Origin of the sequence: Leptospira kobayashii (genome assembly GCF_003114835.2) — a bacterium.
Lineage (GTDB): Bacteria > Spirochaetota > Leptospiria > Leptospirales > Leptospiraceae > Leptospira_A > Leptospira_A kobayashii.
Genome location: NZ_AP025028.1, coordinates 3521516 through 3634497, shown reverse-complemented (window position 1 = coordinate 3634497; position 112982 = coordinate 3521516). Strand labels below are relative to the sequence as shown.

The window sequence follows — 112982 nt, the reverse complement described above, 5'->3', positions numbered from 1 at the left end:
TTTAAAGTTAGGTTATCTCTACGAAAAATGGTCTTTTGTTTCCAAACTCGGGGGCATTCAACCTTTGACCCGCCCGCAACCGAATAATCTTCAGGACAATGACGGGATTCCCTATTGGTTGCGACTTCCTTCTGCAACCCCACCAACACCGGAATACGAATTCAAAAAAACTGCGATTCTCTCTGCTTATGTTACTTATTATTTGATGCAGGAGATTTCCCTATTCACAGGGATTTTATACCGTAATCCTTATAACGGAGTGGATTTCTCAGCTAGCAAGGATAAGCTGAACCCTCAGTACTTTACGGAAGGTTCCGTCGGGTTCTCTTGGAATTTTTCCGAAAAATACAATTTGAATCTTGCCTATCGGTATCCGTTCCAGAGGGACCGGGACTACAGACTCTATCATTCCGCCTGGACATTTGCCTTTTCCATGGAGTGGGGAAGCGATTGACAGTAGGAGACGGATTTCTACTCTGCAAGGAAATCGCTTAAAATAGAGAAATCAATAAAAAGGTAATCACATGAGTAACGTTGAAATCGTACCAGTTGGAGAACTTCCACCAGTCGGAGTTGTCCCGAAAAAAATGCACGCACAGGTCATTCGTCCGGAGCGTTACGGGGAACCAACCAAATCCTTTCAATCAGAAGTAATCGATGTCCCTGAAATTGCACCTAACGAAGTGCTAGTTGCTGTTATGGCGGCAGGTGTAAATTATAATAACGTATGGGCGGCACTCGGTTATCCGGTGGATGTTATCGCTGCCAGAAACAAAAAAGGTGAACCGGAAAAGTTTCACATCGGCGGATCGGATGCATCCGGTATCGTTTATAAAGTCGGATCGGAAGTCAAAAACGTGAAAGTCGGTGACGAAGTTGTAGTTCATTGCGCGATGTGGGATCCGAAAGACCCTTGGGTGGTTGCCGGAAAAGATCCTATGTTTGCTCCGAGCCAGATCATTTGGGGATATGAATCCAATTGGGGTTCTTTCGCACAATTTTGCAAAGTACAAGACCACCAATGTCTTCCTCGTCCTCAACATCTGACTTGGGAAGCTTCCGCAGCATATATGTTAGTTGCTGCTACCGCTTATCGTATGTTACATCATTGGAAGCCGAATGATGTACAACCGGGTGACGTAGTTTTAATCTGGGGTGGTGCCGGCGGACTCGGTGCTATGGCGATCCAAATCGTGAAAGCTGCGGGTGGAATTCCTATCGCAGTAGTATCTTCCGATGACAAAATCGATTTCTGTAAAAACCTCGGTGCGGCTGGCGTGATCAATCGTAACAAGTTCAAACATTGGGGTGCTATCACATCCGAGATCAACAAACCGGAAGTATTCGGTCAATGGACCAAAGATGCGCGTGAATTCGGTAAAGCGATCTGGGACATCGCAGGCAAAGGTAAAAATCCTCAGATCGTTTTCGAACATCCGGGAGAAAGCACTCTTCCTACTTCCACATTTGTTTGTGAAACCGGCGGTATGGTTGTAATCTGCGCCGGAACTTCCGGCTTCAATGCAACGTCTGACCTTCGTTATCTGTGGATGAGACAAAAACGTCTGCAAGGTTCACATTTCGCGAACGACGAAAATTGCCGCGACCTGAACAATCTTGTGATCCAAAAGAAAGTCGATCCTGTTCTTGCTAAAACTTATGAGTTCAACGAAACGGGAGAATGCCATCAGTTGATGCGTGAAAACAAACATCCTGCTGGAAACATGTCGATTTTGGTAGGCGCGAAAACTACAGGCTTAGGCGCAAAATAAGCGTTCGATGCTTCTAGCTCGTTTTCTCGGGACTTCGTGTCCCGAAGAAAACGCTCCGGCATCCGTGCCTTCGCCACCGCCGGAAGCATCTCACTTGCGTTAAAATTTTAATACAAATAAGCCATTGCCAGTTTGTTGGGGCGCCTCGGATCTGTTAGACGATTGGAATCCATCTAAGTCCCCGACCGGGCTCTTCCGCGACTCCGCGTCCGCTTCGGTCCTCCGGACGGTGACCTGTCGGTCCCCTCGCTCCGATCCCTGGCGCTTTGAAATCATACAAGACTGTGGGATAGGTAGAGATAGGAATTTTTTAGAATACTATCCCCGCCCTATCGACATTGGGAGGGGTTAACCACCCGCCACCCAATGTGCTCCGTTTATCATGAATGGGTTTCGATGGCAAGAATCTCCCTTTTTTCACGGAATTTTTTGCAAATAAGTTCGCCTTTTTGCATCTTTGGCTTTACCCTTTTGCGTTTTTCCACATATTCTCTTTGGGTATGAAGCAAAAATTGAACCTGATCACCTTGGGAGTATCCGACTTACAAAAGTCGCTTGAGTTTTATGAAAAAGGGCTTGGATGGAAAAAATCCAGCGCCAGTCAGGAATCAGTCGCCTTTTTTCAGTTAAATGGCCTTGTGTTGTCTTTGTTTTCAAGAGATTCACTTGCCGAAGATGCTCATGTTAATTCCGAGGGAAAAGGGTTTTCCGGAATCACTATAGCTTACAATGCTGCTAGCGAAAAAGAAGTGGACGAAGTGATTGAGAAGGTTCGTTCTCTTGGAGCAAAGATTCTAAAAACTCCACAGAAAGTTTTCTGGGGTGGATACAGTTCCTACTTTGCCGATCCGGACGGACATATTTTTGAAGTGGCGCATAATCCTTTTTTTCCTTTGAATGAAAAGGGAGAAGTCGTACTACCGGATTGATTCGTCAAACGCTTATTAGCGGATATGCGCAAGAGGAAAAATATGATTAAAAAAATAACATTGATTCTTTTAATGGTGATTGCTTATCCAATAACTTCGCAGGAATCTAAGTTTGAACTTGACTGTGTAAATACGAGCCGACCTGAATTTCGACTTAATTACTCAATAATGAGACACATGAATCCGACAATATCTACCGGAGATTCAGTTGAAATTGGTAAAGCTGCAGGCACTTCTACAGCATATCCTGAAACTATTTCAAAATTATTTGAAATTCCTTATCGAAAAGCTGAGGCATTCTATGCTGAAAGAAAATTTAACGAAGCTGTTACAATTTTAGAACCAGCAATAAAAACTGAAAAAAATAATCCATTTCTTTTGAATTTTTATGCTAAATCATTATATGCAGCAAATAAAAGAAAAGAAAGCTTTAAAGCATATCTGAACCTAATTTCCTTAATTGACGCTGAAGAAACACTAAACAGCGATGGTTCGCATAATCTCGTAATCATCGACACCTGGTTTTTAGAGGCTTATTGGAAAATTAGCACTTTATACCTTGAAGCTCAAGATTATGAAAAATCTATATATTATAATAGGAAGATGCTCGATGTCATAACGCTCGGAAATACATATTATAATCCAAATATGATTACTTATAATATTTCAGCCTTGAGTTATCTAGCAGAAGCTTACTATTTCTTAAAAAATAAAGAAGCGAATCATTTTTATGTTTGTGAAACTTTGAAACTTGATAAAAACAATAAAGATGTTTTGCAGTTTCTTATGCTTTAGTCTTTTTCTTCTGAGTATAACTATATCTTACCGTTACGCTTTGGGAATTAACCCTCGCTCGGTCTCCGACACATTGTCATGAGTCACGCTCCTTGTATAGCTAGGAAGCTCACTTACTCATCCTCCATGTAAGGCTTCGCCACGGGCAAAGTCGGCAAGGCTAATTCGATCTTCGAGTTAACTCGCCCCCGAATCTCATTGACAAAGAAAATCAAAAATTTTTATTTTAGTTACCGAACTTTTCTATGAAACAAATTCAACTTTCTTCTTTCGGAATTGAAAATCTCAAATTGGTAAATGCGCCTGATCCCGGCAAACCGAACAAAGGAGAGGTGCTAGTCAGAATGCGCGCCGCTTCTTTGAACTTTCGTGACAATCTGGTCATTGCAGGCAAATACAATCCCAAATTTCCCACACCTATGGTTCCTTGCAGTGACGGAGCAGGAGAGGTGATTGAAGTTGGAGATGGGGTAAGTGAATTTCAGGTGGGGGATCGGGTATTGGCTACATTTGCCCCTCATTGGATCGCCGATAAGGCAACTCATCAGGAGATGAGATATACGTTAGGTGGTCCTCTGGACGGAACTCTAAGGGAATACATTCTGTTTTCCGAAACGGGACTTGTTAAAATGCCTAAACACTTAAGTTTTGAAGAAGGTGCCACATTACCTTGCGCGGCTCTTACCGCTTGGTCCGCTTTCCATATTTACAGTCGTTTGGTGGCAGGAGAAATCGTCGTGATCCAGGGAACGGGAGGAGTCTCTCTATTCGGATTACAATTTGCCAAACTTTCCGGTGCAAAGGTAATTCTGACTTCGTCCAGTAATGAAAAAATAGAGAAGGCAAAATCTTTGGGAGCTGATTTTTGCATAAATTACAAAGAGACACCCGATTGGGGAAAGGAAGTCCGCAGTCTTACGGAAAAGACAGGCGCCGATCATATCGTAGAGGTAGGAGGGGCGGGAACTTTGGAACAGTCCATCGCCGCCTGTCGACCGTTTGGTGTGATTCATTTGATCGGTATTCTTGCCGGGCGTTCCGGTGAATTGAATTTACTCCCGGCAGTAATGAATAATATCAAAATCCAGGGAATTGTAGTAGGTGGACGTAAAGCGTTCCAGGAAATGAACCGAGCTATCGAATCAGGCGGATTGAAGCCGATTGTTGATAAAATTTTTCCTATGGAAGAGACACGGGAAGCATTGGATTATTTAAAATCAGGTTCTCATTTTGGAAAGATCGTGATTTCCATTTGAACTCTATCATCAACTTGAACCGACTTGAAATTTTAACATCCGGATCTGCGGATCCGAAAAAACTATTATTGATCTGGCCGTCTACCGGCGGAAACGCACGTTCCTTTCGTTTGAAAGAATCCGAGCTTGCTTCGAAAGACTATGCCATTATCCGATATAACCCTGCCTCTCACGGGAATTCCGACGGAACTTATGATCCACAAACAGCAGTTAAAGATATTATTCAATTTTTGAAATCAAAAGATTGGATGCACCTTCCTACGGTCGGGATCGGGCATAGCGGAGGAGGGGCAGCGCTTCTCATGATGGAGGATTTTGTAAATTTTAGCAGTCGTTATCTTTTGTCTCCCATTCTGGATAGTCGGTTGAGTCTTTTCTATTTATATGAAAAGGGAAATATCAAACAGTTTTTGGATCTGCTTATGACTGATGAAAAGTCGAGTGAGTTGAAAAAGGAAACGATTTTGATGCAAAATGAACAAACACTTCGGACACTCGGCAATTCCGATTGGTTGGCATCGGGAGATGTTGATATTTTGGATTTTCCGGTTCTCAATTCTAAGATTCGTTTTTCGAGTTTGAGTCTATTTCTTCGGAATTTGTTTTTACCCGGCTTTGCCGTGAACGATTCTTTAGGGAAGGTCACAAAACCGGTTAAGATTTTTCTTCCTACTTCGGACGATTGGTTTCCTATTTTCAGAACTGAGGAGGCCGCAAAACTTGCAAGCGTCAGCACGGAAACCATTCCTTCCGCAAAAGATCATTTTTTCACCGGCTCTTGGATTTCGGTTTGGACTCGGATCAAATCCGAAATTTTATAAATCAATTCCATTTATCATTGAAGACGAATGGATTCATCCGAGAGGATATAAATTCTTCTTTTCATCTTTTGGGAATCCATTATACTTTGGCTCGATTTCAAACATCACATCCGATACTCTTTTTGAAATTAAAGACTCATCGGGTGTATGAATTTAAAAGGAATCAAGTAAACAACCTATGAATCTAGAGATTATCTCCCTTCTTCTTTTTGTTATCTGGACAATCGGACTCGGCTTAAGTTTGGTCGGTTATCGAACCGTTCAGGTATTACTCGGAAAAAAACAATCCAATGAATTCCCTGCAGGCATCCAACACGGATCGGAACGTTATTGGAGACTCAACAGAGCACATGCCAACTGTCTGGAAAACCTACCTATCTTTGCAACCATTGTAATCGTTGCGACTTTGACAGGAAGTACGGACGATGTGTTCGCAAATACTACCTTGGTTGTGGTTGGGGCAAGAGTTTTCCAATCCGTTACACATATCATTTCCGGTTCCGCTAGGGCAGTCGATATTCGTTTTACTGCTTATGTTACCCAAATAGTCTGTTTTGCGTTTTTGATTTGGAAGATTTTCGCTTAATTTTCGAATTTGAAAATCAAAAGAATGCAAATATGTGTTATTTGATTTTCGAAGTTATTTAGTAAATTGGTAACCCGCGTATCCTACTAAAATGCAAACGGATACACTGGTTACGGTATAAAGTGCTAGGATCGAAAATGAATTGGATTCGATCAGCTTTACATTTTCAAAAGCGAATGCGGAGAAAGTAGTGAATCCTCCGCAAAAACCCGAAGTTAATAATATTCTGGTTTGCGGATTCATCCAACTACGACTTTCTCCCCAGCCGTAAAAGACACCGATGAGTAAAGATCCGATCACATTGACTACAAATGTTCCCAGGAAAAAGGATTTCATTTGATGATTGATCATTGTGCTTAAGGCATATCTACCCATTGTTCCGACAAATCCGCCTAGTCCGACGAGCAAAATATCTTTAAACATAAACATCCGAGTTTAAAAAATCCGCTTTTAAACTCCTTCCCGTTTGAGATCCCTTCCCATCAGATCTTTCACCACTTCTTTGGGATCTTTGTCTTCGTATAACATTTTATAAACTTCACCTGTGATCGCCATCTCCACTCCCAGTTTGTCCGCAAGATTTTTTCCGGACTCGGTGGTTTTGACTCCTTCCGCGACTTCATTCATTGATCCTAAAATATCTTTCAGTTTTTCGCCTTTGCCCAAACGAAAACCTACGGTTCTGTTACGCGATGCTTCCCCACAACAAGTGAGAACCAAATCTCCCATTCCTGCCGGTCCGAGAAAAGTCATCGGATCCGCACCCATCTTCAAGCCCAATCTGGTGATCTCGTTTAACCCGCGTGTGATGAGTGCCGCTCTTGTGTTTTGGCCGAAGCCCAATCCGTCGGCGACTCCTGCGGCAATGGCAATCACGTTTTTTAAGGCTCCACCGACTTCCACCCCGACCACATCGGGAGTCCAATAAGTGCGGAAGTATTTGAAACTGAATATTTCTTGAACTCGTTTTGCCGTGGCTTCGTTTTTGGAAGCGATGGAAACAATGGTAGGGACTTTGCGCACCATCTCTTTGGCAAAACTGGGACCGGAAAGATAAGAAAGTTGAGAATGAAAGGAACCGGGCAATTCCGATTCGAAAATTTCAGATACGAGCCTAAGGGTTTCGTTTTCAATACCTTTGGATGCGGAAACAATCGGGATTTTTTTAGGAATATGGTCTTTGATTTCCTTTAAAATCCCGCTCAAAGCATGGGAGGGGGGCGCTGAGACGATCATATCTTTGTCTTTGACAACTTCAATGAGATCCGTGCTCGCTTTGAGCAGGTCCGGTAAAACCAAATCCGGCATATGTTTGTTGTTGATATGATTTTCATTGATGGATCTTGCCTGATCCGGATTGCGAGTCCAAAGAATCACATTATACCCTTTATCCGCAAGGATGCTACCTAGTGCGGTGCCAAAACTTCCCGAGCCAATTACTCCGATCTTCATGAGTTCAGTATCTTAAATCTGCTTTCCAAAAAGGCAATAGAAAATAATTTTAAATTATGCTTTTAACGGATCTCTTCCGTTTCAATCCTTTGAACCTACTCTTGCCACAAAAAGTGGTTCCAAAGAGTAATTATAAAGTCACGCTCTTATTGAAAAACTTAAGAACTGTCATTCGGACTGAAATCATCGACCAAGAACCCGATTTGGAAACCTTGGAAATAACATCTGCTAACGGAGAGATTGTCCTGACGGGAGTTTATCTGATGGGTTGGCTTTGGGTTGCCCGTTTTCTAGGTGTGGAAGCCATCCACTATCGGGTAAGGTTGAAACCTGTACTGGTAAAAGACAATAAGGCTCATTGTAAAATCGTAGGTTATCGGGTTTGGGATACAAAACCGAGACGTTTTGATTTTGTAAGATGGTTTGGAAAGGTGGAACCTTTTCATAAAAAGAAAGTTCTCGATTCCATTTTGAAATCATCTCCCCATCTCTTATCTTTAACAAGCCTTCAATGGGAAATCCGAATCAATTTGAAATACTTTTTGGAACTTGTTCCTTCCATTGCAGGGAATATTGAAATCCAGTATGTAGTAGCAGACAATTCCGAAATTTATTTCTTCGTCCGTTCGGGCACCATCCTGAAACCGCTCGTGGATTTTTTCGGACCTGAGTATGTAAAGATCGATTATATAGAAGAGGACAGGGATGTTCCTCTGCTTCTTTGGGGAAAATCGTAAAATCTTATGAAGATCATCTACTTAACGGATATTCATGATGGTCTTCACGGATTAAAAGCCATCCTGCAAAATACGGAAGCCGATCTTTATTTATTTTCAGGAGATATCATTTACAAAGCCTTCTTTTCCTACGATCGCATCATCGATTTTTGCGGAGTTCAGGAAGAGTTGTATTATCTGTTAAACGAAAAGAAAGACGATATCACTCCTTATGATTTTACTACCAAGGCTATTCGTTTTCCGGAAAAATACGATACGGCCGTTGTTGAGAAATCGCATACTTACCGTCATCTTTATCAAATTGCAGCGAAAACAATGAAGGATAAGTATGAGATCATTGAAAAGCTGATTCGCAAATATGCAAAGTCGCCTGTTTATTGTTTACCGGGAAACTATGATCTGGATCTCCAATATACCGAGCTTTACGAAAGAGACATTCATCGTAAAAATTTCGAATTTAAGGGTTTGAAATTCGCGGGTTACGGTGGAGCTCCTGTTTGGACTTCAGGGATTCCCGAGAAATTAGCGGTTGTTTTTCATGAATACACCAAACATGGCAAAAATTACAGCGAACCGGAAGATTTTTTCCGAGAAGAGGAGCCTGATATTTGTGTGATTCATAATCCTGCTTACGGATTTTTGGACAAGATTCCCGGAGTGGGAAATATAGGAAGCCAAGGGATCCGCAGATATTTGGACGATTATTCCCCGTCTCTCGTGGTTTCAGGTCATGTACATGAAGACCAAGGCGTGGTAAAAAAAAGAGGAACCGTATACTTGAATCCGTCTAACTTCGGTCCGGTGGACTCCGTTCACGGCTTTCAGGAAGGCGGATATTTTGCTGAAATATTCATAGAAGATAAAAAAGTAATTCAAACCAACCTTTGCCAAACAACGGACGAAGGCTGGAATCAGTTGATTGAGGTGGACTGTTCGGAAAAAAATCTCAAATTGATCCGCCAAAACCCGATCTCCAAAGTCAGCTCGGAAGATTTTATACGCGAGAATTGATATGGTAACATTCGTTACTGTTTGCGGAGTATTATTTACGATCGGTTTTTTTCTCTACGCGCTTTCCGCAGTGGATAATCGTTCCCTGGATAAAAAGGAAAAAATAAGAAAAGCAAAAGACGATTTATTCCGCGGAGCAGATCCTAAGAAAGTATATTCGAAAGAATGGAATCCCGATGTTCCCAGACCTCGCCTTTGCCCTGTTTGTGGAACAATGCTTCGCAAAGACGAGTTCTTATACGCTGCCATTTCCAGTAAAATCAATTCGGAAGGCAAAAAACAGGCGCAAATCTACGGATGCAAATACTGTTACTTGCAATTGGAACAGGACTCCGGTTCAATTCACAATAAACCGGAAGAACAGCCGGAGCTCTGATGGGAAAAATCGATTTAGACACAAGTATCACTTCGATCAAAGGGATCGGTCCAAAGAGATTGGAAGTTTTAAAATCTCATGGAATAGAAACTTACGGCGACCTTCTTACTACATATCCTCGTCGTTATTTGGATCGGAATTTTACAAAGGATATCATTCTCAAACAAGGTGATATTGTAACACTTCTCGGATCCATTTCGGATTCTTATCTGGTTCACGGTAGAAAATCCAGACTGATTGTAGGATTTCGTACTCAAAACAATGAACGTGTGAATCTGGTTTTTTTTCGGGGAGTTAATTTTTTTAATAAGCTATTTACCGTTGATCGAAAGTTAGTTGTTTCCGGTAAATTGGAATATTTCAAAGGTTATCAAATTCTACACCCAGAATATGAGTTGCTAACCGACGGACACGAAGATGAAAACGATCTATTGCATGTGGGAAGGATCATTCCTCTTTATCCGTCTACGGAAGCTTTGAAAGAAGAGGGTTTTGATTCGAAAGGATTCAGAAAAGCGATCGATTCGATTTTAAAACAGGGAACCATTCCCGAAAATTTGCCTACTAAGGTCATAAAAAAAAGAAATCTGATGAATCGGGATGAAGCTATCAGGATCATTCATTTTCCGGAAACGATGGAATCCATCCAACCCGCCAGGCAAAGATTCGCCTACGAAGAGTTATACTATTTTCAGCTATTGTTATTATACAAACAAAAGGAAAGGGAAAAAGTCAAACGTGTGCTTTGGCCACTTCCTAAATCCAAAAGCGCCGAGAGCCTTTTGAAAAATCTTCCTTTCTCACTGACGGAGGATCAAAAAAATGCGGTGGATAGTATCTTAAAATCCACTAAAAAAGACGCTCCTTTGGCGGCTCTTCTTCAGGGGGATGTAGGATCGGGCAAAACAATTACGGCACTACTCATTGCGCTTCATTACATAGACAATCGAATTCAGACGGTTTTCCTTGCACCGACCGAGATTTTAGCCAGACAACATTTCGAAACCATTTATAAATTTCTGGGAAATATGCCTTTCCTTGGAATTGAACTTTTGTTAGGTGGTGAAAATAAAAAGACCCGCGCGGAAAAACTGGCAAGAATCAAAAACGGAGAATCTTCCTTGGTTGTGGGCACTCATTCTTTGTTTCAGGATGATGTTCAATTTGCGGATCTCGGCCTGGTGGTGATCGATGAACAACATAAGTTCGGAGTCGATCAACGGGAAACAATCCGTTCCAAAGGAAAAAATCCCGACATACTTGCGATGACTGCGACTCCCATTCCCAGAACCCTCTGTTTGACTTTGTACGGGGATTTGGAATTGGTAAATATCCGTTCCAAACCCGCCGGTCGAAAACCGATTGATACCAGATGGTACAAGGAAGATCGCCGAACAGGTGTTTATAATTCCATTCGAAAGTATGTAAAAGAAGGAAGACAATGTTATATCGTTTATCCTCTGGTGGAGGATTCTGAAAAATTGGATTTGGAATCTTGTACGAAAGCACATGAGGAGCTGAGTAAGGATATTTTTCCCGATTTGAAAGTGGGGCTTTTGCACGGAAAGATGAAGAGCGCTGAAAAAGATACCGTTATGGCCGCCTTCAAACAAAACAAAATCCAGATTCTGGTAACGACGACAGTCGTGGAAGTAGGTGTGGATGTTCCCAACGCAACCATACTTGTAGTGGAACATGCGGATCGATTCGGAATCTCTCAATTGCATCAGTTGCGGGGACGGGTGGGAAGAAGCGATCTGGAAAGCTATTGTATTTTGATGACTGGAAATTATATCAGTGACGATGCTATGGAACGATTGAACGCACTCGTTAATTCTAATGACGGTTATGCGCTTTCCGAAAAAGATTTGGAAATCAGAGGCCCCGGTGAATTATTAGGAGTGAAACAAAGCGGACTTCCCGAATTTAAAATTGCCGATTTGGTGCATGATCGCAATTTACTTGAGGATGCAAAAAAAGATGCGACTGAATTTGCAAACGGAGATGATACGGAAAAATGGGAGATCCAATCTCGTTTTCAAGAAGGCAAATTTTTATTTGCGAATTGACTTCCAAACTGTTTTGAAATATGTTTCGTCTAAGGATTTATATGTATAAAGTTTTTGTTTTCATCGTATTTTTCATTTGTATTTCTTGCGGAGATCCGTCCGTTCAATCCGAGCCGCAACAGATTGAAAACTTATATTTGGGTGTGGAAAAAGAATCTTATCTTACCGGAAAATTCAATTCTCCTAATGTACTTTCCGAGGTTCAACCGGATGATACTTCTAAGGACCATTACCTCAGGCCGGAAGTGAAGAAAGCATTCTTAAAAATGATCACCGCCTTCGAAGAAGGCAAACCTTCCTCTTATAAACAACACATCTTTCTTGTGTCTTCGTTTCGAAACTTTTCCCATCAGAAGGGGATTTGGGAATCAAAATATACCGGCAAAAAAGTTATGCGCGAACCCATCAAAGACAAAACCCCGGAAGAGATTATCTCTCTCATTCTGGAATTTTCGAGCGCACCGGGTACTTCCAGACACCATTGGGGAACCGATTTCGATATTAACGCATTAGAAAATTCTTATTTTGAAAATTCAGGAAAGGGCAAAGTTCTTTACGATTGGATGAAAGAGAATGCTTCCAAATACGGATTTTGTCAACCTTACAATGAATTGGCGAAGCGCGGGGGAAAAGGATACCATGAAGAAAAATGGCACTGGTCTTATGCTCCTATCTCCAACCGATTGCAAAAAGAATGGGTCAAATCTTTTCGGGAGAAAAAGATCAATCTTGCCGGTAGCTTTCTCGGTGCGGATATATTGGGTGATCGGGCCATCGATTATGTTCAGTCCATCAATGCCGATTGTGCGGGCATTTCCCTTCCTTAATATTAGATTTTCTTAAACAATATGCCGGCCGCCTCCCACTTCGTGGGACCCGGCTTTTCGCTCCAACCTCCGCCAAAGGCAGAGGGTTTCCGCTGCAATCCGTGGCGGATAGAAAAGAAATGTGACATAGTTTTACCTAGGAATCGATCGAACCCCCTCCCTTTTTAGGGCGGGGGGTGTGGGTCGTGGGCTGCAACCAACCGCCTAACACAAAATCCATCTTTTGCCCATCCTAATTTGACTTTCTCGAAATTTTTTTCCAAAAAGTTCGTCTTTTTACCGAACCGATCCCCGCGCCAGCGATCGCAGCGGAAATTAGATATAAGGATGAACTCTTAAACAGGGAAAAGATTTCTCGTGGTGTGTCCCGTCTAATTGCAGCGAAGAGCGCGGTCGATTAACAGAAGGTAGTTGAAGATCGGGAAATATTCGAGGCGCCCAAACTAAACATTATTAGTTTTTAAAGATTTCGATACAATTCCCACATGCTGGAAAGAAGGATATCAGCTTCACTGTAGATGGGTTTCCAACTCAAGAGAGATCTTGCTTTTGCAGAAGAGGCGAGTAACTTCGCAGGATCACCTGCACGTCTCCCTACGATTTTGTGCGCAATCGGTTTTCCTACTACCTTTTCGGCAAGGTCAGTCATTTCTTTGACGGAATAACCTGATTCCGAACCGAGATTGACCGTCAAACTTTGATTAGTTTCCATGATCTGTTTCAATGCCAGTACGTGAGCTGTTGCCAGGTCCGATACATGGATATAATCTCTAATGCAAGTTCCATCGGGAGTATCATAATCATCTCCGTAAATTTCGAAACCTTGCCGTAACCCGGAAGCAACTTCCATAATGATCGGCAAAAGATTCGCGGGAGCTTTTTCGATTCCACGAACTCTTCCTTTGGTGTCGTAACCGGCAGCATTGAAATATCGCAAAGAAGCGGACTTTAAACCTTTCAACTGATCAAACCAACGTAAATTTTCCTCGGTGCATAGTTTCGTATAACCGTAGTAATTCTCCGGAGACAGTGGATGTTTTTCGTCCAAGGGAAGATACTGTGGCGTTCCATAAACCGCAGCGGAAGAGGAAAATACTATGTATTTGCAATCATTCTCTAACATAGCGGATATTAGTTGGAATGTTCCGCTTAGATTATTGAGTGTGTATTTTGAAGGGTTGGTCATGGATTCGCCCGCCGCTTTCCATGCTGCGAAATGAAAAACCGCATCTATCGGGCGGGAGAAAACTTCCTTTAGGACATTCGGGTCCTGGATACGACCTCTGATGAATTCGTTTCCGGGAAATAGATTGGCTTCGTTCCCGTTTGCCATATCATCTACGACTAAGATGTTATGACCAAGCTCCATTAATTCTAAAACAACATGGCTACCGATGTAGCCGGCACCACCGGTTACAAGAATCCTCATTCTTCCGAACCACCACCACCTATGGCCCTATGGTCGGTTACACCACGTTTGCCCGATTCAAAAAACTCGATAATGTATTTTACTTCCGGGATAGGGTTAGGATCTTTCTTTAGTTCGGTTAATGCTTGTTTTGTGTTAAGTCCGCTATGGTAGATGATTTTGTATGTTCTTTTGATCGCATTGCGAACATCCGAAGAAAGTCCCGCTCTTTTCAATCCGACCGAGTTGAGCCCGATGACTGTAGCAGGATTTCCGTCAATTGTGCAATAAGGAGGAACATCTTTCACTACTTTGGCAAGACCGGCGATCATGGAATAATCTCCCACTCTCGCAAACTGATGCACTCCAACAAGCCCCGAGATAAAAACCTTGTTTCCGACTACAACATGGCCTGCAAGCATACTGCTTTGTACGATGATGTTGTTGTCTCCTACAATTACATCGTGAGCGATATGGATATTTCCCATTAAAAAGTTATCATTTCCTATTTTGGTTGCTTCGCCTTCTTTGGTCCCTCTGTGGAAGACGCAATTTTCCCGGATGGTATTACGATCGCCTATCTCCAGATAGGTTTTTGTTTCCGGTTTGAATCCTAAATCCTGAGGAATTCCGCCTAGTGCAACACCGGAATAAATTTTGTTGAATTTGCCGATATGTGTTCCCGAATAAATACGGACGTTGGAATCAAGAACTGTTCCCTCTCCGATTTTTACGTCTTTATCAATAACGCAAAACGGACCTACTTCCACGGATTCGTGGAGCTCTGCTTTTGGATCAATGATCGCTGTGGGGTGAATCTTCATGTAAGATCAGAAAAAACTCCTCCGAGACAACTGCAAAGGATTTTTTGAAAAAGTAATTTACAGCTCAGTTCTCGGCAGAATTAAATGGGTAGCAACGGAGTCCCAATTGAACGTTGACTGGTCCAGAATAGAATCCCTCGTTGATATTAATGATCCGGAAGATCAAGCTTGGCTTAAGGATATGATTGTTTCCTTATTGGAAAACATGGCGGTTCGTATGCAAAATCTTACTCAATTGGTTCAATCCAAACAGGCGAAAGAACTTCAGGCGGAACTGCACCAAATCAAAGGTGTCGCTGCCAATTTCGGTCTTGCTGCCATGTCTAAGCTGGTGGTGGATGCGGAAGCTAAAGTCAAAGAAGGTGATATCGAAGGATCCGTTTCCCTTTCCATTCAGGTTCCTCCCGTTTGGGAAGAAACCAAAAAAGAGCTACAGGCGAAGTTTAAGTAGTTCCTCTTTTATTTAAGGAATTTTTCCGCCATCTCGACGGCCACCTTGCTTCCGTTATAGATTCCGTCTTCGGAACTTTTGATCACTCTCTCATTCATTCGCAACAGCGGTTCTTCCGAAGAGGCAAAGATTCCCAACAGATCCGCGGCATGTTCCGGTTCTCTGCATTCCACGGTTCCTTCTCCCAATTCCAAAGAACGGGATACGGAACCCGCTTCGTGATCTCCTACTCTTCTGATAAATAATTTTGGAATCGGATAAAATGCAAGTTCGGAAGGTTTTGTTACCAAAACATCAGCCAATCGAATCAGCTTTTCCGTAGCGGAAAATGCTTCCGTATGATTGGAAAAATTAAATAGAACGACAGAGGGCAATTTATCTTTTTCCTCTTCTTTGAAAGAAGATGTGCTGATGAATTTTTTCAAGTCATCCCAATTTAAAATGGATTCATAAGGTATTTTTTCCGAGTTCAGATAAGATTCCAAACTGTTCAGTACTTTGTTATGATCTCCGGTGTTGATCCAAAAATAACACTTCTTATCCAATAGTTTATTCTTTGTTAAATGGATAAGTTCTTTGATGTATCCTTTTTGCGCTCCTGCTCCACCGATCGGAATCAAAAACCGCCTTTTTCTTTTGTAAGTAATTCTTTTGATACGTGCTTCCGAATCTGCGATCGCATTTTTAGCGATATCTTCGGAAACCCAATGACCTGCAACGGAAAGATTTTCCTTCGGAACTCCCATTTCAAGGAATTTCATATAAGAAGAAGGGCTTTGTACCAAATTAATTGCACCCGGAACTAATAGATAATACTGAGGATGGTTATCACAGATTAGGTGGATGACTTTTTTGAATCCGGCTGCCACAGCGATCTGTCCGTTGAGAGGGTGCGTGGAAATGACCGGACTGTCTTTGGGAAGGGAGGACATTATATTTTTATACGAATCCGCGAGAGAACAGGATAACTCGAGTGAGGTGAGATTTCCTTGTTTTAGAAACTGGCCCCATGCCCATTCTGCGGCACCACCCAGATCGGTGGAAAGCCGGCTCAGATAACTATAAGAACTGTCTATATCGGAAATGGCCTTTGCTTCGTTCGATTCGATGGCAAGTAAGTCATGAAGATACGTGGGAATTTTCTTAGCGAGAGAGTGAGAGTAAACGGACAAAGCCATTCTATGATGTCCGTATCCCATTCGGATAGATCCGACGATCAGACCGGTTTCTACGGAGGATTTTCCATTGGTGCCGATGAGTCCGAGGCCCGGATAAAGGGGGGAATTTTCGGATCTTAAGGGAATCGGTTTGTCCGGAAGGATAGAATATTTTTTTCGAAGAATGGTAGAGACAAGCCCAGTCATCTGTTTGGATAAAAAGCCGGTGCTCAAACCGAAAAGAGGTTCCTCGTTCATGCAGGGAAGGCTAAACGTTAAGTTTGGAGTTTCAAGTGAAATTTGAATTCTTAGCTGACAATACGCTAAATTTCTAAGTTTTTGGTTTCATGGAACAAGTTTGTATTATAAACGGGGCTAGAACCGCATTCGGAAATTTCGGCGGCTCACTCAAAGATTTTAGCGCAGTGGATTTGGGTGTGGAAGTTTCCAAAGCTGCTTTTTCAAGAGCGGGAATCGACCCTGCTTCAGTGGAAGAATCCATTTTCGGAAACGTAATCCCGACGGGAAAAGAAGGAATTTATTTAGCAAGACATATCGGTTTGAAATCAGGGGTTCCTGTTTCCTCACCCGCCCTCACCTTGAATAGGTTATGCGGTTCAGGGATGGAAGCAGTGATCCAAGCGGCAAAAAAAATCCTACTCGGAGAAGCTCATACGGTTCTTGCCGGTGGAGTGGAATCAATGAGTAACGCGCCTTATGTGGTTCGTAATGCCAGATTCGGAGTGCGTTATGGAAATGCAGAATTTGAAGATTCTTTGGCACAAGGTCTCACCGATATTTATGTGGAACTTCCCATGGGAATGACTGCGGAAAATCTATCCGACCAGTACAAAATTTCCCGTGAAGAACAGGATGAATGGGCAGCGATTTCGCAAGAGAGAGCCGAAGCGGCTACTCTGAGCGGCGCATTGAAAGAAGAGATCCTGCCGATCACCCTCGGAGGAAAGACTCCGGTTGTGTTTGATAAAGACGAATTTGTAAGAGGAAAAGCAGGAGCCGCAAAACTTTCCACTTTGAAGCCGGCGTTCAAAAAAGACGGAACCGTGACTGCAGGAAATGCTTCCGGAATCAATGACGGTGCATCCGCAGTAGTTGTAACATCTCTAACCCAAGCAAAAAAACTCGGCAAAGAACCACTAGCAATTGTTAAAGGTTGGGGACTCGCCGGTTGTGATCCTGCCAAGATGGGAATCGGTCCTGCCGTAGCAATTCCCATCGCTTTGCAAAAAGCAGGCCTTGGTTTGAAAGACATCGGACTGGTTGAAGTAAACGAAGCATTTGCAGCGCAATACCTTGCAGTTCAAAAAGAATTGGGATTGGACCCGAAGATCACTAACGTAAACGGTGGTGCGATTGCAATCGGACATCCGCTCGGAGCATCGGGAAACAGAGTGACTCTTACATTAGCGCTTGAAATGCGAAGAAGAGGGGTTAAATACGGAGTAGCATCGCTTTGTATCGGAGGCGGTCAGGGAATCGCAATCGTTCTAGAAAATCCGAAAGCCTGATGTATTTACTGCTTCCTGGAAGACACCACTTACTTACCAGATTTCAACATGAGTATCTTTCCATGTTGGGAAAAGAAGGGCTTTGGGGAGCAGTGGACATATATGGAAAGGATTTGGAAGTCAAAGAAAAGGTAACGGCAGTTATATTTGCTGTTACCTCCGCCAATCATTATTCCACAAGAAGAAACCCTTTGCCTCTCTACCAAAGGGCGATGATGATCCAGGATTTTTCTTCGGATCTGGGATACTCTTCCTACGTGGTTCCTATCGATGATGTAGGTCATTCGGAACATTTCGGGCAATATACGATTAAAAAAATCGAAGCCGAAACGGACGGACTACTTCGGTTGAATTCCGACAATACGATCGTCTTGTGTTCCACACCTGTTGTAAAGTTATATGAGGATTTGGGGTTTCGTATTTTGCCTGTGGAAAAGATTCCGGGCAAAAAAGAAGAATATCTGACTAAACTGCCGTGGCAGATCATAGAAGGGATTGTTTCAGATGATCGTCCTATCGATAAACATTTGGAATACATCAATTACGTTCATCCGGCTAGCAAACGTTTGTGGAAAGAATACGGAGTGGTTGAAAAGGTTCGACTCTTGTTTTCCGATGCGGTTGTGGGAGAAGACGGTGATCTTACGGAAACCAGGAATTACAACTCGTATGTAAGGGAAATGGACGAGATCGCAGAACTTAAGTTTAACGAAACTAGGGATTTTATCCGCCCTGGCAGAATCGGCGACATAGGTTGTGCCGTCGGTTCCTGGATCAAACTGGCTACGGAAGAATCGGGTTTGGCGGAAAGTGATTTTTACGGAGTGGAGATTGCCCGTAAACTTTACGACATTTGTCACCAAAGGAAAGAGAATGGTGACTTTCAAAATACAAATGTATTTTTCCTTAGGAAAAATGCGGTCACAGGTCTTGTTTTTCCGAAAAGCTCCATGAAAACGATTCATACTTCTTCTTTGACTCATGAGATTGAATCTTATACGGGAAGGAAAAACTTACTAAGTTTCATACAAAACCGCTACGAAGAACTGTCCTTAGGTGGTGTTTGGATCAACCGGGACGTTGTAGGACCGGAAGACAAGGAAAAGGAAGTTTATCTTTGGTTGGATGAAAAAGACGGAATTGCCGATACGGATGCAAAATCGTTCTCTTCAAAGGAAGAAAAGAAAAAACATTTGGATTCTTTATCCACTTATGCGCGATTTTTTCATTTTCAAAGGGATTTTAGAAAAGAACAAAACTATCAATTGAAATATACTTTGAAAACCATCGAAGAAAAATCCTTTCTCGTTCTTTCCTTGAAGGATGCTTGCGAGTATCTTTCTAAAAAAGATTATACCGACAATTGGGATAGTGAGATGCACGAATCTTTTTGTTATTGGTCTTTTTCCGAATGGAAAACTTCTCTCGAAGAAGTAGGATTTAAAATTCAAAACTCTTCCCGGGCGTATAGCAATCCTTGGATTATAGAAAATCGATATCAAAATAAATCTGAAATTTGGGAAACTGTTTCCACTTCCGCAAATTCCCTTTCCGATCTTAAACTTGTGTCCTGGCCCGTTACTAATATGCTTTTGATTGCGGTGAAATAGGTGTGAAACCGGAAATTTCCCGTCATGCTGAGAATATAAGACAAGTTTTTAAAAACAATTATTTATTTGCCGAATTACATGAACAAGAGTTAGACGATCTATATCCCGACTTGGAAATCCGTTTTTATAAAACGGGACAAACCATTTTAAAAGCGGGGCAAATGCCTAAATTCGTCCACTTCGTTCTAAACGGACGGATCGGTTCCCGACTTACATCGGAGGAAACGGAAGAAGATAAGTCCGGCCTTTTGGAAAAAGGCGAGTCCTTCGGTGAAAGAATCACTTTAACGGGAATACCCGCAAAACAAGATCACTTTGCAGTGGAACCATTGGTTCTTCTTTTGTTGCCGGTTAAAACATTTTTAGATTTGGTAAAAAAATATCCCGGCATTGCCGAGAAAGCCAGACATAGAGAAGAAGAACAGGAAAAGTTTCATTCTGTTCGCAAACTGAGTTTCTTTTCGGAACTATCTCCCGATGAAGTCCGCTCTTTTCTGAAAACGATTGAAACTGTAAAGATTGATGCGGGAGAGTTTTTATTTCAGGAAGGAGATGAGGGGAATTCCGCTTATATCATCCGATCCGGAAAAATTCATATCCGAACGGAAAATCCTAAGAAACTAATCTCCATCTTAAAAGCGGGCGATATACTGGGAGAGATTGCTATCTTTAGTCATGGGCCGAGGCTTGCGAGTGCGATCAGTGCGGAAGATTCAGTCGTCTATCGGGTGCCAGGTGAATCTCTTCATAAATTATTAGGCGATGAGAAAGGCCATAAATTGGAGGAAGTGGTCCAATCCCGTTTGCTCAGGTACTCTACTTATAAGTCTAAGGAAAAAGAAGAAAATATTCTTCGGCCTTTCGAATCCAAAAGGTATGAATTGGGAAAGGGAATCCGTAAAATCACGATAGACCAAGTAACAACGGATAAACCGACACTTGTGGGACTTGTTTGTTCGGAAATAGCGCTTAGGAATTTCGACAAACCTCTTCCTGCCAATTGGAAAATCAGAATTAAAAACGAGCTTTCCAGAAACCGAATTCCGGGCATTTTCGAACTTGCCATCGAATTGGAAAAGATGGGATTTCTAACCAAAGAGCTTCGCATCAAACCTAGCCAGTTAACTGATGTTAGTTTTCCTGTTTTTGTTACCGATGAGGAAAACCTACCGTGTGCATTGTATGCATGGGACTTAACCGCCAATGCTGCCTTGTTATCCCATCCTTTAAAAGGGATTATCGAAATGGATATGAAATCCTTTTTATCTTCCTGGGACGGAATCATTTTGCAATTTGTGCCTTCTCCTCCCGCTATGACGGCGGATACGGGTTTGTTCAGTTTTGTTCGGGAATTGAGAGCTTTGTTTCGGCCACATCGTTCCGAATTAAATTGGATTCTCGGAACAACTGTTATATCTGCCGTTCTTGCATTGTCTTTTCCTTATTTTTTAAGAGAAGTGATCGATCGGGTTTTGGTTTTTTCCGATCGGAATTTTTTACTGACATTGTTTTTGGGAGTGGGTATTTCCATCGTATTCCAAGGATTGTTTTCCCTTTTCCGGAATTTGCTCATGATCGGAATCATGCAAAGTTTGGAATATACTTTCCTGGTTCGGTTTTTCCAACACATTCTCCGACTTTCTCTTCCCGAGTTCCGCAGATTTGAAGCGAGTGATTATACCCAAAGGCTTAAGGAAAATCAAAGGATATTGGAAATCATCTCCCGTTCTGGAGTTTCGGTTTTACTCGATTTGATCGTTCTTCCCGTATTTTTATTGGTTTTACTTATCAACGAATTCAGCCTTACGATATACGGACTTTCTTTCCTTGTCATTTATGCTTTGTTAGTTGTTCGTGTCTCGGGGCGCATTCGTCAATTGTCGGAACATACGTTCGAATCCAGAAAAAAAACGGTTTCTTTTTTATTATCCGTTATTGGAGGAATCTCGATCATCAAAGTATCTACTCAAGAAACGATGTTCTTACAAAAAGGAATGAACGAAATTTCCAGAACGATACTAACGGAACTGAAAGCAGCCAAAAGAGCCAGCCTACTTAAATTCTCCGGTAAGTTTTTCGAACAAGTGGGAATGCTTGCCGTGATTGCCATTGGAATCAATTCGGTCTTGGAAGATAAGATAACACTTGGTACTTTTCTCGGGTTTCAGGTTCTCTTCGGACTTTTGGTAGAACCGATTTTAAGGATCTGCAGATTGTATGAAGACATGTTGGAACTTCGTTCTTCCAGGAAAAGGGTAATGGATATTTACTCAATGCCAGGAGAATCGGCAAGCCAAAGGCCTTTCGGAGAATTGCCCAGACTTCAAGGTAAAATCCGCCTTGAGAATGTTAGTTTTAAATATTCGAAGGATACTAAAAATATCGTTCAAAATATAAACTTGGAAATTCAGGCGGGGGAAAAAGTCGCTATCGTAGGAAGAAGCGGATGCGGCAAATCCACATTGCTTCGTTTGATGATGGGAACCTTGTCTCCATCGGAAGGAAGAGTGTTCGTGGATTCTTTCGATTTGTCCACACTTGATCCGGAAGAAGTAAGAATTCAATTTGGTGCGGTGGAACAACAGCCCGTTTTATTTTCCGGAACCATCGCGGAAAATTTATGCAAAAAAAATCCGTCCCTTTCCAAAGAAGCTATGTATGCAGGGGCCAAACTTGCCGCGGTGGATAGTTTTGTAGAAAGACTTCCTTTTGGTTATGACACCAAACTGGGAGAAGGTGGGATTGGATTATCCGGAGGACAAAAACAAAGGATTGCCATCGCGCGCGCACTTGTTACCAATCCTAGCATCTTATTTTTGGACGAACCCACATCCGCTCTCGATGCGGAATCGGAAGCCTATGTTCAAAACCAATGGGAAAATATGTTTCGAGATCGAACGGTTGTACAAGTATCGCATAGACTTCATTCTACAGTTGGTGCCGATCGGATTATAGTGATGGATCAGGGAAAAATCGTAGAGATGGGAACTCATTCGGAATTGATTTCTGCAAAAGGTTTTTATTATCACTTATTTCCTTCCAGTGAGGGGTCATACAATGAATTTGAAACGGTTTAAGAACTTAAAAGAAACGGACTCCAACTGGGAACAAGCTCATTCCTCATCTTATTACGATGAATTATTAAAACATCCAGCCCCGGATTGGGACAGAAAAGGCATCTTACTTTTGTTTGGTTTCTTTTTTGTATTTTTGATTTTTCTTTTTGTGGCAAAAGTGGATGTGATCATTCCTTCGCAAGGGATACTAAGGCCTAAGGGAAATTATTTCGTGTCGGAAGCATTGGAAACGGGAACTGTTACGTCGATATATGCGAAGCCGGGAGATTTTTTGAAGAAAGGTGATCCCATTCTGGAATTGGAATTTTCAGAACAACAGATAGAACTTTCCAAGGATTCAAATACGTTAGGTTATGAAGAGAAGCGGTTACAAAAACTGATCCGTAACCGGAAAGAAGCGGAAAAGATTTTAAAAAATCTGGAATTCAATTTGGAATCAAATCCCGGTTCTGAGTTATCCGGTCTGGTTTTGAGTAAATTCGTTTCTCTTAAAAAAGCATATATGGATTTCAAAAACGGAATCGGTGCTAAATTCTTATATGATCAGAGCCTATTGGAGTTCAATGAAGAATTCGGAAACTTAAAAGACGAAATCCAAAAAGAGCAAAATACGATTTCCAGTCTCAGGGGAGACACTCGTCTTAAAAAGGAGAGAGTAGACAATGCCGTACTTAGAATGCCTTTTTCGGGATTTGTAGGCGCTCTCCTGGTCAATAACATCGGACAAAATGTAACAAGAGGTCAAACCATTGCAGAATTGATCGAAGAAGGTCAACCTTTGGAAGCGTTTGTGGAGATCCGAAACAAAGATATCGGTTTGATCCTGGTGGGAATGGACGCCGTGATCAAGATACATGCATTTCATCAGAACGACTTCGGAGTGTTAGGTGGTAAAGTGGAACAAATCGTTCCTAACGTAAAGGAGAAAGATACTTTTTCCGTAGTACTTAGCATCAGTGACCAGGATTTAAAGAAAGACGGTAAAGTTTTTAAATTGTTCCCCGGGCTTAAAGTGGAAGCGGATATCATCACAAGTAGAAAACGGATCTTCCAAGTTCTATTTCGAAAATCAAATCTTCCAAAAGACAAATGAAGTCCAAACAGATTACAAACGACTTGCCTTTTTCTCTTTCCAACGAAGATCCGATTCGATTTTTGTCGGATTCGGAACAAAGGGCGTTTTTTAAGCTTTGGGAAACTACTTCTCTCTCAGAATCGGAATCTCTTAAAGAAGATGAAGAAAACAAAACGAAATTGGTTTATGTAGAGACAGGCAGCCTTCAGGTGCGATTGACAATCGGTGAAAATAATCTATTGGTCAAAACGATCGGCGAAGGGCAGATTTACGGAATCGCAGAACTTGGATTAAATGTATTGAATAAAAATTCCTATTTTGCGGAGGAAAATTCAAAATTACTGATACTATCGCAAAAGACTTTTCTTTATTTTTTCCAATCAAATCCCAAACGAAAGGAAATTTGGAATCGATTCGTTCAGGAAATCCGCCTAAGAGACGAACTTCGCATTCATCCCTATTTTCGTAAGCTTTCCAAACATGAAATCATCGAATTGTCCGGGTTATTGATTAAAAGAGAAATCGGTAAAGGCAAAGTGCTGATCCGCGAGGGAAGTAAATCTTCTTCTCTGTTTTTCATACAATCCGGCAAGTTCCGTATAACAAAATCCAGTTGGAGTGATGATTATTCTTCTTTTGTGGAAGCAGGTTCGGTTCTGGGCGAGATGGGGGTTATCGAGAAAAAAGTAAGAAATGCCACTGTCACGGCGAGTGAGGATAGTATTGTTTACGAATTACTTGCCAAAGACGCGGAAATCTTTTTTAAAAAATCGGAAAGTCTTTACACTACCTTGAGAAGTGTTGTCGCGGAAAGGAAATGGAATCAAGCGAGTTCGGATTCTCAGGAAGGTCCGGAAGAAGATTTGCGGGAAGAAGAGGATTCTATTCCTTTTTTGCCCACGCCTTCCTTTTCTCCCGAACAATCTTGGCTTCGTTCGTTTCCTTTTATTTTGGAAGAATCTTCGGATGAAACTGCAAACGCATGCAGAAAGATGATTTTGTCGTTTTGGGGGTTTCGAAGCGCCCATCATATTTTAGATTCCAATTTCCCCAATTTGGACGGTGAAGTCACAACCGCATCCTGGAAAGAAAGTTTCGAAAGAACGGATGGTTCTTGTTATGTGGTGAATAGAAGAAGATACGAAAGGGATTTAAAAAATCGAGTTTGGATTGTTCGTTGGGAAGGAAATCAGTATGTAGTTGTGATTACTTTTTCTTCTTATGGGGTGAAGATCGCGGATCCTCGTTTTGGAATCAGAGAAGTTTCCAAGACGGAATGGGAAGCGAAAGCGGGAAGGCTTGGAGTCGTTTTTGTTCCAAAAACAAAACCCAAGCGGAATTTTATGGATTCTTTCCCCACCTTCCCGGGATTAGCTGTTTATTTCAGATCTACGTTTTCTTTTTTATTTTCCGGAATAGTTGCCAGTTTTTTAATCAAGTCTCTTGAGATTTGTCTGCCTCTGGTGAATCTCTATCTGATCGATAGTGTTTTATTACAAGAAAGCAGGGAATATTTCATTCCTGTTCTTGTCGCTGTGACTTTACTCAGTCTATCTCAGATCTATTTATCTTATTTAAGAACAAATGTTTTGTTTTATTCCACCAGCAAAGTAAATCAAACTATTGTTATTCGGTTTTTGGAAAAATTATTATCACTTCCTTTGTCTTTTTTTGAAAAACATAAAAAAGGAGAGATCTTGCAGAGATGGGAGGAGATCGAAGGGATCACCAGATACTTTTCCGAACAAAGTTCCATCAAAGTTTTGGACTGGGTGTTCGGAGTATTCGTATTTATGTTGTTTTTCTTTTTGTCGCCGATACTTCTCGGAACCATTCTTTTTTTTCTGATACCGGAGATGATCCTGGTTTATAAATTGCATCCTATTCTAGCCAGGGAAACGAAAAGAGAATCTCTGCGGAGTTCCGAAACTCTCAGCTATTTTATAGAAACTATCAATGGAAACGAAACCGTTAAAAACTTGGGCGCTGTCTCCGTCCAAAGATGGGATTTTGAAAAAAAACTCACCGCACAACTGAACTCCGAAAGCAACAGGATGTTTTATAACAGTATTTTGGAGACCAGTTCCGAATCCTTTCGATTACTAACCAACATCTGCGTATTGTTATTCGGTACTTATCAGATATTTTCCGATCAAATCACTTTGGGAACCTTATTTGCGATCTTGGGCCTTATCTCTTACGTACGTTCCCCCATGATGACTCTGGCAGAAGACGGCTATCGTTACCAAAGAGCGAATCTTTCCTGGCGACGTTTGAAAGAATGGGACGGGATGGAATCTGAGTATTCTCCAGACATGCGGATCAGTAGAATAGAGATTCCCGATATACAAGGGTTAGTTGAATTTAGGAATGTTCATTTTAATTACAGGTCTTCCAAATCGGGATTCGGTTTGAACGGAGCCGATTTCGTCTTGGAAACGGGCGGCAAATACGCGTTTGTCGGCAGAAGCGGGAGTGGTAAATCCACGATTCTTAAATTGCTTTTGGGTTTGTATGAACCTTCGCAAGGAGAAATATTGTTGGATGGTGTTTTACTATCAGAGATCTGGACTCCTTCTTATCGTTCAAAAATGGGAGTCTTGTTTCAGGAAAACCCGGTTCTAACGGGAACCATCCGGGACAATATCAGCTTGGGAAGACCCGAAGCCACTCTTTTCGAAGTAGTGGAAGCTGCGAAACTCGCTCTCATTCACGAGGACATAAGCAAACTTCCTCTAGGATATGATACTGAATTATCCGAGAAAGGGATGATTCTTTCCGGAGGCCAGAAACAGAGATTGGCACTAGCCAGAATCTTTTTACAGAAACCTTCTTTGTTGGTTTTGGACGAACCCACGTCGGCGATGGACAGGGAAACAGAGGAGAAGATTCTAAACAATTTGCACCGGGTGTTCAAAGACAAAACCATCATTGTGGTTGCCCACAGATTGGATACGATCCGCAGTTACGATAAAATTTTCGTAGCGGAAGCCGGCAAAATCGAAGAAAGCGGCACACATACTGACCTGTTGCAAGGGAATGGAATCTATCATTTGCTTCATTCCAGACAGGAGGCTATCCGATAATTTAAATAGTGAGTTATCGGTTAAGACAGATTTTCTACCTTTTGTTTTTTGCTTTGGTTGCGGAAGTAAGGGGAGATGCTATTGATTTTTTCAACTTACCAAAATTAGTCGGTGAAAAGTCTTATGAACTGAAACTGAAAGAGATGGAAATCCAGAGAAAACAGGTTGATATGGATACCAGAAACCTCCGTTATCTTCCCTCTCTGAATTTTGAATACGCTCCCTTTTTTGAAAAACTTCCTTCGGAAGGTTTCGATCGCAAAGGTTGGTCCCGCTCCTTAAATTTGAACTGGAGCTTCCAGGAACAAGGTAATGTCGTTTTAACAAACCTGATCATGGAATTGGAATACGAAAGATTGCTTTTGGAATACAGAGCTCTCTTTCAAAAAGAATTATTCGACCAGGCATTTCAATACGCGGAAACTTTGAAACTACTCGCTTTTTTCGATTATGATTTTTCCAACGAAGAAGATGCCGAGAAACAATACCAAACAATTCAAAAATTATACAAACAAGGCATCGAGTCCTATATGGTGGCTCAAAACTCGAAAGTGGATTTTTTGTTTTATAAGTACAATGCCATTAAGTCAAAGTTAGATCAACAAAAAAGCCAGTCCGTCTTCCGCAGAAAATTTTTATTGAAAAACGTTTCTTTGAGACCGATTCCTGCCAGAGAGTTCAAAGCATTGCCTCTGGAAGAAACTCTTAAGGAATATGAAAAAAATCTAAGCGAAATCAATTTCGATATCGTTCTATCCATCAACCAAGTCAAAATTCTCGAAGTACAAAAACAAGTCCGGTTCAACGAGCTTTGGGTCCCTGATTTTTTCGTAAATTTGTATGAAAACAGCACCAAACAGACAATTTATGGAATTAGCGGAAGTTGGACCCAACCGAATTATGTTTATGATTATTCCAGGGGAGATTATTCGCTTTATGCAAATAACCCCGATCCATTTTCTTCGGCGGGAGCAAATTTCGGAGTAAGAATTCCTTTGTTTAACCGCTTTCTATCGAAAAACGAATTTGATAAATCGAAGATTGAGATCAAACTCGCCAAGTCCCAATCTCAGTTCTTAAGAGAGAACACAGGATTGTATTTATTCGAGTTGATTCAACAACATAATAATTTGGTCGAATTGAATGATATTTCTTTGGAGAGTAAAAGAACCGCGGAAGAGAACTTTCAAATTATGGAAAAATCTTATAAAACCGGCTCAGCGTCCATTGTTGAATTGCAAACGGTAGATAGACGTATTCGTGATGTTATGCGCAACCAAATCCAAAACCATTATGAATTGATTCAGTTGCGCCTTCAAATCGGTCTCCTGCTCGGAGACACCATGAAATTTTTAAGAGAATAAAATCACTCGCATTTTATTCCAATCGGGAAAAACGGTCGGGAGTCATTGTTCCCGTCCAGAAATTCGCCTGAAGTTGGAAATAAACGACATTGTCCCGGATATCTACGGATTCACCGGTGATTGCTGTCTTATGCAACTTATCGTTGAATACCTGATAAAAGATTTGGGCTTTGAATACGTGTTTGTCTCCGAATAGATTCAAGCCCACCCAATAGGAACGAAACGCTTCTCCTGGTTCCAGGTTTTTATTCCAATTGAGATCCGCTTGGAAATAGTCAAAACGGGTGATCGGCATGATGAACTTTCCACCACCTAACGGAATCACATATCCGAATGTGAATTGATAACCTTTTTCATGTTGAGGAGCCGCCGAGCCTGTAAAAACGGAATACGCACCGTTTGTATAAAAACCGTGAGTGGTAAAAGTAAAATCATAAGTATGTGCAACCATACCCAATTTCGGTCTGGAAGGACTGGTTTTATTTAAGGTTTGATCGCCGTATGCTGTTCCAGGATCTCCTCCGTCTCTTGTTGTTTGGTAGGCAAGCAAACTGGGTTGAGCCATTCCTGCAGGGTAATAATCAGGGTTAAACGGGGAAGGTACTTTTACATTTTGCATACTTGCAAATGCAGTTCCTATGGAAAGTTTTGTATCTCTTTGGAAAATTTCTTCTCCTTCAATCCAACCCAAATCCTTTCCGTCTTTTTCCAATCCTCCCAAAGGATTCCATTGCAATCTTCCGTAATAAGCGGGAGAAAGAAGCTTCGGTGCATTCGGTCTTTCGTCTGCCAAGTCCACTCTTCTTCCGTAGCCGTAATCTCCCGGCCCGCCATGGCCGTTTCCCACCATAAAATGTCCTGTCAAAAGACGTTCCCATTTTTCATTGATCGGTTTCAATAGATGCGAAGTCACACTGATTCCCGTATCAAATTGGGGTAAAGCCAAAGTAGACATTGATCGTTCAACATTTGTTAGGTTGGCAGAGGTCATTATGTATTCCCTTTGAAAAGGAACATGTACCGTTCCGAATGTAACACGGGTTTTCATAAAAGGAATGTTCAACCAAATCCCTGCTTCTTGAATGATCCCTCTGGAACTCGCAAGACTTACATCTTTTACATTTCCGCTCGCGGAATCTTTGGTGACTCTAAGGAAGGAATTGCTCATCGCATTTTCCAATCGGAGGTTGGCAAAACCGCCCCACCATTTATTTCCTTCATAGATAAATCCCAAACGAAGTCGTCTGAAGTTCCAATCCACCGCACTGTAGTCATCTCTTCCGTTGGCATAAACGGAACCGGATTGGCCCGTGATTCCCCGGAACTGGACCCGGCCGGAAATTGTTAATTTTTCGTTTACCGGTTCTTCCGGGCGATTGGCAAATCCACTTGTAGGTTCGGGAACTTTTACAGTGTAGTAATCTTGGTTTTCCAAAACAACCTTTCTTCTGTTCGCGCCCGGTGTGGAAAAAAGTTGTCCGGTTGTTTCATCGATATAGAGTTCTTTGATCCTGGCGGGAGGATTTTCGTCTTTGGTTTGTTTGCCGGTTTCTTCCGCAAGTAGGGAATGAATTTGCAAAATTGAAATTACTAATAGTGCAAATGAAGTCTGTTTTGAGATAAAGTTTTTCATTTAGGTTACATTCTTCTGAGTGCCCCATAAAAATTCTCAGGTTTATGGGGATATAGATGAAATGTAGCCTGTTATTGTTACAAAATTATTACATTACTGTTACGTCTTGACAATACGGTTACAAATGAAACCGAAATGGAATATTTCGAATCTGCCGAAAAAAGCCTAAAATACGATCTTTGGAGAAGTATTTTTAGTCCCCTGCGATGAAAACTACCATTGACCATTTGTTGTTCTTCTTCGCAAAAATCGCTCTGTAGTCCACTGGGCTTCGCAAATATTGATCGCACACAAAACCGGTTTCTCCATTCGCCAGACAGACCTTCTGCCAGATGCATTCGTCTTTGGAACCTTCCGCTTCGTTTTCGTTTGAATCTCTGTCTAAAAATACGATTTTATGGCTTAGTTTTGTAACCACTTTCGATTTGATCGAAGCCTCCGCGCGGACATTCACATTCGTTCCACTGATGAGGGAATAACTGAATGCATCGTATTCCTCAGGGAAATGATTGAATAAGTAGGGAGCGGAGAAACCATCCTTGTCTTTGGAAAATCCCAACTTGAATGTGTTTTCCAAACTAGACCAGATGTTTGAATCTTTCGGATTTTTATCCAAATCCCAAGACTCCAAAAATCGTTTTTTACCGGACTCTTCTCCGAAGCTGAATTTGATGTCTTTGTCGGTAATCGATTTTAGAAATTCCGCATCTTTCTTTTGAACTGCTTGTATGAGTTTGGTTTTGAATTCCAGAAATGATTTGTCTTTATCGGATTCATCCTTCGGAGGAAGGGAAAAATCCTTAAACTTATCACAAGGTAGGATAGAGGAGTTAAGAATAAGTAGTAACAAATATAATGAAAACTGAATATAGTTGTTCGATTGAAATTTTTTATGTTTAGGCATTTAGATTTTCCCTCATCCATTTGGCGATTTCGTTTGCATTTTGGTCTTTTTGTTTTTCTAACTCTTGAATGACCAAGTTTTTTCTTTCCAGGCTATGATTTTGACTTAGTTTCGCGGTCGCTTCTATCTTTGTGATCTTGATTTTGATACCGATGATTCCACCTATCAAAGCATTGATGTATTTTTCGTCCATATTCCTGAGAAAGAAGGGACTGTTTTCGCCTTCATATTTCAGGATCAATTCATCCAAAGATTTTCTCAGCTCTTCTTCATTTCGAACAAGGCTGGCCTTACCGTAAACATGGACGCTCAGATAATTCCAAGTAGGAACGGATTTATTCGTTTCATACCAACTGGGAGAAATATAAGCATGCGGGCCTTGGAAAATCGCGAGAATGTCACGGTCATCCAAAACTTCTCCTTGCGGATTTTGGCGTGCAATATGTCCGAATAAAACTTGTTCGGAAGGGTTTAAAAGCAGAGGGATGTGTGTTGCAACAAGCGAACCTTCCGTACCTGAAACCAGTGTGGCGAAACTATTGTCATAAATGATTTGATTGATGATACTTTGGTCGGTGATGGCGAATGGTTTCGGAGTGTACATGTGTAAGTTGGGAAGGATCGTCTCCATACGATCCTAAATAAATTAACATTTCAGTTCAATATTTTTATCAGACCTCATATCCGACTTTTCCCGGTTTTCAGAAATTCAAAAATCATCTCCGATCAATTCTTTGTTGATCATGGCTCCTGATAACGTTCCCGATGCAATGGCAGCGGCTAAACTTCGAAGCATGGTCGTACTGTCCCCCGTGGCATAAACCCCTTTCAAATTTGTTTTATTGAAACCGTCCACTTTGATATAACCCATTTCATCCAACTCAACTCCCAGATCCAAAGGAAGATGGGAATGTTGTACGAAAGGAACGCGGGCCATCAATGCATTCAGGGGTTCTGCTTTTCCGTCTTTCAATAGAATTTCAGTAAGATAACCATTGTTATTTTCTATTGAGGAAATTTCAGTCTCGATGATTTTAATTTCCTTTTCTTTCAATTTCAAGGTTTGTTCTTTGGAAAGAGAAGACGGCCCGTTTGTAAATAAAGTCAGGTTTTTGGACCATTGGCTGATCAGTTTGACCGACTCATAACCTATATCTCCGTTGGCAAAGACTCCTAATTTTTGATCTCTCACTTCGTAGCCATGACAATAAGGGCAATGAAATACTGAAATACCCCAGGATTCTTTAAAGCCGGGAATATTTGGCATAACATCTGTTACGCCTGTTGCAAATATTATTTTTTTTGCAAAATGAATCTCTCCGCTTTCGACTTTGACTTCGAAATGAGGATTCGATTGAGATATTTTGATGGCTTTGGAATCTAAAAATTGAACGGTTGAGTAGTTTGATAATTCCGCCTTTGCAAGTCGTTTGATTTCGAAAGGAGGTTTTCCATCGTGAGTCAAAAGATTATGCGCGTGAGGTGTGTTTGCGTTGCATGGCTTGCTATCGTCAATTACGAGCACATTCCTAATCGCTCTTCCCAGTGCAAGTGCCGCAGCTAATCCGGCGAAACTTCCTCCGACGATGATTACATCCCAGGTTTTTTCTGAATTCTTCATTTGCAACATTGTTGCATTTGCTGGATTCCTGTCAACCAGCTAAAGAGGTCTTATCGTCTATCGTATTCATTCCATCATGTGTTCCAATTCACGGACCAATTTTTCAATCTCTCCGATTGCCGAAGGATCGGACAGATAACCGTTTTCATCGATGGAACTTCGGGAACCTTTCAATAACAATCTGGTTCTATCGTTAATCTTTGCCTGCAATGTATCCATAATCACTGTTAAAGATTCAAAACTTCTTTCTCCAAGACCCGAAGCGATGATAAAAGCTGTGGGTTTGTCCGTAAAAACGGTAGTAGATACCATCCACTCGATTGCATTTTTTAAGGCGGCGGGCAAACTGAAAATATATTCCGGAGTACAGATAATAACTCCATCCGACTCTTGGATGGAGTTTCTGAAATTTCGAATGACTTCGGGAGGATTGTCTTTATCCAAATCCGGATTGAAATGGGGAAGGTCGGTAAGTTGTTTGAAGATGCTCACTTCCAGTCGATCCGAATTCATTTTCGAAATGGTTTTAAGAATGGATTCATTCGAAGATTGGGAACGGGTACTGCCGGAAATTGCGAAAATTTTTTTACGTTTCATTGTTTTAGGTAGGGCCTTGCGAATAAATTTTTCCGATATAATCTTTCTGTTTTCGAATGATAGTAAAATAGACATTAGACGGTCATGTTTTTGCTATTTTTCAATTCATCTACTTTGACATTGAAATCGCCTGATATGTTTCCCATTGTATAGAAAAAAGGACTACATCCTTTATTCCTTATGGTTCTCTTTTCTTTTTTAGTAAAGCAAAACCAACTCTATCGCTAAATTATTTATTGCTTAGTTTCTCTTTCCTTTCGAAAATGAGTCATTATGAAAGAGACCTTTCTGTCCTTCGTTTATTTGTTATTTGGTGATCCCAGACACAACTCCCTGGAACATCGTCTCTTCAATACTGTTTCTTTGGTAAATGCATTTCTAAATATATTCGGGGCATTAGGCTCCTTTTATTTGCCCAATTTCGAAGTTATTTTTATCCTAAATTTAACATCCGGACTTCTGATGTTCGGAATGTACATTCTGGCTCGGGTAAAGAATTTATATTATTCTTTATTTTGGCCTTTTAATATTACGATCCTGACATATCTGTCCGCAATGTGGTTTTATAACGGCGGTTCTCTCGGAGGAAATCATTATTATTTCATACCGGCACTCGTGATCGCGATGATACTGTTGCGGGATCATCGTGTTTGGGTTTTATATTTGGTTTATATAGGTTTTACCGCTTCTCTATACACTGTAGAGTATTACAGAAGAGATCTTGTAACATTTTATCCGAATGATACGGAAAGGTATTTGGATGCGGGTGGAAATTATATATTCGTGCAAATACTAACAGGAATACTTATTTTCATCTTAAGTAGAAACCTGAATATAGAAAGGAAAAAATCGGATTCTCTTTTGCTCAACATACTTCCCGGATCCATTGCGGAGGAATTGAAAAAAAATCAATCGGTTGCCCCGGTGCGTTACGAAAGTATCTCCATTCTTTTTACGGATATGGCAGGATTTACGAAAGTCGCGGAAAAGATGAGTCCTGAAGAATTATTGAGTGAGCTGGATCGTTTCTTCCGAAGTTTCGATTCCATTATTAAAAATCATAATATGGAAAAGATCAAAACCATCGGTGATGCGTATATGGCGGCAGGTGGATTGCCGGTACAGAACAAAACGCACCCCATTGATGCCGTGTTATGTGGTCTTGAATTCCAAAGATACATGAACGATGAAAAAGAAATTAAATTATTGAAAAATCAATCTTTTTGGGAACTGAGACTTGGGATTCATTCCGGTGCTGCCGTTGCCGGGGTGATAGGCACGGAAAAATTCGCTTACGATATTTGGGGTGATAGTGTAAATACCGCAAGCCGTTTAGAAAGTTCGGGGATTGTAGGAGAGGTGAATATTTCTCTTGCGACTTATGAACAAGTTAAAGATTTTTTTGAATGCGAACATAGAGGAAAGGTGACTGCCAAAAACAAAGGAGAGATCGATATGTATTTGGTGAAAGGTTTGAAAGAAGGTCTTGCCGATCCAAGAGATCCATTGAAACCGAATTCAAAATTCAAAGAAATGTATTTGCGGATTCAGAACTCTTAAAAATAGGATTTTGTGTTAGTAACAAGTCTTACAGGAAAAAATAAAAATTTATTTTGGATCTGTATGATTTTTATTTTTTCCGTTTGTTTCAATTGCAGTTCGGATCCCCAAAAGTCTTTATCGAAACTGAAATCGGAGATTCCGGATGTAAAAGAGTTCCATATCACGGCGGAAGATAGAAAGATCTTTCTTGTAACAAGCGGTTGTCTTAAGAATAAAAATAAAATTTTAATTTTTATCCATGGTTCTCCCGGTGGTTGGAGTGATTATATTTTCTATTTGAAAGATAAAGATCTTCGAAATACTTTCTGTATCTTATCTTTGGATCGTCCCGGTTTTGGCCTTTCGGGAATAGAATCTCCTGTTGCCGATTTGCAATTGCAAGCAAGACTCATTCGTATTGCCATTGATCGTTTTTTGAAAGACGAATTCGTTTCCGATCTGCCGAAGCTGATCTTAGTCGGTCATTCTTACGGTGGGCCGATTGCCGCTAAAATCGCTATTGATATTTCTTATAAAAAGGATGCTCTCTTTCTACTATCCGCACCGATGGACTCCCAACTAGAGGAAGTAAGGTGGTATAATCGGTGGGCTACTTATTTTTTCGTTAAAATTTTCCTACCGAAGGAAATAATCAATAGCAATGATGAGATGATACCACTAAAATGGCAACTGACTGATTGGGATGGTATTTGGAAATTTATTGATTTTCCCGTCATTAGCATTCATGGAAAGAACGATTTTCTCGTTCCGTTTGAGAATGTTAAGTATATGAGAAAAAAAATAAACCCCCTTCGATTCGAAAGTATAGAGTTGGAAGGTGAAAATCATTTTGTTCCCTGGACCCAAGAGAAGTTAGTCAAAGATAAAATATTAATGGTAAATTCAAAATGACAAAATCGCAGAAAATCATTTTCCATTCCGCACGATTTATAGCAGCTATTATACTTGGCCAGACTCTTTATTTTAAATTTACAGGTGCGGAAGAATCCGTTTATATTTTTACAACCTTGGGCATGGAGCCTTGGGGTAGATATGTTTCCGCAGGAGTTGAATTGCTTGCAGCCGTATTGCTCCTGATCCCTTCCTTTGTCTGGTTAGGTGCATTAATTTCTCTCAATATCATCAGTGGAGCGATTCTTTCCCATTTGATCTTTCTCGGAGTGGAAGTGATGGGGGATTACGGAGTTTTATTCGGTCTGGCTTGCATCGTTCTGATCTCATCCGTATACTTGGTGTATGTCGAGAGAAAGAATATTCCTATTTTAAAACAATATTTCTAATGATTCAAACGGAAAGTTTTGTCACGGAGCTAATACCTTTTTTGTATTGAGTGTGATCTTTTAAAATTCTATACAGCTCGTACCAAGTAATCATCGGATTTCCTGATTTATAATTTTGATATCCTATCCTAAAAAGAATCGACCATTGTTTGAATAAATACTGATAAGATCTGCGAATGGAAAAATCGGGATCGTATAAGTTTGTGGATTCGCTCATTGCCCCATTCAGCTCGATGATTTTGAAATTTTTCCCTGCCTTGAGTAATTCTTCGTCCGAATAACGAATGTCATATCTTCCGAAATAAAATCCTTTGAATTGTTTGGAAATTTCGTCTATTTTTTCTTCCAGTTTGTCCGTAATCAAATGGGATCCGTCTTTAAACATACATCCTTGTATGTGATTGCCTGCAAATCCCAGTTTTACCTTTTCCCCCAAGGCGGGAACCCGATCCAATTTCCCATTTAGAATCTGAAAATAAGTTTTCTTTTGAAATTGAAATCTTTCGTGAGTTTCGATTAGCTCTTTTAAATTCTTTTTACCGTCCCCCGAGAGAACAGGAAAAACTTTATCCGTAATGGAAAGAATATGGCCTCTTTTTTCATCGGGAAATCGGTAATAAAAAATTCCTGCTTCCCAAGGACCCGGGTGATATTCCTGTAAAAGGAAAGTCACTTTTGTTTTTAAAACATCCAAGGTTTCCCGTACGGAATGAACTAAATAAACTCCCGCCCCTCTTTCTCCTATATCAGGTTTGATGATGATCGGAAATTGAATTTGTAGATCCGACATGTACTTTCGAATCAATTCTTCATTATAATCTATGTTTGGCGGAAGAAGTCTGAATTTGGAAATGACATCGGCAGGCAGATTCGATAGAATTTCCGATTTGGATTCACCTGCGATCCCACCTGCGAAAATCCCCGGATTGGAAGCCGTGATATAACGAAAACCTAAGTAACGAATCGTTAGAAAACCGGCATAAGGAACCAACGGAATATAAAAAATCCAAGCCGGCCAAAATTCCAATCGCAGCCATTTTTTTAAAGATAAAATCAATTCGTTCCTTTTCTCTTTGATAAGAACCGATAAGGCCAAACGATAGATCGAATAGAAAGAAAGAACAGCTACGAGTATGGAAAAGTAAAAATAACCCGAATGAAAAAACACTTCGATCGCCTTGCCAAAGTAATACGCCGATAGGATGAGTAAAGGTGTCCAAACTATGGCCGCAAAAAAACTATAAACCAGGAATGCAAAAACCCTTTTACCTGCAATCCCGGCGAATACATAGACGGGGAGTCTGGTTCCTGGTAAAAACCGACATAGAAAGATAGTGAGTCCGAAGTTATCGTCCAATTTTGTCCGGTAGGATCGGATTGTTTCCGAATTCACTATGGATCTCCATTTGGAGAAGGAAAGTAGAAATCGGTGACAGAATTTTCCCATGAAAAACAGGATCGCATCTCCCAGATAAATTCCGATCGTACATGAAAATATAACTAAAGTTAAATTTTCTTTTCCTTCTTTTGCTAAGATTCCTCCGGTGATACAGGTTAAATCTTCGGAGACAAACGTACCCCCGATCATCAGAAAAAAATCCAACATAAAAAATTAGCTTGGAATGGATCTTGCGATCAACGTGGAAGGAGTGTATCCGAAATCCGCAGGCAAAAGGATCCAATGAAATTTATTCTCCATTGCAATTCGAATGAGAGCCATGTGATGGATCATATGATCGAGCACAAAAAGCAATTCCCTTTCTCCGTTTGTTTCTGTAATAAAACTGTCCGTTTCATTTAAGATATGTTTGAGCCGGATTTTCCGGGGAGGGATATAATCGGCCAAGTCAAGTTCCGTTTTTTCCAGAACTTCTCTGGCAAAAGTAAGAGATGATTCCAAAGTCGGATTTCTTTTACGATCGTCGTAAGAAAAAAATTCTCCTTCTTTGGAATTCATCAAACATTCAATGAATTCCAATGTATGCCTTACATGTTGGCCGATGGAGCTCCCGCAAAGAAGAGAATCTTTTTCTATAAATTCTTCTTCCTTGAGTTCACCGAGGATGGTGTTGAGTGTACGAAGTTGGGAGATGATTTGATGATTGATTTTCATTATGGAATAGTATCTCCCAATACTTCGTTTTAAGGCGGATAAAAGTTACATAAAGTTATTTTTTAATTTTAAATTTTCGGTTTTTCTTTCGTTTCCTGGCTGGTCCATCGTTGGTTTACGTAAGCGATGGAGATGACAAGAACCGCTAGAATAAGGAAAAAAACCGCTTTGTATGCCTTAGACTGATCTGCCAGATCGAAGAAAAAAACTTTTAAAGAAACCAAAATCAAAACAATCGAGCCGAAGGCACGAAAGGCGGTATTTTTGGTGTAAGCTCCCCAAAGAAACAGCATCAGAGAATAGATGGTCCAGGAAATGGAAAGTACCATATCCGGCTGGATGGATGTAAATTCATAAGCCAACCAAAGATTTTGAATTTGAACAGTAAGTAAGCCCCCTACTACCAAATGGCCTATGATGGAAAAAGAAAGTTCCCAAATCACTCCCGGTAGAGTGAGGATTTCATGTTTCTCATCCGCTAGTTCACCGGTTCCCACTTTAGCAATATAAAAGGAAACGGATGCGATCAAGATCCAAACCAAAGCACCGGGATTTAAAAAAGGAATGTATTTGAATCCGAAAATTTCGATCCATTCCACACTCCATGCATTCGCATACCAATAAACAAGTAACACTACAAACAGATAAATGCTTCCGAGCATAAGTTGTTGTTGTTTGATTCTTTTTCCAAACAGGTAAACGGAAGAGATGATAAAAAGCCAACCTGTAGTGACGATTACATAATTCATACCCTTGTCCTGATAGGAGTCGGCGATATTTCCGAAAGAAATTCCGAGTAACAGATATCCCACGACCAGATAAACGATCGCAGATAGATTGCTTTCTTTCAGAAAGAAATGCAATAATGCCGCAGTTCCGATCAGTATGAAACTGAGAATGATAAGAGGAATCGAATATACAAGTGTGAATGCATTGAAAATATAAATTGTCCATATAACATAGTTTAGTATATTTAGAACGCTGATATAAAGACTGATTCCGTCGAATTTTTCCTTTTCCAATTTCGCAGAGACCAGAAGCCCGATGAGATAGATCAAAAACAGGATGGATACATAGAAAAACGGTTCCGGCCAGCTGACTGGTGAAAATTTTATATAATAAGTAAGGAAAATAAGAATGGTGATGAAAAGAGAAACTGCTCTGGTTTCGGGCCATTTTTTAAGAAAACTCAGATAAAGACTTGTGATGTTTAGAATAAAAACATAAACGAAAAGCAAAACGGTTTGAGAAGGAACCGCATTGATGATGAGAGGAGTTATCAAGCCTCCCGTCAAACAAATATTCATTAGTATTCTCATTCCGAATCTATAGGAAAAATAAATCAGTGTTGCGGAAACGGCTGCAAGAGATACGAATAAAGTGTAAGAAGACCATTGAATGTGAGAGACAAAACTCGCATATGCGAATGTTGCAAATAAGATGGAAACTCCGAATCCGGAAATGATTTCTCCGATAAGTTCAATTTGATTGGAAAATAATTTGAATCCTATAAAACAAATAGTAAGGGAAAGGAATAAGCCGAATCCGATTTTAGCTTCTTCGGGAATCAGGTTTTCTTCGAAAGCAACACTGAGACCGTAGATTGTAGCGAAAAACAGGAATACGATTCCTAAGATAAAAATCCAATTTTTTTTCAATTCTTCCAGTGTGAACATATCTATCCTCGTCGGAAACCTAAACTATTCAATGGCACTCAGATCTAAAACTAAAATAAATAAGAATCAGTCTGAAAATATATTATTTCGTAAGGGCAACGGAACAGGCTTCGGCACATTTGATCCCGTCCATCGCTGCGGAGATAATTCCTCCTGCATAACCGGCTCCCTCTCCGCAAGGAAACAATCCTTTGATTTGGATATGTTGTAAACTTTGCGGATCTCTGGGAATATGAACCGGGGAAGAGGTTCTGGTTTCCGGGGCATGTACCACCGCATCATTGGTAAGGTAACCGCGCATGGATTTGTCAAATTCTCTAAACCCTTTTTGTAAGGCTTTGTAAATGAAATCGGGAAAAATGTTTTTTAAGTCTGCGGAAATGATTCCCGGAGGATAAGATGTTTTCGGTAAGTCTTCCGAAATTTTCCCTTCAACAAAATCTAGCAGTCGTTGTGCGGGAGCGGTTTGTTTTTCTCCTCCAAGGACCCAAGCTTTTTTCTCAATTTCTTTTTGAAATTCCATCGCGGCAAGCGGACCGTATTTTGCGAATGGTTTGAAATCTTCCGGTTTCAATTCCACTACGATTCCCGAATTGGCCGTGGATCTGGATCTTTGGGAAGAAGACCATCCGTTTGTAACAACTTCACCCGGTTTGGTGGCGCAAGGCGCAATCACACCTCCGGGGCACATACAAAAGGAATACACTCCTCTTCCGTCCACTTGTTTGACGACGCTATAAGGAGAAGGAGGAAGATAAGGACCTCTGTCTTCGCAACTGTATTGGATGGAATCGATTAAAGATTGTTTGTGTTCCACACGGACACCGATGGCAAGAGGTTTCATTTCGATTTGAATTCCTTTGCCGTGTAATAATTCGAATATATCGCGTGCAGAATGTCCGGTAGCCAAGATTACTTTTTTTGCTTTGAAACGGCTTCCGTCTTTTGTCAAAACTCCCTGGATTCGGTTATTTTCTATGATAAGATCGATTACTCTTTTTTGAAAATGAACTTCCCCTCCTTGTTCTATGATATTCTCGCGGATGCGGCGTATGATATCGGGAAGTTTATTTGTACCGATATGAGGATGTGCTTCGATTAATATGTCTTTGTTGGCGCCGAAAGCCACGAGCAGTTCCAAGATCTCCCTGACGTTCCCTCGTTTTTTCGATCTGGTATAAAGTTTACCGTCGGAATATGTTCCCGCTCCTCCTTCCCCAAAACAGTAGTTAGAGTCTTCATTCACAATATGATGAACGTTGATTCCACGTAGGTCGGAAACTCGTTCCTTTACGTCCTTTCCCCGTTCAATAAGGATAGGTTTGATTCCCAATTCGATGAGTTTGAGAGCGGCAAATAATCCGGCGGGACCCGCGCCGATGATCAGAACTTCTTCCGCATTTTTTACATTCGGGTAACGAGGCAAAGAAGGTAACCTTTCGGTAAACTCTTCTTTGATAAAAACATTCACTTTTAAATTGACGTATACGATTCTTTGGCGTGCGTCTATGGAACGATTGATGATTTCCACATGAGTGATATCGTTCGGAAGGACTTTTAAAGTCGAAGCCAGGTAGTTTTTTAATTCCTCCGGTTGTCCTGCGATTTCAGGAAGGAGCCGGAGCTGGAGTTCTTTCACCATACTACCAAAACTGACAAAAGCGCCCGGAGGCAAAGGGGAAAATACGATCGCAGTTTTTACGCTTGCGAATTTTCCCTCGAATTTCTTTTTTCATTTGCAGATTTCGATTTGTTTTCATCGGTTTTTGGATTCAATTTTATGTCTATCAAGAGCGGAAAAAGCATAATCGAATAGCTTTCCATCGCTTGATTTCTCGCTTTTTTAACGGATTTGTCTTTGCCCGTTTTCATGTTTCTTCTACTTTCTTTTTATTGCGAAGCATATAGACGACTGTAACCGAGAGAACGATTGAAATCATTGCACAAATAACAGATGTAAGTTGTAATGAACTTATAAATGCTTCTTTTGCAGAACTGAGAATTGCGGAACCGGTTTGTACCGGAACTTCCGCCGCAATGGCAAATGCAGTGCCAATACTATTTTGTGCTGCCGAAGCAACTTCCTCTGTCAACCCTTCGGGAATGGAGCTCGTCATCTTAATTCTATAAACGGCTGTTCCTATACTTCCTAAAATCGCTATTCCTAATACACCACCTAACTCTGTTCCTGTTTCCGATATGGATGCGGCCGCACCTGCTCTTTCCGGTGGAGCTGCACTTACTATGATATCGGTTCCCAAAATCACCACGCAACAAATTCCTAGTGCCAGAACGATTCCACCTAATACGATATAAACGAGACCGGAACTTCCGTCCAATTGCGCATAAAGAGAAAACCCGATTGCGGAAAGTACAAATCCGCCTGCTATAACAAAGGCGGGGCGAATGTATTTGACGAGGATTGGAACCAACATGGATCCCAAAATATTTCCACCAGCCATAGGTAAAGTCCACAATCCGGCTTCAAAGGGAGAAAGTCCCAGGATCAACTGCAGATATAATGCGATGAATAAAAAACTTCCCAATCCTACGAAGATGGAAAGAGTATTTGCGAGTAAGGCCACGCTGAATGCCAGTGACTTAAATAAGTCCAAGTCGATGAGAGGATCTTTCAATTTTTTTTGTCTTTGAACAAATATGAAACCGAAGATGATTCCGGCAAAAATGGAAAAACCGGCTACAAGTTCCCAGCCGTGTTCCGCCACTTGTTTTAAACCGTAAATCACGGATAGAACCGATACAAGTGATAGTGTAGCGCTTGTTATATCTAATCTTCCCGCTTGCGGATCTTTGAACTCGGGTAATAATTTGGGACCTACGATCAATAGAAGCACCATTACCGGAACACTGACTAAAAATACGGAACCCCACCAGAAATATTCCAGTAGAACTCCTCCTAGGAGCGGGCCAATCGCGCCTCCCAGGGAAAAACTGGTTCCCCAGATCCCGATTGCTATTGTGCGTTCTTCAGGATCATGAAACATGTTTCGAATGAGAGACAAAGTGGAAGGTGCCAATGTCGCCGCAGTGATTCCGAGCAGAGCACGGGTGGCAATCAACATTTCCGCCGTTGTTGAGAATGCGGCTAGTATGCTGGCAACACCGAAGGCGGAGGCACCAATTAACAGTAGTTTGCGTCTTCCTATTCTATCTCCCAAAGTTCCCATAGTGATCATACATCCTGCCACAAGAAAACCGTAAATGTCTACGATCCACAGAAGCTGGGAAGCGGAAGGTTTTAATGCAGCTGTTAAATGAGGTACTGCAAGATATAATACCGTAAGATCCATGGAATACAGCAGGCAGGGAAGAGCTATGACTGCAAGTCCGATCCATTCTTTTTTTCCTGCACGGGGCGGTGTAATTGTCGTTTGGTTCATATATTTTATATTGGTGTGTAATAGAGCATAACCAAACCGGAGTTAAGTGTTTTTGTTTGGGTCAGCTTTAAGTTCGTTCTGGTCTTTAATCCCTGGAAGAGGGGTTTGCCTTGACCAAGTAGAATCGGATTTACGAAGACCCGAATCTCATCAAGCAAACCGTGTTCAAGCAAAGTTATGGAAAGATCCGAGCTTCCGAAAACGGCAATGTCTTTGCCGGAAAGATTTTTTAAATTTCGGATCTCTTCAACTACATGATCCGAGATTAATTTTGTATTTTTCCAATCGGCCGTTTTCAAAGTTTTTGAAACAACAATCTTGGATAGGTCGTTCATCCTTTGTGCAACTGTCGGATCGTCGGTCGCCGCTTCATTAGTGGGCCAATAGCTTGCCATCAGTTCATAAGTCTTTCTTCCGAAAATCAGAGTATCCACTTTGTCCAATAAATCCGCAGCATAGCTGTTGAATTCATTTTCAACAACATGCCAATCGATTTCGCCATTGGGTCCTTCGTAGTATCCGTCCAAAGATACCATCATTTGAAAAATTAGTTTTCTCATATGTTATATGCTTTGTTAGGTGACTCTCTTTAGTTCTTCTTCCAAACGATCGAAATTTTCTTCGTTTCCTTTGATAATATAAGGTCGGGACTTGCCGCATTCTTCCGCAGAATCGAACATCATACGAAATATAACTTTTGTCTTGTCCGTTGAAACTTCTTCGAAGCTCGCAGTTACTTGGAAAAAATGAACCGGGCTAATGTGGTTGAATATAAGAAGCTCCGGTTGTACGATTTCCACAAAAACACAATGATTCGGATAATCAACCCCGTTCGGACCGTGCATCACAAAACGCCAGTTTCCTCCCGGTCGAAGATCGAACTCTTCAAAGCTGTTCCTGAAATCTTTCGGTCCCCACCAACGTGCCAATCGTTCCGGCTCAGTCCATGCTTTGAAAACAAGTTGGCGCGGAAAATTTACAGTTCGTATGGATATGATTTCCCGGTCCGCTAAATTGGAAGTTTCCGTATTCGTATTCGCCATTTGTTTTCTCCTGATTCTATCCTTTATATTATAAAGTATTTATATACTTATGCCTTTCCCAAATAATCCCGGAGTCGTTCCATGGTTTGATTCATACCCTCGATCGCTCCGTGTTTCTCTACTACTTCGTTTCTCGCTTCCGCAGATTGGAATAACGCAATCATTGTGAGTTTGGTTTTTTTGCCTTCCTCTTCGAATGTCACCGTTACATGAAAATCATCCGGACGGTCTTCCATATCGGTTCCGTGCCGGTAAATGAGTAGTTCGGGTTTTCGGACTTCTTTGTATACGATCGTATTCGGATAATCCACTCCGTCCGGACCATGCATTACGAATTTCCAAACTCCGCCTGGTTTGACTTCCATGGATTCGATCGTGTTCGTAAAACCTTTCGGTCCCCACCAATTTCCAACATGGTTCGGATCTGTCCACATTTGGAACACCAGTTCTCGTGGGGCATCAAACAATCGTGTGGTGGAAACCGTTCTGTCTTCCGTATTATTACTGTGCATTTTTCATTTCCTATGACTTGCTTTTACTTGTCATTTTTTGTCTTCATTCCTTTCGGAATTCTCCGACTATTTTGACTTAATCGAAGTTAGTTTGCTGTTTTCGGGTCTTAACCACCAGGATAGAATCACGAATACAAGCATGACTAGAGGACTGATCACGTGTTGTATTTCCAATCCTGATGCCGCACTGGAGATTGCAGCGCTGGTAAGATTGAAAAATATTCCTGCATAAGCCCATTCTTTCAAAAGTGCAAAGCCGGGTACCATTATGGCAATTCCACCTAACAATTTCCATGTGCCTAAGATGAGAGGGAAATACGAAGGATATCCCAATTGGCTCATTCCCGCAACGACCTCAGGGTTTCTTGTGAGGTAAATGAATCCTGCAAACAAGTAGTTTGCTCCAATTAGGATCGTAATGACCCAATACGCGATGGTTTTGATTTTTTCTTTGTTCATATATTCTCCTGTGACTTTTAGTCCTTTTCTTTTTCCTTTTTTTGTAGTTCTAGTAAATACTCTTCCAAACGATCGAAACTCTTTTCCCAAAATTCTCTGTATTTGTCTACCCAGGTTGCCACTTCGATCAAAGGACCTACTTCCAGTCGAGCAGGGCGCCATTGTGCTTCTTTGCCCCGGGAAATGAGCCCTGCTTTTTCCAATACCTTCAGATGTTTTGTGATCGCGGGTAAACTCATGGAAAAAGGTTCCGCTAGCTCTTTTACGGACACCTCTCCTGATTTTAATGTGGAGAGGATCTGTCGACGGGTCGGATCTGCCAGGGCCGCGAATGTGAGACTCAGTTGGTCGGGAGTAGAAGTATATTGAACCATATGGTTAATTAACCTTTTGGTAAAATACGGTCAACACGAATATTCCGTCAAGGGAAAAATGGAAAAAAGAAACGAAAAGAGAGAGGGGCCCTGCGGTTTTGTGGTACCTACCACATAAGCAGGAGTGTATTTGCTTATATGGTAGAATTATTTGTGGTACCTACGACAAATCAGTGTTCCGGAATTTACTTTTCCAATAAAACCTTCAAATCGCTCAGACCTGTATCCATATTATCCGTCATCTTTTTCTGAATTTCAAAGCATGTGTCTGCGAGCAGATGGATTGCGTTCATAGGGATAGGCATTTTATCATACATACCAACTGTAACTTTTGTTTGGTTTTCTCCCAGAGATTCGGTCGTTATATAAGAAGCAAGTTTGCCCTCCATCGGTTTTTTGAATCTGAGTTGCATGTCCAATCTTTCTCCTTCCGCGATAGTTACGATCTCTTGTTCACCGGTTCCCAATTCCTGGTTTTCGCTTTCCCAAGACGAAATAAAACCAACCGTACCATCCGTACCTTTGTATTCTATCTTCGCGGACGGATCTTTTTTTAGCCATGCATTCCATTTGGAATGATTCTTTAAAAGTTTGATTTCCGCGAAAACTATGTTCCTGGGTTTGTTGATTGTGATATTTCTTTCCAATTTAAAATCCGTTGGTGCAAATATGCACAGAAGGATTACCGCAAATGCGATCGCTCCCAGTATAATAAGTGTTATTCTCATGTTTTTATTCCTTTTGATTTTTTTTTTGACTGTAGATTTATTTAAGTTGAACGTCCTAAATGGGTCCGTAGCGATCTAAATAACATATCAATTGATATGTTGTAAAGCGAAAAACTGAAGCCTGTCCGGGAATTTTTACTTTATTGTATAAATTTCTAATAAAATTAAAGAAAAATATATCATCGACATATCAAGTGATATAATGAAAATCAAAAAAGGTTAAGATTTGGTGAAAAAGACAAGAGATCCGGAGAAAACAAGGGCCCATATTATTGAAGTGGCATTCGGAGAAGTATATCGGAAAGGGTTCCAGGGAGTCAGTATTCGGGACATCGTCGCTAAGACGGATTTGACGACCGGTGCTTTTTTTCATTATTTTGCGACCAAGAATGATTTGGGTTACGCTTTGGTGGATGAAGTTATCAAAAAGGTAACTTTGGAAACTTGGATATTTCCTTTAGCCGCTTATAAAAATCCCATACAAGGAATCATCAGTCGATATAGAAAATTCATCGAAACCGTTTCCGATGATTTTCTGACGTATGGTTGTGCAATTAATAATCTGACTCAGGAGATGTCGGCAGTAGATGCCGAATTCGGAGAAAAACTTCATTCAGTGATGAGGTTATGGATAGAAGGATTGGAAGGTTATTTGGAAAAAGCACAAAACGACGGTTATCTGAAGAAAAAATCCGATCCGAGAAAGATTGCTGAATTCATTGTTGCCGTTCATGAAGGATCTTTCGGCTTGGCAAAAAGTTTTAGAGATAAAAAAGTACTATGGTCTTCCTATTATTCGTTACGGGATTATTTGGAGTCTGTAAGCGAGAAGTCGGAAGGATAAGAAAAAATCGTAATCACATTTACATTTTTAATGTTGGATTCAAAGTTGTAATTAGAATCCGACTTTCCGTTAAATTTGCCATCTGGAGTTTTATCAGCGGTATTATTTCCATCTGGTCCATACTTGCCATGTATCTCACTCATACGGTTCATCCTCCTGGAGGCGCGACTACATTGATCGGAGTTTTTTGGGGCACTCAGGGCCGGAATTTATCTTAAATGCGATACTGGTCAACAATCTTGTTTATCATCGAAAGTATCCTGCCGTTTGGTTTTGAATATAATAGAAGTTAAGTTTACATCAATGAAATGATCGGTAGATAAATGATGAAAACCAATAAGGAATGTAACAGAACGGCAATCAAAGAAGTATAAAAATGCTGTTTGCCATCGCGGGGAAGTAAAAAATAAGCGATAACGGAAATGATCAAACCGGAGATCCAGTTAGTGATGATTACCATCATGGGAACTGTGATGATACTCCATTCTCCGATCAGATTGCAATTGATATCCGGTTCATTCCTGGCGAAACATTCTTCCCTTAACACCGAGTCCCTATGCAAAATATAATATGCTACGAGTCCCGCAAGAAAAAAGGAACAACCGGTCATGATAGCAGTTAGTATTGTGAGTCTGCGAAGAAAGGTCATAAGTTATCGATTTTTTTCCGAATTGCCGACTTGTCCGATCCCGTTTTCGCAAGCGTGAGAGCATTTTGAAAATTCAGTTTCGCTTTGTTGTTATCAATGCCGGTATAAAGTTCGCCGAGCAAGGTAAAGTAAAAATGATTGTCCGTCATATTTAGTTTTTCCGCTTCTCGGATTGCTTCTTCTTTTCCGTTTGCCTTGGAGAGAGCAAATGTTCTGTTCAGTGCAGCAATAGGCGAATATTCCATCTGCAATAACCGATTGTAAAGCTGTAAAATATTTTCCCATTTTTCTTTTGTTTCCGTCTTTTGAGTGTGCCAATAGGCAATCGCAGCTTCCAAATGATATTTTGAAATTTTATTCCCTGTTGTCGCACGGGTAAAAAAATATTCTCCTTTATTGATTAATTCGGTATTCCAAAGATTTTTATCCTGATCTTCGTATAATATATGTTCACCGTTATCGTTTTGTCTTGCCTCAAACCGGGAAGCATGAAAACACATCAAGGAAAGCAATGCATTTACCTGAGGTTTGTCGGTATGTTCGTTTTCAACAAGCATATTGCACAAACGAATTGCTTCCACACAAAGGTCTTTGCGAAGAGTTTTGTTCGCACTCATGGAATAATATCCTTCATTGAACAATAGATAAATCGTTGTTAAAACCGTTTTCAATCGTTCTTCTATTTCCTGCAACTCGGGAAGTTCGATTTTGATCTTTTCTTCCTTCAATTTTTCTTTGGCACGGAACAATCGTTTGTTGATTGTATCTTTGTTTGATAAAAACGCATCCGCGATTTCTTCGATTCCGAAACCGCAAAGAATACGAAGGGCTAGTCCGATCTGCGCTTCCGCCGAGACTGAAGGATGGCAAACGGCAAACATCATTTGCAATTGACTATCATATATATTTTCCGGGGATAAATCGATTTCCTTTTCCGATGAATCGGAGTAATTTTTTTTCAATTCGGGAACAATCTTATTTTCGAAGATAGAACTACGTTGCAGATGGTTTTTGGCTTTATTCTTTGCAACATGATAAAGCCAAGCCGCCGGATTCTGCGGAACACCTTTCAATCCCCATGTTTCCGATGCGGTGAGAAAAGTATCACTTGCGATATCTTCGGCAATGTCTATTTGTTCGAATCCGATATGTCTGCAAAGAACCGAAACGATTTTTCTGTATTCCGTTCTAAACAAATGCGGAATCAATTCCTGATTTTTCATAAGGAAATACCTCTACGGTTGTAGAGGTATTTTTTTATCTTAGTCGTTGGTATCAAGCGAATCGATTTTTCTCACTTCCACACTATTTCCTTCTCCTTGTAGAATTGGGCAATCTTTTGCAATCTTCACCGCCTCTTCGTAGTTTTTTACTTTTATGATAATATAACCTGCGATTGATTCCTTGATTTCAGCATAAGGGCCGTCGGTTACAATATTATTTGATTTTACTACTTTACCGTCGGAAGACAAGTGATTGCCTCCTTCGGCCAATTTGTTTTGGGCTGCGATGCCCCCGATCCAGTCTTGCCACTTTTTCATGTACACTTGCATTTGTTCCGGTGAAGGTTGCGCTTCTTTGGTTTTGATGTCCATGCGGAATAGTAATACGAATTCGTTCATTTTGTTTTACCCCTTAATTGAATGGAATTACACTCCTATATCAATCGAGATTTCAAAAATTGGACATCTTCCGCGTGATTTTTTATGATTTTAATCCGACCATACATCTCACGTCTTTTTCATTCAAATACCATTCAAGACAATATCCGTTAGGATCTATATCATCGCGCGAAATCAACTTTCTAAATGCATTCTCAATGCTTTGAACATCCTCCATAAAATCCTTAATGGTCAAACAAATGAACTCTCCCTTTTTGATTACAAACCGTTCGCAGGACAATTTGTCCGCTTCTCCTTCTTCCATTTCTTCGGCAGCGGCTTTGTAGACGATCGTATCTTTGTCTGGGCGTGAGATTCCAAAGTACCTTCTTTCCTTTGAAGGTTTGATCAGAGAATGAAGCTTGTTATGTGCATCCATTACCCCGTCCGGAAACGAGATCGCAGTTACGCAAAAAACATTTATATCTTTTTCCAAATTGAATTTATCCATGTGATTATCCTTTGGAATGCAAACCTTTTCCTACTTACCTTTCTTCAAATTTTCTTTTATTCTGAATTTAACAATTTTAGTGATCAGTCCTTTCGGCAAAGGTTTGTCCAGAGGAAATTGTATCGCACCTTTCGAAAATTTATACGATAATAATTCATCTTTGAATGTTTCAATCACATTTGACGTGGGATAAAATCCGAAATGTTTTTTATATGCGGCGTAATAAATCAGGATTCCGTTCAATTCAAAGGCGGGCATGTTATAACTTATTTTTTCCTTTGCATCCGGTGCCAGATTTTTAACCAGAGTTCTCATTTGGGATAGGATTTTTTGAGTATCTTCCGGGAAGGATTTTATATATTCATCGACGGTTTTGAACTTTGTCGAATAACCTGTGTTCTTTGTCGTATTGGATTTCATTTCTTAAATCCTGAGGTAAGCAAACAACCTACTACGAAATAGTCGGGCAAATAGGGTTCTCCCCCTCCCAGAGATTCTTTGATCAGTATGGCGATACGATCCCTTTTGGGATTCAAAAAATATCCTAATACATTGAATTCACTAAAAGTCGAAGGTTCTATCTTTTTTTCAGAAACAACTTTGATACCCTTATTTTTCGATACTACGATTATCTTGTAGGTATTTTCTTTTTTATTTAGTATGAGATCCGCGGTAAATGTATCACCGTCCAAATTGTCCATATAGAGCGGGAAGTTATCATAAGATTGATTGAAGTGAGGAGATGATTCCAGATTTTTAATATAGGATTTTTTTATATGAGAGATAACTTCTTCCGTTACGATTTCCCAGGCGGACTCGTCGGTTGTAGGAACGTATTCCGCCGTGCTTCCTTCTCCTACATTGTCACCTTCCCAAAACTTGTTGAATCTCCATTTTTCCTGATCCGATACAATATCGACGACTTTGACCGAGAGACCTGAATGAGGTGTAATCGCATAGGAATTTGCGAAAGCCCTGAAAGCAAAAACAGAACCGGACCAACCGAGTGAATGTACATCTTCCGTCGATTTATTGTTAGTGGCTGATTTCTGTTTGCATATGAGAAAAGGTAATAGAAATAGAAAAAAACATATTACGTATCGATGTTTCATACGGTTCTTAGTCTCCCATGTTTCGAAAAATTCACATAACTCTTTGTGAGGATACTGATTGTCGGCGCATCGGAAGGTCTCGGCTTTGAGGCGTTGCGTGGACGACAACATTTGCTAATTTCGTTCTTTCCATTTTTCTCGGTCAAGTTGGAATCTGCGTGCGAAAACGGTGAGTTATTTTTTGTAGTTCAAAAGGAATTTGACTCTTGTAGTGTCGATAGGTTTGTTTTTGGAACTTTCCAGAAAGTATTCCAATTGCCATTTTTGAGTCGCTTGCGCTTGTTTATTGGTAGGAATATCCCATGAGGAATAAATTCTGAATCCGAGCTTTCCTTTCTTTTTACCGGATACGATTCCTTTTTCATATAATACGTGTTTGGGGAATATGAATTGCCCCGAGAGATCCTTATTGTTCGAGCGAATGATAAAATAATCCACGTTGTCTTTAATATCAAATGGTTGGATCGGTCCGCTACCGTTTCGTTTCCATAAGGTCACAAATTGACCGATCTTTGTAGGGGTTATTTTCGCAACGCGAAATGTTATTTTCAAATCATCAATTTCAAAATGACAGGCACCGTATTCCTGGCTTTCCTTTTCGAGAAATGGGTTTAACAATGAAATGCCGCAATGATCGAAAACATTCTTTTTGATGTCTTTTAGAACATCAGGGAAAATAAGCTCATGATCGGATTTGTTTACTGATTTTTTCAAAGATATCTCGCAATACTAAGTAAGCCGCCGAACAAAGAATGACAGGATCTCATCTCGAGCAGCTATTGTAGGTTGGCCTGCTTCGTCAATCAGATGGACAGTTACAACGCTATGTGGGAACGGTACATGTTGTTCGAAGAACGGTGGGACGGAAGTGTTCGCAGCGCTGTCGGGAAGCACATGTCCCACAAAGCGATCCCCAAGTGCCTCGGAATAAGCTGCAAAACGCTGCGCCTGACAAAACTGGTCTCCTTCAAATCGGTAGGCCATTACTGTGAGGTCTTCTCTAATAAGTCTTTCACGAATTGTTTCCAGCTCCTCAGGAGCGATTCCAATACCGGCAAGATCACCTAACGGCAGTGTGGGTTGGGATAAAACAGGTGCCAGCATGGCAGGCTCAAGCATCATCGACAAAGCAAAGTTACCTGTGAAGCACATTCCAATGGCCCCAACCCCTCGGCCACCGCATTCTTGATGTGCTAGTTTTGCCAATGCTCTGAGCCATTGTGTAACAGGGCTCGACTCATTTGCGGCGAATGCGCGAAACTCCGCACTGACACAAGCCCGTCTGAGAACGGTCTTTCCGTCTTTGGCGCTTGGTATAACACCATCAAGGCCGAAGAGAGATGGCATATAAACAGTCAAACCTGCATCACGCACCCAACGGCTGAAACGCGCAACATGCGGACTGATTCCGGGCATCTCAGTCATGACGATCACGGCCGGTCCTGTGCCGGCGACATACACTTTCTTTGTAACACCGTCGAGAGTGATCTCGCGACAGGTGAAATCTTCAAGAGTATCGTCTTCATTCATGTTCTGTTTCGTCATGGCAATGGTTCCCTTTGTCGAATAGACTATTTTAAGAAATCGGTTAACAACGGTAATAAGGCTTTGGCATCAGCCATATGATCCTGTCCGGCTAGTTGGGAAAACTTTGCATTCGGGATCACCTTCGCTAATTTGTTGCTTACATCCTGCACGGAAGAAGGACTTTTTTCACCTACAATGATATATGTCGGTAAAGAAATTCGTGCAGCTCTTTCCAGAGGAGGTAAGTCTTGCGTTAAGGCGATATCATAAGCAAGTGTGGGTGCCAGGGCTTTCATTATTCCCCAACCAGGAAATAGAGGTAGTATCCAAACAAAAATTTTAGGCATCCCGATGCCTTTCAAAAATGTTTTCATCGCCGCCGCATTTTTACCTTCACTCAATAGATTTCTCACTGATTCGCCTAATTTCTCGTAGTCGGCTTTTTCAGCTTCGTTGTGAACATAAGGAAGATCGTAAAGAGCGGCCTTGATAACTTTATTTCCTAGTCGCAAGGAAGCTTCTAGCGCCAGAACAGCACCGGAGGAATGACCGTATAAATATGCTTTGCCACCTGCTATGTCGATCATTGCTTCGATGTCTTCGATTTCACGTTCTATCGAATAGGGCAAAGTATCCCCGCTATCACCCCGACCCCGACGATCGTAGTTATAAACGGTAAATTCGGTAGAAAATACTTTGGCATCCTGCACAATAGGCATAAATTTCCGAAAGCAGCTTGCACCTGTTATGTATATGAGTGCAGGCCCATTACCGTACACATCGTACGCTAAAATAGTTCCATCTTTTGATTTCGTTGTATTCACGGTATATTTACGCTTCCTCAAATCCTATTAGAATGATACTGAAATTTTAAAATCTACGAGAGCTTTTTCAACGGATAGGCCGTACAGAAACCCGAAAAGCGGGGTGGAAAAAAGGCAAAAAGTATTCAACTAAATGGTTTAATATTTGACAGAGAAAATGCATGGTTTTTTATTCAACCTAATGGTTGAATTAATTGAAAACGAGCAAAGGTTGGATCTTGTGTTCGCGGCGCTCGCCGACAGCTCAAGACGACAAATGTTGGCGAATTTGCGGAGCGGCTCACTTAGCATTTCAGGGCTTGCAGAGCCATTTTCCATGTCGTTCGCCGGAGTTGCCAAACATATCGATGTTCTGGTCGCGGCCGGTCTTGTAAGGAAAGTGCGGGCTCCGGAAGACGGACGCAGCTTTCGGCTTGAGCTACAAAACCAATCGCTTTCCGAGGCTTCTGCCTGGCTTGCCTACCATCAGGAATTCTGGACAAACAAACTCGATCGACTCGAGACATTCATAGAGGAAGAGGGACAATGACCACACAGGTATTAAAAGTAGAGAAAAAAATTAACGCTGAACCGGCCAGGCTGTTTCGAGCATGGCTCAAAGTTGAAGATTTTTCACGTTGGTTTTTGTCAGGCGAACTCATTGGCATTGAATCGGTGCAGATTGATCCTCGCCCGGGCGGCCGATTCCAAATCAACATGCTTCTTGACGGCAAAATATTCCCGCATGAGGGAGAATACATTGCCATTGAAGAACCGACTAAGCTTGTATTCACCTGGCGATCCCATGCAACCGGAGGTCGAGATACCCTGGTTACAGTCACCTTTACTGCACTGCCGGCAGTTACAGACACGAGTTCGGCGGAAACATCTAACAAAACACAGACGCTTGTGACATTAACCCACGAACGTTTGGCAAATGACATTGAAATTAAGATGCACACCCATGGTTGGGAAAGTATTCTCGAAGGGCTTGATCAGTGGCACTCCAGAAAAGAATAACAAATGTTTATTGGTAATAACGAAAAGTAAATTTAAGGAAATAAGAAAGGAGAAGAATATGAACGGGATATATCACAAAATAGGAATTCGTGCCGGAGCACCGGATGTCATCAAGGCACTGACGACAAAAACAGGACTTGCAGGTTGGTGGACTAAAGAAGTAGGGGGAACATTCCCAAGCGGAGTTTCTACTGCGGGGGAATCGATTCATTTCGGTTTCGGACACAAAGCCAATATGGAAATGAAGGTCCAGGAGCTTGCTCCGGAACGTGTTCTTTGGGAATGCACTGCAGGTCCGGAGGATTGGGTCGGTTCCCATATCGATTTTAAATTGAACGCAAGTACAGCGCCAGACGGTGCCGCTATGACGATCATTCATTTTCGTCATCAGGATTGGAAAAATGAAAGCGACTTCACGGCGCATTGCAGTATGAAATGGGCGACCTTCTTACTTAGTCTGAGAAATCTAGTCGAAGTAGGGCAAGGTCAACCCGCTCCTGACGACATCAAAATTGATGATATGAACTAATCGTTCTTAGGCGCGGGTTGCAAAGACAACGCCGCGCATTTTATTTTGAATCGATTGCAGAAATCAATTTTGCAGCGAAATCGTCCGGGGTTTCGAAGTGAGGTGCATGTGCGCAACATTCAAACCAATGTATACTTTTTTTGGGACTTTTCAGAACGGAAACGTATTGTTCCAATATTTCTCCCGGATTATAGTAATCGAAACGTCCGGAGAAAAAATAAACAGGGACTTTGATTTCGGGAGCTTCTTTGAAAAGATCCATTTTGAAAAAGAACGGTCGAATCCGGGAAGAAGTCTTCCAAATCCCCGGTAAATAAGTCACCATGTTCATCAACGAATAATCCGGCGAATCGAACATTACACCTCGCAGAAATTCATCTTCATCGTTTCTATGATTGCCATGAAACATACCGACTCCGAATTTGTTTAACCATTTGCGTCTGTTTTCCAAATAGGATGTTAATGTCAGATCGTTTGCTTGCGAAGCTAATGCAGGATCTTTCCGGGCTTGATTCAGTATAAATTCATACGAGATGCGGGCACTTTGTTCCCCATGAACTACAGCCCCTATACCGATGTACGCGAGCAGATGTTCAGGATGGCGATGGGCAACAATTGCACCGATGTATCCGCCCCAAGAATGCCCCATAAGAAAGACTTTCTTAGTATTGAATTTTTTCTTGAGGAAAAGAATGACTTCAACTGTATCTGAAACATAAGTTTCAGGGGTTACTTCCGGCATGAAGAATGAAAAAGATTTACCTGAGCCACGCTGGTCCCAATTAACAACGATAAAATGCTTTTCCAATTCATTATAGAAATATCTTGCGAAGCCTATGGAGGCAGCACCCGGTCCACCGTGAACAATTAATAAAACGGGTTTTTTTATATCATTGCCACGGGAGAGAATCCATTGATCGGTTCCGCCAATATTGATTTTTTCTAAGGATGAAATCACTGAAGAAGGATCAGCATGTGATTCTTTTAAATTGTTTTGGGATGCACAGTTGGGGATAAAACTGAATAAAATGCAAAGTATAAGAGTATTTGATTTTCTAATGATTAACTTACTCATAATTTTACAGACTACTTTTTTTGTTTAACCAAATCGACTAGTTTCTTCGGTGCAATTTGGCAATAAGCGACAATGATCATAAGAAAGCTTTCTGAATTTATCAAGTGTAATCATATTGGATAGATTGTTTCGCGAGTTCCTTCATTGTCAATCCGGTCGGAGCCGTTGCAGCTAAGTGGCATAACCTTGAAAACACACAATGGACACATAAAGATGCTTTCCAAAGAATAAAAATTTTCAAAAAAAAGTTGCGTAGCTAAATAGCTACATTTTATTTGTAGTTAAATAACTACGCAATGAACTTAAGACGAGACGTTTTCCAAGCAATAGCGGACCCGACAAGAAGGACCATACTTTTGTTGGTTGCTTCGCAATCCATGACTGCGGGAGCCATAGCTGCAAACTTTGACACGGCAAGACCTACCGTTTCAAAACATCTGCAGATTCTCACGGAGTGCGAATTGCTGAAGCAGGAACAAACAGGTAGAGAGATATATTATCATATCAATGCAAAAAAAATGAAAGAAGTAGCCGACTTTATTGAACCATTCCGCCTAATCTGGGAAGATCGATTCAACAAATTAGAAACAATCATGAAAAAATACAAAGGCAAATAACATGGAACAAAAAACGAAACTTAATGCTGAAGACGGAAAACAGGAGTTAACGATAACCAGGGAGTTCGATTTGCCGTTGGAATTGCTTTTTAAGGCGTATGTTGAACCTGAAATCGTCGAGCAATGGATGGGAACAAAAGTGCTGAAATTGGAAAATAAAAAGCACGGCAGTTATCAATTCGAAACAAGTGATCCCAAAGGAAATAAATACGGATTCAACGGGGTGATTCATGAGTTTTGTCCGAATGAAAAAATCACGCGGACATTTGAAATGGAAAATACTACTTTCCCGGTTCAACTTGAATTCTTGGAATTTGAAAAACTCACCGATGAAACAAGCAAACTCAGTATGCATATAGTATATAAATCAGTCGCAGATAGGGACCAAATACTGAAGTTACCTTTTGCTCAAGGTATTAATATGGCGCATAACAGGCTACAGGACATCTTAAACAAATTAAAATAACAGGGTATGACAATGAAAAATAAAATCATCTATTGGGTTTCCACTCTGTGGCTTGCATTGGGAATGCTATCGACCGGAATCGTACAGGTTTTGAAAATGAAAGAAGAAGTGGATATGTTTGCCCGTTTGGGTTACCCTTCCTATTTTCTAACGATCCTAGGTGTTTGGAAAATTTTGGGAGTGATCGCAGTTCTTGTTCCTAGGTTTTCTTTACTAAAAGAATGGGCGTATGCTGGTTTTTTCTTTGCCATGTCAGGTGCGGTATTTTCCCACTTGGCTTGCGGAGACGAAGCCAAGGAGTTTTTCGGGCCGACATTATTGCTGGTTCTGACCGTGGTATCTTGGTATTTCAGACCTGCGGATAGAAAAACCATTTCGGCAAATTTGAATCAATAGATAAAATGAATTCGAAGGTTGATTCTTATTTTAGCAAAGCCAAAAGCTGGCAGAAAGAATTGGAACAATTGAGAATGATCGTTAAATTCGATTTCAACGGAGATAATATAAATGTATGAAAAGTAATAAGAAAGAGTTATCCCCAAAACAAACGGAAGAACTACTCGGCACATTGAAAGCTCGTTTTGAAAAAAACATGAATCGCCATAAAGGTCTTTCATGGAATAAAATACAAACAAAGCTGGAAGCTAATTCTGAAAAACTTTGGTCGCTTAATGAAATGGAAACAACCGGAGGTGAACCGGATGTTGTCGGTCATGATAAAAAGACAGGCGAGTTTATTTTTTATGATTGTTCGGCGGAAAGCCCTAATGGTCGGAGAAGTGTTTGTTATGATCGTGAGGCTCTGGAATCCAGGAAAGAGCATAAGCCGAAAAATAATGCCATTGATATGGCAATTGCAATGGGCATCGAACTTTTAACGGAAGAAGATTATCGGGAGTTGCAGGAACTGGGAGATTTCGATACGAAAACTTCAAGCTGGGTGAAAACACCTTCTGCTATTAGAAAACTTGGCGGCGCTCTCTTCTGTGATTGCCGTTACGACCATGTCTTCGTGTATCATAACGGTGCGGAATCTTATTATGCAGCAAGAGGGTTTCGCGGCTCCCTAAAGGTTTAAATTTTATTTTATCAGTGTTGAGGGGTAGTAAAAAACAAATTCCCTCAACGATCTGATGATAACTCCGCAATCGATAAATCTATTAATAAAAACAAATAAAATAATCCGTTAAGTTAAGTTGAATTAAGCAACATTTTCGGGAAATGTTTTATACTTTAATTTAAGTATTGACTTAATTAAGTAATTACTTAAATATAGAAAAATGAATGCCTTTGCCGCTTTGGCGGACGATACGAGAAGAGGGATTGTGAGATTGGTCGCCAAGAGAGGGGAGCTTACCTCGACGGAGATTAGTCGAAATTTCAGGATGAGCTCTCCCGCTATTTCGCAGCACTTAAAAGTATTAAAAGAAGCGAAAGTCCTACGTATGAAGAAGGAGGCGCAAAAACGTATCTACAGCCTTGATGACTCGGGAATAGGTGAAATGGAAGATTGGTTATTAGATATTAGAAACTTATGGAATAAACGTTTAGATAACTTGGAAAAATATTTATTAAAAATCAAGAAGGAGAAACTCCGTGATAAAAAATAGTGATGAAACAATCATTCAAGACAATAAGGTTATTTATAACAGATACTTTGACGTACCAATCGATCTTGTATTTGAGGTATGGTCATCTCATGAACATCTTTCCCAGTGGTGGGGGCCGGACGGTTTTACGTTAACGACAAAGAGTATGGATTTCTCGAATGGTGGGATTTGGGACTTTATCATGCATGGTCCCGATGGACATGACTATAAAAACAAAATCCAATTTATAGACATTAAGAGACCTCATCATATTTACTATAAACATATAGGTGACGGTGAAGGCACTGAGGATGTTGATTTTCAATCAAAGATTATATTTAAAGAAGCCGGCGAAGGAACAAATCTGACAATGGAACAGATTTTCCCTAGCAAAGAGGAGCTTGAAAGAGTTAATAAAAAATACGGTGCGATCGAAGGTGGCAAACAACATCTTGGAAACCTCAGCAAGTATTTGGAGACGTTAAAATGATGTTTCAGTCGAGAATGGAAGCCTTGGGGGTGGTTAAAAAAGTTAGAAAATCTTTAAGCGGTTTATCGAACTCGATCTTTGATCAAACTTTGGCTAGTCTTTCTATTGCTTGCTCTTCGTTTTCCAGAAAAAAAATATCTTTGCCTGAGTTCATCTCATAGATGAAATCCTTTAAACTTTTACTTGTATAGATTGAGAAATCTCCTATGATAGCTAGCTTCAATTGGTAGTTGATGACTTTTTGCAATATACTACCGGCAAGTCCGGTTTTCAATTCGAAGAAGTATTCGGTTATATTGTTTTTATTGAGAATGAATCGATCACAGTCCGCTTCATATCTGATTGTAGCCATAAGATCCAATGCGGACTGAGTGTCGGTAATTAGTATTTCTTTGCTATTTACCGATACAATTTCTATATTATTTTCGATTACCTTGTGCAAATTCATAATGGTTCTCCGTATTTAGTTTTGAGCACGAATACATCTGACATGTGCATTGCCCAAAAACTTTCCGCCACTTGAAGAAAAGATTCCATCACCAGGTGTAAATAATGTGAACCCGGGAACTTCTTCATTGGTCCAATAAGAAAAATTTTCAGAATCATCTTCTTTATTCCACTCATTGGTTATCCTATCGAAGTATGCTTGCCGGATTTCACCGTTAGATGGAAGTCTCATTCCTATTTGTTTGCATTGTTCAACCGCAGCATTTTTTGTCATATAACCTTGGTAAGAACTCCAATTCGCAATCGGCTTCGATGATTTTATGATTCTCTCCATTTTGAGATCCCTGACGCATCGAACCAGCTCTTTGGATTTTTTTTCTACTGAAACCGAATAACCATCAATTTTTACATGAATCGGAAATATGTATGCATCCTTGCCTTCGGAAACTGCGAGCCAAAAAGCGGGAATGGGAATGAGTTTAGCGTTGATCTCCTTTCTCCATTCGTCCATGAGTTTTGATTCTTGAGCCATTTGCATTTCTTTCAGTTCGGGTAATCTCATCCCTTTTTTTCTACACATCAATTCGCTGTCATGCCAATTCATATAACTTTGCTCGTCGCTCCATGCATAAGCCTTTCCCTTTATGGGTAAATTGCAATCATTCAGAAAGGATAATATGATAAGTGCAAAGAGAATGCTGTTTCGTGCAATCAACGGTTTCGCTCACAAAATAACGATTATAGTACTTCCATGGAAACTAACAGGAAAAGGATCGCTTGTCAATCTAAAGACATATTGGATATGCAATCCGGCTTGACTATTGACCGGACTATCCTAATACAACAAAATGAAAAAAATAATTTTAGACTTAGCTGTAACTTTAGACGGATTTATTGAAGGTCCGAATGGAGAAATTGATTGGTGTATAATGGATGATGATATGGATTTTGACGGTTTCTTATCAAGCATAGACACCATATTTTACGGTAGAGTCAGTTATGATGCTTGGGGAAATTTTCAGCCTGATGCTGAAGCAAGTCCGGCGGAACAAATGTTATGGAAAGGAGTACATTCAAAGAAAAAATTTGTTTTTTCCAATCAAGATATACAAGATAAAAGAGTTACTTTCATCAGTTCGGATATTAACAATAAGGTAGCGGAAATTAAAAAACAGGAAGGGAAAGACATCTGGCTGTATGGCGGAGCAAGTCTTATCAAGACGTTTATCAATTTAAATCTTATCGATATATACAGAATATCGGTACATCCTATTGCTTTAGGAAGCGGAAAGCCGTTGTTTGAAAATTTAAAGGAACGAATAGGATTGAAATTGATTAAAGCCAATGTATTCAAATCAGGGGTTGTGCAGTTGATTTATGAGGCTGCAAAGAAAAAAAAATCATTCAAATAAACCGAAGCAATCAAAATATAATTGTGATGCCGGGTAATGCCAGTAAGTGACTCAGTTATTGCAGGAGTCCAACTTTTGTCCTATCACGACATGCTTTAATTATCATGTCGTGAGAAAATAACCCATTAATACAGATTTAGTAATAAACTTTTATTAATAGGTTCGTCCATATTAAATAAATATTCAGACACCAAACTCTCGTTCACCGATAATTCCTTATGCCGGCGGCATCTTTTCGAATTTCGGCAGCGACGGATCAAGGTGATCCCAAGTATAACCACGCGCACCGTATGTCACAGCCTGAGGTTTGTATCGACTCGGATCATCAAGACTCGCAGCGTGCACGGTAAATAGTTCAGGCATTGCAGCGAACGTCATATATACGGGCGAGCCGCATTCGGGGCAAAAGCCGCTAGTCTTTGTATTGCCGCTGTCGCCAACCATATTGAAGTTAGTTGCCATACCATTCAGTTTTACTGCTGCCCGACTTGGAAACGTCAAATAGGATCCGTGGCCGGTGCCACTCATCCTTTGGCAATCCCGGCACTGGCAATCATTCATAAATATCGGTTCATCGGAAATGTCGTAGCGAATGGCGCCGCAAGCGCATCCGCCGGAGTAGGGATTATTCATATTTGTTTTCCATTTGAAAGTTCTTGAAAAATCGTTGGTTCATGATCGCTATGTGATTGTTAGGTTACCGAAATGTGTTGCGCTAGAGCACGACCTGATTCCAGGAATGTTTTGAGATTCGAAAGAACCCCCGGCCAACCAACGGATATCCCTGCAAACATCTGCGGATCCAGATCTTCATGCGTAACAACCAAGCGAACGATCCCATTGGCATAAGGCTCAATATCGAATGTTACACGGGCGTGTTTGGATTCTTCTTCAATTTCCTTCGGCCTAGCCCATGTAAGAACCAAACGGCGTGGAGGAATGCTTTCGACGACTTTGCCCATAATGTCGGTTGTCCGTGCATCATCCAAGCGCTCGTGCCTCCATTCCGAACCGGGTTCCCAATTCGAAACGTTGATATGTGCAGGGTTCTTAGCTAACGGATCCAGCCAATATTGGCGCGTTATTTCGGGATCAATTAATGCATTCCATACCTTCTCAGGTGTGCTGACTATGTACGTAACATAAACGAAACTAGGTTTTTCCATTGTTTTCTCCTTCCAGCTGTGCTTTCAGGTCGTGTAAAAACCCTAAGCGATTTTGTTCAAATTTTCTAACCCAACGTTCATAGACCTCGTGAATCGGAACCGGATTGATGAAGTGGAGTTTCTCTCGACCCTTCCAAACTACGGTTACCAAGTTCGCATCGATTAAGATGTCAATGTGTTGTGACGCCGACTGCCTTTGCATATCCAACTGTTCGCAAAGAGCTGAAAGAGGTTGGCCATTGTTGGCATAAAGTAGATCGAGAACTTTCCGACGGTTCGGATCCGCCAGTGCCTTGAACACCTTGCCAACTTCTTCCATTTCTTTCGGCATATAGAAACAACATGCAGGTAAATACCTGCATGTCAACAAAAATTTACCACCGGAGAGCAAATTGAATCAATCCCTCCGTGACAAGTGGCGGATATGATCTTATTTTTGGGAATGTAACCATTGCCTTTTACTAAAACGACATTCACGGTATATCCGTTATTTGGCAATATACCCATCTGCGTACCTTCCATATCAATCTTTTCGATTTTAACGCCTAATAATGTTTGATAGAATGTTACCGCTCTTGAAAAATCAGTTGCCGGGATTTCTACAATCGATATTAAATTTTTGTTCTGCTTCAAGGTTTGTGAATCGGGTTTGCTTTCATTTTTACAATTGTTAATTCCGATTCCAAGAATGATTGCTGCGATGATTAATGATCTTTTCATTTTTTCCTTATTTTATTTGATGATGCAAATATATCATACAAAATTGCATCAATTGTTGTCTTTCGAAATGGCTCTCGGCCGGTTTTCCAATGTCCAATAGCATTTCACAAGTGAGTCTAAATCCGCTTGCGGTAGAAATATTTGATATTCCATTGATTTGATATTTTTAGGGAGTGTTCGAATCACTCAATTGTATAATTTATTTATAAGCTTGAATTTTTACTTGCACGTCTTTGTTTTTTAGCATCTAACGGTATAGCAAAAACTTATACGGGATATGCGATGGTTTCCTTGGGAAATACAAAAGCTTGAACGGAGAATTTATGTTTACTCACATTTTTCGTTTTCTATCAACGAGTGTACTATCAGCGATCGTTTTTTACAGCTTATTATGGCCGACACGGATTGCTGCCGAGCCGTTAGGCGTCAAACAGTCTGCGAGTATACCGATCATTCGGCAGTTCGGCGATTCCATTACTTATGGTTATGGATATGTTCAGTGTTATGGGACACCTGGAATTTGCATGGGTACTACAATCAATGGCGGTCAAATCCAACAATGTATGACTTGCGCGGTTTATATGTGGGGTGGAGGTTATAGAGGCTGGATGACTGAGCTCGCCTTGCAACCTTCGAATCAATTTGGTTTTGCAACGGTCGGGTATCAGTGCGGCGGATCCTATACTTCTCAGTGGCAAACCAATTCCATGTCGCATGACGGATATCCCGGCTTTCGCACCGACCAGCTGGTGCCCATTGCGATGCTTCCAAGTGTTGCATCTATTACATTGGTTCATGCAGGGACGAATGATTTCGCACAAGGTAAGTCCGTGGACTGGGCGACTCAGAATCTGACTCAAATCGTAAAAAATTTAATCCAGCAAAGTGGAAATGGAACAATCTATGTAGCTAAAATTGTCCGCTTTATGAAGCCTGCGGCCAGTTGTACAAAATGTACGGATAATACGGTTTTGAATCCGCTTGTTAAAACATACAATGAGTGGATTGATCAGAAGCTGGCCAATGCGATTGGTACTAAATTTTCCAACCAAGTGGTCATTGTGGATATGTACGACGCACTTACATTGGCCACTGATTACTCATTCGATGGAGTACATCCTAGCCCGGCAGGATATCAGAAGATGGCTTGTTCTTGGATTCGCGCGATCAAGAAGATGCCTTCCTTGCCAGAGAATCCCTGTTCCGGATTTACCTTTGGTGAAACAAAAAGTCAAACCATACCTTCAGAATCCGATTTGCAAAAATCACTACCGCAACCAGAATTTATGAATCGAATTTTGCAGGGTAAACTTAAGGGTGCTTCGGATTTCTGAATGCCTTGAACTTTTTAAAATAGTCAAGATAAATGACTGTGCAGTGAGATTAATATTAGTTATGTGATACCCCGCTGCAAACGGGGTGAAGCGTAGCAAATATAGTACTTATCTTGTGAGGTAAAAAGAAAAAGTCGTTTGAACCGACCGCAGCCTTAAGCGCAGCGATGTCAATTTTCTGCATCTTCGGCATTGCTTGTGTTGCGCGTTCGGCTTTTGCAGGATCTTTATGCGATTTAAGTTGCAAAATTTTAGTTTCTTTAGATTTAGATTTAGATTTCGTCAAACTACTTCTCTTCTTTGTTGTTGCCATGTAATACTATCCTAAATTGATTTTGTAAGCTTGCTCTCTACCGGGAAAAGGTCGCTATCCGCGGCAGAGTCTACATGTCTTGGATTCTTCAAACAAGCTCTAATAATAATTTATCGAGTACTTTGCAGAGTTCTACCCAACCTTCAGCCGCGCCAAGTTCCGCCTTACGCACTTCCGCAGAGGCGTATTTGCATACATGAGTCATGAGAGTTAGATTTCCTTCGGTAGTAAATGTGCGGGACTCGACGGTAGCATCCGGATTTTCCGGACCGTCCGGATCAAACGTAGCCATGTCCATCGCATAATTCTCGTTATTTGCAACTTTCTCAGGCACGATCACCTCTAGGAATTTTCCATAAACACCTCCTTTGTTTCCGTTTGAATCCGCAAAGACGTACAGGTATTTGCCGCCGACCCTAAGATCGTTCTCTATCTTCTCAACAGTCCAGCCTTCCGGACCAGTCAACCATCGGCGCATCAATTCCGGTTTTGTAAAACAATCGAATACCAATTGACGAGGTGCCGCAAAATAGCGCGTAACCACTACTTCGGTTTCGCCCCGTAGCTCTACCTTCAATTCTTTTTGATCTGTTGTCATTTTCATTGATCTCCATTTGTTTGTATTGCCTGCAATTCTTCGAGTAGTCCGTCGAGCGCTTGGTAACGTTTCTCCCACATTTGGCGGTACTTCTCAATCCAATCCGTGGCCTTTTTGAGCGGCGCAGTTTCAAGTCGGCGAGGACGCTCTTGCGCACGGATCGTGGTTGAAATAAGGCCTGCTTCCTCCAAAATTTTGAGATGCCGCGAGATGGCTGGCTGGCTCATTTGGAAGGGTTTAGCGAGCTCCATAACAGTTGAGTCGCCTTTCGCAAGGCGCATAAGTATCGCACGGCGAGTTGGGTCAGCGAGTGCGGCGAAGGTAGAGTCGAGAGTTTGCATAGCTAATCGTTTATATAAACATGTTGTTATATAAGGGAAAAAAGTCAACCTTTTAAGATTGACTCAAAAAAGGTTCCGATTGTCATTTTGGGGTTTGACGACGACTGTTTCTTGGTTTCGCGAGTTCTAAGAGCGGTGTTAGAGCTGTTTATACCGTTTTCGAAATTCTTCGTTGGGAATTCTCTCTTCTCCCGCCCGTCTGAGATCCGCCAAGAGTCCAAAGTATGAGAAACAACGGTCGAGTTCTCCAACGAGTTCCGTCGGTGACAGTGTCTCTGCAATCTGAGTGAAACCTTGGAAGTCGGTAAAACAAACGGTTGCGTTGTTATGAAGGCGAGGTTCGGAAACTCCCTTGTCCTTCAACTCTTGAGCGATTTCCTCCTAGGACTTTGAAGTAGGTCTCGTGCGCGATAAACAAAAAAAACGGAACGAAAGCAAGAACCATTCGCGTAACTTTGCGTTTGCGAACGACGATCAGCAGAGGTAGGAGCATGGCTACCGATAGATATAGATTTGCTTGTTGGCCGGGGAAGATGAAAGCAATTGCGACCAGTTGCACCCATAATGAGAAACACAAAAAAATCTGTGCTGCCAGGCAGACCAGAGTATTGGCAGTGAGACGAAAGGAGCGTCGCTCTTCCTCAGGGAGGAAAGCTATAAGGTGCCGTCCGAGTATCCAACGGAAAGCGGATCGGATCCTGGTTATCATGGATGATGTAACCTCCTAAGGCGCAAGTTTGTCAAAACGATAAGAGGGGATGATCTTTCAGGTGTAAAGTCCGTTTCCAGCTGATACTAAGTTACTGGCAGGCTTTAGATAGGAAGGTAGATTGGAAAGAAATTGTTTTTTGACGTCCGGATCGTTTTTGGGGCGTTCCGGACGAAGCGTTTGTAATTTTTTATTCACTAATGATAATTAGGTGACATTACTTCATTGAATTGAGACCGAACATATTTCCCTCAGAGTCTTCACATAACGTTACCCAGCCGAATTCTCCAATTGAGAACTTCGGTCTGATTATTTTACCTCCGGCGGCAACAACTCTTGATTCTTCTACTGAACAATCTTCAACACTAAAGTAAACCATTGTGCCACCGATTCCCGGGCCGGCATGGTTTGACTTTACTAGAGCACCTGCTGCCCCATAGGATGCCATCTCCGCAGGGAAACTCATCATTTTTGTTTCACCTGTCGGATCGGGCATTTTTTCAAGCTTTTGCTTGAATACGCTTTCATAAAATATTGCAGCCCGTTCTAAATCATTTACGTAGATGTCGAACCATCCGATTGCATTGGTCTTTGCCATAAAAAGTATCTCCTTCGTTTGTTATTTCTAACATATTGAAGGTTTATTATAGCGGTCGATATACAGTTTGTATTGTATATATCAGACATTAAAATTTTTGAAGTATTCGGCGGGTGTGTAACCTGTAATTTTTTTAAACGAGTGAATGAAGTGGGACTGGTCAGCGTAAGACTCCAAGTAATGTCCTCTGAATGACTGTTGCAGGCGTAATACTTTGAGAAAGTCGTGAGGAGAAAAGCCCGTTGTCTTTTTGAGAGTTCGCTGCAGTTGGCGGATCTGCCATATTGAATAGGATATTTACACAAGCATCGGGAAGGACGTGAAGACAGAAATCATCAGGCAAAACAGATTCAGTCTTCAGTTCCCAAAACCAATGCACTAATTCTGACAAATCGCGCGGCGGTGTCGCCTCGGTATATCTTACCGATTGAACTGTTTTTTTTATACCATCTTTGACCGGGTTATACATATCTATAGCTTGAGGTGTTATTATCTATGATCGCGGATTAAAAAGCGGAAGAGCATGAGGGGTGAATGAAGCGAATATCGTAGAGTAACGGTAGGCTATGGTTAGATGGAGTAAAATCTATTTTGAAATATTTTTTATTTTATTTAATCCACTCTTCTCTTAATAATCCGGTTATTATTTCATCCTTTAATTCGCCATCGGCCATACAATAATATTTCTTTCGTCTTCTTCCTTCAATCTTGTATCCAAATCCTTCTTGTATTGTTTTAGAGGATTCATTTCCATCAAAAAAACCATTTTCGAGTTTTCTTAATCCTAACTCTTCAAATGAAAACCTGATTTTTTCTGCAAATGATTATTTTCCGTATCATTCTTTATACAATACTTTATCCAATCATCGGCTTTTTCCTTTGAATATGGAAATGGCACTAAAGCAAGCCATTTTGAAACATTAAAATCGTTTAATCCTTCGATTAAATCATCTATATCATTTTCTTGCCAATTCCTAATGATAATCTATTAGTTTCCAATTTCATATTTCTGGGTTTTGTTATTCTAATCACAAATATTTTACTAGATATTTTTACATTTCATTTTACAAATATTTTTAGATTTTATTTTGTATGTATGAGAATCAGAGAGGGGGATTTTGCTTTAGTCGGAGCAGGGTAAGTAGAGTGAAATTTAAAATATTGTTAGTTGCTATACGATAATGCGGAATAATCGGGGTTTTTTGTATTGGTAAATTTGATTTACTCTAAAAAAATAGAGCTCTGAAATTGGCAACGAACATCGGATGTGCTACGATGATCGGTTTGGAAATGTATCATCTCGTAATTATTGTATTAGAAGATTTTAAATTCGTTCTAAACAGTTAACGCCTTGTCATGGTTCCATGATCTTTTGGTTATAATAATGCATATCTTGTTTTGAATTGACTATTGGGAGTGTTTGGATTATTTTTTTCTTGAAGTTCCTTTAGTATACCATTAACAAAATACATTTTAATTTTGCCTTTATTTTTTGCTTCTATATATCCACGATAATCACAATCAAAAAAGTCTTTAACAAGTTCAAAGGTAGCCTCGGATATATTTATCTTTCCAGTAGCACCTGAAGATTCACATCTGCTTGCTATATTGACTGTATCGCTCCAAACATCATACGCAAATTTTTTATCGCCGATTACTCCGGCAATCACTTCACCGGAATGAATTCCTAGTCTTAATTCCCAATACGGTAGATTTTGAGATTTTTTTATATCTTTCATTTGGTTCATAAAGGCTTGTATCTCTATTGCTGCCATTACAGAATCCACGGCATGTGTTTTATTTTCAGTGGGGATCCCTCCAACAAACATATAACTATCCCCAATTGTTTTTAGTTTTTCAAGATTGTAATGATCCATTAGGCTATCAAAGTATGAAAAACATCTATCCAATTCAGCTACCAACTCTTTTGGACTCATAGTTTCGGCGATACTTGTAAAACCCTCAAAGTCAGTAAAACAAATTGTGGCGGAATTAAATTGTCTAGGTGTGCTAACTCCTTTTTGTTTTAATTCTTCAGCTATCTCTTGGGGGATTATATTTAATAATAATTTTTCTGACTTTTCATGTTCTTCGGTTAATTTTGTTTCTGCCATATCTACGGCTTTCACAAACTGGTAAACAATCAACACTATAAGAAAGCATACTAGTATTAGAGGGGGAATGAGATACTCTGCTGATACTATCCATTTGGGTGGGCCAAATAATGCATTCCCGCCTAAAACTCTATAATAGTACTGACTCGAAATATAAAATCCTAAAGGCACGATAGACATTATAAATCGGGAAACATTAAATTTCTTAGAGATCATTAGAAATGATAAAATTGAGGTAATTAAAAAACCTAGCGGTGCCGGATCATCTGCTTGAGCTAATGTCAGTGCTCCGAGGTGGTAATTAATAGATACTAACGTAAGTAAAGCGGATAAATTGAAATAACGCATCCTAATAAGGACGAATGCAAATAATAATGGAATTATTAGAATGAAATAATGGATAAAAGAATATAAATGAGTTTCTGGCGGTTCATTATAATACACTGAGACAAGTAGGAGCGTTGGTATTAAAAACATACTAAATTGAACGTAAAGCGTAGTGCGAACTGATCGTAACTCAGATCCAGTAAGTCCACTGGTGATTTTTTTTAATTGGAACCATTCTTGAATCATATCATATATAGAATTTACTTTTCTCATTCTGGGATGCAGCTTCTTTCTATCTTTTCTTGTTTCAAGAAGAATAAATTTAATTTTTTATGAATTTAAACAATGGCGCTTAACGAACTAGGCTTATGAACACATAGTCCGCATCTATGTCCCAATTGGGACGTTATTGTCGAAGCTCGCCGTACTTTCGGGATATGCCAATACCCTCATGTTAATGATTCGTTGTTTTTACATTTATCGGTTCATAATAGAGAATGACTGCACCAGCGCTAAACGTTTTGGTTTTTATGAGTTTAAGCGTAATTTTTTCACTGATGTTTTTAAATAACGGCAAACCACTTCCTGCGATAACAGGGTGAACACAAAGTTGGTATTCGTCTATTAAATTAAGTTTCGTCAAAGCTACAATCAAGCTTGGACTGCACACAAGAACATCTTTACCCGATTGTTGCTTGAGATCCAAAACTTCTTTCTCAAGGTCTTGAGTTGCTAATTTCGCAGTTTTCCAATCTACATTTTTCAGTGTGCGGGAAAAAATAATCTTCGGTATGTTGTCTATTGCAGCTGCAAAGTCGTCCATTGTTTTATCGCCTGTGGGATTTTTCAGCACGGTTCGCCAAAATTCCATAAGTTGGTATGTTATCCTGCCATATAAAGCTGTATCAGCACTTCTCAACAGGTCGGCATAATGTTGATGTATTTTTTCGTCAGGGACACCTGAGGTGTGGTCACAAAACCCGTCAAGTGTCATATTGATTGCTGCAATTAACTTTCTCATATGATTCCTTTTATTATTCGCCTATGTCTTTCTTATCGTTTTTTTTCAATTTTTCCAAAGCGTCGAACAAGCGATCGCAATCAATCTTGAGTGCGCCGGTCTTTGGTAAAATCCCGCAGCGTATCGATAAATCGTAGTTATGTGAATCTTGATGTGTGTTCCAAAATCCATCGCATTATTACCCTAACGTGATGGATTTTGGGAAACTTTTTAAAAAGTTAAGTTCTGAAATCATCCAGCCCATAGGCCCAAACTCCAAATAGATCACTGATTCATCGAACAGACTGTAGTTATCGAAACTACTTAAGCCTCATTATAAGCCTTTTCAAGTGTAGCAACCTCAAGCTTTATCATTTCCATCATGGCATCCATTACAGCTTTTACTTTTTTCGGATTGGGATCGTTAATAAGTTCCATGAAACGTCTGGGTACGATTTGCCAAGTTATACTGAATTGATCAGTAATCCACCCACACTGGAGTGGTTTTGCACCTGCGCTGATAAGCTTATTCCAATACTCGTCGACTTCTTCTTGATCCCTACAGTCAACAAAAAGCGAAAAACCATTTGAAAACTGGAAATATGAACCGCCGTTGTATCCCATAAAAAATTGACCGCCGATGACGAATTCGGCCGATGTAATTGGACCATCGTTGCCAGTGCGAGCAATATTCTTTATTTCCGAATCAGGGAACGTTGAAGTATAGAATGCTATTGCAGCCTCAAGCTGATCATTAAACATAAGGAAGGGTGTAATTTTAGACATAAATCGACTCCTTTTTTTTAAACGCGTAAGAATTGAATCTAATGATTTTAAGTGGTGTAATTTTATCATTCACTTCTTAAGCACTAAATTGCAGATAATGAACTAGGCTTATCGACGTTGGTCGTAGGTGAGTGAAGTGAATCCTAAAGCATAGCGATAAGCCATAGTTATGCGCAGTTTCTGAATTGGACTTAGTTAAAATTAAGGTCGAGCCATTTCCCACAGTAGGCATCCGGATAGAATGAGTCACGGAGCTTAATGGGCAGTGCATAAATTTTCGCGGTCAAAATATCCAATTTAATTTCCACTAAAAGCGTTTCTAACATAGCGGGAGAATCGTAGATGATTGTAGCAGCTCCCTTATTATTGGAAATTGCTAACACTTTAGAAGAACTATGTTCGATAATCTGAAATTTGGCTGGAGATCCATCTGGTGCGCGTAGGCCTATAATACATGTTTCTTTCGGATACAAATTAACCGTTGTCAGCATCAAGATTGCAACTACTAAAACTGCTTTATTATTCATGAACGTTTCCTCCGTTTATGTTTATTGATTTTCCAGAAATAAAAGCCGATACTGAGGGACCAAAAACTTAGTAGAATTGCGTTCAAAAGGATGTGGTGGCGCAGAAGGAATGTCTCAAAGGAAGGACGCTTTAGAAGAACTGCTTCCGATGAAGTCAGATGAAAGGTGGTATACATTGGTAGTGTTTGCGTTGTATCTAAGGTAATTTCTAGATGATAACTTTGACCGGGTTGAATTGTCGGAATATAGAAGGCTAGAATTCTGCCTTCAACAGATGGATCACGACGATGCAGAGACGAAGGTGGGATGGCTATTGTGTTGGCCTTAGTTACAATGGGGTCTTGATCGAACTTCATGTTAATAACGAGATTATGGAAGACGGATTTCATGGTTAAATTGGTCACCTGTACAACAAGGCGAGGAGGTCTCGTCTCTAATTCTTCCAATTCAAGAATAGGTGCATCTAATAGAAGCCCAACCCAATAGTTAGTTTGTAGACCGACAAGCCCCAATAGTGCTGTCAGTAAAAAGGGAAATTGAATAGCTTTCAAAATGCTCAAGTTATTTTAATCCTGAAATTTAGTATAACGAACTAGCCAAAGATATTTTTTTCGATTTTTCTTTTTAATATTTTTTGTAATAACGATGTTAAGATTTTTATTTCCTCCCGTGAGAGTGATGAAAATAGCTCATATTCGGCGGTTTCAACATAATTATTTGCAGTTCCCAATAGTCTTTTACCGGCTTCAGACAATGTATTTTTTTGAATCCTTCCATGTTTGGAATCTACTTTTCTTATAATTAGATTTCTCTCTACTAGATTCTTAATAATCAAATTAGATGTCTGAGGTGTGATGAAACTTTTACGTGCTATTTCGGCATTTGAGATTCCTGGATATTCGTGTATTGCATTCAGGGTAGCATATTGTGGTGTTGTAAGTTCAATTTCTTTTAATTTGTTATCCATCATTTTACGAAGTTCATGCTGGGCAATTTTTAATAAATAACCTGGGTGTGATTCTGCATAAAATTTCTTCATTATTTCCTCTTGACATATCAGCATGCTGATATATTATATGTATCAGTGTGCTGATATTGCTTGGGAGGTAAATGATGGCAACTCTAAAAGGGGCAGACTTTCTTGCTATACAGGTAAAAAATATAGAGGCTTCAAAGAAGTTTTATACTGAGGTTTTGGGTTTTCGAACAGCCTCCTTCAGTCCACCGCATGCTGTGGTATTTGATACCTCTCCGATCCCTTTTGCGATTCGTGAACCGGTTGTCGACTTATCACAGCTAAAGAATCCAGGGACAGGAATTGCTTTATGGTTTAAATGTGACGATTCGGTGGCTTATTGCAAAGAAATTAGAGAAAAGGGAGCGGAGATTATTAGTAGTCCTGAAATGGGGCCCTTTGGAATGACTTTTCAATTCAAAGACTTAGATGGATATATACTAACTGTCCATGATAAACCCTAGTTATGCGAAGTTAGTTTATGTCTTTCAGCTTAATTCCAGTTTCAGTCTTCCATTCTTCAGGTCCAGATGATGCTGTGCCTAATACAATACATGATGCTGCTGACGGACTACTAAAAATTGTATCTTCGTTAAAAACTAAATGTCCATTTGATTCAATTAGAACATTTGTTTCAATTAGTTTATTTCTTAAAGCTGTATAGCTTCCTAAAGAGGAAAAGACTTCTTTAGACGCCGTTGATCCTTTCAATACAACATAACCTTGGTCATTAATTATCAAATTTGCAGAAAGTCCCTTTCTGGTTATTTTAAATTTTTGGAGATTTTGTAATTCTATGTTTTCTGATAGAATAGTGGAAGGAATTAAAAATCGAAATCCCAATAGTGGAAAGATTAATTTTATTTGCTGAATAAAATTATCTACCAAAGATTCATCTGCTTCAGATAAAGTTGAAAGAGTGGGTTTATTTGAATTATCAATTTCACAATTTTTTGAATTTGTTGCAAATACATATAGCTTTGATTCCATATTTTTAATATGTGCTTTTGTTAATTCACCTGGATTGGAGCTGAAAACCGCAACACATTCAACAAAATCTTTTGTATCGTCTGATAAATGATTTTTTAATCGTTCTTCAAGGGGATCAGCTTCTCCAATATAAATTCGCTCATTGAAAGTATTTTCTTTTGGAAATGAATTTAAAACATAGATACCTGGATTTTTATATTCAGTTCTATTTAATAATTCCTTTAATCTAGATCTCGGAGAATAAATTGCTCTTAGAGAGGATCCGCCAACTTCAATCGTTTTTGGACCAGTTTCATTATCATCAATTTGGTAGATTGTTATTTTTTTTCCCATGGGTTCTCTTTGAAATATTTTTAAACTAATGTCGCATAATGAGCAAGGGTGAGTGAAACGAATCCCGCAGCGTAGCGGTAAGGCGTAGTTAGCCGATGATCAGCGAGTTAATGAATCCAATTCTCTAATTGGATTTCTTTAATTCTTTTGAATTCCTTTTCATTATTAGTAACAAGAATGAGTTCTCTTGAAATAGCTTGAGAGGCAATTAATAAGTCATATGGTCCAATGACTTCGCCTTTCTTTTCAAGCCTAGTTCGAACATTAGCAGCTACATTGCTATCATTTCCGTCAAAAGAAATGATATTAAGATACCCAAGAAAATCTTCGAGTATCCTTAAATTCTGTTCATGTCTTTGACTCTTTTCGACTCCATATCGTAATTCGAATTCAGTAATGGAGGAAATAAAGATATTATCTAAACTGATTTTCTTGAATTTTTTGAGAACAGCTTCTGGCCTTTTATTAATGATATAGATACAGATATTCGTATCTAATAAATATTGGCTCATATGCTTTCACGTTTGTCGAAGCCTTTGGGCTGATTTCTTTCAATTCGTAGGTCGTCAGGAAATTGCCCTAAGATGCTCCAGAGCCTATCGGCAGCATCATCAATAGGAGATAAGATAACATTTGCTCCCTCTTTTCTGATATAGACTTCCTTACCATTAAATCTGAACTCTTTCGGCAGTCTTATTGCTTGACTATCGCCATTTTTGAATAATTTAGCTCTATTCATAATAATATATACTATGAGATATATATTATTATGTCAAGCTATGGAATTAAAAAATAGGGACACAAATGTTAAATTTCTGATTCTTTCTTAACAAAGTTTTAAAGAAAAGAGTTAGAAAATTTTAATAATCCGCTTTAATTTTGCTTAAAATATTCAGTTTTTTCATTTCCACTGTATTTCAAATTAATAGAATTACTGACTTTCGGCTAACGAACTAGCCTTACCGACGTTGTCCGTAGCTGAGTCTCGGAGAGACGTTAGCGTCGGCACGCTTTCTTGCTTAAGCAAGAAACGTAACGGAGGACAATGTGTCGGAGACCGAGCAAGGGTGAGCGAAGCGAATCCCGCAGCGTAGCGGTAAGGCGTTGTTATACGTCGTAGCTTTTATTAGTGAATATTGGATCTTCCCATTCCTAATTATAAATTTAGAATGCAGTTACTTATATTTTATTAATTAAAATCTATTGCTATTGGAGTTTAAGAAATTTAAAAACAATTATTATCGCTAGGAAGATGATAATTAAAGTGGAATAAACAGTTGAACTAACTGGATTTATTTGCTTTCTCGTTTTTTATCCAAGAGAAAATGCATTTAAAAAAACTAACCAATATTAGAATTAGACAATTATTTCAGGAATCGAATTTTAAATAAATGATGTTTACTGTTGTTCGTATGCTTGTAAGCATCATACAAAACGGGAAGTATGAAGAATATATTTAAGCTGAAAGTTCCTTTTGCAGTTCAACTTCCTTCTTGAGAACTTTATTAATTATAGAATTGATGTCTTTACCTTTTGAAAAAGCAATTTTGGAAAAATATTCTTCAATATCATTATCAAGGTATATAGGAAGATGGATATCTTTCTTATCTTTAATGAAGAAGATTCCTTTTTTGCCTTTTGAGAAATCGTAATGTTTTTTCATTTCTTAGTGTTTACCTAATCTTTGGAGATATTCTTTCTCTTCTGATTTATCAGCTTTTCTCGCGGAAATTATTCTTAATTTTTCATCGGATTTATTAGATTTGTCTACAAAAACAACAACTACAATGGTAAAATTTTCAATTTTTCCGGTGAGCGAAAGCGAATCCCGCAGCGTAGCGGTAAGGCGTAGTTATACGACGTTTCCTTTTTATTCGGATAGAGAATAATGAAAAGGGAAGTCTTCTTTTCTAAAAATTTCATTATGAATGGCAACATAGTAAGAATTGGGTTAAGGTTCCTATGCCAGGCAATGTGTTCATTAGGCGTGTTACTTTGTCATGATAAAGAGGTATGATTTCCCTGATTTTAGACTCATGGCAAGATTCAACAAAATAGTCCAAATTATCTCTATTTAAGGCAATTAGTCCTGTCGGGTAAGTTTTTATTGCAGTAAACTCTGTCTTCAGAAAATTTTCTAATTCTTGTGAATTCATTTTTTATCCACGTTAAGTTAAATAATCTTTTTCACAATTGCTTGCTCATATAAATCTCTTGAAAAATTTCTAAGAACTAGTCCAAGATCATGAATTTCACTTTCGCTGAAATCTATTTGCGTGAGAGCTGGTTTTTTTAAATTATCTGCAAGCTTATTGTCGTATAATCTTTTATTATGAATCAGGCAGTTTCGAATTAGAAATCCAGTTTGAATTGAAGAAATATTGTTTGCCGAAATTTGAAACCCAAATTTATCACTTAGTATTGCTAGCACCTCAGAAATACTTTTATAAAATGTCTCATGAATTTCGCTATCGATAATATAATCTAGTATTTCATTGTATGTGTTAACTTTCATTATAAAATCTATTTCTATCTTTTTTTTATTCGGTAGTGAAGATGGATTGTGCTTATATAGTGCACGAAAGAAATCTTGAAGAAAATTTTCAAAATAGGAACAACCTAAAATTGTGGTAGAATCGAGAATTTGTTCTTTGTATTTTAGGTAATTGATTTCAATTTCTTTGCCTTCTCCCCAAAGAAGAAAATTGTGCGGTAGTTTTTCATATATTTCTTCTCTTGAAAATCTCAATAAGATAATTAAAGAATCTAATTTTTCAATGAAATCTGTAAGTATATTGCCGGAATTATTACTCATAATTTTAATTTAGGAAATGTCGTATAACGAACTAGCCTTACCGACGTTGGCGGACGGCGCGTTTTCTTGCTCTGCGAGAAACGTGACGGAAAGCCAATGTGGCTTTAGCCCGAGCAAGGGTGAACGTAGTGAATCCCGCAGCGTAGCGGTAAGGCGTAGTTATACGCCGGTTTGATTTTAAACAGCGATAGGGAATTTTTCGATATGATTTATTTTTTCTTGCATAGCTAACCAAAGATCATACTTTCCTTGCATTCGAATCCAGCTTTCAGCAGATGTATTTGTAGCATATGCGATTCTAACAGCCATATTTGGAGTAATCCCAGCTTTTTGATTCACAATTTCAGAAAGAGTTTTTCTTGAGACACCTAAACTTTTCGCAGCTTCAGAAATAGGTAAATTTAAAGGTTTTAAGACATCTTGGAGTAAAACTTCTCCCGGATGGGTAGGCTTTCGTGTTTTAGTGTTTTTCATTAATGGTAATCCTCATAATCAACTAAAATTGCATCTTTACCAACAAATAGAAAAGTAACTCTCCAATTTCCATTTACGGAAACAGACCATCGCTTTTTTTTATCACCTTTTAAAGGATGAAGCTTGTATCCTGGTAAATCCATGTCTTCAGGCTTTAAAGAGGCATCTAACCTATCTAATATCCTTGCAAGTTTACTAGAGTGATCAGGTCTTATTCCTTTTTTGCTACCAGTATTGAAAAAATCTTCTAAACCTTTATGAAGAAATGATTTGATCACCAGATATGAGTGTAACGTCATGGGTTACAATATCAAGTCTTTTTTTGTAATTTTAATTTAAAATCGTAACCTAAATAGCTTTTAATTTCTTTCTCCAATTGAACATTAAATTGTAATACTTCTAAAGTTGTGTTTTCAAGAAGGTTAATCATGAATTCAGTTTTTTCATCGGCAAGTTTTCCGAATAAAATCCAAGATAGGTTATTATGTTTTTTTTTGATTTTTATTATGACTTTGTTTTCCATGGAAGGATTTATCACGAATGGTTTTAAGCTGATAGTCTTGCCTGATAGAAGTGTTTTTATTTATCAATTCAAAGATGAATTCTCTCTCCGCAAAAGTATTTCCTATTATACTTTTTTTCTTGAGAATATTGGGAAAAATATCCGAAACATCGCGATAAACTTCGAAAGCGGCCATTACCCAATTATTAAGATTTAGAATTTGGTATTTATTTTTTTATTCGAGTAATCAGCCCATGCTTCTATTATAATTTCAGAAAGAATATAAAAATAAGATAATCCTTCTTCATCGTTTTTTTTTAACATATTCTTTTCAAACTGGCGCATAACGAACTAGCCTTACCGACGTTGTCCGTAGCTGAGTCTCGAAGAGACGTTAGCGTCGGCGCGATTTCTTGCTTAAGCAAGAAACGTGACGGAGGACAATGTGTCGCAGACCGAGCAAGGGTAAGCGGAGCGAGTCCCGCAGCGTAGCGGTAAGGCGTAGTTAAACGAAGTGCCTGTGTTTGAAAGATTTAATCTACAAAGGAATTATTTACTTTTCTTTTTTCCACCAACGTAATGACTTCCTTTGCCTTTACTGTTTGTGCCACCGACACGTTTGCTTCCTTTTCGTCCGGCAGCATCAACTGCAAAAATTATTAGCATAGAGCTAATAATTATGATTGAAATTAGTTTTAAATTTTTCATAATTTTGACCTTTTTTATTTCAAAGTTGTATGAAATTATAAATGTATTTCTCTAATTCTGATCTTGGAAGTTGAAAGGACCACGAACTTACCAACTAGGTCATCATTATGTTGGTTGATTAAAGTTTGAATAGCTTTTGTAATTTCTAAATATTCTTTTGGATTATATCTTAGTAAGATAACTCCAATGGTGAATTCTTTATGAGAAAAAACCCATTCACCAAAATCTTTATCTAAAGTAAGTATAATTGAATTTAGTTTTCTTGCGATTTCAATCACTTCAAAATCGGATACACTTTTATGATCTTCGAGTATGGAATGAATAACAATGCCGGATTCTCGAAGGATTTTAATAATACGAAAATCAACATTTTCGTCAGCTAGTAAACTAGCTAGCAAGAAGCGTTTCCTTGCTAATAACATCGCTAGAGTATGCAATACATGCGTAGATATCTTCTTTACGGATGTTTGGAGTAGCAGCCAGAATATCTTCGATAGTCAAACCTTCCCCCAGTCTTTCAAGAATAAGCTCAACAGTAACCCTAGTGTTTTTGATAACCGGTTTCCCAAGCATAACCTGAGGAGAAGAGCTAAGATGTTCTCTGTAATTCATAATTATATTTTAGGATATGATCTATAAATTTGTCAAGATTCAATATTTACTTAAAAGACAGAGAGTAAGCAATAATTCTTAAAAAGAAGGCCTATTTGCCCATTTTTGGCTTTTCTTAAAGAATTTTAGGCATTTCGTTTAACGAACTAGCCTTACCGACGTTGGCAGACGGCGCGCCTTCTTGCTTAGCATGAAGCGTGACGGATAGCCAATGTGGCTTCAGCCCGAGCAAGGGTGAGCGGAGCGAATCCCGCAGCGTAGCGGTAAGGCGTAGTTAGCCGCAGTATACTTTTTAAATATTAGTAGTTTGATTTGACATATGAAAAGTTCCATTTGCAAATCCCGTCTGGTCCACTAGAAAGATGATCTGGACTGATATCAGAAAATGAACTTAAATTATTATAGACATAGTTAATTATTTGATCTTTTTTTTCCTGTTCTAAAGCCTCCCACCAAATAGGGGAAAATGCTAGATTTTCGAATTGTAATGTTTGCCTAAATAGATAATCTCCGATATTTTTCTTTAAATACGTTGCGGTAGCAAGTGAGTTAATATAGTGTTGACCAATATCCGAACTGCTTTTGTGCCAACTTATAATATACCCCCATCCGGATTCCATTGGTGCAGAGCAGAATGATAATAACTGTAATCTTTTGTTTTTATCAAACGGAGTTTGAATATGCTTTCCTTGAAAATCGTAATATGGATAACAAAGGCCAGAAAATGCAAGGTTAGGTTTAGATTCAGAACAAAATATAACATATTCTATATCTAAAAAATCTTTCTTTTTTAACGATTTGTCAAAATTCATCTTATGCTTTTTTAAATCATTTAACCCTTTTTCTGTTCCTTCTATAGTGGCCTTCAAGAATTCGATTATTGCTGGATTTTCTTCTTTATTGATACTTTCTAAACACAGTTCATATGAATTTGTTTTCATATATATTTCACGACAGACTGAGCGATAGGAATATAAAAAAACTTGTTCATTTGTCGGTTGAAGAGGATAGTCATCTATTGGAGTAAAGAGTTCGTTATCATGTTTTTGGCAAAAACCTTGGAATGTTGAAACTTGATCAAGCCCCTTTAGTTTATAAGTCGGTGCTCCTGCATTTCTCTTTATATCACTAAGGTCAGTAGAAATTGCATAAACATGTCCGTTATGTGAGATTGATGAAAGCATCTGTCTCTTTTGTATAGAATGGGATTTTATTGTGTGATCACAATTGTTAGTAGCCGAATAGTGTAGACATTTCCCTTTCTGCTTTAGTCTTTTCCATTTCTTAAGGAATTCTTGTGTATTTTGGGTTTGATACTTATTTTCAATGCTAAATTTAGTTGGTGATTTAACTGTTGTCGTTATACCTAAATATAGAATAGATAGTCCTTCTTTTTTACATTTGAGATAATTTTCTGTACCTATATCTTTGTCTTCAAAATCGTTGTGATTAACTTCATAAGGATACTGAATTATTCTATTAATTTTTATATCGTCCTTTTTGATAAAATATTCAGACTTAACGATTGCTGCTTCTGGTGTCGTTTCTGAAACCCAACAAAATGCCTGCGCATTTTTCAAATCAGGAAATCTGTTGTCATTAATTTCTACGTCAAATTTGATATAATATATTTTCATTAATTCAGATTTAAGTTAAGTATATTGCGGCTAACGAACTAGCCTTACCGACGTTGTCCGCAGCTGAGCCTTCAAAGAAGGCGTTAGCGTCGGCGCGCTTTCTTGCTAAGCAAGAAACGTGACGGAGGACAATGTGCCGAAGGCCGAGCAAGAGTTTGCGGAGCAAATCTCGCAGCGTAGCGGTAAGGCGTAGTTATGCGAAGTTACTCATTTAGCCTATAAAATTCAATATGCTTTTTTTCTATTAAATAATCTAAGGAGAAATCTTTAAAAAAATTCATTTCTCTTAGCACAAGGCCGAATTCATCATCGTATAATCCAAAATAGAATAGTAAGGATATTTCATCGGGAGAAAGTACGGATTTAATGTATTGATTAAAAGATGTCTTATTTACGCAATTTTGTGAATATTTAAGGAGTTGTTTTAAAAAATTAAAGTAATTCATTGATTCGTCAGAAATTAACGGATAGTAGAGTTGAAAACAAGCAGAGTAAAAGTCTTCTCTTCTTTCAAATACAACCTGATGAAAGGATCCTGCATATATGTTTTCAGATAAATGAAATATTTCATTGAGGGTCGTTTTGTATTCATGCGCAAGTTTTTCGTCAAGTTCTTGATTGTCTAATATTTTTGAAAACATAGTAAACCATAGGTAGACATACTGGAAATATTTGTTACCTGTAATTTTTTTTTCGGTAGTTTGAGGAAAAGCCGAATCTGAATTATAAGATTCTTCTGGAATTGAAATTTCAATTCTATCCCTAATATTAAAGAGAGTATTCATCAAACTAAAGAAATGATTGTCTTCGTTTTGTTGTCTAAAAGAGGCAGATGTTTTTTCTAATTCTTCTTTTTGAGTATAAAAAGTTAAGAATAGTAGTGAAATCGTAGTTGTAAGCCAGATGGTGCTGAGTAGGCTTTGAAAAATTGTCGCTATTTTACTTGAGTCATCAATATTTACATCATGAAATGTAAGTATATATCCACTATTAATCATTTGAAAACATAAAATGAAGAATAGAATGATTCCGATTATGAAACTTCCAAATGCGATCTTATTTAGTATTTCTTTTGACATTGATTTTGAGTAATTTCGCATAACGAACTAGGCTTATCGACGTTCCTCGACCCTGAGTCTCGAAGAGACGTTAGGGACTGGCACGTAGCTTGCGTATGCAAGCGAGTGACAGAAGAGGAATGTGGCGTAGCCCGAGCGAGGGTGAGCTTGCGAATCCCGAAGCGTAGCGATAAGCCGTAGTTATGCGACGTACATTTTATTCGTATTTTTTCGGAAAACTAATTAGTTCTTTGATATAAATTGTTAAACAGAATATCAAATAGAAATTTAGAGATTCTAGCATTAGTGAAGATAGCCTTAAAAGAAAGTTGAAATTGAAGTCTAGATTTTTAAATAATATTTTTTCAAAATAACTTATAATATTAAAGTTAAAATAAATTGAATGTAATCCATCACCGAAATCATTTCGAATTAAATTTATTAAAAAAGTGTTTAGGATAATGGAAATGATTAATAAAAGTAGAGGTCTTTTGAATCGACGATATCCGGCGTGTAAGAAATATAATAATTGTCTCCAGTAATTATTCCTGGAGCTAAAATAATGGTGATAATTAATTAAACTTTCCTTGACTTTGTAGTCTTTTAATGTAGAGGAAATTTCATTTAGTGATTTAATTAAAACTGATTGATTGTATGCAAATCCTATGCTGCTTTTTTCAATCCTCGGGTCTTCTTTATATGTATATATTCCATCTCCAATTTCTTCAACATAAATTTTTGGTTTAAAGTAGCTTATGTTGTTTTTGAATTTATTAATGATTCTTTTATATGATATTTTATTTTCAGTTGGATACGGAAAGAGAACTTCTCCGGGAATGTATTGTTCCGGTTTTTTAAAATAGAAGTATAAGAATTTTTCAAATATGTTGTATCCTTTAGGTTTTTTATTGCTTATTAGATTAATCGAAGAATCAAAGTATAGGTATTTTAGAATTGTTTCTTTAGAGAATTTGATAGATACATTTACAATTGTTAAGTTTGAAATATGTTTTGCCTTAAATAGGAATAGGCTTAGTCCGGAAATATTTTCCAAAAATATATTTTGAGCAGTAGTATCTAGGTAATTAATTGAACAGTTTTTTAATCTTAATGTTTGGTTATCCGATGCATTTGAATGTTTAAAGTAGCCTATTTTGGAATTCTCAAAATGTAAATTATTCTCTATACTTTCTATATATGATTCAAAATGTTCTATTTTACAATTTCTGAAATAGATTTGTTTATTTATGCTTAAATTGTTTCTAATCGAAGTAAAGTTTTGGTTTAATAAATATATTTTCTGAATTTCGGAGTATTTTAGATTTTTTATGAAAATATCAAGGAAGAAGTGATTTTTGGTCGTTTCAGTGCTCATGGCAATTAAAACCATTTTATCCAACAAATTTTTTCTGATATTTGAATATGACCTTTTTGTATTTTTTGATAAATGTTTTAGTAAATTCAGTTCGAAGACAAATTTTCCATTTTGAAAATTTCCTAATGAATTTGAATCTACGAAAATTATTGAATCATTTTTGAATAAGTCTTCGCCTAAACTACCACAAGATTCAACAAATTCAAGAGTTGGATATGTAAGAGAGGTAGGATTTGTTTCAAAGAAAGATAATTGAAAGTAGTATCGTTCCATATTAGTTTAATTCATGTATGTCGCATAACGAACTAGCCTTACCGACGTTCCTCGACCCTGAGCCTCTGGAGGAGGCGTTAGGGACTGGCACGTAGCTTGCGTATTGCAAGCGAGTGACAGAAGAGGAATGTGGCTTGCCCGAGCAAGGGTGAGTGAAACGAATCCCGCAGCGTAGCGGTAAGGCGTAGTTAGCCGAAGTGGGCGTTAGTTTAAAGCTCTACCGTCAGTTCCTTTTGGAATTCGAGGGACGTCTTTACTTTCTGCATCATGCTCAATTACAATTATCATTAAGATTCCTGAATCTAAATTTAAAGCTTTCCAGAGATCAGTATAAGGTTCAATTTCGTCGAAGTTACCTATTCTATCTGTCAAGTATTTATACAGATTTCTGGATGGAATGACCAAAATTCCAGCACTTACAATTCCTTTAATTAATCCTAATGCTATTTTATTGATAGCTCTATGGCTAGAAGAGATATTGCCTGTTTCCCATTCTATTACGATTTTTTTATCTTTATAATCTAAGACTAGATCAAGATTCCCGGGTTTTTTTCTAGAAGCAATATCTAATGGTTTTTCTGCTTCCCAACCTTTAACGATGAGTCTCTTCACGAAGGTATCTTTTATTGGCTTTACACCATTACCTTCGCCTCTACGCTTTCCGCTTTCAGGATAGATCGTAAATTTACCAGAACCAGGTGGCCAATCTACCTCTTGGATTTCTTCGATTATCCCTTGTTTTAAACTTTCCCATTCTTTTGAACTTGCAAATAGACCTTTTTCAATAAGGGTTTCAATGTGAACGACTTTCAATTTTTTTATCCTTCAACATGGTCTCCATTTTTATGTGGTTGAACATCATCTGATTCTAATCTATCTTTTATATCATCAGCGTAATCAATTTCTACTCCGATCCAATGCCTATGTTTTCGCTCGCAAGAAATAAATGTTGTTCCACTTCCACCAAACGGGTCCAATATTATATCGCCAGGAAGTGTACTTAATTCAACAATTCTGTCAGTTATTTTTGTTGAAAGAGCATTTGCTTTTCTGTTTTCAGATTTAAATTTTCTATGTCGGACCGGAGGAATGTCTGTCCAAACATCTTTTAAATTTACTCCTAGTGGGTTCATTGCATTGCGATGACCACCATAGTCTTTAATTTCACCATCGCAATGGCGGCATCTTTCAATTGGTGTCCTGATTTTTCTAAATGTTTTAGGTTTACCTTTTGTATAATAGAGGAGGCTGTAATGGCTTGGGTATAGTCTACCTTGAATTGGCAGGACCATATTAAGTTCAATTGCAATCCAATGACGGAATTCCATTCCTAATTCGGAAAGGTAACTCCCTAATAGTACGTTCCATTTTGGTAGGTTATATAGGAAAAAGGCCCCGCCTGGTTTAATTACCCGAACGCATTCTCGAATCCATTGTTTCGACCACTCAAGGTATTCGTGGTCAGGTCGCTTATCATTTGTATTTTTTCGATAAACTTTGCCTATATTAAAAGGTGGATCTGCAAAAACTGTATCAATAGTATTTTCTTTAATTAAAGGAAGGATTTTAAGGCAATCTTGATCGAATAATGCACCTAAATTTGATTCATAATATGCTTTGGGTTCTTCGTTGAAAATACCATTCCAATCAAATTTTGGAGTTGGGTGAATTAATTTTAGCTGCGCTGATCGTGCCATTTACTTGATTATATGGGACATATTTTAATTTCAAGTAAATTGTATCAGCCCATTTCGGCTAACGAACTAGCCTTACCGATGTTGTCCGTAGCTGAGCCTCTGAAGAGGCGTTAGCGTCGGCACGATTTCTTGCTAAGCAAGAAACGTGACGGAGGACAATGTGGCTTCAGCCCGAGCAAGGGTGAGCGAAAGCGAATCCCGCAGCGTAGCGGTAAGGCGTAGTTAAGCGAAGTCCAAACCCTATATTAAATTACTTTGTAAAATAAAAACCTGAAACAAAGAAATTTCCATCTTCTTCTTTGATTGGAAAACAGATTTTCCCTTTTTCAGGATTTTCATAGCAGTTTTCATTATCTCCACTAGAAATATCAATATCTTTTACTGCTTCTTCCAGGACATTTCGATCAGAATAACTTATAAAAGGATAACTTAAAAGATCTGTTTGATATGCGTCATACCAAATAAAACTACAACTTGATATGGAGGAGAATTTTTCATCATTATAATTTGAAAGTATGTCATGAAAATGATTAATAAGAGATTTTTTATCTTTAAAAAAGAAATTTTTTCTTTTCTGATCAATTAGGCACTGAGTTTGAATTTTAAAGTAATCAATCAATTCAGAGAGACCATATAATTCAACTCTTTCATATTCAGGAAAATCTTTTTGAAGTTTGATATAATAAGCTAATCTTTCTTCAAGTTTTACTTTCTTAGAAAGCAAATCGAAAGGAGTTTCATTTTCATTGAGAACAAATTTGTTAAAAACATACCCTTCTTTTTTTTCAAGCATGCCTGAGTAGACTGAAACTTTAAACCAAAGATCATTATTTTGTGAATTTTGTTCAGTGTTCTTGATAGTTTGTAGAATTTTAACTTCATTACCACCTTGTAAAAACCCGAGGGAATTAGATTTCGTTGATGGGTTACTTCTTAAGTGTATATTCGTCCCCCTAATAACACGAATATCATTTACACTTTCAATGATTTCTGGCTTTTTACAATGCAATGCTATAAAAATTAGTAATAATATTTTTTTCATATATAATGGATTTTTTTTTGGATTTCGCTTAACGAACTAGCCTTACCGACGTTTCTGAAGTGGCACGAGGTTGCTCAGCAAACGCAGTGACACGAAAGAAATGTGGCTTTAGCCCGAGCAAGGGTGAGCGGAAGCGAATCCCGCAGCGTAGCGGTAAGGCGAAGTTATACGCAGTGTCACTTTGTAATCTAATATTCAGGAGAATACTCAAGGGGGATATAAAATTCATCATTAGATTCAATTATTTTAACTTGATCATCTTTAAGTCCGCTAAGTTCGCTAACGGTATGCATAATATTTATAGAATTATATTTGTCTTGAATGTAGATTGTTCCATCTTTACTAAAATTTTTAAGTAATTGCCTGTCGACTTCTCTGTTGAAGACAGGAAAACTATAGCCAATGATAATCAAAAATCTTGATTTAGAAAAAGTCTCTAATGCTAGTTTACGAGAATTATCTATGAAAGTTTCTTTATCCCATGAAAAAGAAAGGTATGTTTCAATATTTGTATCTATTCTTGATAAATAATTCAATAACTCCTTACTTGTATTTACTCCATTTGATGAATTTTCTGCAATTCCAAGATCAAAAACTCTGTTTTGTATATTTCCATAAAAACCCGCAGTTCCGTTCAGTTTTATAAGCTGAAACTTTGAATTATCAATATTACATAAAGCAGCTGAGCTTTGAAGATACTCAAAGAAAGCTTGATCCAGTTGCCTTTGTAAAAACTTTGAAGCAGCAATTTCTGTTTGAAGATCATAATTCCAAGTCACAATGGATAGATTCTTAGGAACTTCTACTTTTCCATTTTTTATACCTAATAAAGCTGCAAAAAGATTATCGTATCTATAGTCATTTTGTTTAGTAGATTGAACTGCAGTTAGAAAGAAGGATAATAAATATTTTAGTTTTTTGTAATTTCTATCACCCGTAAGAGCTAGTTTTTTAGCAAATGTATCTATTGTAGAGAAATTTGCGGATTCATTTATTAACCATTCGTAATCTTTGATCAGTCTTTCTTTTGCTTGCGTAGGTGAAATTGTAATTTGTCTATCTGAGTCATTAAATCTCAGATTTTCTGTATTAAACTCAAATTCGATTCTACTTTTAAATTTTTCTATATTTTTATTGAATTCTTTAACTACAGGAATTCTATTAGCACTTGCTCCAGCTCCCAATAAATATGTAACATTCATTCATTTATTCCCTATAATGGTTTTGTATCTGTGACATTGCGTATAACGAACTAGCCTTACCGACGTTGTCCGTAGCTGAGCCTCTGAAGAGGCGTTAGCGTCGGCGCGCTTTCTTGCTAAGCAAGAAACGTGACGGAGGACAATGTGCCGAAGGCCGAGCAAGGGTGAGCGAAGCGAATCCCGAAGCGTAGCGGTAAGGCGTAGTTAAACGCAGTCGCAATTAAGTAAGTTTAATTAAATAAAAACAGAAGGAGATACACTAAATTTTAGAGCCAAAGCTTTAATCTGCCTGACATTAAGCTCTCTTTTCCCATTAAGAATTTCAGAAACAACACCTTGACTTCCGAGTTCAGCAAGGTCTTTCTGAGTAAATTGATTTTCTTTCATTAAAAACTTAAGAACGTCTAAAGGTTCACTATTAGGTTGAATAAAATGATCGTTTTCGTATTCCTCAATCAAATTTCCAACAGTTTCTAATAAAGGAGCTAGGGGATGTTTTTCATTATTTCCGACTTCATCAATTAATTCATCCAGAACTTTTAAAAGTTTTTTATACTGTTTCTCATTATGAGGAACGGAGAGAATATCTTTAACTTCGTGCCAAACATTTTTGACTTTTTCTATTTCCAGAATCATAATTATTCCTTCTTCCATTTGCCTTTATCATATTCGGAGTGAGTAAGAACGTGCCGAACAAATACTTTTTGTCGATTAAAATGAATAGCGACAATTAATCTAAAATGATTTCCACTAATATTAAAAACGGTAAATTTATTCACCTGATCGACAGAGTTAAAAACCTTTCTTAATTCATTAAAATCCTTAAAATTAGTATTTTTAACAATTTTAAACCAGCTTTTAAGAGAAGATCCGGAAGCTGGATACTTTTGAATGAAATCATCTAATTTTTTCCAGCTGATAATATGCACTCACCAGATAGTCTATCTCAAAATGAGATACTGTAAATCATATTTTTATAGAAATTCTTGTTCTTTTATATTTTTGCGATTGCGTTTAACGAACTAGCCTTACCGACGTTGTCCGTAGCTGAGCCTCTGAAGAGGCGTTAGCGTCGGCGCGCTTTCTTGCTAAGCAAGAAACGTGACGGAGGACAATGTGGCTTTAGCCCGAGGAAGGGTGAGCGAAAGCGAATCCCGCAGCGTAGCGGTAAGGCGTAGTTATACGAAGGTTACGTGTGTACTCGAAAAATTGAAGCCACGGATGGCGCGTTTAAGCTTTTAATAGAAGGAATTCATCTTTTGTTTTCTTCTTTCTTGGAACAGCTTTGATCTCAATATCCATACCGCAAGCATGAACATAATCAACTAGTGTAGATATTTTTATATCAGAGCGAGATTCAATCCTAGAAACGCTTACTTGAGAAAAACCTTCAACATCGGTTTGCTTAATACCTTGTTTTTGTCTTAATTCGGCTAATTTAAGCTTAAGTATTTGTTTTTGAGCTTCCGTTTTGGCATCTTTTATAATGTCTTTAGGAACATATGCTTCAAGATCATAATAAAAACTTTTCAAATCTTTCTTAGGTTTATTTTTAACCATTGTCAATATCTCCTAGATATAATTTATAAAGAGTTTCTGATTTTTTAATCATCTTTGGATAAAACGCTTTATCAGTAGCTTTGTTTCCGCCAATGAGTAGAATAGCTTTTCTTTTTGGGTCAAAAACAAAGAAAATACGAAAAGGTCTATTTTTGCTATTAATCCTTAATTCTTTTAAGTTTTTGATCTTAGAGCCAGTGATAGTATCGACATGTGGTCTTCCAAGCCTAGGACCAAATTCTTGTAAAATTTCTATTTGAACTAAAATATTCTTTTTTGCATCTAAATCAAGGTCTTTGAACCAATTAATAAGTTCGTCGGTTCTCTTTATCTCATACACTGTAAGTAATATAACGTAGAGGTAATAATTGTCAAATCAAAAATACGATTTAAATATTCCTGAAAGAGGGAAATTTTTGATAAATTTAGTTTTAAATAGGTTCATTTTACCAATCTCTTGCCGCAATGCCTCGCGGACACGGAAGTCCGCTTTGTTAAGTAATTAACACCCACGTAACTTTCGTATAACGAACTAGGCTTACCGACGTTGTCCGCAGCTGAGCCTGCAAGGCAGGCGTTAGCGTCGGCGCGCTTTCTTGCTAAGCAAGAAACGTGACGGAGGACAATGTGTCGAAGACCGAGCAAGGGTGAGCGAAAGCGAATCCCGAAGCGTAGCGGTAAGGCGTAGTTATGCGAAGAATCGCGTGTTCAATTATGATCTAATCCCCATCCCAGCTCTCCAAGTCGAAGTTAATGGATGTGTGAAGTTGTTCTTTGCTAGAATAAGTATTCCTATTTTTCCTTAGATTAATCTTTTTTTGTTACTGAATTCAGCAGATTTTCCTTCTGTTCATCAAATACAAAGATTTTTATTAATAAGCTTTCAACTATTTCAATGCCTGATCTTAATATTAACTCCGGCTGAATTATGTTGTTGTGCGCAGCATCATCACCAAAATTTTTAAGTGTTTCTAAAACGTTCTTTTCAGAGTCGGAAATCTTATTTTCTTTATGAAGCTCATCAATTTTATTTTGTAAATTAAATTTTTTTGCTCCAAAATGTTTTGAAATCTCTTCTATGATAATTCTCAATCCTAAGGCTGCAAAGCGAAACATTTTTTTAGAAACCAATGATAAAGTCTCAGTATATAGTTCTTTAATTATTTTTGGAATAGTTGTGGAATCCAATATTTTAGGATTAGTTTTTAAATGTTCAGGAAAATAATTGTCTTGGTAAACTTGAGTTTCGATTAATTCATCATTGTAGTTATTGGGATTTTTATTCAAACGTATATTTAGCATTTCGGAATGAGTATATCTGGATCTGAATGATATTGTTTCACAGCCCCCACAAATTAGAGTTTCATAATAATAATAAAAAGTTGGAAATTCGTATAAGTCTTTTGAATGATTAATCTTAGAAATAGAAGCTAGGCATTTGTGAAAAGTTTCTATGTTGCATCTATTGCAGAAAATCTTTTCTTTTATGATTTTTTCATTACAGTCGACTTTAATTTGGTACATTTTATTCAACCCATGTCCTATGGAAACTTTTAATGGATTCGACTTACGATTAATATCCTAATTTATCTTTCTTCTGAATATAAATATGTAATTTGGAATCATATTTAATTTTGAGCGATTTTTCGCATAACGAACTAGCCTTACCGACGTTGTCCGTAGCTGAGTCTCGAAGAGACGTTAGCGTCGGCGCGATTTCTTGCTTAAGCAAGAAACGTGACGGAGGACAATGTGCCTTTAGGCCGAGCAAGGGTGAGCGGAGCGAATCCCGCAGCGTAGCGGTAAGGCGTAGTTATACGCAGTTGCGAATTACTTAGTTTTCTTTTTACTATATAAGTTTTCGTCTATTGCAATGGCATTCGACAGATACTCTTTAAGTATAGATTCATTAATTTGTTTTGGAGAATGGTAGGTAATACAATATACCTGTTTTCTATTCTCTTTTTCTGAAATATCGTATTTATCATTAATTAAGTAACCGTTGCAAAACCCAAATTGAACACCCGCTTTTGGTCCTGGTTTAATGGATGCAGGCCAAATGAAGCATACTCTACTGTTCAAGAAATAATATAGGACGGAGTAGGAAATTCGCTCATCGAATAAAAGAAATGAATCTATGATTTTTTTCAGCTTTCGAACAATTAATAGTTCATTTTCTGTAAGTGAAGAATAGAACGTATCTACTTTAGGATCAGACGTAAGCATATGTTAAACAAACTAACGTACATAGTCGCGTAGTATAAAATTATAAGTTTTGCAGGGTAGTAATAAATCATTTGAACTTATATATTATCCAAGTTGCTAAATATAGTTCAAATAAGCTAAGAGGAATTGCATATGCTAGTATGGCGATCGGTAAAATTCCTAAATTCCAGGTGACAATCCACATTAAAACAAATCCAACGAACCAAATAAAAAAGAAAGTATGCAAGAATTTTAGACGTTGAGAGATGAGAAAGATAGAAATAGCTAAACCAAGCGACCAAAAACCCCATAGTATACCATTTATGGGTTTAGAAGGAAAAATAAGTCCTAAACTGCTGAAATGATCTAACCATATAGATTTACAAAGGAATTCATTTCTAAAAAACTCCGACACACTGATCCAAATTGTAGCAAAAGTAATTGATAAAATTTTATTTTTGTTGCCCAAAATCATTTTCCTTTAAACCCAGCTAGCTGATATGATTTAATAGAAAACTGTAATTTATTTCCCAGTATTTTGTCATTAATTTTCGCAATTGCGTATAACGAACAAGGCTTATCGACGTTCCTCGACCCTGAGCCTCGTAGAGGCGTTAGGGACTGGCACGTAGTTTGCGTATGCAAACGAGTGACAGAAGAGGAATGTGTCGCAGACCGAGCGAGGGTGAACGGTAGTGAATCCCGAAGCGTAGCGATAAGCCGCAGTTATGCGTAGTGCTTGATGTTTAACTGGCTTTAAGATCAGAAAATTTCTTAATAGATCTTAATTCATTCTTCAATTCGTTTTGCTTAATTTCTAGGTCGTAATGTGCTTGAATAGAGAGCCAGAATTCTGGAGAATTTCCAAAAAATTTAGAGAATCGTAAAGCGGTATCTGCCGTAATTGCTCTTTTTCCATGTATAATTTCGCTAATTCTTTTTTGATCAATAAGAGTATTTTGAGCAAGTTTATATGCAGTTAATTCCATGGGTCTAAGAAAATCTTCTAAAAGAATTTCGCCAGGATGAATATTCATTAGTTCTTTATTCATATAAAACTCCTTAATGATAATCTACGATTTCGACGTTTTCAACAGACCCATTATTCCAATTGAAACAAATTCTATATTTCATGTTAATACTAATAGAATGCTGTCCATTACGATCGTTTGCAAGTTGATGCAATCTATTTCCAGGAGGAACTTTTAGGTCTTCTAGTGTTTTTGCACTATCAATGTGAATCATTTTCCTTCTAGCAGTTCTTTGTATGTCCTTTGGAAATTTCTTAGATATTGAACCATTCCAGATAGCTTCGGTATCTTTGTCTTTAAAGGACTTGATCACATGTCAATACTAGCGGATTAAGCTAGTGGTGTCAATCACCATTATTTTCAATTTTCTGTTTTGTTGGGTATTTAGTTTTTGACAACTTTGATCAAGGAGTCTCAATCCTGCGACCGAATGGCTTATTGCCATAAAGAACCATTTTCTATAGTTTTCTAGATCCGCTTTACGCTCTTTCTAACTTTATATTTTTCTTTTGTTTAATGATTAAATTTTCAAGCATTACGCATAACGAACTAGCCTTACCGACGTTGTCCGTAGCTGAGCCTCTGTGGAGGCGTTAGCGTCGGCGCGTTTTCTTGCTTTCGCAAGAAACGTGACGGAGGACAATGTGGCTTTAGCCCGAGCAAGGGTGAGCGATAGCGAATCCCGTAGCGTAGCGGTAAGGCGTAGTTATACGCAGTAGCCCTGATCGTTCAGAGAGAAAATTGTGCTAATAGCTTTAACTTCTCACTCACTTCTTCTATTTTTATATTTCCTTCAGCAACTGCTATAACTAGGTCATAGAGAATTTCATTAGGATCCAAAACTTCGAATCCATTTAAATCGAGAAAAACTAATGAAGTGGCAAGAGCTACGCGTTTGTTACCATCAATGAACGGATGGTTTTTACAAATATGGAAAAGGTAGGCTGCGGCCTTATCAAAAATGGAATCGTGAAAATTGACTCCATCAAATGATGCCAATGGTTGGCTAATTGCGGACTGAAGCAAGCCCAGGTCTCTAATTTCTGCTGAGCCACCATATAACTCAATTTGGTTAGAATGAATAATTAAAATATCTTCTAAACTAAGAAAGATGATTTCATTTTGATTCATTGAGAAAGTTTTTTCAATGTTTTAGAATGGTTTTTATTAATTTTGTCCAATGATTTTAAAATACTTTTATTCGCCGGTTTAATGATTAGAGACTTACCATCAGTAGTGACTTCAAGAGTTGTATTTAGATCAATATTTAGTAGTTCTAGTATAGGTTTTTCAATTACTAGAGCCGAACTATTTCCGTGTTGAACGAGTTTTTTTAACATTTTTGTACCTGTTACCACAATGTAATAACATGATTTTATTGATGGCAACCAAAATATTCAGTTTATCCAAGATTTCAAAAAAAATAACGATTACGTATTTAAATGTAAATTAGCAAAATCCCGACCCCTTTTCAAAATTTGAAGAATTGTAAATGAATCTTCTTTTTTCGTAAATGCCTAATCTATTTAAATTAATCAATACTGCATTTGATTCAAAAAATTTGGGCTATTGCGTATAACGAACTAGCCTTACCGACGTTGTCCGTAGCTGAGCCTCCGGGGAGGCGTTAGCGTCGGCACGCTTTCTTGCTAAGCAAGAAACGTGACGGAGGACAATGTGGCATAGCCCGAGCAAGGGTGAACGTAGTGAATCCCGCAGCGTAGCGGTAAGGCGTAGTTAGTCGCAGTTGCGTGATTTATTTCTTAATGTAATACTGGTTGAAGTTTAAGATTCTTAATTTTGAATTTGCAGCAATTTTTTCGAAATCAGAATCATAAGTCGCAAGAGTTAAATTGTTTGAAATGGCCATTTGAGCAATTAAGACATCAATTGAAGCAACAGTTATTCCTTTTTTTGCTAAATCATTTCTTAATTGTGCAGCAAGAATATGATCCTTGTTTGTAGGATTTATAAAATTAAAGAACCGAAGATGATCATTGATTTCATCAAAGAGTTTCTGATTTTTGATACCCGTTAATATTTCTTGTAGGATAATCCCAGTTAAGAAAATTTCTTCTTCATTTTTAATTATTTGAAAAAGGAAAGTGTCCTCGGAATTAACGGATTTGTTTTTGCGTCTAAGTGCTTCTGACCAAACAGAAGTATCAATAAGTAAATTCATTACTTTGAAATTAGATCGTTATTACCCTCGAAGTTTTTTATAATCGGCTTTTGGGTCGTATTCAATTGTATTAAAAAACTTTATAATTTCTTTCTGTTTATGTTTCTTGATAAACTCAATAAGCGCTGTGTTTACAGTTTCCCTTTTGGTTTTTAAGCCACTTATTGAGTATGCTTCATCAAGTAATTTTGAGTCGATGTTTAGATTAGTGGCCATAATTACTTTAATTCTTACACAATGGCTTGTGTAAGTCAATCAAATTATTGCTAAATATTTTCTCATTTTTTTTTGATTTAAAACTGAGATTTCACGCTATTGCGACTAACGAACTAGGCTTATCGACGTTGGTCGTAGGTGAGCCTGCAAATGCAGGCGTTACCGTCGGCACGCTTTCTTGCTAAGCAAGAAACGTGACGGAGACCAATGTGGCTTTAGCCCGAGCGAGGGTGAACAATAGTGAATCCCGAAGCGTAGCGATAAGCCGTAGTTATGCGCAGTGTGGTTTCTAAGTGGCTTAATCTTCAGGAAATAATGTAACTTCTCTGAACAGTAGGTGACCTTCCGGTTGCTCGCCAAATAGTTTATTCTCATGACATCCTGATATTTGAACAACATCGTCCTTTCTAAAAACATCTGGATCTAGAGGATGTATTGCATAAGGATTATGATATACTCTCAATCCATCTATGAGAGTCTCATTATAATCGCTTTTTTCTCTTTGATGGAATATGGTTTATGTGCATTGGGGTTGAACCTAAGTGCTTGAAATATAAGATTAGAATTTGGATCTCTTGAGAGAGCTCTCACTTTTCCCATTGTTGCACAGGAATTGAAGATTATTGCACTTACTTCAGAATACGAAGGATCAGAAAATATACCGAGTTCTACTGAACTATTATTATCTTTATATGCTTTGGATAAATTAACCCCTCCAAGAGCACCTCCATGCTTTATGTAGGCTTGTTCGTCTACGTAATACTTATATAAAAATGCTTCTACTGCTCGAAAAGATCCTAAGAAACTATAAGGCGCATCAAATGTATTAATAGCAATGACAAAGGGGGAGGTTTTTTACATGATTTAGTTTGTGATATGACTCTCTATATTTTTTTATTTTAGAATGTATGCTATTAGCTACACGAATGATTTGGTCATTATTAAATTTATTTAAATCATCTGGGGGAGAAAAATTTATTCTTAAATGTTCGGGAGGCTTGTTTTGTGCATTAAGTGCGACGGTAGCTTCAACTAAAAATGGTATTGGAGCGGTAATAACAAAATCAGGTCTGTCTTTGCTAAAATCGATATTGAAAGACATAGATTTAAATAAAGCAAATAGATATAGTTCCCAAAAAGAAGAATTGAAAGTTGATTGAAATTCTTTAACGAATTTGTTATCTCGGTCTACAAATCCTTTTGCCCAATCTACCAGAACATCACAAGTAAAGCCATTCGGCTTATCCTGAATATTTTTAAAATAAGGATGCCATGATTCTTTTGGGATTACAGGGGTGAAAAGATCCATATATGATTGAAAATACTAGTTTGTTGGCCACATTGCGCATAACGAACTAGCCTTACCGACGTTGTCCGTAGCTGAGCCTGCGATGCAGGCGTTAGCGTCGGCGCGTTTTCTTGCTTAAGCAAGAAACGTGACGGAGGACAATGTGTCGAAGACCGAGCAAGGGTGAGCGAAAGCGAATCCCGCAGCGTAGCGGTAAGGCGTAGTTATCTGCCGTGCCGAGTGATTGTAAAAAACTATCATCAAAAATTGAATCTTTTCTGAATTTCTTCTTCAGTGTTTTCTATAATCGATTTATATATATTGTCTGAATATATAAATTGAGTTTTTTTAAAATAAGGGTTATCGCGGATAAATTCTTCAAAATTTTTTGGAATACCATCGGTTGCTACATCGTATTTCAATTCTAACTTATTTCTGTATGATAAATATTGATCTAAAATTACATTGAAGGATATAGAATTCTCATTTGTAATTTCTATTAACATAAAAAAGGTTTCAAGACTTAGGTTTATTACAAAGTAGGGTATCCCTATGAATTCAGGGTTTTTTAAATTTTCTTTTATATAATTTAAAGAGATTTTGTTATATTGAAATAAATGGTCTACCACGTATTCTTCCGGATTAATATTTATATAGTAAATCTTAGTAAACCTGTCTACATTCAGTCTATTTTTTAGTTCTTCTATATATAATTGATTATTTAGAAGTTTAGTGGATTGTTCAATGCCACGCATAATCCCTTTTTGGAAATCTACTTGATAAGCATTAATATCTCCAGACAGGGATTTGAGAGTTAACCTTTTATTTTTAATTTGTATAATTCCGATATTCCCATTATAATAAAGATGCAAATCTGCGGATTTGAGTTTTTTTTTGCTATCAAAGATGAATTCTTCAGAAACTCGATGTTTACCTTTGTTATCACTTAAAAATTTAGAGGAAATTTTTTCAAGAACTAGCCCATATTGGCGGGAGAACTCCTCTTTCTCTTTTGTACCTTCATTGTTCTCTAAATAAAATTCATTTATATCGTGATAGGTTCCTTTAGCAAAGCGATTTAACAGGTATGATATTGATGGACAGATGAAGTGATTTTCTTTTGCATTGATTATTGGAAAATCTTGCAATAACGATAAATTTATGTAGAATGGTTTTCTGACATTATACTTCTCCTTTTTGCTTTTTTTTCGTAAATTTCCTTTGGTAACTGAAATTAGATCTAGGAAATTCGAAAAAGCGATTTGTTCAGATTTATTTTTTGCACTTTGTAGGTGTCCCCCGAAATTTCCAAATCCACCATTTGAGAAGAAGAAAGTATAGAGCATAAACATATACGCTTCATATTGCAAGTATGAGGTGTTGTATTTCTTCCTTAAACATTTCTCTGCATTTTCATTAGCGTTTGCGATTTTACTGATTGGTGAAAATGCTTGTGAAGTAATAATAATTTTATATTTTTGATTGGTACCGCTGAACTCCCATTGTCGAAAGTAAAGTTGGAGAAGATAGGAATCAACAGTGTTGTTCTTATCCTTAAGTTCATATCTTTGATCTAGAGAATTGATACGTTTAAGTAATTCGGTTCTTTGCTTAGTTGAAGGTATAATAAAACCAAAACTAGGCAGCCTTTCTAGAAACCTTATTAACTTTGATAGAGAGTCTATATTTACGATAGGATCATATAGGAGCTTTCCTTTAAAATGATTCGTCAAACTTTGGGCTAGACTTAACCAAAGATATTCCTTATCCCACAGAAGCAAATTCGTGAAAACTCCAGTGATTGAAGCTTTGTATTTGCCTGGATCGACAAACTTTATATTGACCATATAATTTATAAAAGCGCTTTACATGCCATAATTATATATTAACCGAAATTTGATTCAAATATTAAATTTTGGCATGGCAGATAACGACCTAGCCTTACCGACGTTGTCCGTAGCTGAGCCTTCTGTGAAGGCGTTAGCGTCGGCACGCTTTCTTGCTTAGGCAAGAAACGTGACGGAGGACAATGTGCCGAAGGCCGAGCAAGGGTGAACGAAGTGAATCCCGCAGTGTAGCGGTAAGGCGTAGTTAAGCGAAGTGGCTGATGAGATTAAGCACTTTTGCTTTTTAAATGAATTATTGGCTCAGCATCTAGTGCTTTAGCTAATCTATTAATAAATGAAAGAGAAAGATTCTTGTAATTACCTGATTCTATTCTAGCAATTGCAGGTTGAGAAGTTCCAATTCTTTCTGCTAAATCCTTTTGTGTTAAATTTCTTTTTTTTCTTAATTTAATAATTTCTTTTGCCAGAGTAAATTCATTTGTAAGAGCCTCATATTCACTTTTAAACACTTTATTTTTTAATTCTTTTTTTAAAAGAGAATCAAAATCTTTAGTTTTAAGTTTCATCATTTTTCTCCCTTAAAAGAATTCATTAACTTCTGCGCTTTTGTTAACTGATCTTTATTTGTCTTTTGATCTTTCTTAACATACCCAGATGTAATGATAACAATTTTATCCCTTTCGAAAAAGTAAAAGAATCTGCAAATATTGGATCCTTGTTTAACCCTTAATTCAAATAAATCATTAATGCTCTGAATTTTTTTGGAAAAAGGTTCTCTTAATTCAGGTCCAAAATCTCTTAATAATTCGATAGTTCTAAAAGATTTAGCTTTTAACTTACTTTCTAAATTAGTAAGAAATTCTTCAGCAGGTTCTAAAAGCTGAATTTTATAAGCCATATTGTAAGTATATCAAATCTGATATACTTTTGTCAAATCTTAAAATTAATAAAAGGTTTTCAGTCATTTCGCTTAACGAACTAGGCTTATCGACGTTCCTCGTAGCTGAGCCTTTTAAAGAAAGGCGTTAGCGTCGGCGCGACTGTTGCGTATGCAAGAGACGTGACGGAGAGGAATGTGGCTTTAGCCCGAGCGAGGGTGAACGATAGTGAATCCCGAAGCGTAGCGATAAGCCGTAGTTATGCGTAGTGAGATTATAATTGAGTTAATTACTCCTCAAAGACGTATCTAGTTTTTGTTGTTCTGAAAATCCTTCCATTATTCCAAATTCTTTTTTCTTGAAGAACATATTGCAGTTTATCATTATTTTTATCCACTTTCCGAATGGGCAACTTTGTTTCATTTTTTTTGGGAGTTTCAAAATAGACAAAGGTTTTTGGGGCGACCCACTCAAGGTTAGAATGAATGTTATTTAATGTGAAAAATTTCCATGTCGAAATTTCAATTATATATTTCTGTCGATTTTGCGATGTTCCGGTATCTAAAATTAGAAATAAATTATGGGGAGATATCGATTGAAGTCCGCAAGTCATTAAATCAATTGTGTTCTCTGGTAGCTCGAATACGATTTTCTTTTTACTAAGATCATAAATAAACCCAAGATATTCATAATCAGTAATGCTATATGTTATTAATAAATATTGATTTATTTGATCGGTGCGATTTAAATATTTAATTTTTTTCGTAGTGGATAGCGTTTCAATTTCAGCTTTATTTACTTTATTAATTAAAATTATATTGTTATCAGAATATTTGAATTCAATTTCTGGGTATATTGTATTTATTTGAGGTGTATTTATTGATGAATCGTAAATAAAATCAGAATAGACATAGCCTTCCAAATTATCTTCTAAACGAATCTTTGACCAAATTCTGTAATCTGAGTTATTATTTTCAAAGTTTCCTAAAAGGGTAGCGTTGACTTTTCCGCTAATTTTTTTAAAACTTTTTGATTTTTCATCTGCATTTTCGCGAAGATTGACATTTTCTCCAAATATATAAACATTTTGACTTTTTAGGCTTTGAACAAATCCTAAAAGTAATAATATATACATGATGTTTGTTTTTTTCATTTTGTTTCTTACTTTATCTCATTACGCATAACGAACTAGCCTTACCGACGTTGTCCGTAGCTGAGTCTCGTAGAGACGTTAGCGTCGGCGCGTTTTCTTGCTTAAGCAAGAAACGTGACGGAGGACAATGTGTCGCAGACCGAGCAAGGGTGAGCGGTAGCGAATCCCGCAGCGTAGCGGTAAGGCGTAGTTAGCTGAAGTGTGGCGCTCTAGTATCTATTTCTTTTTCCAAAGCGCGTTGAACTAATTGATTAAGCGAAATCCCTTCAATTAAAGATTTGCGATAAACACGTCTATGTAAATCGGTAGAAATTCTAACATTGAATGATCCTTTGAAAGATTTTTCAGGACTTTTTTTTGCTTTCTTGCATAATTCCAGGTAATCATTAACGGACTCGGTAAATGCTTTTTTGATTTCTTTAACAGACTGGCCTTCAAAAGAAATGAGATCTTCAATGCCTTCAATCTTCCCAAAAAAAATCTCATCATCCGAATCAAAATGTAGAGATCCTAGGAAACCTTTGTATTCGATAATGTCTTTCATTGGATATAACCTTCCGCGATTAATTCGTCTAAAATTTGTGCAACCTGGTAAGCCTTAAGGATGTTTTGAGGATGCGGCTTGTGGAGTCTTATTATGTGCTTAGTTTTTGAATGAACCCATGCGACCCTAGACCCCGAAGACTTTCCAGAATTGTCTTCTAGATAATCTAATGCCCCTAGTAATTTTCTCAGCTCATCATAAGTAAAATCTTTTGGTTTAGCCTTAAACCTTGCAATTAGCTTATCAATTTTTGACACTTATGGAAATTATACAAATTTTGCATCACTTTGCAACTATTATTTAGTTGCAAAGATTTATTTTTTCAGAAGAAGTGATATGAAATCCTGAAATGGAATATTAATTTGCGTTTTTTTCGATGCAGTTTCCCATTTTCGTTCTTCCTTTTTGGGAAAAGGGCCTTAATTCGTCACATTATCACATTGAATGATTGTCCAGTTTGCGGATCAGTGATGCTTTTTATTCTTACTAAATTCGTACAGGTTAATTTCCATTTCTTCTATCAAGTTGCCACATTTCGGCTAACGAACTAGCCTTACCGACGTTGTCCGTAGCTGAGTCCCAAAGGGACGTTAGCGTCGGCACGATTTCTTGCTAAGCAAGAAACGTGACGGAGGACAATGTGGCTTCAGCCCGAGCAAGGGTGAGCGAAGCGAATCCCGCAGCGTAGCGGTAAGGCGTAGTTAGCCGATGGTTCGGGATCTGCGACAAGGACGTCGCAATCTTAACTAACCGTATTTAACACCTAGGACGTCGAGTGCATTTGAATTATTTTTAAGAACGAATAACATTCTTTGAGCAGGGCCTTGTGGAATATTTCTTCCCGATTCCCAAGCTTCAATAGTTTTCTCGGAAACACCAAGAGTTTGAGCAAATATAGTCTGAGTTAAATGTAATTTATTTCTGATGCTTTTAATTTCTTTTCCTTTAAAAGTAGGTAGTTTTGGAATAGAAACGATTTTAGCTTGAACGCCATGAACATTCTTCCCATTAGAGTAATCAATGGCATCATTTAATCCTTTAACAAGGCTATTGAATAATTTATCGTTACTTTGTTTTACCATTTGTGACTCTCCCTTTCTTCATATTATCTTTTAAAGTTTGAACTAATTGAGAAAGTATCTTCAATTGAGCTTTAGATAAGTTTTCCTGATCATTCTTTTCGATTAAAGAGATAAGGAAAGTAGTACCAAATTCTTCTAAATCTAAATAGAAAACTCTGATCCCTGAACTCTTCCCAGTGCCTTTCTTTTTCCACCTAATCTTTCTTAATCCATTTGAACCGGGAATGACAACACCAGATTTAGGATTTTCGAGAAGATAAGATTGAAACTCAAGAAGTTCTTCATCTCTAAGCTTTGCATGTTTCCAAAATTGATCAAAATCTTGAAAATGAATGAATAATCTTTTCAATAAACCAATTATCCCTACTGAATAGGGTATTGTCAAATCGAATTTTTATCTACTTTTATATGTTTTATGTAACGAAAACTAATGGGTTATAAATCTTTTCTTTTAATCGCCGCACGGAAGCGGCGTCTTCCCCGAACTTTCGGCTAACGAACTAGCCTTATCGACGTTGGTCGTAGGTGAGCCTGCAATGCAGGCGTTACCGTCGGCGCGTTTTCTTGCTAAGCAAGAAACGTGACGGAGACCAATGTGGCTTTAGCCCGAGCAAGGGTGAGCTTGCGAATCCCGCAGCGTAGCGATAAGGCGTAGTTAGCCGAAGTAGCAACGGTATTAATTTTGGATTTAGGTCAGAAGTATCCCGGCTAAAATGCTGATTCCCATGGCCCAAACTGTGTTTAAAACCGAGATGCACCATTGAACGAAATCGTTGTTTTTCTGTTTCATAACTTTTCTCCTTACCTTCGCAATCGTTGCAGAGGAATTCTTCATGTTGTTCGACATACTTTTAAGCAATCTATCAATTAAGATCAAGGTCATGAAATAAACGAAACATTTTATCCAGAAATTTAATTCTTCTAATCTCAGGCTAGTTACACCTGACCTAAAGCCAAAATTTCTATATTTTCTCTAAATAATTAGATTTGATATTTTTTGAAAACAGATAAATTTTTTTGTTCATATCCAAAATCGAGTAAAAATGACTCTAGAATTTTAGAACTCGTGTTCATCATTTTTTTTACCCATTGATGGTTGAAAGGAATGCTTGAGTATTCTGACGGAAGTTTATTAAGTTCTGTATGGACAAACGATGGAATCGTCCATTTATTTAAAATTAAATGTTCAGATTTATTACGGATAAAACGTATTTGTTTTATATCTAACTGTGATGCTAAAATGAGTTGCTTAGTCTTTTCAGAAAGATGTGAAAATGCCGAAGGCAAAATTTCATAAATTATTTTTTCAATATTTAAATTTTTCCCTGGAGGGTCAAGAGCTACAGTTTGCTTTTCTTTATTTGGAAGTTTTGAAAAGCTATGATACGCAATCTTTTCTCGAAATCGTTCTTTTAGGCTATCATGAATTAATTTCAATATTGGTATTAACTTATAAGGTCTTCTTTCTTTCGGATCTAGCTTTTCTAAATCATTAAATGCTGATTCCAACATATCGATAGTCAGATTTTCAGTGTAATAAATTTTATATTCTTCTTTTTCTGAAAAATGTATAAATGTTGAATTTCCTGTCCAAGCTTCCGCATACTTAGTGTCTTCAATAATTGGATATTTTTTTCTACACTGTAAACATTCAGCAATTTGATTGTTTTCTAAATCATTACTAAATATTAATGCGTTAAAACAAAACGGACAATTTTTTATTTCGTAAATCATATTTCTTGAATTAATTTTGCTATTTCGGCTAACGAACTAGCCTTACCGACGTTGTCCGACCCTGAGTCTCAAAGAGACGTTAGGGACTGGCACGTAGCTTGCGCATTGCAAGCGAGTGACAGAAGGACAATGTGTCGGAGACCGAGCAAGGGTGAGCAAAAGCGAATCCCGCAGCGTAGCGGTAAGGCGTAGTTAGCCGATGGCACAACTTAACGTTGGGCTAGTTTCAAGAAAAATAATAGTAATTCTTCTTCATTTTCTTCTAAATTAATCATTATTTTGTTTTGTTTAGTTATAAGGTCATTGATAAAAACGGATGATATTACATGACTATAAACAGCGACATTAATAATTAAAAAATCACCGTTATTTTGTCTATTATTCTCAATAGATTGTATTAATCCAGAAAATAGAGAATGGCTATGTCCAGATAAATATTTATAAATAGTCGCCTTCCAATATTCACCAAAATTCGAATTATTTACCAAATCGGAATAATTCGGTTTCCATCGTTTAAATAAATTTTCTTTTTTCTCTGAAATTCCTAAGTTTTGCAAATGGTTTTCAATTTGATCTTCCATTAACTTTATCTCATTCTTTTCTAGTTCTTTTTTGCTTTGGATTTCTGGCTGCCATGTCGGAAAGCCTTGCCGTGTTTGCAAACCATCTCGGATATATAATTTACATCTCAAATTTTCAAGCTCAATGGAATTTTCTGATTCAGTGAAAATATATTTATAAGTTAATAATATTTCCAGTAATGATCTATTTAAAGTATGGATTGATGAGATAGTTTCCTGAATTTTATTTTCATTCTTGTCTGTTGCTTTTATTAATCTAGATATTACTGCAAATCTACTATAAAAATCTTGTATTAACCCATTTCTAATTGTTTCATTAGTTTCAATATTCCAATCGTAAGATGTAATATTTTTCAGACCTAATACTTTAGTGAAGATTATTAGAAGTGTTCGAAAAGTTTCATTATAATTTTTGTCTAAGTTTTCGTAGTCTAGCATTTTTAATTTTACAATATGTCGGTTATTGGTAAGAAAAATATTTTGTGCTTTCGGCTAACGAACTAGCCTTACCGACGTTGGCAGACGGCGCGCCTTCTTGCTTAGCATGAAGCGTGACGGATAGCCAATGTGGCTTCAGCCCGAGCAAGGGTGAGCGGAGCGAATCCCGCAGCGTAGCGGTAAGGCGTAGTTAGCCGCAGTATACTTTTTAAATATTAGTAGTTTGATTTGACATATGAAAAGTTCCATTTGCAAATCCCGTCTGGTCCACTAGAAAGATGATCTGGACTGATATCAGAAAATGAACTTAAATTATTATAGACATAGTTAATTATTTGATCTTTTTTTTCCTGTTCTAAAGCCTCCCACCAAATAGGGGAAAATGCTAGATTTTCGAATTGTAATGTTTGCCTAAATAGATAATCTCCGATATTTTTCTTTAAATACGTTGCGGTAGCAAGTGAGTTAATATAGTGTTGACCAATATCCGAACTGCTTTTGTGCCAACTTATAATATACCCCCATCCGGATTCCATTGGTGCAGAGCAGAATGATAATAACTGTAATCTTTTGTTTTTATCAAACGGAGTTTGAATATGCTTTCCTTGAAAATCGTAATATGGATAACAAAGGCCAGAAAATGCAAGGTTAGGTTTAGATTCAGAACAAAATATAACATATTCTATATCTAAAAAATCTTTCTTTTTTAACGATTTGTCAAAATTCATCTTATGCTTTTTTAAATCATTTAACCCTTTTTCTGTTCCTTCTATAGTGGCCTTCAAGAATTCGATTATTGCTGGATTTTCTTCTTTATTGATACTTTCTAAACACAGTTCATATGAATTTGTTTTCATATATATTTCACGACAGACTGAGCGATAGGAATATAAAAAAACTTGTTCATTTGTCGGTTGAAGAGGATAGTCATCTATTGGAGTAAAGAGTTCGTTATCATGTTTTTGGCAAAAACCTTGGAATGTTGAAACTTGATCAAGCCCCTTTAGTTTATAAGTCGGTGCTCCTGCATTTCTCTTTATATCACTAAGGTCAGTAGAAATTGCATAAACATGTCCGTTATGTGAGATTGATGAAAGCATCTGTCTCTTTTGTATAGAATGGGATTTTATTGTGTGATCACAATTGTTAGTAGCCGAATAGTGTAGACATTTCCCTTTCTGCTTTAGTCTTTTCCATTTCTTAAGGAATTCTTGTGTATTTTGGGTTTGATACTTATTTTCAATGCTAAATTTAGTTGGTGATTTAACTGTTGTCGTTATACCTAAATATAGAATAGATAGTCCTTCTTTTTTACATTTGAGATAATTTTCTGTACCTATATCTTTGTCTTCAAAATCGTTGTGATTAACTTCATAAGGATACTGAATTATTCTATTAATTTTTATATCGTCCTTTTTGATAAAATATTCAGACTTAACGATTGCTGCTTCTGGTGTCGTTTCTGAAACCCAACAAAATGCCTGCGCATTTTTCAAATCAGGAAATCTGTTGTCATTAATTTCTACGTCAAATTTGATATAATATATTTTCATTAATTCAGATTTAAGTTAAGTATATTGCGGCTAACGACCTAGCCTTACCGACGTTGTCCGTAGCTGAGCCTTCAGGCGTTAGCGTCGGCGCGCTTTCTTGCTTAAGCAAGAAACGTGACGGAGGACAATGTGTCGCAGACCGAGCAAGGGTGAGCGAAAGCGAATCCCGCAGCGTAGCGGTAAGGCGTAGTTATGCGAAGTAGCGTTTACTCAAGGTTCTGGCGGTTCAAAAAATGGAATTTTAGCCAATTCAGCTTTGTTCTGTAAATTTATATCGGCAGTTATTAAATAAATATTATTGGAAGGATTTTCTATTTGGTATTCAAGAACACTTGCTATTATTCGATCATCATTGTTTTCTTTATCTAACCAAGATAAAGTGTTTTTGAAATTGGGCTCCTTCGCAACTATTTTGACTGTAATCGTTTTAGAAACTGTTACCCCATCGCCTAAATTTCCTTGAGTTCTATACCCTTTAATTTGGTTTATTATCTTATTTACTTTTTTTCTAAATTCTTCATCTCGATGAATTATTTTCAGTTTATCAAGCTCTGAGAATACAGTAGGAATCAATAAAATAGTTATTTTTTCTCCTGCCAGGGTTTTATATGTTTCTAAGTTTTGTTGGATGATAAGTGAATTTGTATCTGGAATTAGAATAGTTGCTTCAATATTGTCATATAGTTTTATTATGTTATAAATTTTCTCTATATGCTTTTTAATTTCTTTTACGTTTCCCGAAGGTGTAGACTTTGTATGCCAATTTGAATCTAGTTCAATTTGATTTTCTATATATTCAATAGATTGTAATGCTTCTTTTTTTAAATCAAGAGGAACTTTTTCAATTAATAAATTGAAATGTTCTTTCCATTCAAGAAATTTTCTCTTTATGGAGATTTGTAGTTTTTGTTGCTCGATACTTAGTGCTGTATCGTAGGAGTAAGGGTGTATTAAAATTGTAACGCCTGAGTATGGATCATTTCGAAATTCTTTTATTTTTATTGCTGAAATAAAATTGCAAAGAAGTTCTTCGATTTCTCTTAACCAGGATTCTATTTTTTTGATGTATGTCATATTTTGTTTAAGCTATTTCGCATAACGAACTAGCCTTACCGACGTTGTCCGTAGCTGAGTCTCGGAGAGACGTTAGCGTCGGCGCGTTTTCTTGCTAAGCAAGAAACGTGACGGAGGACAATGTGTCGCAGACCGAGCAAGGGTGAGTGAAACGAATCCCGCAGCGTAGCGGTAAGGCGTAGTTATGCGCTGGAGACAAACGTTAATGTAATTTCTAGTTTAAATCTTTAAAAATTGTTAAAAATTCTTTGGGACTTAATGGTTTAATTTCGCCATTGGGGTAATCTTTTTTATTTCTAGTAATGATATATTTTATTTTCTTTGATTTGGCTGCAAAATATTGAATTGAATCTTCAAAATCTTTTATAGAAGAATCCAATCCTTGATCAATTATTTTTTCATCAATTGGAATTATATCTATGACAGTTCTAAAGTCTTTAATTAGTTCTCTGGCGGTTTTTTGATTGGTATACTTTGCAAGTATATAGAAAATGTTCCAAATAATAAGAGATGAAATAGAGCCTTTAATTTTCTTTTTTTCTATTAGAGAAATCAGTTCTACAGATTCTTGAAAGAAAGGTTCTCTGGCATATAAATAATCAATAATGATATCTGAATCGAGATATACACTTTGAATCATTTATACTTTTTCTCAAGAAAACTAGAAATATCATTTTTAATATTAATATCTTTTTTACCTTTCAAAATTCCTGCTAATTTTTTAGTAACAGGAGGAATATTCTCCTCATTCGAAGGAATTTTAGAGGAAATTCCTCCTAAATAGTCTTCTATGAGTTTGGATAAGCTTTTATTTCTTTGCTTAGCAAATTCCTTAGCTTGTTTGATTATTTTATCGTCGAGTGAAAGGGTTAGTTTTGTATTCATAGAATCGGCCCGATACGTATAGAATAAATGAGAGCATACGTAATTGTCAACATTAACTTTCTTCCGAAAATATATTTTTTCTTATTATTTTCAGAAAATTTCGGATGAATTTTGTCTCTTGCGCATAACGAACTAGCCTTACCGACGTTGGCAGACGGCACGTCTTCTTGCTCAGCGAGAAGCGTGACGGACAGCCAATGTGTCGGAGACCGAGCAAGGGTGAACGTAGTGAATCCCGCAGCGTAGCGGTAAGGCGTAGTTATGCGTCGTCCCTGAGTATGAAGTTATCTTTTATACAAACTAACGAATTCGTCGAAGACATCTTTTCCATTGCCGGCTTCATTCAAACACCATTCTCTTACTTTTTCTAAGTCAAACTTCTGAGTCTTAGCAACTAACAATGCCTGGTCCAGACATTCACGAGCTTTGAAGTGTAAGTATGAAGCTAATCTGTCTTTAATACAATCAGTAGGTGAAAGAATTTTAAGAATCTTACCTTGAAATTCTTTTTCGTCAGGAATAATTTTATAATCATCACCAATTGATACTGGTGCAGAAACGAATTCAATATATAGATGTTTACATTTTGGATGAACATAATGGCGATTCACTTTATGAAACCCGATGCTTTCCATTGCGGATTTAATATCAGCTGCTCTTGATAGAAGCGGTTCGACTAAATCTAAATCACCGGAACGATATGCTCCCTTTGAGTAAATGGCAACGACCGCGCCACCGACTAGAACAGATTGAATTCCTTTATTTGCAAGATGCCATCCAACAAATTTCCAAAGTCCTTCCTCATTGACTTCAGACCAATTAGGTTCTTCCATAAATGGGTTTACCTTTTTCTCTCGGCCTTCTTCGAGTAGAAAAGATTTTTTCTTTCTCTTCTATAGTTAAAGAATTATAAAATATTTCTAAAATTGCTTTAATAGGCTTAACAAATGGAGATTTTTGATTAAAGGAAAATACTCTAGTTCTTCCCACATTTTTAGCTACTAGGATGCTAGCCTTTTCGAAGCGCTCCAATTGCATTCTAATAGGCGTAACAGCAACTCCATAGTCATTTGCAATCGCAGCAGAATGAATTTCATTATAATGAAATAAGTGCAAAAGCACTTTAGAAGCTGTTTTATTCCCAAATATACCATCAAGAACCATATAGCTAAATCTTTTAGATTCTGTCAGAACTATCAACTTAAAAATAGTTGATATAGACTAAAAAGTAGCTTAGGGAGGTAGGTGGGGATGACGTATAACGAACTAGCCTTACCGACGTTGTCCGTAGCTGAGCCTTGAAAAGGCGTTAGCGTCGGCGCGATTTCTTGCTTAAGCAAGAAACGTGACGGAGGACAATGTGGCTTTAGCCCGAGCAAGGGTTTGCGAAGCAAATCCCGCAGCGTAGCGGTAAGGCGTAGTTATACGCCGTTTTATGGATTTTTGCTAATTTCTAATTTTTCTCGCCATTTTTGAGGCAGAAGCTTTAAAACTATTTGATCTTTAATAGAATCTAGGATTTTTGAATCTCTCGTTTTATACTCAAAGTCTTTTCCTATCGTTTCTTTCATATATGCTTTAAATAATTCCATGCGAAGGTAAATATTTGCATCCTGAATTTGCTCATCGGTAAGATTTAATTTTTCAGAACTTAAGTTAACTTGATCTTGAGCAATTATAGCTATTTTTGAAAGAGATAGCTTTTCGCTTTGTATATCCATGATTTTTAAAGCAATCAACTTAAAAATGACGTATGATCCGTGTATAAGAAATCCTGCAACGGTGACGAATGGTAGTCTGGTAATAAAAATTGTCCATGTATCGATGTTTTCGTTATTTTGATAGATTGTAGTTAAATCAATAGAACCAATAAATAGTTTGTATAAAACAAAAGACAGGACTGTAATTGGGAATATAGTAAGGCAAACATAGAAGAAAATGTACCAATTTGATTGTTTATTGAACTCAGAATATTCATTCGAATAAGAAGCAAAAATTTTTCTTTGTTCTCTCACTTTTTGTTCTAATTCTTTGTTTTCTTCTTGTAAAGCTTCAAGTTTATTTTGGCCGGTTTGAATGTTGGATTCGAGTTCCGATTTTGTGGTTAATAGCTGAGAATTTTCTTTTTTTGTATTTTCAAACTTTTCTTTTTCTAAATTTAATAACTCGACTGTTTCTTTTGTAACCATCTCGTTATTTTTTTTCTGATCTTCGAGTTCTAAAATTGATGCCTCCAACTCTTTTAGTCTTTTTTCCAGTTGAATTTTACTTTTTTCAAATTGGTTTCTTTCTTCAGCGATGGCTTCAGTTTCTTTGGCTATCCTAGCTTCTTCATTTTGTATTTTCGTTTCTAAATTTTTTCTAGATTTGCTAATTTCAATAAGATCAGGATAAAAGGATTCTAATTCTTCTAGTGGTAATCCACGAACTGAGACGCCAAGTATAAAAGGATTCGCCCATTCAAGGAATCCTGAATCATATTTAATTATGAATCTCGTAATTATACTGCCAATTTGGAAGGTTTGCTTAGATTCATCTGATTCGTCGGCAATGAAGTTTGCCTTTCCAGTTTTTCCACTAGAGTCGGAAAAATTCAATCGAATTCTTTCCTTGTCGACGTGATCAACAGCTAGATAAATTTTAGAAACATAAAATGGTTTTTTAAGATCAAAGATTATATCTTCATTCTTTAATTTAATCTTATAAGTTTCGTCAGTTGAGTTTATGAGTTTATTCTTTTTCCCGTTAGAAAAAAAATATTCAGCCTCTAATGTAATATACTTTGAATCTAATGATTGATTTTCGTTTTCTTGCATGGCTAATCCCGTCTTTATTTATAAAATGGCGTATAACGACCTAGGCTTATCGACGTTGGTCGTAGGTGAGCCTGCAAAGCAGGCGTTACCGTCGGCACGCTTTCTTGCTTTCGCAAGAAACGTGACGGAGACCAATGTGGCTTTAGCCCGAGCGAGGGTGAACGGTAGTGAATCCCGAAGCGTAGCGATAAGCCGTAGTTATACGCAGAAAGTGCTTTTAAATTGTCGACTTAAGTCTTTCAAGGATATACTGGTCGCTGGCAAACGCATATCTTAAATGTAAAAGATAAGAGAGTTCAAAGATTTTAGAAAATTCGTTGTAGTCTTGAATGGATATTTCAAATTCTTTTGATTCGCTTTTTTCTTTTTCATTTCTTAATTCAATTTTGAATGTTGTATTTTCGAAATCATAATCCAGAGAAAACGCTAAGTCTGAATAGGCTTTTTCTTCGTTATCTTCTTCACATAAAAAAATATCAATTGTTTTTGAAAAAACAAGTAAATTGCTAAGGATTGATATAAAATTTGAAACCAGCTCATAAGAAATTTCCAGATCCTGAATATCAGGTTTAGAATAATCGTGTTCTATTTTGTTTCTAATAGCGATTAATTTTTTGATTGAATTTGATCTAAATATTCCTGATGAACCAAAAAATTCTAATTTTTTATTTATACCGAGATTTCGCTTTTGGAATATTGGTAATATATTAAATACATAAAAGACTGAATCGATTTGATTTTCAATGGCTCTTTTCAAATTTGATATGCATGAGATAAGCCTTTCTGTTTTTTGCGTTTCGGATTGCACTCTGTAAAAATCATTTAAGTTTAGTTCCGCAAAATACAAATATTCATACGCTGAAATTTCAAAGTTTGGCAGTTCCCTAATCATTCCACCTGATCCGTCTTCAGATAACTTATCTAAATGTTTCTCTAGGAAAGTGTATATATCATTAAGTTTGTTCATTTAGTAGATCATTTTGCACTTTTTGCGCATAACGAACTAGCCTTACCGACGTTGGCAGACGGCGCGTTTTCTTGCTTTGCAAGAAGCGTGACGGATAGCCAATGTGCCGAAGGCCGAGCAAGGGTGAGTGGAACGAATCCCGCAGCGTAGCGGTAAGGCGTAGTTAAACGCAGTAATTCATTTTAAGAATTAAATTAAGCGACAGATTTAGTCTTTTTAATCTTTTCTTTCGTTTTAGAAAACTCTTTATAAGTTCTAATATCTTTAATTACTTCTTTAAGTTTATGTTCTTCAAATCGGATATCAAAATCATTTTGTAAACCAATCCAAAAGTGTGGGTTGAGTTCGAAGAATTTACCTAATTTAATAGAAATGGCAGCAGTAATATTTCTCTTACCATTAATAATTTCAGAAATATTTGATTCAGGTATTCCTGTTTCTTTCGCAAGCCTATAAGCCGAAATATTGAGAGGAATGAGGAACTCTTCAGAGAGAATTTCACCTGGATGAACATTAATAAAAACATTTTTTTTCATAACCTCTCCTTTAAATTAATGGTAATCGACAATTTCAACATTGAAAACATTACCTTGCTGAAAAGAAAAACAAATTCTCCATTGGTCATTAATAGAAATGGAATATTGTCCTTTTCTATCGCCATCAAGTAAATGAAGTCTATTCGAAGGAGGAACTTTTAATTCCTTAATGTCTAGAATGTTATTAATCATTCCAAGCTTGATCTGTGCTTTTCTTTGGATTTCCGGAGGTAACTTTTTTGAAAATTTCCCCTTCCAAATCCCTTCCGTTTCTTTATCAGCAAAGGATTTGATCACTAGTAAATACATACCAAAACGGTAAGCATAGTCAACTTAATTTCTTTAATTTTTACTGATTTTCGATTAAAATTTGAATTATTGCGTTTAACGAACTAGCCTTACCGACGTTGTCCGTAGCTGAGCCTCATGGAGGCGTTAGCGTCGGCGCGTTTTCTTGCTTAAGCAAGAAACGTGACGGAGGACAATGTGGCTTCAGCCCGAGCAAGGGTGAACGAAGTGAATCCCGCAGCGTAGCGGTAAGGCGTAGTTATACGAAGGGCAAGTTTATAAATTCCTAATTTTTCTCAGATAGATGAATAAAAACAATTCAGTCAAAAATATTATAATAATCACTATAATATTAAATCGCTGTTCGTGTTGATTTATTAGATAAGTAAGGTTTTCTTCTTTCGATAAATTAATGAAGATTAAATCTAAATTATTTATCTTACTGTAGGAAACTAAATAGTTTTCGTTTGTATTTTTCCAAAAAAATAATCCATTATCAATCTGCATTTCTTTAATTTTTTTAAAATACTCGGCAGTGCTGATGTTTTTCTTAAAGATCGTGTCCCCAATATTTGTTCCATAAATTAGATCACCATTTGAATTAACTAAAACAAAGCTTGCTTTGACTATTGAATAAAAATAGTGATCGAGGAAATCCGATAAATAAATTAAGGAGATAATATTTTTCTGATTTTTCATAAAAATATTAATCATAATAGTGGGTTTTCTTAATAAATTCGACACATTGCTGATTTGAATACTTGAAAAGTTTTTTCTTTGTTTTAAATTTAATACAATATTAAAGACTTTATCTTTAAAATCTTTAATATCTTTTTCTTTTATAGTGAGAGAAATTACTTTTTCTTTAACTAAGTCAAGTTGATCTGAATTCATTAATTTCGAACTATTTGCTAAATCTTTTGAGAAAAACCGTTCTTCTAATTTTAAATGATTTTTTGATCTATTTATTTTTGCACGAAAGAGAAATTTCTCGTTTAACATACTGTCTTGCTTCGTAATTAACGCAAATGTTGGGTTATAAGAAAGAAT

General features: G+C 38.1%; 137 protein-coding genes and 3 pseudogenes (2 of these 140 running past the window's edge). 37 read left to right on the top strand and 103 right to left on the bottom strand.

The window, feature by feature from the left end; translation table 11 throughout:
* From DI077_RS16570 to DI077_RS16540, 7 genes are all read left to right on the top strand, one after another.
* Window positions 1-454, top strand: the end of a protein-coding gene (locus DI077_RS16570) for an LIC11086 family outer membrane transporter (RefSeq protein ID WP_109021394.1). It extends 479 nt beyond the left edge of the window; 454 of the gene's 933 nt are visible here — the last part of the coding sequence; the start codon falls outside the window, past its left edge; its stop codon occupies window positions 452-454.
* 70 nt (window positions 455-524) lie between these two features.
* Window positions 525-1772, top strand: coding sequence for a crotonyl-CoA carboxylase/reductase (gene ccrA / locus DI077_RS16565; RefSeq protein WP_109021393.1), 1248 nt, complete (start codon window positions 525-527; stop codon window positions 1770-1772).
* A gap of 500 nt (window positions 1773-2272) precedes the next feature.
* Complete coding sequence (locus tag DI077_RS16560) at window positions 2273-2701, top strand: VOC family protein (RefSeq protein WP_109022144.1); 429 nt, start codon at window positions 2273-2275, stop codon at window positions 2699-2701.
* 42 nt (window positions 2702-2743) lie between these two features.
* Window positions 2744-3496, top strand: coding sequence for a tetratricopeptide repeat protein (locus DI077_RS16555; protein ID WP_109021392.1), 753 nt, complete (start codon window positions 2744-2746; stop codon window positions 3494-3496).
* 245 nt (window positions 3497-3741) lie between these two features.
* Window positions 3742-4752: a zinc-dependent alcohol dehydrogenase family protein gene (locus tag DI077_RS16550; protein WP_109021391.1), complete on the top strand. Its 1011-nt coding sequence runs from the start codon at window positions 3742-3744 to the stop codon at window positions 4750-4752.
* Window positions 4749-5573, top strand: a complete 825-nt coding sequence (locus DI077_RS16545) for an alpha/beta hydrolase family protein (protein ID WP_242935255.1) — start codon at window positions 4749-4751, stop codon at window positions 5571-5573. The genes DI077_RS16550 and DI077_RS16545 overlap by 4 nt, the downstream gene beginning before the upstream one ends.
* Window positions 5574-5751: 178 nt before the next feature.
* A complete protein-coding gene (locus DI077_RS16540) occupies window positions 5752-6159 on the top strand; it encodes an MAPEG family protein (RefSeq protein ID WP_109021389.1) in 408 nt (135 codons plus the stop codon).
* Window positions 6160-6213: 54 nt separating this feature from the next.
* On the opposite strand, the gene crcB is transcribed toward DI077_RS16540, so the two are convergent.
* Together crcB and DI077_RS16530 are read right to left on the bottom strand one after the other, a co-directional pair.
* Window positions 6214-6582 carry a fluoride efflux transporter CrcB gene (gene crcB, locus DI077_RS16535; RefSeq protein ID WP_167837194.1) on the bottom strand — a complete coding sequence of 123 codons (369 nt, stop codon included), beginning with the start codon at window positions 6580-6582 and terminating at the stop codon, window positions 6214-6216.
* Window positions 6583-6609: 27 nt separating this feature from the next.
* Window positions 6610-7611 carry an NAD(P)H-dependent glycerol-3-phosphate dehydrogenase gene (locus tag DI077_RS16530; RefSeq protein ID WP_109021387.1) on the bottom strand — a complete coding sequence of 334 codons (1002 nt, stop codon included), beginning with the start codon at window positions 7609-7611 and terminating at the stop codon, window positions 6610-6612.
* A 56-nt stretch (window positions 7612-7667) separates the two neighbouring features.
* Here DI077_RS16530 and DI077_RS16525 point away from each other — a divergent pair, with 56 nt between their 5' ends.
* Genes DI077_RS16525 through DI077_RS16505 form a run of 5 tightly spaced genes read left to right on the top strand, consistent with a single transcriptional unit; the run spans window position 7668 to window position 12631 of the window.
* Window positions 7668-8348 (top strand): hypothetical protein, encoded by a 681-nt coding sequence (locus tag DI077_RS16525; RefSeq protein WP_109021386.1) that lies wholly within the window; start codon window positions 7668-7670, stop codon window positions 8346-8348.
* Window positions 8349-8354: 6 nt separating this feature from the next.
* Window positions 8355-9359 (top strand): metallophosphoesterase family protein, encoded by a 1005-nt coding sequence (locus DI077_RS16520; protein ID WP_109021385.1) that lies wholly within the window; start codon window positions 8355-8357, stop codon window positions 9357-9359.
* Between the two features lies 1 nt (window position 9360).
* Window positions 9361-9735 (top strand): hypothetical protein, encoded by a 375-nt coding sequence (locus tag DI077_RS16515; protein ID WP_109021384.1) that lies wholly within the window; start codon window positions 9361-9363, stop codon window positions 9733-9735.
* A complete protein-coding gene (gene recG / locus DI077_RS16510) occupies window positions 9735-11804 on the top strand; it encodes an ATP-dependent DNA helicase RecG (RefSeq protein WP_167837193.1) in 2070 nt (689 codons plus the stop codon). The genes DI077_RS16515 and recG overlap by 1 nt, the downstream gene beginning before the upstream one ends.
* Window positions 11805-11845: 41 nt before the next feature.
* A complete protein-coding gene (locus DI077_RS16505; protein ID WP_242935254.1) occupies window positions 11846-12631 on the top strand; it encodes a M15 family metallopeptidase in 786 nt (261 codons plus the stop codon).
* Between the two features lie 460 nt (window positions 12632-13091).
* Here the strand turns inward: DI077_RS16505 and galE are convergent, their stop codons facing one another.
* Window positions 13092-14060 (bottom strand): UDP-glucose 4-epimerase GalE, encoded by a 969-nt coding sequence (galE, locus tag DI077_RS16500; protein WP_109021381.1) that lies wholly within the window; start codon window positions 14058-14060, stop codon window positions 13092-13094.
* Window positions 14057-14863 (bottom strand): acyl-ACP--UDP-N-acetylglucosamine O-acyltransferase, encoded by an 807-nt coding sequence (gene lpxA / locus DI077_RS16495; protein ID WP_109021380.1) that lies wholly within the window; start codon window positions 14861-14863, stop codon window positions 14057-14059. The genes galE and lpxA overlap by 4 nt, the downstream gene beginning before the upstream one ends.
* A 106-nt stretch (window positions 14864-14969) precedes the next feature.
* Here lpxA and DI077_RS16490 point away from each other — a divergent pair, with 106 nt between their 5' ends.
* Window positions 14970-15314, top strand: a complete 345-nt coding sequence (locus tag DI077_RS16490) for an Hpt domain-containing protein (RefSeq protein WP_242935253.1) — start codon at window positions 14970-14972, stop codon at window positions 15312-15314.
* 8 nt (window positions 15315-15322) lie between these two features.
* On the opposite strand, the gene DI077_RS16485 is transcribed toward DI077_RS16490, so the two are convergent.
* Window positions 15323-16729: a DUF6938 domain-containing protein gene (locus DI077_RS16485; RefSeq protein ID WP_109021379.1), complete on the bottom strand. Its 1407-nt coding sequence runs from the start codon at window positions 16727-16729 to the stop codon at window positions 15323-15325.
* 89 nt (window positions 16730-16818) lie between these two features.
* On the opposite strand from DI077_RS16485, the gene DI077_RS16480 reads away from it, so the two are divergent.
* Genes DI077_RS16480 through DI077_RS16455 form a run of 6 tightly spaced genes read left to right on the top strand, consistent with a single transcriptional unit; the run spans window position 16819 to window position 28212 of the window.
* Window positions 16819-18000: an acetyl-CoA C-acetyltransferase gene (locus tag DI077_RS16480; RefSeq protein ID WP_109021378.1), complete on the top strand. Its 1182-nt coding sequence runs from the start codon at window positions 16819-16821 to the stop codon at window positions 17998-18000.
* Complete coding sequence (locus DI077_RS16475; RefSeq protein ID WP_109021377.1) at window positions 18000-19610, top strand: class I SAM-dependent methyltransferase; 1611 nt, start codon at window positions 18000-18002, stop codon at window positions 19608-19610. The genes DI077_RS16480 and DI077_RS16475 overlap by 1 nt, the downstream gene beginning before the upstream one ends.
* 2 nt (window positions 19611-19612) lie before the next feature.
* Window positions 19613-22687: a peptidase domain-containing ABC transporter gene (locus tag DI077_RS16470; RefSeq protein ID WP_109021376.1), complete on the top strand. Its 3075-nt coding sequence runs from the start codon at window positions 19613-19615 to the stop codon at window positions 22685-22687.
* Window positions 22668-23780 (top strand): beta-barrel domain-containing protein, encoded by a 1113-nt coding sequence (locus DI077_RS16465; protein ID WP_109021375.1) that lies wholly within the window; start codon window positions 22668-22670, stop codon window positions 23778-23780. Before DI077_RS16470 ends, DI077_RS16465 begins: the two co-directional genes overlap by 20 nt.
* On the top strand, window positions 23777-26848 hold the full coding sequence (locus DI077_RS16460) for an ATP-binding cassette domain-containing protein (RefSeq protein WP_109021374.1): 3072 nt from the start codon (window positions 23777-23779) through the stop codon (window positions 26846-26848). Before DI077_RS16465 ends, DI077_RS16460 begins: the two co-directional genes overlap by 4 nt.
* 29 nt (window positions 26849-26877) lie before the next feature.
* A complete protein-coding gene (locus tag DI077_RS16455) occupies window positions 26878-28212 on the top strand; it encodes a TolC family protein (protein ID WP_423241796.1) in 1335 nt (444 codons plus the stop codon).
* Window positions 28213-28225: 13 nt separating this feature from the next.
* On the opposite strand, the gene DI077_RS16450 is transcribed toward DI077_RS16455, so the two are convergent.
* The 5 genes from DI077_RS16450 to DI077_RS16430 all read right to left on the bottom strand — a co-directional run bounded on the left by DI077_RS16450 (window position 28226) and on the right by DI077_RS16430 (window position 32967).
* Entirely contained in the window at window positions 28226-29845 is a 1620-nt protein-coding gene (locus DI077_RS16450) for a hypothetical protein (protein WP_109021373.1), read from the bottom strand.
* Between the two features lie 193 nt (window positions 29846-30038).
* On the bottom strand, window positions 30039-30749 hold the full coding sequence (locus tag DI077_RS16445; RefSeq protein WP_109021372.1) for an SH3 domain-containing protein: 711 nt from the start codon (window positions 30747-30749) through the stop codon (window positions 30039-30041).
* Complete coding sequence (locus tag DI077_RS16440) at window positions 30742-31380, bottom strand: FMN-binding negative transcriptional regulator (RefSeq protein WP_242935251.1); 639 nt, start codon at window positions 31378-31380, stop codon at window positions 30742-30744. Before DI077_RS16440 ends, DI077_RS16445 begins: the two co-directional genes overlap by 8 nt.
* Before the next feature lie 78 nt (window positions 31381-31458).
* Entirely contained in the window at window positions 31459-32370 is a 912-nt protein-coding gene (locus DI077_RS16435) for an NAD(P)/FAD-dependent oxidoreductase (RefSeq protein ID WP_109022140.1), read from the bottom strand.
* Window positions 32371-32436: 66 nt separating this feature from the next.
* Complete coding sequence (locus DI077_RS16430) at window positions 32437-32967, bottom strand: NADPH-dependent FMN reductase (protein WP_167837192.1); 531 nt, start codon at window positions 32965-32967, stop codon at window positions 32437-32439.
* Window positions 32968-33240: 273 nt separating this feature from the next.
* Between DI077_RS16430 and DI077_RS16425 the strand changes: the two genes are divergently transcribed.
* The 3 genes from DI077_RS16425 to DI077_RS16415 are packed head-to-tail and all read left to right on the top strand — an operon-like array spanning window position 33241 to window position 35810.
* Window positions 33241-34527 carry an adenylate/guanylate cyclase domain-containing protein gene (locus DI077_RS16425; RefSeq protein ID WP_109021369.1) on the top strand — a complete coding sequence of 429 codons (1287 nt, stop codon included), beginning with the start codon at window positions 33241-33243 and terminating at the stop codon, window positions 34525-34527.
* 12 nt (window positions 34528-34539) lie between these two features.
* On the top strand, window positions 34540-35421 hold the full coding sequence (locus tag DI077_RS16420) for an alpha/beta fold hydrolase (protein WP_242935250.1): 882 nt from the start codon (window positions 34540-34542) through the stop codon (window positions 35419-35421).
* Window positions 35418-35810: a DoxX family protein gene (locus DI077_RS16415; RefSeq protein ID WP_109021367.1), complete on the top strand. Its 393-nt coding sequence runs from the start codon at window positions 35418-35420 to the stop codon at window positions 35808-35810. The genes DI077_RS16420 and DI077_RS16415 overlap by 4 nt, the downstream gene beginning before the upstream one ends.
* Before the next feature lie 4 nt (window positions 35811-35814).
* Here DI077_RS16415 and DI077_RS16410 read toward each other — a convergent pair whose 3' ends face one another.
* From DI077_RS16410 to DI077_RS16355, 12 genes are all read right to left on the bottom strand, one after another.
* On the bottom strand, window positions 35815-37416 hold the full coding sequence (locus DI077_RS16410) for a DedA family protein (protein ID WP_109021366.1): 1602 nt from the start codon (window positions 37414-37416) through the stop codon (window positions 35815-35817).
* Between the two features lie 6 nt (window positions 37417-37422).
* A complete protein-coding gene (locus DI077_RS16405) occupies window positions 37423-37923 on the bottom strand; it encodes a hypothetical protein (RefSeq protein ID WP_109021365.1) in 501 nt (166 codons plus the stop codon).
* A gap of 68 nt (window positions 37924-37991) precedes the next feature.
* A complete protein-coding gene (locus tag DI077_RS16400) occupies window positions 37992-39599 on the bottom strand; it encodes a DUF2339 domain-containing protein (protein ID WP_109021364.1) in 1608 nt (535 codons plus the stop codon).
* A gap of 82 nt (window positions 39600-39681) precedes the next feature.
* The gene (locus DI077_RS16395; RefSeq protein ID WP_109022139.1) at window positions 39682-41241 is read right to left on the bottom strand and encodes an NAD(P)/FAD-dependent oxidoreductase; all 1560 of its coding nucleotides are present in this window, start codon (window positions 41239-41241) and stop codon (window positions 39682-39684) included.
* Window positions 41242-41297: 56 nt separating this feature from the next.
* Window positions 41298-41471, bottom strand: coding sequence for a hypothetical protein (locus DI077_RS16390; RefSeq protein ID WP_167837190.1), 174 nt, complete (start codon window positions 41469-41471; stop codon window positions 41298-41300).
* Window positions 41468-43000, bottom strand: coding sequence for an MFS transporter (locus tag DI077_RS16385; RefSeq protein ID WP_109021363.1), 1533 nt, complete (start codon window positions 42998-43000; stop codon window positions 41468-41470). Before DI077_RS16385 ends, DI077_RS16390 begins: the two co-directional genes overlap by 4 nt.
* A gap of 5 nt (window positions 43001-43005) precedes the next feature.
* Window positions 43006-43560 carry a dihydrofolate reductase family protein gene (locus tag DI077_RS16380; protein WP_109021362.1) on the bottom strand — a complete coding sequence of 185 codons (555 nt, stop codon included), beginning with the start codon at window positions 43558-43560 and terminating at the stop codon, window positions 43006-43008.
* Between the two features lie 15 nt (window positions 43561-43575).
* Window positions 43576-44043 carry an SRPBCC family protein gene (locus DI077_RS16375; RefSeq protein ID WP_109021361.1) on the bottom strand — a complete coding sequence of 156 codons (468 nt, stop codon included), beginning with the start codon at window positions 44041-44043 and terminating at the stop codon, window positions 43576-43578.
* A 47-nt stretch (window positions 44044-44090) separates the two neighbouring features.
* Window positions 44091-44555 carry an SRPBCC family protein gene (locus tag DI077_RS16370; protein WP_109021360.1) on the bottom strand — a complete coding sequence of 155 codons (465 nt, stop codon included), beginning with the start codon at window positions 44553-44555 and terminating at the stop codon, window positions 44091-44093.
* A 66-nt stretch (window positions 44556-44621) separates the two neighbouring features.
* A complete protein-coding gene (locus tag DI077_RS16365; protein ID WP_109021359.1) occupies window positions 44622-45014 on the bottom strand; it encodes a DoxX family protein in 393 nt (130 codons plus the stop codon).
* Window positions 45015-45031: 17 nt separating this feature from the next.
* Complete coding sequence (locus tag DI077_RS16360; protein ID WP_109021358.1) at window positions 45032-45388, bottom strand: ArsR/SmtB family transcription factor; 357 nt, start codon at window positions 45386-45388, stop codon at window positions 45032-45034.
* A 185-nt stretch (window positions 45389-45573) separates the two neighbouring features.
* The gene (locus DI077_RS16355; RefSeq protein WP_109021357.1) at window positions 45574-46116 is read right to left on the bottom strand and encodes an SRPBCC family protein; all 543 of its coding nucleotides are present in this window, start codon (window positions 46114-46116) and stop codon (window positions 45574-45576) included.
* Between the two features lie 229 nt (window positions 46117-46345).
* Here DI077_RS16355 and DI077_RS16350 point away from each other — a divergent pair, with 229 nt between their 5' ends.
* A complete protein-coding gene (locus tag DI077_RS16350) occupies window positions 46346-46960 on the top strand; it encodes a TetR/AcrR family transcriptional regulator (protein ID WP_167837189.1) in 615 nt (204 codons plus the stop codon).
* Window positions 46897-47178: an HPP family protein gene (locus tag DI077_RS19900; protein WP_423241752.1), complete on the top strand. Its 282-nt coding sequence runs from the start codon at window positions 46897-46899 to the stop codon at window positions 47176-47178. The genes DI077_RS16350 and DI077_RS19900 overlap by 64 nt, the downstream gene beginning before the upstream one ends.
* Before the next feature lie 77 nt (window positions 47179-47255).
* Here DI077_RS19900 and DI077_RS16340 read toward each other — a convergent pair whose 3' ends face one another.
* From DI077_RS16340 to DI077_RS16300, 9 genes are all read right to left on the bottom strand, one after another.
* A complete protein-coding gene (locus DI077_RS16340; protein WP_109021355.1) occupies window positions 47256-47609 on the bottom strand; it encodes a hypothetical protein in 354 nt (117 codons plus the stop codon).
* Window positions 47606-48832 carry an RNA polymerase sigma factor gene (locus DI077_RS16335; protein WP_109021354.1) on the bottom strand — a complete coding sequence of 409 codons (1227 nt, stop codon included), beginning with the start codon at window positions 48830-48832 and terminating at the stop codon, window positions 47606-47608. The genes DI077_RS16340 and DI077_RS16335 overlap by 4 nt, the downstream gene beginning before the upstream one ends.
* 39 nt (window positions 48833-48871) lie before the next feature.
* Window positions 48872-49231, bottom strand: a complete 360-nt coding sequence (locus tag DI077_RS16330; protein ID WP_109021353.1) for a YciI family protein — start codon at window positions 49229-49231, stop codon at window positions 48872-48874.
* An 82-nt stretch (window positions 49232-49313) separates the two neighbouring features.
* Window positions 49314-49721 carry a transcriptional regulator gene (locus DI077_RS16325; protein WP_109021352.1) on the bottom strand — a complete coding sequence of 136 codons (408 nt, stop codon included), beginning with the start codon at window positions 49719-49721 and terminating at the stop codon, window positions 49314-49316.
* A 30-nt stretch (window positions 49722-49751) separates the two neighbouring features.
* Window positions 49752-50141 (bottom strand): iron chaperone, encoded by a 390-nt coding sequence (locus tag DI077_RS16320; RefSeq protein WP_109021351.1) that lies wholly within the window; start codon window positions 50139-50141, stop codon window positions 49752-49754.
* Complete coding sequence (locus DI077_RS16315; RefSeq protein WP_109021350.1) at window positions 50138-50833, bottom strand: hypothetical protein; 696 nt, start codon at window positions 50831-50833, stop codon at window positions 50138-50140. The genes DI077_RS16320 and DI077_RS16315 overlap by 4 nt, the downstream gene beginning before the upstream one ends.
* A 174-nt stretch (window positions 50834-51007) precedes the next feature.
* Window positions 51008-51547: a MepB family protein gene (locus DI077_RS16310; RefSeq protein WP_167837188.1), complete on the bottom strand. Its 540-nt coding sequence runs from the start codon at window positions 51545-51547 to the stop codon at window positions 51008-51010.
* A 15-nt stretch (window positions 51548-51562) separates the two neighbouring features.
* The gene (locus tag DI077_RS16305; RefSeq protein WP_109021349.1) at window positions 51563-52378 is read right to left on the bottom strand and encodes a dienelactone hydrolase family protein; all 816 of its coding nucleotides are present in this window, start codon (window positions 52376-52378) and stop codon (window positions 51563-51565) included.
* A gap of 26 nt (window positions 52379-52404) precedes the next feature.
* Window positions 52405-53184 carry an alpha/beta fold hydrolase gene (locus tag DI077_RS16300; RefSeq protein WP_109021348.1) on the bottom strand — a complete coding sequence of 260 codons (780 nt, stop codon included), beginning with the start codon at window positions 53182-53184 and terminating at the stop codon, window positions 52405-52407.
* A gap of 145 nt (window positions 53185-53329) precedes the next feature.
* Here DI077_RS16300 and DI077_RS16295 point away from each other — a divergent pair, with 145 nt between their 5' ends.
* From DI077_RS16295 to DI077_RS16285, 3 genes are read left to right on the top strand one after another with little or no spacing between them, the layout of a single operon-like run.
* Window positions 53330-53713: an ArsR/SmtB family transcription factor gene (locus DI077_RS16295; protein WP_242935248.1), complete on the top strand. Its 384-nt coding sequence runs from the start codon at window positions 53330-53332 to the stop codon at window positions 53711-53713.
* Window positions 53710-54183, top strand: a complete 474-nt coding sequence (locus DI077_RS16290) for an SRPBCC family protein (RefSeq protein ID WP_109021347.1) — start codon at window positions 53710-53712, stop codon at window positions 54181-54183. Before DI077_RS16295 ends, DI077_RS16290 begins: the two co-directional genes overlap by 4 nt.
* A 58-nt stretch (window positions 54184-54241) precedes the next feature.
* Window positions 54242-54712 (top strand): SRPBCC family protein, encoded by a 471-nt coding sequence (locus DI077_RS16285; RefSeq protein WP_109021346.1) that lies wholly within the window; start codon window positions 54242-54244, stop codon window positions 54710-54712.
* A 40-nt stretch (window positions 54713-54752) separates the two neighbouring features.
* Here the strand turns inward: DI077_RS16285 and DI077_RS16280 are convergent, their stop codons facing one another.
* Window positions 54753-55787 carry an alpha/beta fold hydrolase gene (locus DI077_RS16280; RefSeq protein ID WP_109021345.1) on the bottom strand — a complete coding sequence of 345 codons (1035 nt, stop codon included), beginning with the start codon at window positions 55785-55787 and terminating at the stop codon, window positions 54753-54755.
* 296 nt (window positions 55788-56083) lie between these two features.
* On the opposite strand from DI077_RS16280, the gene DI077_RS16275 reads away from it, so the two are divergent.
* The 6 genes from DI077_RS16275 to DI077_RS16250 all read left to right on the top strand — a co-directional run bounded on the left by DI077_RS16275 (window position 56084) and on the right by DI077_RS16250 (window position 58949).
* Complete coding sequence (locus DI077_RS16275; RefSeq protein WP_109021344.1) at window positions 56084-56404, top strand: ArsR/SmtB family transcription factor; 321 nt, start codon at window positions 56084-56086, stop codon at window positions 56402-56404.
* Between the two features lies 1 nt (window position 56405).
* Window positions 56406-56870: an SRPBCC domain-containing protein gene (locus DI077_RS16270; RefSeq protein WP_109021343.1), complete on the top strand. Its 465-nt coding sequence runs from the start codon at window positions 56406-56408 to the stop codon at window positions 56868-56870.
* Between the two features lie 12 nt (window positions 56871-56882).
* Window positions 56883-57266 (top strand): DoxX family protein, encoded by a 384-nt coding sequence (locus tag DI077_RS16265; RefSeq protein ID WP_109021342.1) that lies wholly within the window; start codon window positions 56883-56885, stop codon window positions 57264-57266.
* Between the two features lie 115 nt (window positions 57267-57381).
* Window positions 57382-57948, top strand: coding sequence for a DUF4256 domain-containing protein (locus tag DI077_RS16260; protein ID WP_109021341.1), 567 nt, complete (start codon window positions 57382-57384; stop codon window positions 57946-57948).
* A gap of 202 nt (window positions 57949-58150) precedes the next feature.
* Window positions 58151-58480: an ArsR/SmtB family transcription factor gene (locus tag DI077_RS16255; protein ID WP_109021340.1), complete on the top strand. Its 330-nt coding sequence runs from the start codon at window positions 58151-58153 to the stop codon at window positions 58478-58480.
* Complete coding sequence (locus tag DI077_RS16250) at window positions 58467-58949, top strand: SRPBCC family protein (protein WP_109021339.1); 483 nt, start codon at window positions 58467-58469, stop codon at window positions 58947-58949. Before DI077_RS16255 ends, DI077_RS16250 begins: the two co-directional genes overlap by 14 nt.
* Window positions 58950-59031: 82 nt before the next feature.
* On the opposite strand, the gene DI077_RS16245 is transcribed toward DI077_RS16250, so the two are convergent.
* Together DI077_RS16245 and DI077_RS16240 are read right to left on the bottom strand one after the other, a co-directional pair.
* Window positions 59032-59397 carry a DUF4180 domain-containing protein gene (locus DI077_RS16245; RefSeq protein WP_109021338.1) on the bottom strand — a complete coding sequence of 122 codons (366 nt, stop codon included), beginning with the start codon at window positions 59395-59397 and terminating at the stop codon, window positions 59032-59034.
* Window positions 59398-59412: 15 nt separating this feature from the next.
* Window positions 59413-60111, bottom strand: a complete 699-nt coding sequence (locus DI077_RS16240; RefSeq protein ID WP_242935247.1) for a hypothetical protein — start codon at window positions 60109-60111, stop codon at window positions 59413-59415.
* 133 nt (window positions 60112-60244) lie between these two features.
* Here DI077_RS16240 and DI077_RS16235 point away from each other — a divergent pair, with 133 nt between their 5' ends.
* Window positions 60245-60808 carry a dihydrofolate reductase family protein gene (locus DI077_RS16235; RefSeq protein ID WP_109021337.1) on the top strand — a complete coding sequence of 188 codons (564 nt, stop codon included), beginning with the start codon at window positions 60245-60247 and terminating at the stop codon, window positions 60806-60808.
* A gap of 216 nt (window positions 60809-61024) precedes the next feature.
* Here the strand turns inward: DI077_RS16235 and DI077_RS16230 are convergent, their stop codons facing one another.
* The 4 genes from DI077_RS16230 to DI077_RS16215 are packed head-to-tail and all read right to left on the bottom strand — an operon-like array spanning window position 61025 to window position 62694.
* Window positions 61025-61441 (bottom strand): GFA family protein, encoded by a 417-nt coding sequence (locus DI077_RS16230; RefSeq protein ID WP_109021336.1) that lies wholly within the window; start codon window positions 61439-61441, stop codon window positions 61025-61027.
* 59 nt (window positions 61442-61500) lie between these two features.
* Window positions 61501-61974, bottom strand: coding sequence for an SRPBCC family protein (locus DI077_RS16225; protein ID WP_109021335.1), 474 nt, complete (start codon window positions 61972-61974; stop codon window positions 61501-61503).
* On the bottom strand, window positions 61961-62305 hold the full coding sequence (locus DI077_RS16220) for an ArsR/SmtB family transcription factor (RefSeq protein ID WP_109021334.1): 345 nt from the start codon (window positions 62303-62305) through the stop codon (window positions 61961-61963). The genes DI077_RS16225 and DI077_RS16220 overlap by 14 nt, the downstream gene beginning before the upstream one ends.
* A 32-nt stretch (window positions 62306-62337) precedes the next feature.
* The gene (locus tag DI077_RS16215) at window positions 62338-62694 is read right to left on the bottom strand and encodes a VOC family protein (RefSeq protein WP_109021333.1); all 357 of its coding nucleotides are present in this window, start codon (window positions 62692-62694) and stop codon (window positions 62338-62340) included.
* Between the two features lie 323 nt (window positions 62695-63017).
* Between DI077_RS16215 and DI077_RS16210 the strand changes: the two genes are divergently transcribed.
* Window positions 63018-64028, top strand: a complete 1011-nt coding sequence (locus tag DI077_RS16210; protein ID WP_109021332.1) for a GDSL-type esterase/lipase family protein — start codon at window positions 63018-63020, stop codon at window positions 64026-64028.
* A 142-nt stretch (window positions 64029-64170) separates the two neighbouring features.
* Here the strand turns inward: DI077_RS16210 and DI077_RS16205 are convergent.
* The 13 genes and pseudogenes from DI077_RS16205 to DI077_RS16145 form a co-directional block, all read right to left on the bottom strand.
* Window positions 64171-64278, bottom strand: a pseudogene (locus DI077_RS16205) (VOC family protein); the annotation flags it as partial.
* A 151-nt stretch (window positions 64279-64429) separates the two neighbouring features.
* Window positions 64430-64939: an SRPBCC domain-containing protein gene (locus DI077_RS16200; RefSeq protein WP_109022136.1), complete on the bottom strand. Its 510-nt coding sequence runs from the start codon at window positions 64937-64939 to the stop codon at window positions 64430-64432.
* Window positions 64940-64941: 2 nt separating this feature from the next.
* A complete protein-coding gene (locus DI077_RS16195) occupies window positions 64942-65280 on the bottom strand; it encodes an ArsR/SmtB family transcription factor (RefSeq protein WP_109021330.1) in 339 nt (112 codons plus the stop codon).
* 204 nt (window positions 65281-65484) lie between these two features.
* Window positions 65485-65658, bottom strand: a pseudogene (locus DI077_RS16190) (adenylate/guanylate cyclase domain-containing protein); the annotation flags it as partial.
* 388 nt (window positions 65659-66046) lie between these two features.
* Window positions 66047-66187 (bottom strand): hypothetical protein, encoded by a 141-nt coding sequence (locus DI077_RS16185; RefSeq protein ID WP_242935246.1) that lies wholly within the window; start codon window positions 66185-66187, stop codon window positions 66047-66049.
* A gap of 19 nt (window positions 66188-66206) precedes the next feature.
* On the bottom strand, window positions 66207-66587 hold the full coding sequence (locus tag DI077_RS16180) for a VOC family protein (protein WP_109021329.1): 381 nt from the start codon (window positions 66585-66587) through the stop codon (window positions 66207-66209).
* Window positions 66588-66747: 160 nt separating this feature from the next.
* A complete protein-coding gene (locus DI077_RS16175; protein WP_242935245.1) occupies window positions 66748-66978 on the bottom strand; it encodes a DUF6597 domain-containing transcriptional factor in 231 nt (76 codons plus the stop codon).
* Between the two features lie 985 nt (window positions 66979-67963).
* Window positions 67964-69301 (bottom strand): adenylate/guanylate cyclase domain-containing protein, encoded by a 1338-nt coding sequence (locus tag DI077_RS16170; protein ID WP_109021328.1) that lies wholly within the window; start codon window positions 69299-69301, stop codon window positions 67964-67966.
* Window positions 69302-69482: 181 nt separating this feature from the next.
* Entirely contained in the window at window positions 69483-70049 is a 567-nt protein-coding gene (locus DI077_RS16165; protein WP_109021327.1) for a dihydrofolate reductase family protein, read from the bottom strand.
* 303 nt (window positions 70050-70352) lie between these two features.
* A complete protein-coding gene (locus DI077_RS16160) occupies window positions 70353-70814 on the bottom strand; it encodes a VOC family protein (RefSeq protein ID WP_109021326.1) in 462 nt (153 codons plus the stop codon).
* Window positions 70815-71005: 191 nt separating this feature from the next.
* On the bottom strand, window positions 71006-71341 hold the full coding sequence (locus tag DI077_RS16155; protein WP_109021325.1) for a hypothetical protein: 336 nt from the start codon (window positions 71339-71341) through the stop codon (window positions 71006-71008).
* Window positions 71338-71901, bottom strand: a complete 564-nt coding sequence (locus DI077_RS16150) for a hypothetical protein (RefSeq protein ID WP_109021324.1) — start codon at window positions 71899-71901, stop codon at window positions 71338-71340. Before DI077_RS16150 ends, DI077_RS16155 begins: the two co-directional genes overlap by 4 nt.
* A 32-nt stretch (window positions 71902-71933) precedes the next feature.
* Window positions 71934-72380, bottom strand: coding sequence for a MarR family winged helix-turn-helix transcriptional regulator (locus DI077_RS16145; RefSeq protein WP_167837187.1), 447 nt, complete (start codon window positions 72378-72380; stop codon window positions 71934-71936).
* A gap of 71 nt (window positions 72381-72451) precedes the next feature.
* Here DI077_RS16145 and DI077_RS16140 point away from each other — a divergent pair, with 71 nt between their 5' ends.
* On the top strand, window positions 72452-72820 hold the full coding sequence (locus DI077_RS16140) for a VOC family protein (RefSeq protein WP_217351565.1): 369 nt from the start codon (window positions 72452-72454) through the stop codon (window positions 72818-72820).
* Between the two features lie 10 nt (window positions 72821-72830).
* Here DI077_RS16140 and DI077_RS16135 read toward each other — a convergent pair whose 3' ends face one another.
* The 14 genes from DI077_RS16135 to DI077_RS16070 all read right to left on the bottom strand — a co-directional run bounded on the left by DI077_RS16135 (window position 72831) and on the right by DI077_RS16070 (window position 83133).
* Entirely contained in the window at window positions 72831-73679 is an 849-nt protein-coding gene (locus DI077_RS16135; protein ID WP_109021322.1) for a GIY-YIG nuclease family protein, read from the bottom strand.
* A gap of 107 nt (window positions 73680-73786) precedes the next feature.
* Window positions 73787-74191 carry a type II toxin-antitoxin system tRNA(fMet)-specific endonuclease VapC gene (vapC, locus tag DI077_RS16130; protein ID WP_109021321.1) on the bottom strand — a complete coding sequence of 135 codons (405 nt, stop codon included), beginning with the start codon at window positions 74189-74191 and terminating at the stop codon, window positions 73787-73789.
* Window positions 74188-74418, bottom strand: coding sequence for an antitoxin (locus DI077_RS16125; protein ID WP_109021320.1), 231 nt, complete (start codon window positions 74416-74418; stop codon window positions 74188-74190). The genes vapC (DI077_RS16130) and DI077_RS16125 overlap by 4 nt, the downstream gene beginning before the upstream one ends.
* Before the next feature lie 717 nt (window positions 74419-75135).
* Window positions 75136-75342, bottom strand: a complete 207-nt coding sequence (locus DI077_RS16120; protein WP_100736135.1) for a toxin-antitoxin system, antitoxin component — start codon at window positions 75340-75342, stop codon at window positions 75136-75138.
* 510 nt (window positions 75343-75852) lie between these two features.
* On the bottom strand, window positions 75853-76494 hold the full coding sequence (locus tag DI077_RS16115; protein WP_109021319.1) for a hypothetical protein: 642 nt from the start codon (window positions 76492-76494) through the stop codon (window positions 75853-75855).
* A 177-nt stretch (window positions 76495-76671) separates the two neighbouring features.
* A complete protein-coding gene (locus tag DI077_RS16110; RefSeq protein ID WP_109021318.1) occupies window positions 76672-76968 on the bottom strand; it encodes a HigA family addiction module antitoxin in 297 nt (98 codons plus the stop codon).
* A complete protein-coding gene (locus DI077_RS16105) occupies window positions 76968-77246 on the bottom strand; it encodes a type II toxin-antitoxin system RelE/ParE family toxin (protein ID WP_109022133.1) in 279 nt (92 codons plus the stop codon). Before DI077_RS16105 ends, DI077_RS16110 begins: the two co-directional genes overlap by 1 nt.
* Before the next feature lie 32 nt (window positions 77247-77278).
* Window positions 77279-77491, bottom strand: a complete 213-nt coding sequence (locus DI077_RS16100) for a hypothetical protein (protein ID WP_109021317.1) — start codon at window positions 77489-77491, stop codon at window positions 77279-77281.
* A gap of 528 nt (window positions 77492-78019) precedes the next feature.
* On the bottom strand, window positions 78020-78178 hold the full coding sequence (locus tag DI077_RS16095; protein ID WP_167837173.1) for a hypothetical protein: 159 nt from the start codon (window positions 78176-78178) through the stop codon (window positions 78020-78022).
* Between the two features lie 35 nt (window positions 78179-78213).
* Window positions 78214-78576 (bottom strand): DUF5615 family PIN-like protein, encoded by a 363-nt coding sequence (locus DI077_RS16090; RefSeq protein ID WP_109020911.1) that lies wholly within the window; start codon window positions 78574-78576, stop codon window positions 78214-78216.
* The gene (locus DI077_RS16085; RefSeq protein ID WP_109020912.1) at window positions 78566-78790 is read right to left on the bottom strand and encodes a DUF433 domain-containing protein; all 225 of its coding nucleotides are present in this window, start codon (window positions 78788-78790) and stop codon (window positions 78566-78568) included. The genes DI077_RS16090 and DI077_RS16085 overlap by 11 nt, the downstream gene beginning before the upstream one ends.
* A gap of 299 nt (window positions 78791-79089) precedes the next feature.
* Window positions 79090-80427 carry a hypothetical protein gene (locus DI077_RS16080; protein WP_109022555.1) on the bottom strand — a complete coding sequence of 446 codons (1338 nt, stop codon included), beginning with the start codon at window positions 80425-80427 and terminating at the stop codon, window positions 79090-79092.
* A 203-nt stretch (window positions 80428-80630) separates the two neighbouring features.
* On the bottom strand, window positions 80631-81506 hold the full coding sequence (locus DI077_RS16075) for a putative phage abortive infection protein (RefSeq protein WP_109022525.1): 876 nt from the start codon (window positions 81504-81506) through the stop codon (window positions 80631-80633).
* Between the two features lie 196 nt (window positions 81507-81702).
* Window positions 81703-83133 (bottom strand): hypothetical protein, encoded by a 1431-nt coding sequence (locus tag DI077_RS16070; protein WP_109022526.1) that lies wholly within the window; start codon window positions 83131-83133, stop codon window positions 81703-81705.
* A gap of 197 nt (window positions 83134-83330) precedes the next feature.
* On the opposite strand from DI077_RS16070, the gene DI077_RS19895 reads away from it, so the two are divergent.
* Window positions 83331-83534, top strand: a complete 204-nt coding sequence (locus DI077_RS19895) for a porin family protein (protein ID WP_423241795.1) — start codon at window positions 83331-83333, stop codon at window positions 83532-83534.
* Here DI077_RS19895 and DI077_RS16065 read toward each other — a convergent pair.
* The 38 genes and pseudogenes from DI077_RS16065 to DI077_RS15880 all read right to left on the bottom strand — a co-directional run.
* Window positions 83473-83946 (bottom strand): annotated as a pseudogene (locus tag DI077_RS16065) (BglII/BstYI family type II restriction endonuclease); the annotation flags it as partial. The gene DI077_RS19895 and the pseudogene DI077_RS16065 sit on opposite strands and share 62 nt — an antisense overlap.
* Before the next feature lie 5 nt (window positions 83947-83951).
* A complete protein-coding gene (locus tag DI077_RS16060) occupies window positions 83952-84830 on the bottom strand; it encodes a DNA-methyltransferase (protein ID WP_109022528.1) in 879 nt (292 codons plus the stop codon).
* A gap of 250 nt (window positions 84831-85080) precedes the next feature.
* On the bottom strand, window positions 85081-85872 hold the full coding sequence (locus DI077_RS16055; protein ID WP_109022529.1) for an SH3 domain-containing protein: 792 nt from the start codon (window positions 85870-85872) through the stop codon (window positions 85081-85083).
* A gap of 188 nt (window positions 85873-86060) precedes the next feature.
* Window positions 86061-87074, bottom strand: a complete 1014-nt coding sequence (locus DI077_RS16050; protein ID WP_109022530.1) for a hypothetical protein — start codon at window positions 87072-87074, stop codon at window positions 86061-86063.
* Window positions 87075-87308: 234 nt separating this feature from the next.
* Entirely contained in the window at window positions 87309-87710 is a 402-nt protein-coding gene (locus DI077_RS16045; protein WP_109022531.1) for a helix-turn-helix domain-containing protein, read from the bottom strand.
* Between the two features lie 2 nt (window positions 87711-87712).
* Window positions 87713-88003 carry a type II toxin-antitoxin system HigB family toxin gene (locus DI077_RS16040; protein WP_109022532.1) on the bottom strand — a complete coding sequence of 97 codons (291 nt, stop codon included), beginning with the start codon at window positions 88001-88003 and terminating at the stop codon, window positions 87713-87715.
* Between the two features lie 301 nt (window positions 88004-88304).
* Window positions 88305-88634, bottom strand: a complete 330-nt coding sequence (locus DI077_RS16035; protein ID WP_109022533.1) for a helix-turn-helix domain-containing protein — start codon at window positions 88632-88634, stop codon at window positions 88305-88307.
* Window positions 88627-88974: a type II toxin-antitoxin system RelE/ParE family toxin gene (locus DI077_RS16030; protein WP_109022534.1), complete on the bottom strand. Its 348-nt coding sequence runs from the start codon at window positions 88972-88974 to the stop codon at window positions 88627-88629. The genes DI077_RS16035 and DI077_RS16030 overlap by 8 nt, the downstream gene beginning before the upstream one ends.
* Window positions 88975-89441: 467 nt before the next feature.
* On the bottom strand, window positions 89442-89921 hold the full coding sequence (locus tag DI077_RS16025; RefSeq protein WP_167837236.1) for a DUF4145 domain-containing protein: 480 nt from the start codon (window positions 89919-89921) through the stop codon (window positions 89442-89444).
* Window positions 89922-90464: 543 nt separating this feature from the next.
* Entirely contained in the window at window positions 90465-90860 is a 396-nt protein-coding gene (locus tag DI077_RS16020; protein ID WP_109022536.1) for a DUF1801 domain-containing protein, read from the bottom strand.
* 725 nt (window positions 90861-91585) lie between these two features.
* A complete protein-coding gene (locus tag DI077_RS16015; protein WP_109022538.1) occupies window positions 91586-91891 on the bottom strand; it encodes a HigA family addiction module antitoxin in 306 nt (101 codons plus the stop codon).
* Window positions 91892-91901: 10 nt separating this feature from the next.
* The gene (locus tag DI077_RS16010; RefSeq protein ID WP_109022539.1) at window positions 91902-92183 is read right to left on the bottom strand and encodes a type II toxin-antitoxin system RelE/ParE family toxin; all 282 of its coding nucleotides are present in this window, start codon (window positions 92181-92183) and stop codon (window positions 91902-91904) included.
* A gap of 416 nt (window positions 92184-92599) precedes the next feature.
* Window positions 92600-93001 (bottom strand): type II toxin-antitoxin system death-on-curing family toxin, encoded by a 402-nt coding sequence (locus DI077_RS16005; RefSeq protein WP_109022540.1) that lies wholly within the window; start codon window positions 92999-93001, stop codon window positions 92600-92602.
* Window positions 92998-93210, bottom strand: coding sequence for an AbrB/MazE/SpoVT family DNA-binding domain-containing protein (locus DI077_RS16000; RefSeq protein ID WP_109022541.1), 213 nt, complete (start codon window positions 93208-93210; stop codon window positions 92998-93000). Before DI077_RS16000 ends, DI077_RS16005 begins: the two co-directional genes overlap by 4 nt.
* Before the next feature lie 416 nt (window positions 93211-93626).
* Entirely contained in the window at window positions 93627-94052 is a 426-nt protein-coding gene (vapC, locus tag DI077_RS15995; RefSeq protein ID WP_109022542.1) for a type II toxin-antitoxin system VapC family toxin, read from the bottom strand.
* Window positions 94053-94073: 21 nt separating this feature from the next.
* The gene (locus DI077_RS15990) at window positions 94074-94268 is read right to left on the bottom strand and encodes a type II toxin-antitoxin system VapB family antitoxin (protein ID WP_109022543.1); all 195 of its coding nucleotides are present in this window, start codon (window positions 94266-94268) and stop codon (window positions 94074-94076) included.
* Window positions 94269-95094: 826 nt separating this feature from the next.
* A complete protein-coding gene (locus DI077_RS15985; RefSeq protein WP_109022544.1) occupies window positions 95095-95577 on the bottom strand; it encodes a hypothetical protein in 483 nt (160 codons plus the stop codon).
* 239 nt (window positions 95578-95816) lie between these two features.
* Window positions 95817-97403 (bottom strand): hypothetical protein, encoded by a 1587-nt coding sequence (locus tag DI077_RS15980; RefSeq protein ID WP_109022545.1) that lies wholly within the window; start codon window positions 97401-97403, stop codon window positions 95817-95819.
* A gap of 266 nt (window positions 97404-97669) precedes the next feature.
* On the bottom strand, window positions 97670-97969 hold the full coding sequence (locus DI077_RS15975; protein ID WP_109022556.1) for a helix-turn-helix domain-containing protein: 300 nt from the start codon (window positions 97967-97969) through the stop codon (window positions 97670-97672).
* A complete protein-coding gene (locus tag DI077_RS15970) occupies window positions 97969-98301 on the bottom strand; it encodes a type II toxin-antitoxin system RelE/ParE family toxin (protein ID WP_109022546.1) in 333 nt (110 codons plus the stop codon). Before DI077_RS15970 ends, DI077_RS15975 begins: the two co-directional genes overlap by 1 nt.
* Window positions 98302-98570: 269 nt before the next feature.
* Entirely contained in the window at window positions 98571-99434 is an 864-nt protein-coding gene (locus tag DI077_RS15965; protein WP_109022547.1) for an SH3 domain-containing protein, read from the bottom strand.
* A 190-nt stretch (window positions 99435-99624) separates the two neighbouring features.
* Window positions 99625-99978 (bottom strand): type II toxin-antitoxin system HicB family antitoxin, encoded by a 354-nt coding sequence (locus DI077_RS15960; RefSeq protein ID WP_109022548.1) that lies wholly within the window; start codon window positions 99976-99978, stop codon window positions 99625-99627.
* Window positions 99975-100235, bottom strand: a complete 261-nt coding sequence (locus DI077_RS15955; RefSeq protein WP_109022549.1) for a type II toxin-antitoxin system HicA family toxin — start codon at window positions 100233-100235, stop codon at window positions 99975-99977. The genes DI077_RS15960 and DI077_RS15955 overlap by 4 nt, the downstream gene beginning before the upstream one ends.
* A gap of 489 nt (window positions 100236-100724) precedes the next feature.
* Window positions 100725-101060 carry a helix-turn-helix domain-containing protein gene (locus DI077_RS15950; RefSeq protein WP_109022550.1) on the bottom strand — a complete coding sequence of 112 codons (336 nt, stop codon included), beginning with the start codon at window positions 101058-101060 and terminating at the stop codon, window positions 100725-100727.
* Window positions 101044-101409, bottom strand: coding sequence for a hypothetical protein (locus tag DI077_RS15945; RefSeq protein ID WP_109022551.1), 366 nt, complete (start codon window positions 101407-101409; stop codon window positions 101044-101046). The genes DI077_RS15950 and DI077_RS15945 overlap by 17 nt, the downstream gene beginning before the upstream one ends.
* A 632-nt stretch (window positions 101410-102041) precedes the next feature.
* The gene (locus DI077_RS15940; RefSeq protein ID WP_109022553.1) at window positions 102042-102794 is read right to left on the bottom strand and encodes a hypothetical protein; all 753 of its coding nucleotides are present in this window, start codon (window positions 102792-102794) and stop codon (window positions 102042-102044) included.
* 209 nt (window positions 102795-103003) lie between these two features.
* Window positions 103004-103813 carry a DUF5677 domain-containing protein gene (locus DI077_RS15935; protein ID WP_109022554.1) on the bottom strand — a complete coding sequence of 270 codons (810 nt, stop codon included), beginning with the start codon at window positions 103811-103813 and terminating at the stop codon, window positions 103004-103006.
* A 215-nt stretch (window positions 103814-104028) separates the two neighbouring features.
* Window positions 104029-105366 (bottom strand): hypothetical protein, encoded by a 1338-nt coding sequence (locus tag DI077_RS15930; RefSeq protein ID WP_109022555.1) that lies wholly within the window; start codon window positions 105364-105366, stop codon window positions 104029-104031.
* Between the two features lie 210 nt (window positions 105367-105576).
* The gene (locus DI077_RS15925; RefSeq protein WP_109020886.1) at window positions 105577-106440 is read right to left on the bottom strand and encodes a PIN domain-containing protein; all 864 of its coding nucleotides are present in this window, start codon (window positions 106438-106440) and stop codon (window positions 105577-105579) included.
* 214 nt (window positions 106441-106654) lie between these two features.
* Window positions 106655-107080 carry a type II toxin-antitoxin system VapC family toxin gene (locus DI077_RS15920; protein ID WP_109020887.1) on the bottom strand — a complete coding sequence of 142 codons (426 nt, stop codon included), beginning with the start codon at window positions 107078-107080 and terminating at the stop codon, window positions 106655-106657.
* Entirely contained in the window at window positions 107077-107325 is a 249-nt protein-coding gene (locus DI077_RS15915) for a DUF6364 family protein (protein WP_109020888.1), read from the bottom strand. The genes DI077_RS15920 and DI077_RS15915 overlap by 4 nt, the downstream gene beginning before the upstream one ends.
* 284 nt (window positions 107326-107609) lie before the next feature.
* Entirely contained in the window at window positions 107610-108158 is a 549-nt protein-coding gene (locus tag DI077_RS15910; RefSeq protein ID WP_109020889.1) for a hypothetical protein, read from the bottom strand.
* Window positions 108145-108489, bottom strand: coding sequence for a hypothetical protein (locus tag DI077_RS15905; RefSeq protein ID WP_109020890.1), 345 nt, complete (start codon window positions 108487-108489; stop codon window positions 108145-108147). Before DI077_RS15905 ends, DI077_RS15910 begins: the two co-directional genes overlap by 14 nt.
* Before the next feature lie 269 nt (window positions 108490-108758).
* On the bottom strand, window positions 108759-110141 hold the full coding sequence (locus tag DI077_RS15900) for a hypothetical protein (RefSeq protein ID WP_109020891.1): 1383 nt from the start codon (window positions 110139-110141) through the stop codon (window positions 108759-108761).
* A gap of 217 nt (window positions 110142-110358) precedes the next feature.
* Window positions 110359-111108 (bottom strand): hypothetical protein, encoded by a 750-nt coding sequence (locus DI077_RS15895; protein WP_109020892.1) that lies wholly within the window; start codon window positions 111106-111108, stop codon window positions 110359-110361.
* 194 nt (window positions 111109-111302) lie between these two features.
* On the bottom strand, window positions 111303-111644 hold the full coding sequence (locus DI077_RS15890; protein ID WP_109020893.1) for a HigA family addiction module antitoxin: 342 nt from the start codon (window positions 111642-111644) through the stop codon (window positions 111303-111305).
* Window positions 111645-111659: 15 nt separating this feature from the next.
* On the bottom strand, window positions 111660-111941 hold the full coding sequence (locus DI077_RS15885; protein ID WP_109021148.1) for a type II toxin-antitoxin system RelE/ParE family toxin: 282 nt from the start codon (window positions 111939-111941) through the stop codon (window positions 111660-111662).
* A gap of 267 nt (window positions 111942-112208) precedes the next feature.
* Window positions 112209-112982, bottom strand: partial view of a hypothetical protein gene (locus tag DI077_RS15880; RefSeq protein WP_109020894.1) — the 3' portion only. 411 nt of this gene lie beyond the right edge of the window; 774 of the gene's 1185 nt are visible here — the last part of the coding sequence; its start codon lies off the right edge, out of view; it ends in the stop codon at window positions 112209-112211.

Coding starts and splice junctions, on each gene's coding strand:
- DI077_RS16315 (WP_109021350.1), bottom strand. CDS start 50,833: ATGAAACATCGATACGTAATATGTTTTTTTCTATTTCTATTACCTTTT.
- DI077_RS16220 (WP_109021334.1), bottom strand. CDS start 62,305: ATGCCGAAAGAAATGGAAGAAGTTGGCAAGGTGTTCAAGGCACTGGCG.
- DI077_RS16340 (WP_109021355.1), bottom strand. CDS start 47,609: ATGACCTTTCTTCGCAGACTCACAATACTAACTGCTATCATGACCGGT.
- recG (WP_167837193.1), top strand. CDS start 9,735: ATGGGAAAAATCGATTTAGACACAAGTATCACTTCGATCAAAGGGATC.
- DI077_RS16475 (WP_109021377.1), top strand. CDS start 18,000: ATGTATTTACTGCTTCCTGGAAGACACCACTTACTTACCAGATTTCAA.
- DI077_RS15930 (WP_109022555.1), bottom strand. CDS start 105,366: ATGAAAATATATTATATCAAATTTGACGTAGAAATTAATGACAACAGA.
- DI077_RS16005 (WP_109022540.1), bottom strand. CDS start 93,001: ATGAATCAAAATGAAATCATCTTTCTTAGTTTAGAAGATATTTTAATT.
- DI077_RS16480 (WP_109021378.1), top strand. CDS start 16,819: ATGGAACAAGTTTGTATTATAAACGGGGCTAGAACCGCATTCGGAAAT.
- DI077_RS16055 (WP_109022529.1), bottom strand. CDS start 85,872: ATGAAAAAAATATTATTACTAATTTTTATAGCATTGCATTGTAAAAAG.
- DI077_RS16410 (WP_109021366.1), bottom strand. CDS start 37,416: ATGTTGGATTTTTTTCTGATGATCGGGGGTACGTTTGTCTCCGAAGAT.
- DI077_RS16430 (WP_167837192.1), bottom strand. CDS start 32,967: ATGAAACGTAAAAAAATTTTCGCAATTTCCGGCAGTACCCGTTCCCAA.
- DI077_RS16305 (WP_109021349.1), bottom strand. CDS start 52,378: ATGACGAAACAGAACATGAATGAAGACGATACTCTTGAAGATTTCACC.
- DI077_RS16165 (WP_109021327.1), bottom strand. CDS start 70,049: ATGAGAAAGTTAATTGCAGCAATCAATATGACACTTGACGGGTTTTGT.
- DI077_RS16115 (WP_109021319.1), bottom strand. CDS start 76,494: ATGAGTAATAATTCCGGCAATATACTTACAGATTTCATTGAAAAATTA.
- DI077_RS16060 (WP_109022528.1), bottom strand. CDS start 84,830: ATGGCACGATCAGCGCAGCTAAAATTAATTCACCCAACTCCAAAATTT.
- DI077_RS16135 (WP_109021322.1), bottom strand. CDS start 73,679: ATGGGAAAAAAAATAACAATCTACCAAATTGATGATAATGAAACTGGT.
- DI077_RS16415 (WP_109021367.1), top strand. CDS start 35,418: ATGACAAAATCGCAGAAAATCATTTTCCATTCCGCACGATTTATAGCA.
- DI077_RS16460 (WP_109021374.1), top strand. CDS start 23,777: ATGAAGTCCAAACAGATTACAAACGACTTGCCTTTTTCTCTTTCCAAC.
- DI077_RS15900 (WP_109020891.1), bottom strand. CDS start 110,141: ATGCAAGAAAACGAAAATCAATCATTAGATTCAAAGTATATTACATTA.
- DI077_RS16370 (WP_109021360.1), bottom strand. CDS start 44,555: ATGCACAGTAATAATACGGAAGACAGAACGGTTTCCACCACACGATTG.
- DI077_RS15905 (WP_109020890.1), bottom strand. CDS start 108,489: ATGGTTCTTGATGGTATATTTGGGAATAAAACAGCTTCTAAAGTGCTT.
- DI077_RS15950 (WP_109022550.1), bottom strand. CDS start 101,060: ATGGTAAAACAAAGTAACGATAAATTATTCAATAGCCTTGTTAAAGGA.
- DI077_RS16320 (WP_109021351.1), bottom strand. CDS start 50,141: ATGAAATCCAATACGACAAAGAACACAGGTTATTCGACAAAGTTCAAA.
- DI077_RS16355 (WP_109021357.1), bottom strand. CDS start 46,116: ATGAGAATAACACTTATTATACTGGGAGCGATCGCATTTGCGGTAATC.
- DI077_RS16170 (WP_109021328.1), bottom strand. CDS start 69,301: ATGAGAAAAGTAAATTCTATATATGATATGATTCAAGAATGGTTCCAA.
- DI077_RS16255 (WP_109021340.1), top strand. CDS start 58,151: ATGAATGCCTTTGCCGCTTTGGCGGACGATACGAGAAGAGGGATTGTG.
- DI077_RS16450 (WP_109021373.1), bottom strand. CDS start 29,845: ATGAAAAACTTTATCTCAAAACAGACTTCATTTGCACTATTAGTAATT.
- DI077_RS16280 (WP_109021345.1), bottom strand. CDS start 55,787: ATGAGTAAGTTAATCATTAGAAAATCAAATACTCTTATACTTTGCATT.
- DI077_RS16390 (WP_167837190.1), bottom strand. CDS start 41,471: ATGAAAACGGGCAAAGACAAATCCGTTAAAAAAGCGAGAAATCAAGCG.
- DI077_RS16225 (WP_109021335.1), bottom strand. CDS start 61,974: ATGGAAAAACCTAGTTTCGTTTATGTTACGTACATAGTCAGCACACCT.
- DI077_RS16155 (WP_109021325.1), bottom strand. CDS start 71,341: ATGAATAATAAAGCAGTTTTAGTAGTTGCAATCTTGATGCTGACAACG.
- DI077_RS16560 (WP_109022144.1), top strand. CDS start 2,273: ATGAAGCAAAAATTGAACCTGATCACCTTGGGAGTATCCGACTTACAA.
- DI077_RS15895 (WP_109020892.1), bottom strand. CDS start 111,108: ATGAACAAACTTAATGATATATACACTTTCCTAGAGAAACATTTAGAT.
- vapC (WP_109021321.1), bottom strand. CDS start 74,191: ATGAGCCAATATTTATTAGATACGAATATCTGTATCTATATCATTAAT.
- DI077_RS16540 (WP_109021389.1), top strand. CDS start 5,752: ATGAATCTAGAGATTATCTCCCTTCTTCTTTTTGTTATCTGGACAATC.
- DI077_RS16000 (WP_109022541.1), bottom strand. CDS start 93,210: ATGTTAAAAAAACTCGTTCAACACGGAAATAGTTCGGCTCTAGTAATT.
- DI077_RS16520 (WP_109021385.1), top strand. CDS start 8,355: ATGAAGATCATCTACTTAACGGATATTCATGATGGTCTTCACGGATTA.
- DI077_RS16110 (WP_109021318.1), bottom strand. CDS start 76,968: ATGAAAAACACTAAAACACGAAAGCCTACCCATCCGGGAGAAGTTTTA.
- DI077_RS16245 (WP_109021338.1), bottom strand. CDS start 59,397: ATGAATTTGCACAAGGTAATCGAAAATAATATAGAAATTGTATCGGTA.
- DI077_RS16075 (WP_109022525.1), bottom strand. CDS start 81,506: ATGTCAAAAGAAATACTAAATAAGATCGCATTTGGAAGTTTCATAATC.
- DI077_RS16230 (WP_109021336.1), bottom strand. CDS start 61,441: ATGAATAATCCCTACTCCGGCGGATGCGCTTGCGGCGCCATTCGCTAC.
- DI077_RS16335 (WP_109021354.1), bottom strand. CDS start 48,832: ATGAAAAATCAGGAATTGATTCCGCATTTGTTTAGAACGGAATACAGA.
- DI077_RS15985 (WP_109022544.1), bottom strand. CDS start 95,577: ATGGATCTTTTCACCCCTGTAATCCCAAAAGAATCATGGCATCCTTAT.
- DI077_RS16095 (WP_167837173.1), bottom strand. CDS start 78,178: ATGAAAAATTTAAAACTAATTTCAATCATAATTATTAGCTCTATGCTA.
- DI077_RS16035 (WP_109022533.1), bottom strand. CDS start 88,634: ATGGTTAAAAATAAACCTAAGAAAGATTTGAAAAGTTTTTATTATGAT.
- DI077_RS16435 (WP_109022140.1), bottom strand. CDS start 32,370: ATGAAGAATTCAGAAAAAACCTGGGATGTAATCATCGTCGGAGGAAGT.
- DI077_RS16425 (WP_109021369.1), top strand. CDS start 33,241: ATGAAAGAGACCTTTCTGTCCTTCGTTTATTTGTTATTTGGTGATCCC.
- DI077_RS16505 (WP_242935254.1), top strand. CDS start 11,846: ATGTATAAAGTTTTTGTTTTCATCGTATTTTTCATTTGTATTTCTTGC.
- DI077_RS16325 (WP_109021352.1), bottom strand. CDS start 49,721: ATGGATAAATTCAATTTGGAAAAAGATATAAATGTTTTTTGCGTAACT.
- DI077_RS15915 (WP_109020888.1), bottom strand. CDS start 107,325: ATGAATACAAAACTAACCCTTTCACTCGACGATAAAATAATCAAACAA.
- DI077_RS15960 (WP_109022548.1), bottom strand. CDS start 99,978: ATGAAAGACATTATCGAATACAAAGGTTTCCTAGGATCTCTACATTTT.
- DI077_RS16050 (WP_109022530.1), bottom strand. CDS start 87,074: ATGAATGTTACATATTTATTGGGAGCTGGAGCAAGTGCTAATAGAATT.
- DI077_RS16375 (WP_109021361.1), bottom strand. CDS start 44,043: ATGGCGAATACGAATACGGAAACTTCCAATTTAGCGGACCGGGAAATC.
- DI077_RS15970 (WP_109022546.1), bottom strand. CDS start 98,301: ATGGCTTATAAAATTCAGCTTTTAGAACCTGCTGAAGAATTTCTTACT.
- DI077_RS16530 (WP_109021387.1), bottom strand. CDS start 7,611: ATGAAGATCGGAGTAATTGGCTCGGGAAGTTTTGGCACCGCACTAGGT.
- DI077_RS15965 (WP_109022547.1), bottom strand. CDS start 99,434: ATGAAAAAAACAAACATCATGTATATATTATTACTTTTAGGATTTGTT.
- DI077_RS16550 (WP_109021391.1), top strand. CDS start 3,742: ATGAAACAAATTCAACTTTCTTCTTTCGGAATTGAAAATCTCAAATTG.
- DI077_RS16525 (WP_109021386.1), top strand. CDS start 7,668: ATGCTTTTAACGGATCTCTTCCGTTTCAATCCTTTGAACCTACTCTTG.
- DI077_RS16045 (WP_109022531.1), bottom strand. CDS start 87,710: ATGATTCTGGAAATAGAAAAAGTCAAAAATGTTTGGCACGAAGTTAAA.
- lpxA (WP_109021380.1), bottom strand. CDS start 14,863: ATGAAGATTCACCCCACAGCGATCATTGATCCAAAAGCAGAGCTCCAC.
- DI077_RS16330 (WP_109021353.1), bottom strand. CDS start 49,231: ATGAACGAATTCGTATTACTATTCCGCATGGACATCAAAACCAAAGAA.
- DI077_RS16515 (WP_109021384.1), top strand. CDS start 9,361: ATGGTAACATTCGTTACTGTTTGCGGAGTATTATTTACGATCGGTTTT.
- DI077_RS16265 (WP_109021342.1), top strand. CDS start 56,883: ATGAAAAATAAAATCATCTATTGGGTTTCCACTCTGTGGCTTGCATTG.
- DI077_RS19900 (WP_423241752.1), top strand. CDS start 46,897: ATGGTCTTCCTATTATTCGTTACGGGATTATTTGGAGTCTGTAAGCGA.
- DI077_RS16015 (WP_109022538.1), bottom strand. CDS start 91,891: ATGAATAAAGAACTAATGAATATTCATCCTGGCGAAATTCTTTTAGAA.
- DI077_RS16215 (WP_109021333.1), bottom strand. CDS start 62,694: ATGAAAAGATCATTAATCATCGCAGCAATCATTCTTGGAATCGGAATT.
- DI077_RS16405 (WP_109021365.1), bottom strand. CDS start 37,923: ATGAAAATCAATCATCAAATCATCTCCCAACTTCGTACACTCAACACC.
- DI077_RS16235 (WP_109021337.1), top strand. CDS start 60,245: ATGAAAAAAATAATTTTAGACTTAGCTGTAACTTTAGACGGATTTATT.
- DI077_RS16395 (WP_109022139.1), bottom strand. CDS start 41,241: ATGGTGAAAGAACTCCAGCTCCGGCTCCTTCCTGAAATCGCAGGACAA.
- DI077_RS16210 (WP_109021332.1), top strand. CDS start 63,018: ATGTTTACTCACATTTTTCGTTTTCTATCAACGAGTGTACTATCAGCG.
- crcB (WP_167837194.1), bottom strand. CDS start 6,582: ATGTTTAAAGATATTTTGCTCGTCGGACTAGGCGGATTTGTCGGAACA.
- DI077_RS16195 (WP_109021330.1), bottom strand. CDS start 65,280: ATGCAAACTCTCGACTCTACCTTCGCCGCACTCGCTGACCCAACTCGC.
- DI077_RS15990 (WP_109022543.1), bottom strand. CDS start 94,268: ATGGCCACTAATCTAAACATCGACTCAAAATTACTTGATGAAGCATAC.
- DI077_RS16365 (WP_109021359.1), bottom strand. CDS start 45,014: ATGAACAAAGAAAAAATCAAAACCATCGCGTATTGGGTCATTACGATC.
- ccrA (WP_109021393.1), top strand. CDS start 525: ATGAGTAACGTTGAAATCGTACCAGTTGGAGAACTTCCACCAGTCGGA.
- DI077_RS16180 (WP_109021329.1), bottom strand. CDS start 66,587: ATGGCAAAGACCAATGCAATCGGATGGTTCGACATCTACGTAAATGAT.
- DI077_RS16285 (WP_109021346.1), top strand. CDS start 54,242: ATGAACGGGATATATCACAAAATAGGAATTCGTGCCGGAGCACCGGAT.
- DI077_RS16020 (WP_109022536.1), bottom strand. CDS start 90,860: ATGCTTACGTCTGATCCTAAAGTAGATACGTTCTATTCTTCACTTACA.
- DI077_RS16260 (WP_109021341.1), top strand. CDS start 57,382: ATGAAAAGTAATAAGAAAGAGTTATCCCCAAAACAAACGGAAGAACTA.
- DI077_RS16380 (WP_109021362.1), bottom strand. CDS start 43,560: ATGAGAAAACTAATTTTTCAAATGATGGTATCTTTGGACGGATACTAC.
- DI077_RS16275 (WP_109021344.1), top strand. CDS start 56,084: ATGAACTTAAGACGAGACGTTTTCCAAGCAATAGCGGACCCGACAAGA.
- DI077_RS15910 (WP_109020889.1), bottom strand. CDS start 108,158: ATGGAAGAACCTAATTGGTCTGAAGTCAATGAGGAAGGACTTTGGAAA.
- DI077_RS16125 (WP_109021320.1), bottom strand. CDS start 74,418: ATGAATAGAGCTAAATTATTCAAAAATGGCGATAGTCAAGCAATAAGA.
- DI077_RS15935 (WP_109022554.1), bottom strand. CDS start 103,813: ATGCTAGACTACGAAAACTTAGACAAAAATTATAATGAAACTTTTCGA.
- DI077_RS16120 (WP_100736135.1), bottom strand. CDS start 75,342: ATGAAAAAACATTACGATTTCTCAAAAGGCAAAAAAGGAATCTTCTTC.
- DI077_RS16100 (WP_109021317.1), bottom strand. CDS start 77,491: ATGGAAAACAAAGTCATAATAAAAATCAAAAAAAAACATAATAACCTA.
- DI077_RS16485 (WP_109021379.1), bottom strand. CDS start 16,729: ATGAACGAGGAACCTCTTTTCGGTTTGAGCACCGGCTTTTTATCCAAA.
- vapC (WP_109022542.1), bottom strand. CDS start 94,052: ATGAATTTACTTATTGATACTTCTGTTTGGTCAGAAGCACTTAGACGC.
- DI077_RS16140 (WP_217351565.1), top strand. CDS start 72,452: ATGATGGCAACTCTAAAAGGGGCAGACTTTCTTGCTATACAGGTAAAA.
- DI077_RS15980 (WP_109022545.1), bottom strand. CDS start 97,403: ATGGTCAATATAAAGTTTGTCGATCCAGGCAAATACAAAGCTTCAATC.
- DI077_RS16145 (WP_167837187.1), bottom strand. CDS start 72,380: ATGAAGAAATTTTATGCAGAATCACACCCAGGTTATTTATTAAAAATT.
- DI077_RS15925 (WP_109020886.1), bottom strand. CDS start 106,440: ATGACATACATCAAAAAAATAGAATCCTGGTTAAGAGAAATCGAAGAA.
- DI077_RS16270 (WP_109021343.1), top strand. CDS start 56,406: ATGGAACAAAAAACGAAACTTAATGCTGAAGACGGAAAACAGGAGTTA.
- DI077_RS16085 (WP_109020912.1), bottom strand. CDS start 78,790: ATGAATTACAGAGAACATCTTAGCTCTTCTCCTCAGGTTATGCTTGGG.
- DI077_RS16080 (WP_109022555.1), bottom strand. CDS start 80,427: ATGAAAATATATTATATCAAATTTGACGTAGAAATTAATGACAACAGA.
- DI077_RS15940 (WP_109022553.1), bottom strand. CDS start 102,794: ATGATTTACGAAATAAAAAATTGTCCGTTTTGTTTTAACGCATTAATA.
- DI077_RS16200 (WP_109022136.1), bottom strand. CDS start 64,939: ATGACAACAGATCAAAAAGAATTGAAGGTAGAGCTACGGGGCGAAACC.
- DI077_RS16160 (WP_109021326.1), bottom strand. CDS start 70,814: ATGTCTAAAATTACACCCTTCCTTATGTTTAATGATCAGCTTGAGGCT.
- DI077_RS15975 (WP_109022556.1), bottom strand. CDS start 97,969: ATGAAACTTAAAACTAAAGATTTTGATTCTCTTTTAAAAAAAGAATTA.
- DI077_RS16555 (WP_109021392.1), top strand. CDS start 2,744: ATGATTAAAAAAATAACATTGATTCTTTTAATGGTGATTGCTTATCCA.
- DI077_RS16440 (WP_242935251.1), bottom strand. CDS start 31,380: ATGGAGACGATCCTTCCCAACTTACACATGTACACTCCGAAACCATTC.
- DI077_RS15920 (WP_109020887.1), bottom strand. CDS start 107,080: ATGATTCAAAGTGTATATCTCGATTCAGATATCATTATTGATTATTTA.
- DI077_RS16445 (WP_109021372.1), bottom strand. CDS start 30,749: ATGCCTAAACATAAAAAATTTCAATCGAACAACTATATTCAGTTTTCA.
- DI077_RS16385 (WP_109021363.1), bottom strand. CDS start 43,000: ATGAACCAAACGACAATTACACCGCCCCGTGCAGGAAAAAAAGAATGG.
- DI077_RS16400 (WP_109021364.1), bottom strand. CDS start 39,599: ATGTTCACACTGGAAGAATTGAAAAAAAATTGGATTTTTATCTTAGGA.
- galE (WP_109021381.1), bottom strand. CDS start 14,060: ATGAGGATTCTTGTAACCGGTGGTGCCGGCTACATCGGTAGCCATGTT.
- DI077_RS15890 (WP_109020893.1), bottom strand. CDS start 111,644: ATGAAAAAAAATGTTTTTATTAATGTTCATCCAGGTGAAATTCTCTCT.
- DI077_RS16290 (WP_109021347.1), top strand. CDS start 53,710: ATGACCACACAGGTATTAAAAGTAGAGAAAAAAATTAACGCTGAACCG.
- DI077_RS16465 (WP_109021375.1), top strand. CDS start 22,668: ATGAATTTGAAACGGTTTAAGAACTTAAAAGAAACGGACTCCAACTGG.
- DI077_RS16070 (WP_109022526.1), bottom strand. CDS start 83,133: ATGGAACGATACTACTTTCAATTATCTTTCTTTGAAACAAATCCTACC.
- DI077_RS16360 (WP_109021358.1), bottom strand. CDS start 45,388: ATGGTTCAATATACTTCTACTCCCGACCAACTGAGTCTCACATTCGCG.